Here is a 110,957-nt window from a genome sequence, read left to right as displayed (position 1 = left end):
TACGAGTTCCGCTTCGACAGCGTCGGGCTGATCGACGGTCCGAACTACAAGGCGGAACGCGGTGTCTTCACCGTCACCAAGGATGGCCAGCCCATCGCCACCCTGACGCCGGAACGCCGCAGCTACACCACCACCCGGATGACCACCACGGAATCGGCCATCCACACCACGATCTTCTCCGACCTGTATGTGGCGATGGGCGATCCGACGCAGAACGGCGCCGCCTGGATCGTCCGCATCTATCACCACCCGCTGGTGCCGTGGATCTGGATCGGCGGCGCGGGAATGATGCTGGGCGGACTGGTGAGCCTGACCGACCGCCGGTTCCGCATCGGCGCGCCGGAACGCCGCCGTACGGGCGGCAAGTCGGCTCCGCTTCCGGCCGAATGAGGACCAAGACACGATGCGCCGCCTTCTGTATCTGCTGCCCTTCCTGCTGTTCATCGGGGTTGGCATCGCCTTCTACCTGGGGTTCCAGCGCGACCCGCGCGACATCCCGTCGGCTCTGATCGACAAGCCGGCGCCGACCTTCGATCTGCCGGCGATCGCCGGCGGGCCGGCGACCGGCGGCCTGTCCTCGTCCAAGCTGACGGGCGACGTGACGCTGGTGAACGTCTTCGCCTCCTGGTGCATCCCCTGCAAGGCGGAGCATCCGGTCATCACCCGCCTGGCGCGGGAACAGGGGGTGACGGTCTACGGCATCAACTACAAGGACAAGCCGGAGGACGCGCTGACCTGGCTGGCGCGCTACGGCAATCCCTATGCCGCCATCGGGGCGGACCCGGACGGCCGGGTGTCGATCGACTGGGGCGTCTACGGCGTGCCGGAAAGCTACCTGATCGACCGCCAGGGCCGGATCCGCTTCAAGCATGTCGGCCCGCTGACCCCGCAGGTGGTGGAGGAGCAGCTTCTCCCCATGGTCAAGCATCTGAGGCAAGGCTGATGAAGCGCTTTCTACTTGCCGCATTGCTGGCGCTGTCGGTCGCGCTGCCGGCGTCGGCCCCGGTCCTGGCCGTCGAGCCCGGAGAGGTTCTGCCGGATCCGGCGCTCGAGGCCCGCGCCCGCGCCCTCAGCAAGGAGCTGCGCTGTCTGGTCTGCCAGAACCAGTCGATCGACGACAGCAACGCTCCGCTGGCCCGCGACCTGCGGGTTCTGGTGCGCGACCGGCTGCAGGCGGGCGACAGCGACGCCAAGGTGATGGAATACGTCACCGACCGCTACGGCGACTACGTGCTGCTGCGCCCGCCCTTCAAGGCGACCACGCTGGTGCTGTGGATCGGCCCCTTCGTCGTGCTGCTGCTGGGGGCGATCGGCACCTTCCTGTTCCTGCGCGGGCGGCGGGGCGCCGCCGCCGGCGCCGACACCGCTCCCTTGAGCGCGGATGAGCGGCGGCGGCTGGATGCCCTGCTGCGGAAAGACGACTGATGCTGTTCTGGATTCTCGCCGCCGTCCTGACCGCGGCCGTACTGCTGATAATCGTGCCGCCGCTGCTGCGCTCCGGTGCCGCCGCTCCCGACCGCGACGCCTTCGACCGCGAGGTCTACCGCGACCAGCTGGACGAGCTTGAGCGCGACCGCGCGCGCGGCCTGATCAACAACGCCCAGGCCGAGGCCGCCAAGGCGGAGATCGCGCGGCGCATGCTGGCGACCGCCGAGAAAAGCGGTGCCGCCGCAAGCCCCGCGTCCCCGCGCAACTCACGTGTGCTGGCGGTGATTCTGGCACTGATGCTGCCGCTCGGCACGCTCGGCGTCTATGGCCTGTATGGCCGCCCGGATCTGCCGGCGCAGCCGCTGGCCTCGCGCAACCTGGAACAGGAACGCGGCGGCCCGCCGCAGAGCGTGCTGGCGGCGATGGACAAGCTGAAGGCGCAGCTGGCGGAGGATCCGAACGACCTGCAGGGCTGGCTGATCCTGGGCCAGGCCTATGCCAAGATGGGCCGCAACGCCGAAGCGGCCGAGGCGCTGCGCCACGCCGTCGCCCTGGACAGGAACGATGTGGAGTTGCAGGGCCTGTTCGGCGAAACGCTGGTGTCGGCCAACGACGGCATGGTTCCGGAAGAGGCGGTGAAGGCCTTCGAAGCCGTGCTGGCGAAGGAGCCGAAGGACCCGCGCGCCCGTTTCTTCGCGGCGCTCGCCCGCTATCAGGCCGGCGACCGCCAGGACGCGCTCAACCGCTGGGGCGCGCTGATGGCGGAATCGCCCGCCGACGCGCCGTGGGTGCCGGTCCTGCGCGACCAGATCCGCGAGGCCGCGATCGCGCTCGACCTCGACCCGGCCAAGGTGACGCCGCAGCCCCTGCCGGCCGAGCAGAAGCCCGCCGGCCCCGTCGCCCAGGGTCAGCCCGGCCCGAACGGTCAGGCGGCCGAGGGCCAGAACCAGGACGAGATGATCCGCGGCATGGTCGCCGGGCTCGCCGCCCGGCTGGAGGCCGACCCGTCGGACATCGAGGGCTGGCTGAGGCTCGCCCGTTCCTACGGTGTGCTGGGCGAACCGGCGAAGGCGCTTGATGCCGCCCGCAAGGCGCGCGACCTGGCGCCGGACCGTGCCGACGTGCAGGTGGTCTACGCCAACGCCGTGCTGCAGACCCAGCCGCGCAACGAAACGCCCAAGCCCCTGCCGGAGGAAGCGACCTCCGCCCTGCGTCAGGCGCTGAAGACGGAGCCGGAGAACAAGGACGCGCTTTGGCTGCTGGGCCTCGACGCCATGATGTCGGGCCGCAAGGACGAGGCCGCCACCCATTGGGGCAAGCTGATCGCCCAGTTCAAGCCGAGCGACCCGGAATACACCCTGCTGAAGGGGCGTTTGGACGCGTTGAACGCGGGCGGCTGAGACCTTCCGCCTCCGCCCTTTCCATTCTCCCGACATCTTTTCTTTCGCGTTGCGGCAACACACATTGACAGGGGCGGGCCGACGGGCTTTATCCGTTGGCACCGCCCTTTTCGTTTCCGCAGAAGGTTCCGCGCCGATGACCCGCAGACGACTGCCCACGCCCGACGAGCGGCGCTTGTGGCGGCTCGCCATGCGCGACGCCGAACCCATGCCGGGCCGGCAGATCGAGGCGGAGCCGGAACCGGTGGCGACCATGGCGGAACTGGTCGAGGAACCGGTGGCGACCAGCCTCGCCCCGCCGCCGTCCGCCAGGCAACACCCCGCCCCGCCCCGGCCGGCCCGCGCGGCCCAACCGCCGCTGACGCCGGGGTCCACGGCCAACATCGACCGCCGCACCGGCGAGCGCTTCCGCCGCGGCGAGCTGGAGATCGACGGCCGGATCGACCTGCACGGCATGACCCAGGCGCAGGCGCACACCGCGCTCGCCTCCTTCGTCCATCGCGCCTGGAACGAAGGCCGGCGCTGCATCCTGGTCATCACCGGCAAGGGCAGCTTCGGCGGGTTCGGCGTGCTGCGTCAGGCGACCCCCCGCTGGCTGGCGGATCCGGCCCTGCGCCCGATGGTTCTGGCGATCCAGCCGGCCCGTCCCAAGGATGGCGGCGACGGCGCGCTGTATGTCTTGATCAAACGGCGGCGCGACCGTAAGGACTGAGTCCCACACATTCAGGGACTTCCCATGACCCCGTTCGGCGAACGGGTCCGGTCGCTGCGCGACGCCAAGGGCGTGACGCTGAAGCAGATGGCGACGGATCTGTCCATCTCGTCCGCCTATCTGTCGGCGCTGGAGCACGGCAAGCGCGGCCAACCCTCGCCCCAGCTGGTCCGGCAGATCTGCGCCTATTTCGGCATCATCTGGGACGAGGCGGAGGAGTTGGAGCGGCTGGCGGATCTGTCCCATCCCCGCGTGACGGTGGACACTGCGGGCTTGAGCGCGAAGGCGACGGAACTGGCCAACCGGCTGTCAGAACGTATCGGCGACCTCGACGAGGAGCGGATCGACGCGATCCTGGCGATCCTGGACGCGGTGCCGCCGAAGAAGTGCGCAAGGCGCCGGGCGGGGGTGCGGCGGCGGTAATGCGGGAGAGTCGGCTTCGAATGCCCCCACCTGGCCTCCCCCCCGCCTTTCCGAACGAGCACTTATCCCCTCCCCCGCTCGGCGGGGGAGGCTAAGGGCGGGGGTCCAACACAGCAAAGGCGCAACGGCGCTCAAGCCTTGCCGATCATCCGCCCCAGGTCGCGGCCGGCGAACAGGTGGATGTGCAGGTGCGGCACTTCCTGATGCGCGGCCTCGCCGCAGTTGGACAGGATGCGGTAACCGGGGCCGTCGGCGCCGACCATGCGGGCGACCTCGCCCACCGCGCGGAACAGGCCGGCGATCTCGGCCTCCGACGCCTTGGCGGTGAAGTCGTCCATGTCGATGTAGGCGCCCTTCGGGATCACCAGCACATGGGTCGGCGTCTGCGGGTCGATGTCGTGGAAAGCGAGCGCGTGCTCGGTCTCATGGACCTTCTTGCACGGGATTTCGCCGCGCAGGATGCGGGCGAACACGTTGCTGTCGTCATAGCTCTTGGCCATCGCGTGCGTCCTCTTTTCTGGGGAATCCCGTTCAGGCTTTGCGGGACTTCTTCTCGTCGATGCCGCTGGTGCCCTCGCGCTGGGCGAGCTTGGTCCAGACCTCCGCCGGATCCAGCCCCAGGTCGGCCCACAGCACCAGCAGGTGATAGAGCAGGTCGGCGGATTCCGCGGCCAGCGCCGCCTTGTCGCCGCGTACCGCCTCCAGGATCGCCTCCACCGCCTCCTCGCCCACCTTCTGGGCGATCTTGGCGGTGCCGCGGCTGTAGAGCTTCGCGGTGTAGGAGGTCTCCGGATCCGCGCCCTTGCGGCCCTGGACGGTGACGAACAGCCGGTCCAGCACCTCGGCGCCCGGCGGGGCCGGCGCCTTCTCGGCAGATTTCTTGTCACCCATTCGCCGTCTCCACCGCCGTCTCCACCGCCGCATTCGCCACCGGGTTCGCCACCGGGTTCGTTGCCCGGGCCGGGCGCACCGGAATGCCGGCGGCGCTCAGCGCCGCCTTGGCCTGACCGATGGTGTAGGTGCCGAAATGGAAGATCGAGGCGGCGAGCACCGCGGTGGCGTGGCCCTCGCGGATGCCCTCCACCAGATGGTCCAGTGTGCCGACGCCGCCCGACGCGATCACCGGGATGCGGATCGAGTCCGCCACCGTGCGCGTCAGCTCCAGGTCGAAGCCGCTCTTGGTGCCGTCGCGGTCCATCGAGGTCAGCAGGATTTCGCCGGCCCCCAGCGATTCCATCCGCTTGGCCCATTCCACCGCGTCGATGCCGGTGGCGTTGCGGCCGCCATGGGTGAAGACCTCCCATCTGCCGGGAGCGACCTTCTTGGCGTCGATGGCGACGACGATGCACTGCGCGCCGAACTTCTCCGCGCCCTCGCGCACGAAGTCGGGGCGGTGGATCGCCGCGGTGTTGATCGACACCTTGTCGGCGCCGGCCAGCAGCAGCTTGCGGATGTCGTCCACCGTGCGTACGCCGCCGCCGACGGTCAGCGGCATGAAGACCTGCTCCGCCGTCCGCCGCACCACGTCGAAGATGGTGTCGCGGTTCTCGTGACTGGCGGTGATGTCGAGGAAGGTCAGTTCGTCGGCCCCCTCGCGGTCATAGACGCGGGCCTGCTCCACCGGATCGCCGGCATCGACCAGATCGACGAAATTGACCCCCTTCACCACCCGGCCGTCCTTGACGTCCAGGCAGGGGATGACGCGCATCTTCAGCATCAGTCGGCGTCCTCGACGGCGGTGGCGGAGAGCAGGGCCAGCGCTTCCCCAGGGTCGATCCGGCCGTCATACAGCGCGCGGCCGCAGATCACGCCCTCGATCCCGGTGTCCTCCTCGACCTTCAGCGCCTTCAGATCCTCGATGGACGAGACTCCGCCGGACGCGATGACCGGCGTGGTCAGGTGGAAGGCGAGGTCGGAGGTCGACTCCACGTTGACGCCGCCCATGGCGCCGTCGCGGTTGATGTCGGTGTAGATGATGGCGGAGACGCCGCAATCCTCGAACTTCAGCGCCAGATCCAGCGCCTTGATGTCGGAGGTCTCGGCCCAGCCGGCCACCGCGACATAGCCTTCGCGCGCGTCGATGCCCACCGCGATCCTGCCCGGGAACTCGCGGCAGGCGGCCTTGACCAGATCCGGGTCGCGCAGCGCCACCGTGCCCAGGATGACGCGGCTGACGCCCTTCTCCAGCCACATGCCGATGGTGTTCAGGTCGCGGATGCCGCCGCCGAGCTGCACCGGGATGGTGACCGATTTCAGGATGCTTTCGACCGCGGCGCCATTCACCGGCTTGCCTTCGAAGGCGCCGTTGAGGTCGACCAGATGCAGCCATTCGAAGCCCTGGCTCTGGAACAGGCGGGCCTGTTCGCCGGGATCGTTGTTGAAGACCGTGGCCTGGCTCATCTCGCCGCGCAGCAGGCGGACGCAGGCACCGTCCTTGAGGTCGATGGCGGGGTAGATGATCATCGCTGGCGTCTTCCTATGGCGTTGCTGGCGGTTATTGGGCGGACGGCTGGTGGGCGGGCTGAAGGTCTTTGCAGTAGAAATGGCCGGCGAGCGGCTTGCCCTGCACCAGCGCATAGAAAGGATGGGTTCCCCAGCGCCTGAAGCCGAGCGATTCGTAGAGCGCGATGGCCGCTTCCTGCGTCACCCGGACATCCAGGTTCAGCACCTGGAAGCCGACGGCGCGCGCCTCCTCCACCACCGCCATGGTCAGGCGGCGGGCAAGGCCGTGGCCGCGCGCCCAGGGGGCGACGAAGCTGGTGGTCAGCTGGGCGGCGTGGGCCTGCGCCTCGTTGTTGCGCGGCGGCTTGACCAGCTGGGCGGATCCGGCCACCACCCCGTCGAGGCGGGCGACGAACAGCACCCGCTCCGGCACGACCAGCACGCCTTTCCAGAAACGCTCCATCACGTCGCGCGGCGGCGGCTCGACCCAGCCGAAGCCGCCGCCGGCCCGGATGGCGTCGTCGGCGGCGTCGCACAGGTCGTGCAGCTCTGCGGTCTTCAGCGAATCGACCTTATCGATGGCGATCTCGGCCATCGCGTCAGACCTTCCAGCGCAGGAAATTGGCGATCAGCGCCAGACCGGTCGCCTGGCTCTTCTCCGGGTGGAACTGGGTGCCGACCAGATTGTCGCGCCCGACCACCGCGGCGAAGGGGCCGCCATAGTCGGCCGACGCGATCAGCGTGTCGGGATCGGCCAGCCTGAACTGGTAGGAATGGACGAAATAGGCATGAGAGCCCTCCGGCAGACCGGCCAGCACCGGGTGCGGATGGCGGATGTTCAGCTCGTTCCAGCCCATATGGGGGATTTTCAGGGCCGGATCCGCCGGCTCCAGCTTCACCACCTCGCCGCGGACCCAGCCCAGCCCCTCGGTCACGCCATATTCGCGCCCGCGTTCCGCCATCAGCTGCATGCCGACGCAGATCCCCAGGAAGGGCCGGCCGCGGCGGTGCACCACCTCTTCCAGCGCCTCGAGCATGCCGGGAACCTCCGACAGGCCGCGCTTGCAATCGGCGAAGGCGCCGACGCCCGGCAGGACCACGCGGTCGGCCCGGCGGACCGCATCGGCGTCGGAGGTGACGAGAACAGTGTAGGAGGCTTCGGCTTCGCCGGCGGCGCGCTCGATCGCCTTGGCGGCGGAGCGCAGGTTGCCGGAGCCGTAATCGATCAGCGTGACCGTTTCCATGGACGTGACAAACCTTCCGATAGGACGGCGGAGGGGGACTGCATCCCCGCCGTCAGAGCGATCCGCCGAGCGTACCCTTGGTGGAGGGCACCGCATCGCGCTTGCGCGGGTCGATCTCCACCCCGGCGCGCAGCGCGCGGGCAAGCGCCTTGTAGCAGCTTTCCACGATATGGTGGTTGTTCTCGCCATACAGGTTCTCGACGTGCAGCGTCACGCCGGCGGCCATGGCGAAGGCCTGGAACCATTCACGGAACAGCTCGGTGTCGAAGTCGCCGATCTTGTCGCGGGTGAAGTTCACCTTCCAGATCAGGTAGGGCCGGTTGGAGAAGTCCAGCGCCACCCGGGTCAGCGTCTCGTCCATCGGGACATAGGAATGGCCGTAGCGCTGGATGCCCTTGCGGTCGCCCAGCGCCTTCGCCACCGCCATGCCGATGGCGATGCCGGTATCCTCGGTCGTGTGGTGGTAGTCGATGTGCAGGTCGCCGTCGGCCAGGACCGTCAGGTCCATCAGGCTGTGCCTCGACAGCTGCTCCAGCATGTGGTCGAGGAAGCCGACCCCCGTCTTGACGTCGTAAACGCCGGTGCCGTCAAGGTTCAGCGCAACCCGGATCCGGGTCTCGGTGGTGTTCCGCTCGATCGAGGCGCGGCGGCCGCCGTTGATGGGGGTCTGGTCCATGGCGGTTTTGTAGCAGGAAGCATCCCCACGCGCCAGCATCCGGCACGATTGATGCGCGGCTTGTCCATTCCGACGATTGTCCTACGAAAGTGTGCGGGGTAGAGTCCGATACACTTCATACGTGCATATCCGCTTATGATGAGCTTCCCGCGCCCTTTCGCCGCAGCATCGCTGCTCCTTCTCGGCCTGCTGCCTGCGGGTTGCGGCGGCATGGCTCCGCCTCCGCAGGGCGGCAGAACGGCGCCGCCGGTCGCCGCCGGCACCACCGCCCCGCTCCGTTTCGGCGAGCTTGCCATCGGGTCGATGCGGCGCGGGATGCAGATCGGCCGCTATGTCTGGGGCATCGACTGCGCCCCGCCCTATGACGACGTCTATTGGACCAGCGGCGTCAACATGCGGCGCGGCTCCACCTTCGAGGAGCGGTTCAGCGAGGTGATGACCGCCGCCGGCTTCGATGTCGTCGGGCGGCCCGGCGGTCCCGACAGCCCCGACGGCAACCGCAGCCGCGCCCGCTTCACCGTACAGGGCGACCTGCGCGACGTGCAGCTGGAGCTGTGCAACCGTGTCAACTGGCTGACCGGCAGCAGCAAGGGCAGTTCGGGCACCGGCAGCGTCAGGGTGGAATGGACGGTCTACGACACGCGCGGCGGCGGGCTCGTCCACCGCATCGTCACCACCGGCGCCACGACGCAGGAGCGCGGCGTGCCCCAGGGCGACACCCTGCTGGTGGAGGAGGCCTTCGCCGCGGCGGTGGAGGCGCTCGCCGCCGATGCGGGGTTCCGCGCCCTGCTGTCCGGCGGCGCCCTGCCCGCTCCGGCGGCACTGCCGGCCGCGATGGTTTCCACGCCGGCACCGGCCGGATCCGGGCCCGTTCCGCTGACGCCGGAAACCTCCAGTCCGACCCCGGCCTTGGCGTCCCCTGCCCTGTCGCCCCCTTCCCTGCCGGCCGGCCGTCTTCTGCTGCGGAGCGGGGGCGGATCCGGCCGGGCGGCGTCGGCGCGGGTGACGGTCGGCGGATCGGCGGGCGTTTTCCATGGGCTGGTGATCGGCCAGACCGATGTGGCGGGCGAAGTGCAGTCCGTTCTGCTGGCTCCCCTCCCCGGATCCGACCCCACCGTGACCGTCCGCCCGGCGCGCGGGGTGGAACTGACCGGCTGGGTGGTCGGGCGCGACGCGGCGAGCGGCCTCGCACTGGTGAGGGTGCCGGCGCGTCTGACCGCCCTTCCCCTCCGCACCCGGAGCCTGCGCGTCAGCGAACCGGTGCGGGCGATCCCCGGTGGACGGGGCAAGGAGGTCGCGGGCATCGTCGGCGGCCTGCAAGCCGGAGAGAGCCGCGGCGCCACGCTGATCCAGGCGGATCTGGGCTCCGCCGCCCTGTTCACGGCGGTGACGGAGGCCGGCGATCCGCTGCTGGATGGCGACGGCATGCTGGCCGGCGTGGCGCCCTCCACCGGCCGTTCCGTCGCCACGCCGGCCGGGCTGGTCGAGTTCCTGGCGATCGGGCCACTGCTCGACCGGCTGGGGGCGGATCCAGTTGGCCTAGATCCAGTTGGCCTAGATCCGGCTGGCCAGTATCCGGCCGGGTCAGGCGCAACCTCTCCCCCGTCCAAACAGGACCGGCTGGACCGCAACCGGGCTCGGGAAATCGAACGGAAGCGGCAGGGACGCGGCAAACCCTCCGACGCCTGGGCAGATCCGTGGGCGGAGGATTGGGAGCTTGACGGCGATGTGCTTGACGGGGACCGCGCCCCTCCCACATAGACCGGATGCCCTGCCGTCGCGGCCCCAGGGGCTTGCGCCCCGCAACGGTGCGCCTTTCCGGGGCGGCGGGCGGCTCCCCTTTTCCTGCATGGTTTGCGCATGACCTACCCAGCGTCCAATCCACACGATCCCATCCAATGGCACGGCACCACCATCCTGTCCGTGCGCAAGAACGGTCAGGTGGTGATCGCCGGCGACGGGCAGGTCTCGGTCGGCCCAACGGTGATGAAGGCCAACGCGCGCAAGGTCCGCTGGCTGGCCGGCGGCACGGTGATGGCCGGTTTCGCCGGCGCCACCGCCGACGCGCTGACCCTGTTCGAGCGGCTCGAAGGCAAGCTGGAGCAGTATCCCGGCCAGCTGACCCGCGCCTGTGTCGAGATGGCCAAGGACTGGCGCACCGACCGCTATCTTCGGCGGCTGGAAGCGATGATGGCGGTGGCCGACAGGAATGTCAGCCTCGTGCTGACCGGCAACGGCGACGTGCTGGAGCCGGAGGACGGGCTGATCGGCATCGGTTCCGGCGGATCCTATGCCCTGTCGGCGGCGCGCGCGCTGATCGACATCGACGGGATGGATGCGGAGGCGGTGGCGCGCAAGGCGATGAAGATCGCCGCCGGCATCTGCGTCTACACCAACGAAAACGTCACCCTGGAAAAGCTGTGAGCGCCATGACGACCCAGACCGCTTCCGTGTCCGCCGACACCGCCGCCTTCAGCCCGCGCGAGATCGTCTCCGAACTCGACCGTTACATCGTCGGCCAGAACGACGCCAAGCGCGCGGTCGCCATCGCGCTGCGCAACCGCTGGCGCCGGCAGCAGCTGCCGGAGGGGCTGCGGGAAGAGGTGCTGCCGAAGAACATCCTGATGATCGGCCCGACCGGCGTCGGCAAGACCGAGATCGCCCGCCGCCTCGCCAAGCTGGCCCAGGCCCCCTTCCTGAAGGTGGAGGCGACCAAGTTCACCGAGGTCGGCTATGTCGGGCGCGACGTGGAACAGATCGTCCGCGATCTGGTGGAGGCCGCCATCGGCCTGACCCGCGAGCGGCTGCGCAAGGAGGTCGCCGCCAAGGCGGAGCTGCGCGCCGAGGAGCGGGTGCTCGACGCGCTGTGCGGCGACAGCGCCAGTGCCGAGACGCGCGCCAAGTTCCGCAAGATGCTGCGCGAAGGCACGCTGAACGACAAGGAGATCGAAGTCCAGGTGGCCGACACCGGGGCGGGCTCCATGCCGACCTTCGACATCCCCGGCATGCCGGGCGCCCAGATGGGCATGCTGAACCTGAACGACATGTTCGGCAAGATGATGGGCGGCCGCACCAAGACCCGCCGCATGTCGGTCGCCGAGAGCCACGGCGTGCTGATGGCCGAGGAGTCCGACAAGCTGCTGGACCAGGAGAAGGTGGTTGCGGAGGCGATCCGCGCGGTCGAGCAGAACGGCATCGTCTTCCTGGACGAGATCGACAAGATCTCCGCCCGCTCGGACGCCCGCGGCGCCGATGTCAGCCGCGAGGGCGTTCAGCGCGACCTGCTGCCGCTGATCGAGGGCACCACCGTCTCGACCAAGCATGGCCCGGTCAAGACCGACCACATCCTGTTCATCGCGTCGGGCGCCTTCCATGTCGCCAAGCCGTCGGACCTTCTGCCCGAACTACAGGGCCGCCTGCCGATCCGCGTCGAGTTGAAGGCGCTGAGCCAGGACGACTTCAAGCGCATCCTGACCGAGCCGGAGGCCAGCCTGATCCGCCAGTACAAGGCGCTGATGAAGACGGAGGAGGTCGATCTGGTCTTCACCGACGACAGCATCGACGAGCTGGCCCGGCTGGCGGCGGAGATCAACGGCTCCGTCGAGAACATCGGCGCGCGGCGCCTTCACACGGTGCTGGAACGCCTGCTGGAGGAAATCAGCTTCGCCGCCAGCGACCGCGCCGGAGAGACCATCACCATCGACGCCGCCCTGGTGCGGGAACGGGTCGGCGGGCTGGCGAAGAACGCGGACCTGTCGAAGTTCATCCTGTGAGGGCGCGGGGGGCGCCGGTACCGGGTGCCCCCTGTTTCACGTGAAACATTCCCCTACCCGCCTGCAGCTGCCGCCACCGTCTTCGGCAGCAGCAACGCATAGCTCCCACGGCTCTTCATAACCCCGGCCTTCTGCTCCGCCTCCTCGCCATGGCCCCAGAAGACGTCGCCGCGCACCGGGCCGCGGATGGCCCCGCCGGTGTCCTGGGCGATCATCAAGCGTTGCAGACGCTGACCGGCGTCCATGGGATCCTCGGCGTCCAGCCAGACCGGCGCGCCGTAGGGCATGAATTTGGAGTCCACCGCCAGGCTGCGGCCGGGGGTCAGCGCCACACCCTGGGCGCCGTTCGGGCCGTCGCCGCTCAGCGGCTGGAAGAAGACGTAGGACGGGTTGACGTTCATCACCGCCGCCGCCTGGTCGGGATTGGCGAACAGCCAGGCGCGGATGGTCTGGAGCGAGACCTCTTCCCGCTTCAACTCGCCGCGGTCGATCAGCTCCTTGCCGATGGCGACGTATTTGTGGCCGTTCTGCGCGGCGTAACCCACGCGCATCTCGCCGCCTTCCGCAAGCCGGATCCGGCCCGATCCCTGGATTTGCAGGAAGAAGGCGCCGATCGGGTCCTTCACCCAGACCAGTTCCAGCCCCTTGTCCCTGAGCGAGCCGGCGGTGATGGCCGCGCGGTCCTCATAGGGCTTCAGCCGCCCGTCCACCACCCGGCCGGCGGTGCGTTCCCCGCGCCAGCGGTCGGAGAAGTCGCCGAGATCGACCATCACCAGATCCGCCGGACGGCGGTAGAGAGGCACCGGATAAGCCGGATGCCGCCGGCGGCTGCCTTCGAGCTCAGGCTCGTAATAGCCGGTGAACAGGCCCTCGCGCACGCCGTTGTTGCCGACGGCGTAGGGGGTGAAATTCTCTTCGAAGAACGCGCGGGCGGCATCGTCGCCGGCCGGCAGATCCGCCAGCTGGGCGCAGGGGCGCTGCCAGTCGCCGATGGTGCCGGCCACCCCGTTGGGCCCGACCGGCCGGTCCGGCGGCAGCGTCCTGAAGCGCGCGCAGGAGCGGGCGAGCGCCGGGACCGCCTGGGCGACCGGATCCGTCCGCCAGCCCGGAAGCTCGGCAAAGGTCAGCGGCGCCAGCGTCAGGGCGTCGGGCGGCTTGGCCTCCTCCCGCTTCGCTTCTTCCTTCGGCGTGCAGGCCGAAAACAGGAACGCCACCGCCCCGAGGAGGGCGATGGCGCTGGATACGGTACGATTGGGGAAAGTCATTACAGGCGGTCGTCCGATCACTGAACCGGCCGCACCTCGACCAGCGCCCAGTTCGGGTCGCGCGAGCGGAGATTGCGGGCGAAGGTCCAGACGTCGACGTTCTCCACCACTTCCTTGGGATCGCCGTCGATCACGGCGCCGTCGCGGTCGCGCACCACATTGATCTGATCGGTGACCAGACGCACGGTGACGAAGGCGGTATAGGAGGCGTCCAGCCTGGCTTCCACCACTTCGGCCTCGCGCACGAACTCGATGCGGGCCTCGTGCTGCTCTCCGGCAGCCTGACGATCGCGGATGACGCGGGCGAAGCTCTCGTACACATCGTCGGCCAGCAGCGGACGCAGCGTCGCGGTGTCGCCACGGGCAAAGGCATCGACGATCATGGCGAAAGCGGCCTTGGCGCCTTCCAGGAAGTGCTTTTCGTCGAAGTTCGGGTCGGCGGCGCGGATCTGGTCGATGGAGGCGGCCAGCGACAGCGGCTCGTCCGGCGAGACTGCGACATCAGGACGCGGCCGGTTGCGGTCGGGCAGAGGCACGACATTGTCGGGCTTCGCCGCCCCGGGGGCCGGGGTGAAGGGGTTGGGGCGTTGACGCTCCTCCCCCGTCCGTCGGCCCAGAACGCTGCGCAGCCGATAGACGAGGAAGGCCGCGATCATCGCGAAGATCACGATCTCGATGAACACGAACCCATCTCCCATCATCTGTTCCTTCCAACGACTTGAGCCCATGAATTGAGCGTATTGACCTGCGGAAGCGGCCTTGGGACGGCAGATCCGGCGGCGGATCCGATGAAAGATCCGGCTGCGGCCGCGGCGTCACCGCCTTCCCCACCCCTGGACCTTGCGGTTGGGCGGCATTACGTGTTGCTTGCCCGTCAGAAACCGCCATCCCGGATGGAGCCGCCGGTCTTTCAACCGGACGACCTATCCAAACCTAGATAGGGGCAGCGAGCCCGAAGAGCAAGGACACCATGAATCCCCTGCTGTTGATCCTTATTCTGCCGATCCTGGAGATCGTCGGATTCATCCAGGTCGGCGACTGGATCGGCGCCGGGCCAACCATCGGGCTGCTGATCCTGTCGGCGGTGGTCGGCGTGATACTGGTCCGCCACCGTGGCCTTGCGGCGCTGACCCGTGCGCAGGCCGCGGCGGCCCGCGGCGAAACACCGATCGGTACGGTGCTGGACGGCTTCTGCGAAGTGCTGGCCGGCATTCTGCTGATCATCCCCGGTTTCCTGACAGACATACTGGGGCTGCTCCTGCTGATCCGCCCGCTGCGCCGGGGCATGGGCCGCTGGTTCCTCCGCCGCGCCGGCGCCGGCATGTCGGTCTTCACCATGGGCGGGACCACCGCCGACGGGCGGCACGGCTTCGGACATGGTGGTTTCGGCCAGCCGGGATTCGGATCCGGCGATGCCCGCCGCGCCGACGATCCCTTCCGCCCCGCGCCCGGTGTGATCGACGTGGATTACCGCGACGTCACGCCCGGAGAGGACGGAACAGGCGATGGAAAGGATGATGGAAAGGACGCTGGTAAGGACCATGGGAAGGACGATGCCGATGCGCCGCGGCTGACCGATTCCCAATGGGGGAAGAACCGCCCGGATGAGCGGCGCTGAGCGGCCCTCCGCTCGGCGGTTTCCGTTGGCAGGACGGCCGATCCGTGATAGCCAGCCCATTGGGCGAAGGCACAACCGTCGCGAACCAAATCCCGTCACCTCACATCCGGGCCGGCCCGCCGCCCCTGCCCCGCCCCAAGCCGGGTTCCGGGCCGGGAGGAAGGCCGGCGATTAGGAGTCCGTTATGTCCGATCAGATGAGCAACGGCGCCGAGCAGCAGCAGCAGGCGTCCTCGCTGCCGATGCATGTCCTCGCGCAGTATGTGAAGGACCTCTCGTTCGAGAACCCCAACGCCCCGCAGAGCCTGCTGCCCAACCAGCCGCAGCCGCAGGTGAACATCGGCGTCGACGTCCAGGGTCAGAAGGTCGGCGAAGACATCTACGAGCTGACGCTGAACCTGCGTTGCGAAGCCCGCCAGGGCGAGGCCGTGGCCTTCCTGGTCGAGTTGTCCTATGGCGCCCTGTTCCAGTTCCCCGGCCTGCCGGAAGAGCATCACCGCCCGGTGCTGATGATCGAAGGCGCCCGGATGATCTTCCCGTTCGCCCGCGCCATCGTGTCCAGCGCGACCCGCGAAGGCGGCTTCCCGCCGCTGATGATCAACCCGATCGACTTCGCCGAGCTGTATCACCGCCAGTCGGCCCAGCAGGCCGAACAGCCGCAGCAGCCCCCGTTCTGATCCCGGACGGATCCGGCGGAGCCGAAAAGAAAAGGGCGGGCGGCCGAAAGGCCCCCGCCCTTTTTCTGTGCCCTGTTCGAACCGCCTGCCGCCCCAGCTTCCCCGCCTTCGCGGGGATGACATTCCCTGGAGGTCGGGGCCAGGGGCCGGCAGATCCGGCCCCGGATCCGGTCCCTACTGGTTCATGCTCTCGAAGAACTCGTTGTTCGACTTGGTGTGCTTCAGCTTGTCGACCAGGAAGTCGACCGCGTCGGTCACGCCCATCGGCATCAGGATGCGGCGCAGGATCCACATCTTCGACATGGTGCCCTTGTCGACCAGCAGCTCCTCCTTGCGGGTGCCCGACTTGGAGATGTCGATGGCCGGGAAGGTGCGCTTGTCGGAGAGCTTGCGGTCCAGCACGATCTCCGAGTTGCCGGTGCCCTTGAACTCTTCGAAGATCACCTCGTCCATGCGGCTGCCGGTGTCGATCAGCGCGGTGGCGATGATGGTGAGCGACCCGCCCTCCTCCACGTTGCGGGCGGCGCCGAAGAAGCGCTTGGGCCGCTGCAGGGCGTTGGCGTCGACACCGCCGGTCAGCACCTTGCCGGAGCTCGGCACCACCGTGTTGTAGGCGCGGGCCAGACGGGTGATGCTGTCCAGCAGGATGACCACGTCGCGCTTGTGCTCGACCAGCCGCTTGGCCTTCTCGATCACCATTTCGGCGACCTGGACGTGGCGGGTGGCCGGTTCGTCGAAGGTGGAGCTGATGACCTCGCCGCGGACCGAGCGGGCCATGTCCGTCACTTCTTCCGGACGCTCGTCGATCAGGAGGACGATCAGATAGGCTTCGGGGTGGTTGGTGGCGACCGAGTGGGCGATGTTCTGCAGCATCACCGTCTTGCCGGTGCGCGGCGGCGCCACGATCAACCCGCGCTGCCCCTTGCCGAGCGGCGCCACCAGGTCGACGATGCGGCCGGTGAGGTTCTTCTTGGTGGGGTCTTCGACCTCCATCCGGATGCGTTCCTCCGGATAGAGCGGCGTCAGGTTGTCGAAATTGATGCGGTGACGGACCTTGTCGGGCGCGTCGAAATTGATGGTGTTGACCTTCAGCAGGGCGAAGTAGCGCTCACCGTCCTTGGGCGAGCGGATCTGCCCCTCCACCGTGTCGCCGGTGCGCAGGCCGAAGCGGCGCACCTGGCTGGGACTGACGTAAATGTCGTCGGGACCCGGCAGATAATTGGCTTCCGGCGAGCGCAGGAAGCCGAACCCGTCCTGCAGCACCTCCAAAACGCCGTCGCCGTAGATCGGAATGTCGTTCTCGGCCAGCTGCTTCAGGATCGCGAACATCATGTCCTGCTTGCGCAGCGTGCTCGCGTTCTCGATCTGCAGCTCCTCCGCGAACGCCAGCAGTTCGGCGGGGCTTTTGCACTTCAGCTCTTGGAGATGCATCGGATTGCCTGTGAAATCGTCATGCGGGGGAGTGGCCTTGAGGGTATGGGAAGTGCCTGGAATCCCGGCCGACGGCGGTTGGGGGCGGCGGATGCCGCAACGCGGTCGCGTCGGGTGGGCAGCGGGTGGCGCTTGGACGATCGCGCCAGGGCGCCCGGAAAATGGTCGCACGGGAGCAGGTCGCCAGCCACCAGGCCCGGCTCAAGAACAGAGCGTCGGATCGGCAGATGTGGGCGTGGGAGGCCGCGGGGCGAAAACCCCGTGGTCCTGACATGGTTATCGGATCGGCGGACGCAAGTCAAACGAAAGCGAAACCCGCGTCGGTCGCGGATTCCGCTTTTTCCAGGGTGTGGAAGACCGGGCGATCACCTGACGCCGGTCAGAAGGGCTTCACGATCACGAAGATGACGATGCCGATCATCAGGACCGTCGGCACCTCGTTGACGATGCGGTAGAAGCCCTGGGGACGCATGTTGCGGTCCTCGGCGAATTCCCGGCGCCAGCGGGCCATCATCATGTGGCTGACGGTCAGCAGCAGCACCAGCAGCAGTTTGGCGTGCATCCAGCCCTGCTTCATCCATTCCGGAATCATCACGAGCATGGCGATGCCGAACACGTACGACGCGATCATCGCCGGGTTCATGATGGCGCGCAGCAGGCGGCGTTCCATCACCTTGAAGCGTTCCGACGTGTCGGATCCGGCCGGCGCCTCGCAATGGTAGACGAACAGACGCGGCAGGTAGAGCAGCCCCGCCATCCAGGCGATGATGCTGATGACGTGCAGCGCCTTGACCCATTCGTACATCACCGGGCTTATCCCCCTCTTTCGTTGCGGTTCAGCGCCGCGCCTGCGGGCAGCCGGGGAAGTTGGACGGGCAGATCCGGCCGCCGTTCTGGGCGCAGACGGCCGCCTTGCCTGCCACCGTCTGCCGCACCAGCCGGGCCAGCCCGTCGATGAAGCCGGGATGCACCCCCACGGTCGGCACGCGGGTGAAATGCGGAACCCCGACTTCCTTGGCGAGATGGCGGTATTCGATCTCGATCTCCACCAGCGTCTCGGAATGCTCCGACACGAAGGCCATCGGCACCACCAGGATCGGCACGCCGTCCTGCCCGGCGCGGCGGATCTCGGCGTCGGTGCTGGGGCCGATCCATTCCATCGGACCGACGCGGCTCTGGTAGCAGTTCACCCAGTCCAGATGTTCGATGCCCAGCGCCGCGGCGATGGATTCGGCCGTACGCTCGCACTGCCACTGATAGGGGTCGCCGGAGGTCACCACCTTCTTCGGCAGGCCGTGGGCGGAGAACAGGACGCGCGGCGTGCCGTGGGCCTTGGCGGCCTCGTACAGCGGGCGGATCAGGTCCGCCGAGGCGTCGATGAAGCCGGCCTCGGTCGGGTAGCAGCACAGCAGCTTGGTCGGCGCGGTCAGCCCGACGGTCTTCGCCGCCTCATGCCAGACCTTGGTGCTGGAGGCCGTGGTGGTGGTGGAGAATTGCGGATAGAGCGGCAGCAGAACGACCAGATCCGGGTCGTACTCCTTCACCCGGGCCGCCGTCTCGGCACTCATCGGATGCCAGTAGCGCATGGCGATGAAGACCTTGGTCTCCGCCCCATCCGCGGCCGGATCCAGCCCCGGATCTGCCCCCAGCTCCGGCTCCAGTTCCGGCCCCGGATCCGCCACTGGCTTCGGCCCGAGCGCCGCCTCCAGCGCCGCGGCCTGGGCCTCCGTGTTCTCCAGCAGCGGCGACTTGCCGCCGAGCTGGGCATAGATTTCCGCCGCCGGCTTCGCCCGCCGTCCGCTGATCAGGCTGGCGACCATGAAGCGGAACGGGTTCGGCAGCCGGATGATGGCCGGATCCGAGAACAGGTTGAACAGGAAGGGCCGTATAGCCTCCGGCGCATCGGGACCGCCGAGGTTGAACAGCACGACGGCCACGCGGCGCGGCCGGCCGCCGGGAACGGTGTGCGGGGCGGAAGTCTGGGAAGGTTGCTGGCTCATGATGCCCGCTAAACTGGAGCGTCGCCGTCCCTCTGTCCAGACCCCCGCCGTCGCTTTTTCGGCCCTTTGGTCCCGTTGCCCGGAAAGCGGTCAGCCGCGCTCCGGCCAGTCGCGCAGGATCCGGGTCAGCGCCGCCACATGGTCGGGCGGGGTGGACTGGATCACGCCATGGCCCAGGTTGAACACGAAGGGCCGGTCGGCCAACGCCTCCAGGATGCAGCGGGTCGCCGTCTCCATCGCCTTGCCGCCGGTGGCGAGCATGATCGGGTCGAGGTTTCCCTGCACCGGCAGCCGGGTCTGCAGATTGCGCGCCGCCCACACCGGCGAGACGGTGGTGTCGAGCCCGACGGCATCGACGCCGGCGTCGGCGACATAATCCTCATAGGCGTGGCCGGCCCCGCGCGGGAAGCCGATGATCGGCGTGTTCGGGTGCTTGGCCTTCACCAGTGCGACGATCCGCCGCGTCGGCTCGATCACCCAGCGGCGGAACTCGCCCACCGGCAGGACGCCGGCCCAGCTGTCGAACAGCTGCACCGTTTCCGCCCCCGCCTCGATCTGGCGGCAGAGATAGTCGGCGGTGACCTCGACGATCAGGTCGATCAGTTGGGCGAATCCCGCCGGGTCGCCGTAGGCCCAGCGCTTGACGTGCGCATACTCCTTGGAGCCCGCCCCTTCCACCATGTAGCAGGCGATGGTCCAGGGAGCCCCCGCAAAGCCGATCAGCGTCGTATCCCGGGGGATCGCGGTGGAGAGCCGGCGCACCGTCTCGTAGACCGGCGCCAGCGTCTCGTGGAAGCGGTCGCGCGACAGGCGCTTCAGGTCCTCGACATTGCGGACCGGATCCAGCTTCGGCCCCTCCCCTTCCAGATAGGCCAGCGGCTGGCCCAGGGCATGAGGCACCACCAGGATGTCGGAGAACAGAATCGCCGCGTCCATGCCGTAGCGGCGCAGCGGCTGCAAGGTCACCTCGACCGCGAAGTCGGGATTGTAGCAGAGGTCGAGGAAGCTGCCCGCCTTGGCCCGCAGTTCCCGGTACTCCGGCAGATAGCGCCCGGCCTGACGCATCAGCCAGAAGGGCGGACGGGTCCGCACCTCACCCGCCAGGGCGGCGAGCATCGGCTTCAACGGGGAGTTCGGGTTCGGATTCTGGACGGCGGTGCTGGAATCGGACAAGGCGATGCGTTCCCCTGAATGCGAATCTGGATTCCGCGATTCCAACTCGGAATCGGACGCGGATTCTCGGACGGGCTTATCCCCTCTTCTTCACTATATTTTTTAAAGGGAGAAAGGAAGAGGATGAGGTGGATGGCTGTGGATAACGGTGATCCCCGAGCCACACGAATCTATCCACAGATCCGGGGGCATGTGCCGACATGTGCGCGGATCTGTGGACGATTCGGAGCACTACCCCGGGAAACGGCGGAAATGCTATAGCTGGACGAACGGGAGTCCCGTGGATAACAACGCGGGCGGGGCCGGATCTTCCCAGCTTCCGAAGCGGTCGGTGGAGTTGTCCTCCCCTTGGCCGTATCGGGGAGGAGGAGTCCCCCGGTCGGGACGAAACGCAGGCGGATCCGGTTGTCCACAGATCTGGGCCGGGTTCTCCACAGAATGTTGGGGACCGATGAAAGAGTTCCACCTACATCTCGTGTCCGATGCGACGGGCGAGACCATCAACAGCGTGGCGCGCGCCTGCGTCATCCAGTTCGACGACGTTCGGCCGATCGAGCATTTCTGGAATCTGGTGCGGACCGACCGCCAGCTCGACCTCGTCCTGGAGGGGATCCGGGACAATCACGGGCTGGTGATGTTCACGCTGGTCGACGAGACGCTGCGCCGCCGCCTGCAGGATTTCTGCCGCGAGATGCAGGTGCCCTGCATTCCCGTGCTCGATCCGCTGATCAACGCGCTCGCCGCCTTCCTAGGCGTGGAATCGCAGCGCCAGCCCGGCCGCCAGCACGTTCTGGACGCCGAGTATTTCAGCCGGATCGATGCGGTCGATTTCGCCCTGTCGCATGACGACGGCCAATCGAACTGGGATCTGCACGAGGCCGACGTGGTGCTGATCGGCGTGTCCCGCAGTTCCAAGACGCCGACCTGCATCTATCTGGCCAACCGCGGCATCAAGGCGGCCAACATCCCGCTGGTGCCCGGCAGCCCCCTGCCCGCGGAGGTCGATCTGCTGACCCGGCCGCTGATCGTCGGGCTGACCAAGGATCCCGACCGGCTGGTGCAGATCCGCCGCAACCGGTTGAAGCTGCTCAACCAGGGCGAAGGCTCCAGCTATGCCGATCCCGAGTTGGTGCGCTCCGAGGTTCAGGAGGCGCGGCGCCTGTTCAGCCGGCGCGGCTGGCCGGTGATCGACGTTTCCCGCCGTTCCATCGAGGAGACGGCCGCCGAGATCATGATGCTGCTGGCCCGGCGCCAGAGCGGTAATTTCGGCCCCGAGGGGAAGAAGTCGTGAGTTCGCCCCTGCTGGTGCTGGCATCCGGTTCGCGCACGCGGGCGGCGATGCTGGAGCAGGCCGGGGTCAGCGCCGTCCTCGACAAGCCGCTGGTCGACGAGGACGAGGTGAAGGCCGCCGGCCGCGCCGAGGGCGTGCCGGCCGAGGCCGTCGCCGAGGCCCTGGCCGAGTTGAAGGCGCAGCGCATCACCCGCCGCCATCCGGGCGCGCTGGTGATCGGCGCCGACCAGATGCTGGAATGCGAAGGCCGCTGGTTCGACAAGCCGGCCGACCGGGCGGCGGCGCGTGCGCAGCTGCTCGACCTGCGCGGCAAGACCCATCGGCTGGTCAGCTGTGCCGTGGTGGTGCGCGATGGCGAGCGGATCTGGCATAAGGTCGACAGCGCCCGCCTGACCATGCGCAACTTCTCCGAATCCTTCCTCGACGACTATCTGGACCGCGTCGGCGACGACGTGCTGCACTCGGTCGGGGCCTATCAGCTGGAAGGGTTGGGGGCGCAGCTGTTCCAGCGGGTCGAAGGCGACTTCTTCACCATCCTCGGGCTGCCGTTGCTGCCGCTGCTCGGATTTCTGCGCGTGCATGGAGTGGGCAGGGAATGACGGCGGTTCAGTTGCATAAGGATGGGGCGCATAAGGACGGGGCGCTCAGCGGCAAGGCGAAGATCGCCGGGGTGATGGGCTGGCCGATCAGCCATTCGCGGTCCCCCCGGCTGCATGGGTTCTGGCTGTGGCAATATGGGATCGACGGCGCCTATGTGCCGCTGGCGGTGGCGCCGGAGCGCGCTGAACAGGCAATCCGCGCCCTGCCCGCGCTGGGCTTTCGCGGTTGCAACGTCACCGTCCCGCTGAAGGAGATCGCCTTTCGTACCGTCGATCGGTTGGATGAAGCCGCGCGGCGCATGGGTGCGGTCAACACCATCGTGGTGGCGGAGGACGGCGCGCTGGAAGGGGGCAACACGGACGGCTTCGGCTTCCTGGAGAATTTGCGCGCCGAGCAGCCGGAATGGACGGCGGAGAGCGGGCCGGCGACCGTGGTCGGGGCCGGTGGGGCCGCGCGCGCCGTGGTGGTGGCCCTGCTCGACGCCGGCACGCCGGAGGTCCGTCTGGTCAACCGCACCCGCGCCCGCGCCGAGGAGTTGGCTGCGGATCTGGCTGCGGTCGGGCTGGATGGCGGTGTGTCCGTGGTCGATTGGCTCTCACGTGAAACGGCGCTCGACGGTGCCGCGCTGCTGGTCAACACCACCACCCAGGGCATGACCGGGCAGCCGGCGCTGGACCTGCCCTTGAGCGCCCTGCCCGTCTCGGCGGTCGTCAACGACATCGTCTATGTGCCGCTGGAAACCCCGCTGCTGGCCGAGGCCAGGGCGCGCGGCAATCCGGTGGCCGGCGGTGTCGGCATGCTGCTGCACCAGGCGCGCCCCGGCTTCAAGGCATGGTTCGGCGTCGAACCGCAGGTGACGGCGGAACTGACCCGCTTCGTGCTGGAAGGTTGAGGGCCGGGCCATGATCGTGTTGGGCCTGACCGGCTCCATCGGCATGGGCAAGAGCACCGCCGCCCGCATGCTGCAGGCGATGGGCGCGCCGGTCTGCGATTCCGACGCGGTGGTGCATCGGCTGCTCGGCCGCGGCGGGCGAGCGGTGCCGGTCATCGATGCCGCCTTCCCCGGCGTGGTGATCGACGGGGCGGTCAGCCGGCCCGCTCTGGGGGCCGCGGTGTTCCGCGACCCGGAGGCGCTGAAGCGGCTGGAGGCCATCCTGCATCCGATGGTCCAGGCGGCACAGCGGGATTTCCTCGCCCGCGCGGCACGCCGTGGCGCGAAGATCGCCGTGCTGGACATCCCGCTGCTGTTCGAGACCCATGGCGAGCGCCGGGTCGATGCCACCATCGTCGTCTCCGCTCCCTTCGCCGTTCAGCGCGCCCGCGTGCTCGCCCGGCCGGGCATGACGGCGGAGAAGTTCGCCGGTATCCTCGCCCGGCAGATGCCGGATGCGGAGAAGCGGCGCCGCGCCGACTATGTCGTGCCTACGGGCGCCGGTCGGCTGGTGACGCGGCGGGCGCTTCGGGGCATTGTGCGCGACGTGGCGCGTCGTCCGGGCAGGCACTGGCCGCCGCGCGGCTATCAACCAGGGCAGATCCATCATGCGTGAAATCGTTCTCGACACCGAAACCACGGGCTTCAAGCCGGAGGAAGGCCATCGGCTGGTCGAGATCGGCTGCATTGAGCTGGTCAACCATCTCGCCACCGGCGAACGCTTCCACGTCTACCTCAATCCCGAGCGCGACATGCCGCCGGAAGCCTTCGCCGTCCATGGGCTGAGCACCGAGTTCCTCGCTGACAAGCCGCTGTTCAACGACGTCGCCGCCGATTTCGTCGCCTTCATCGGCGATTCTCCGCTGGTGATCCACAACGCGGCCTTCGACATGCACTTCCTGAACTGGGAGCTGAAGATCGCCGGCTATCCGGTGATGCCGAAGGACCGCGCCATCGACACGCTGCTGATGGCCCGGCAGAAGTTCCCCGGCTCACCCGCCACCCTGGATGCACTGTGCAAACGCTTCGGCGTCGACAACTCCAACCGCACCCTGCACGGCGCCTTGCTCGACGCCCAACTGCTGGCCGAGGTCTATCTGGAGCTGCTGGGCGGCCGTCAGACCGGCCTGTCCTTCGCCGGCGGCCCGGCATCGAAGGGCGGATCCGCCGGCCCGGTCCGCATCGACCGCCCCTTCCGCGAAGCCCGCGTCTTCGCCGTCAGCGAAGAGGAAGCCGCGGCGCATGCGGAGATGCTGAAGAAGATGAAGAACCCGCTCTGGGCGGTGGAATAAGGGGGTGACGTTAGACCTCCCCCCGACCTCCCCCTCTCAGCGGGGGAGGATTGAGGTGAGGGCAATCATCAGCCAACAGTCTTACGGCACCAGCACCGTCGACCCCGTGGTCTCGCGCGCTTCCAGCGCCCGATGCGCTTCCGCCGTGTCCTTCAGCGCGAAACGCTGGTTCACCGTGAACGTCACCCCGCCATTCTTCACGGCGTCGAACAGATCCGCGGCGGACGCCATCAAATCCTCCCGCTTGGCGGTGTAGGTGGCCAGCGTCGGCCGCGTCACATACAGCGATCCCTTCGACGCCAGCAGCCCCAGATCCAGCGGCGCGGGCGCGCCGGACGCGGCACCGAACAGCACCATCAGCCCGCGTGGACGCAGACAATCCAGCCCGTCCAGGAAGGTCGTCCTGCCGACGCCGTCATAGACCACCGGCACCCCCTGCCCGTCCGTCAGGTCCTTCACCCGGTTGACGAAATTCTCGCGGGTGTAGTCGATGGTGTGGTGGCAGCCATGGGCCTTCGCCAGTTCGGCCTTCTCCGCCGACCCGACGGTGCCGATCACCGTGGCGCCGAGATGCCGCGCCCAGGAACACAGCAGAAGTCCCACCCCGCCGGCCGCGGCCTGCACCAGGATGGTGTCGCCCGGCTGCACCACATAGGTGCTGCGCAGCAGATACTGCGCGGTCAGCCCCTGCAGCAGCGTGGCGGCCGTCGCCTGATCGTCGAGCCAGCTCGGCAGCGGCACCAGCCGGTCGGCGGCGATCAACCGGCTCTCGGCATAGGCGCCGATGGACATGGCGTAGCCGACCCGGTCGCCGACCTTCAGCGTGGTGACGTTCGGCCCCAGCGCCTCGACCACACCGGTGCCGGCCATGCCGATCACCGCCGGCAGATCCGGCAGCTTGTAGGCGCCGGAGCGGTGATAGGTGTCGATATAGTTCAGCCCGACCGCGGTCTGGCGGATGCGCACCTGACCGGGGCCGGGCTCTCCCACCTCGATCTCGTCCCAACGCAGAACCTCCGGGCCGCCGTGCTCGTGGATGCGGATCGCATGAACCATGGTGGTTTGGTTTCCCTTATCGTTGATCGTTGGGTTTCGTGTGAGCCTTACAGCAGCGCGAACTGCTCCGCCGCCGCGCCGTTGCCCTGCCCCCTGCCGGGAGACGCCGGGCCGGCATGCCGGCGTTCCAGCGCCAGCAGCCACGCCTTGGTGTCGAGCCCGCCATGGCCGGAATAGCCGCCGGGGGCGCCGCCGCTGGCGAGCACCCGGTGGCAGGGGATGACGATGGGGATCGGGTTGGCGCCGCAGGCTCCGCCGACCGCGCGCGGCGCGCTGCCCAGCATCTTCGCCATCCCGCCATAGGTCGCGGTGCCGCCGTAGGGGATCGCCAGCATGGCGTCCCAGACGCTCCGCCGGAACGGGGTGCCTGCCGGCTTCAACGGCAGGTCGAAGCGCTGGAGCCGGCCGGCGAAATAGGCCTCCAATTGGCGCGCCGCCTCGGCCAGCACCGCATCCGGTTCGTTTTGGTCGAAGCGGCCCCAGCCGACGGATGTCAGGGCGGATCCGTCCCCGGACAGCATCAGGGGACCGAGCGGGCTGTCGATGGAAAGATGCGCCATGGAGTCCTCCCCGGAGATCGGTGCCGGATCAGCTTTTCGTTTCCAGAAGGGCGGCCAGATCCGCCGGCGCCGTCACCGGAGCCGAACAGGTCATGCCGCGGCAGACATAGGCGGTGGCGGTGCCGTCCCGCATCCCCTTGCCCTGGGCCGGATGATTGGCCGGCAGATCCGCCCCCGGTGCCAGCACGGTCAGGATGCGGTCGGGCAGCGAGCGGTCCAGCACCGTCCGGCGCAGCGCCTCCGTCTCCGCCGCCTTGGGCGGGCCGACGATGACGATCTGCAGCGGCGCCGTCATCAGTTCAACGGAGTTCAGGAAGGTGGTCAACGGGAAGAAGTTGCGGGTCAACTCGCCGGAGAAGGCGGCGGCGAGCGCTTCCGCCCGCTCGCGATACGCATCCTCGCCGGTGCGCTGGAACAGGGTGGTCAGCACCGCCAGCATGGTGCCGTTGCCGCTGGGGGTGGCGTTGTCGTAGGCGGTCTTGGTGCGGACGATCAGCCCTTCCGCATCGTCGGCGGTGAAGAAATAGCCGCCGTTGGCGCCGTCCCAGAAATGGGCGTCGAGCGTCGCCACCCAAATCCTGGCCTGATCGAGCGCCGCCGGATCGCCGGTCGCCTCGTGCAGCGCCAGTGCGGCGCGCGCCATATGGGCATAGTCGTCCAGCATGCCCGTGTGCTTGCCCTGCCCGTGCCGCCAGCTGTGGCAGAGCCGCCCGGCGCTGTCCATCCGGTCGCGGACGAAGGCGAAGGCGCGGCCGGCGGCGTCCAGCCATTCCGGCTCGTCCAGCGCCAGGGAGGCGTGGGTCAGCGCCGCGATCATCAGGCCGTTCCAGTCGGCCAGCACCTTGTCGTCCCAGCCCGGCCGCACCCGCTTGGCCCGCGCCCGCAGCAGGATCTCCCGCCCCTTCGCGAGCGTCGCCTCGGTGGCGTCGTCGGCCAGGGTCAGGCTGCCCAGCCGGTTCAGGATGGTGACGCCCTCCCAATTGCCCTGGGGAAGCACCTCGTAAACGCGCTTAAACGTCGCCAGCCCGTCGGCGCCCAATACCGGGGCCAGCAGCCGGTCGACCTCCTCCTCCTTCCATATATAGAAGAGTCCCTCCTCGCCTTCGCTGTCGGCGTCCAGCGTCGCGGCGAAGCCGCCGCCGTCGGCGATCATCTCGCGCAGCAGCCAGCCGACCGTCTCGCGGATGCGGGCCTGCAGCAGCGGATCGCGCGTCTCCTGCCAGACCAGCGTCATCAGGTCGAGCAGCTCCGCATTGTCGTAGAGCATCTTCTCGAAATGCGGCACCAGCCAGCGTTCATCCACCGAATAGCGGGCGAAGCCGCCGCCGAGATGGTCGTAGATGCCGCCCTGCGCCATGTTGGCCAGCGTGTGGGTCACCGCCTCGCGGAACGGTTCGCGCCCGGTGCGCCGCCAGGCGCGCCACAGCAGCTCGAACAACGGCACCTGCGGGAATTTCGGTGCCGTGCCGATGCCGCCATGGATCGGATCGACCTCGCGCAGCAGCCGCTGGGCCACCTGATCCAGCACCCCGGCATCGACGGCGCCGGCCGATCGGTTCTCCCCCATTCCCGCGAGCGCCGATTTCAGCGCGTCGACATTCTTGCCGACCTTGTCCGGTTCCCGGGCATAGGTGCCGGCGATGCCGCGCAGCACATCGGGGAAGCCGGCGCGCCCATAGCGCGGCGCCGGCGGGAAATAGGTGCCGCCCCAGAAGGGTTCGGCATCCGGCGTCAGGAACATGGTCAGCGGCCAGCCGCCCTGCTGCCCCAGCAGCGCAAGCGCCGACTGATAGATGGTGTCGAGGTCCGGCCGCTCCTCCCGGTCCACCTTGATGTTGACGAACAGCTCGTTCATCAGCCCGGCGATCTCGGGATTCTCGAAGCTCTCATGCGCCATCACGTGGCACCAGTGGCAGGCGGCATAGCCGATCGACAGCAGCACCGGCTTGTTCTCCGCCTTCGCGCGGGCGAAAGCCTCCGGTCCCCAGGGCATCCAATGCACCGGGTTGTCCTTGTGCTGCAGCAGATAGGGGCTGGTCTCCCGGCCTAGCAGGTTCGCGCCCAACGGAGTGGCGGGCATGGCGGTGTCCGATCTGTTGGTGTGTCGTGAAACAATAGGTGGCGCCGGGGTGGCGTTGCGCCAGTGCATCCTATCTGTATAGTGGGGCATGAGCCGCCGCGGCGCTCAACCCCAAAATCAACACGGCCAATGCCTGGACCGTTGCCGGATCCTTGGAAGTGTGGGTCAGGCATCCGATCCGGGTCTGGAGGGGGTCCCATGAAAATCACCGTCGACATCGACTGCACCCCGGACGAGGCCCGGCATTTCCTCGGCCTGCCCGACGTGAAGCCGATGCAGGATGCCATGATGCACGAGATTCAGGAGCGGATGCGCGCGAACCTCCAGGCCATGGACCCGGAGACCATGCTGAAGACCTGGCTTCCCGCCGGCATCCAGGGCATGGAGCAGATGCAGAAGATGTTTTGGTCCCAGATGGCTTCGGCGCTGGGACAGGAAGGAAGAAAGTGACCGATCCGAAGCCGTATTTCGAAGCCCATGTTTTCAGCTGCACCAACCGCCGCCCCGAAGGGCACAGGCGGGGGTCCTGCGCCGCCCACGGCTCGGAGAAGCTGCGCGACTATATGAAGGCCCGTGCCCGCGAACTCGGCCTCGACGGCAAGGTGCGGATCAATTCCGCCGGTTGCCTCGATCGCTGCGAACTGGGTCCGACGCTGGTGATCTACCCGGAAGGCGTCTGGTACACCTATCACAGCACCGCCGACGTCGAGGAAATCCTGCAGACCCATCTGATCGAAGGCCGCCGTGTCGAGCGGCTGATGCTGACGACGGAGCAGCGGGAGCTGCGGCCAGAGCAGCGCGGCTGATCCACTCCGATGTTCACCACCATCTTTGCGCTCGCCACCGCCCCCGGCCGATCCGGTGTGGCGGTGGTTCGCATTTCCGGGCCCGAAGCCGGATCCGCCCTCGCCGCGCTGACCGGCCGGCCCCTGCCCGCGCCACGCCGTGCCGTGCTGACCAAGCTGCGCGACCCGAGGACCGGCGACATGCTCGACGACGCTCTCGTGCTGCGCTTCACCGGACCCGCCAGCTTCACCGGCGAGGATGTGGTGGAGTTGCACCTGCATGGCGGCCGCGCGGTCGTCACCGGCGTGATCGAGGCGCTCGCCACCCTGCCGGGCTTGCGGCTGGCCGAACCGGGCGAGTTCACCCGCCGCGCCTTCGAGAACGGCAAGCTCGACCTGACGGAGGCCGAGGCGGTCGCCGATCTCATCGATGCCGAGACCAATGCCCAGCGCCGTCAGGCCTTGCGGCAGATGGAGGGTGCGCTCGGCCGGCTCTATGACGGCTGGCGCGAGCGGCTGACCCGCGCGTTGGCCCATATCGAGGCGGACATCGATTTTGCCGAGGACGATCTGCCCGGCGGCGTCGCCGACGCCGTCCGTCCGGTGATCGCCGGGCTGGCCGGCGAGATCGCCGCGCATCTCGACGACGGCGGCCGGGGCGAACGGCTGCGCGAAGGGCTGCACATCGCCATCGTCGGTGCGCCCAACGCCGGCAAGTCCAGCCTGCTGAATGCCCTCGCCCGCCGCGACGCCGCCATCGTGTCCGCCCGCGCCGGCACCACCCGCGACATCATCGAGGTGCATCTCGACCTCGGCGGCTATCCGGTCGTGCTGGCCGACACCGCCGGCTTGCGGGAGGCCGCCGCCGACGAGGTGGAGGAGGAAGGCATCCGCCGCGCCCGCGACCGGGCGTCGCGCGCCGACGTGAAGGTGGCGGTGTTCGACGCCACCACCCTGCCCGACCTCGATCCGGCGACGCTGGGCCTGATCGACCGCGACACCGTGGTGGTGTTCAACAAGACCGACCTCGCGACCGCCGGCGATCTGCGGCCGGATCTGTCCCCGATCCTGGTTTCCGCCCACACCGGGTCCGGGTTGAAGGAACTGGAAGAGAAGCTGACGGCCTACAGTGCGGATCGGCTCGCCATCGGCAGCGCTCCCTCCCTGACCAGGGCGCGCCACCGCGCGGCGTTGACGGAGTGCCGGGAGTCGCTTCTGCGGGCGCTGCACGCACCGTTGCCCGAACTGGCGGCGGAGGATGTTCGGCTCGCCAGCCGGGCGCTTGGCCGCATCACCGGCCGGGTGGATGTGGAAGACTTGCTGGACGTGATCTTCCGGGACTTCTGTATCGGCAAGTGAGGGCGTGTTTCACGTGAAACAGCGGTGGGGTGGTGACGCGATTGCCCATAACCCACCCCACGATATCCCGCTCCGCCTCTTGGATCCCCGCGTCCGTTCGGCTATGGTCCCGCACATGCGAAGCTATGATGTCATCGTTGTCGGCGGCGGTCACGCCGGCTGTGAGGCGGCTGCGGCGGCAGCGCGCATGGGTGCGCGCACGCTCCTGCTGACCCACAAGGTCGAAACCATCGGCGAGATGTCCTGCAACCCCGCCATCGGCGGTTTGGCCAAGGGCCATCTGGTGCGGGAGATCGATGCGCTGGACGGCGTTATGGCCAAGGCCATCGACCGCGGCGGCATCCAGTTCCGCATCCTGAACCGCAGCAAGGGCCCCGCCGTCCGCGGCCCGCGCGCCCAGGCCGACCGTAAGCTCTATCGTCGGGCGATGCAGTCGCTGCTGGCCGAGCAGGAGAACCTGTTCATCGAAGCCGGCGGTGCGGAGGACCTGATCGTCGATGCCGATCAGCGGATCACCGGTGTCGTCACCGGCGCCGGCGAGTCCATCCGTGCCGGCGCCGTGGTGCTGACCACCGGCACCTTCCTGCGCGGCCTGATCCACATCGGCGAGGAGCGCACGCCGGCCGGCCGTGTCGGCGAGGAGCCCTCCATCGGCTTGTCCGACACGCTGGCCCGGCTGGGCTTCCCGCTCGGCCGGTTGAAGACCGGCACGCCGCCGCGCCTCGACGGCCGCACCATCGATTGGGATGCGCTGGAGAAGCAGCCGGGCGACACTCCGCCCCCGCCCTTCTCCTACATGACGGAGCGGATCGACACGCCGCAGATCGACTGCGCGATCACCTGGACGACCGCGGAGGCCCATGCGCTGATCCGCGCCAACCTGCATCGCGCCCCGATGTATTCCGGGCAGATCACCGGCACCGGTCCGCGCTATTGCCCGTCCATCGAGGACAAGGTCGTCCGCTTCGCCGAGAAGGAGAAGCACCAGATCTTCCTCGAGCCGGAAGGGCTGGACGATCCCACCGTTTATCCGAACGGCATCTCCACCTCCCTGCCCCGCGACGTGCAGCTCGGCATCCTCGCCAGCATGCCGGGTCTGGAGAAGGTCGTGATGATCCGCCCCGGCTACGCCATCGAATACGACTATGTCGACCCGCGCGAGCTGAAGCCGACGCTGGAGACACGCCGGGCGCCGCGTCTGTTCCTGGCGGGCCAGATCAACGGCACCACCGGTTATGAGGAAGCGGCGGCCCAGGGCCTGATGGCCGGCATCAACGCCGCGCTGGCGGCGAGCGGCAACCGCGAGGGCTTCGTCCTCGACCGTGCCGACGCCTATATCGGCGTGCTGATCGACGATCTGATCGGCCGGGGCACCAACGAACCCTACCGCATGTTCACCTCGCGCGCCGAATACCGGCTGCTGCTGCGCGCCGACAACGCCGACCAGCGGCTGACCGACAAGGGCGTCGCCATCGGCTGCGTCGGGTCGGAGCGCCGCGATGTCTTCGCCGCCAAAAGTGCCGCCCTGTCCGCCGGCCGTGCCCTGGTCGCCGCGCTGCAGGCAACCCCGGCCGAGTTGGCCCGCCAGGGCGTCGCGGTCAATCAGGACGGCGTGCGCCGCTCCGCCGCCGACCTGTTGCGGTATCCCGACATCGACCTCGCGGCGCTGACCCGCCTGTGGCCGGAGCTGGGCGAGATCGCGCCGGAAATCGCCGAGCAGCTGGAGATCGACGGCAAATACGCCGGTTATCTCGGCCGGCAGGAGGCGGATATCCGCGCCTTCCGCAAGGACGAGTCCCTCGCGCTCCCCGACGATCTGGATGTCGACGGCATCGGCAGCCTGTCCGCTGAAATCCGCCAGAAGCTGCGCCAGTCGCGCCCGGCGACCTTGGGTGCGGCGGCCCGCATTCCCGGAATGACCCCGGCGGCCCTCGTCGCCCTGCTCCGTCATGTGAAGCGTCGCGACGGGATTGCGTCCGGGGTGGCGGCGGAATGAGCAGGTTCGACTCCGTTGCGTTTCAGGAAGCCACCGGCGTTTCACGTGAAACACTCGACCGCCTGATCGCCTACGAGGCGCTGTTGCGCAAGTGGCAGCCGAAGATCAATCTGGTCGGTCCTTCCACCCTGCCCGATGCCTGGAAGCGTCACTTTCTCGACTCCGCCCAACTTTATCCGCTGCTGCCGGAGGACACGCGGGTGCTGGTCGATCTCGGCAGCGGTGCCGGCTTCCCCGGCCTGGTGCTCGCCATCCTCGGTGTGCCGCAGGTGCATCTGATCGAGAGCGACGTGCGCAAATGCGCTTTTCTGCGCGAGGTCGCCCGCGTCTGCGAAGCGCCGGTCACCGTCCACACCAAGCGGATCGAAACCGTCACCGGGATCGAGGCCGATGTCGTCACCGCCCGAGCGTTGGCGCCGCTGGCCGACCTCTTCGGCTGGGCTCATCCTTTCATCGGATCGCGCGGCAAGTGTCTGTTCCTCAAGGGCGCGGCCCTGGACGACGAATTGACCGCCGCCACCCGATACTGGACAATGCGTGCCGAGCGCTTCGACAGCCGCACCGATCCGAGCGGAACCATCCTGCGTGTGAGTCATCTTGAGCGTGCGTGAAGACCGTGCCTGACACTGTTGTTCCTCCGCCCTCCTCCCGCCAACCGGACCCCCGAGAGGCTGCCATGTCCGCCGTCACCCGTCCCCTTGCCCGTGTGGTTGCGATTGCCAACCAGAAGGGCGGCGTGGGCAAGACCACGACGACGATCAACCTCGCCACCGCGCTCGCCGTCATCGGCAAGCGGGTGCTGGTGATCGACCTCGACCCGCAGGGCAATGCGTCCACCGGCCTCGGCATTCCACGCTCCGACCGGCGCATCGGCATCTATGACGTGCTGTTCGACGACGTGTCGCTGGAGGATGCCGCCACCCCGTCCTCGGTGCCGAACCTGTCGATCATCACCTCGTCGGTGGACCTGTCGGGTGCGGAAATCGAGCTGGTCGGCGCCGAACGGCGCGAGTTCCGCCTGCGCGAGGCGGTCGCCAACAGCGCGCTGGAATACGACTACGTCCTGATCGACTGCCCGCCGGCGCTGGGTCTGCTGACCCTGAACGCCCTGGTCGCCTCGCATGCCGTGATGGTCCCCCTGCAGTGCGAGTTCTACGCCCTGGAGGGTCTCAGCCATCTGGTCCGCACCATCGAGCGGGTGAAGCGCGCCTTCAACCCGAACCTCGACATCCACGGCGTCGTGCTGACCATGTTCGACAAGCGCAACAACCTGTCGGACATGGTGGCGGCGGACGTTCGCGGCTTCTTCGGGGAGAAGGTGTACGACACCGTGATCCCGCGCAACGTCAAGGTTTCCGAGGCGCCGTCGCACGGCAAGCCGGTGCTGATCTACGACATGCGCTGCCCCGGATCCCAGGCTTACATCCATCTGGCGGGCGAGGTGCTGCGCCGTGAGAAGAGACTGACCGCATGATCGACGACACCAAACAAGGTGGCGCCCGCCGCGCCAGCCTGGGCCGCGGCCTTTCCGCCCTGTTCGGCGAGGCTACCGAGGATTATTCGGCGCTCGACAAGGTGCGGCAGTCCAAGCAGGTGCCGATCGAGTTCGTCCATCCGGGCAAATACCAGCCGCGGCGGAAGTTCGACGAGGAGGCGATCAGCGGCCTCGTCGAGTCCATCCGCGACAAGGGCATCCTGCAGCCGCTGCTGGTCCGCCGCGACTCCGAGGATGCGAATTCCTACGAGCTGATCGCCGGCGAACGCCGCTGGCGCGCGGCGCAGGTCGCCGGCCTGCACGAGGTGCCGGTCATCATCCGCGATCTCAGCGACCGCGAGGCGCTGGAAATCGCGCTGATCGAGAACATCCAGCGCCAGGATCTGACCCCTCTCGAAGAGGCGGAAGGCTACCGCCGCTTGATGGAGGAGTTCGAGCACACGCAGGAGGATCTGGCCCGCGCCGTCGGCAAGAGCCGCAGCCATGTCGCCAACATGATGCGCCTGCTGGCTCTGCCCGACCCGGTCAAGTCGATGGTGCAGGAAGGCGCGCTGACCGCCGGCCACGCCCGCGCCCTGCTGACCGCCCCGGATCCGGCCGCGGTCGCCCGCGAGGTGATCACGCGCGGCCTGAATGTCCGCCAGACCGAAGACCTGATGCGGGGCGACCAGCCCAAGGCCAGGAAGGGCAAGGGCGCGAATGATGGAACCGGCGCCGCCCCGGCGATGAAGGATGTCGACCTGATCAATCTGGAGGAGGAGATCTCCGCCCGCATCGGGTTGAAGGTCGCGATCAATCCCCAGGGTCAGCGCGGCACGATCACCATCCACTACCAGACGCTCGACCAGCTGGACGACGTTCTGCACCGTCTGGGTGGGGAAGAGTAAGTCCAGCGGTCGAAGGGGACCGCCGGTTTAATGGGGGTGGGGGGCACTTCCCCCCTACCCCCGTACCCTCTCCAGATCGATGTAGCGGTAGAACAGCCCATTCTCTTCCATCGGCGCGCTCGACCACACCTCGGCCCATTCCGCACCGATGGGCGGCATCACCGTGTCGCCGTGCACCGCGCTCTCCACGCGGGTCAGGTGCAGGAGATCGGCGATGGGCAGGGTCTCGCGGAACAGCGCGGCGCCGCCGATGACGCAGAGTTCCGCCGCACCGGATTCCTGGGCCCAGGATATGGCGGCTCCCAACCCGGAGAACCAGCGGGCGCCATCCCGCTCGCCGACCGCTGCCCGACGGCTGACGACGAGGTTGTCGCGGCCGGGAAGCGGGCGCAGCGGCAGAGACTCCCAGGTTTTGCGGCCCATCAGCACCGGCTTGCCCAGGGTCAGCTGCTTGAACCGGCGCAGATCGCCGGGAAGATGCCAGGGCAACCGGCCATCGCGGCCGATCACGTCGTTCATCGCAGCGGCCACAATCAGACTGATGCGCATCCCCTGCCCTTTCCCGGTTCGGAACCGGGGAAATCTTACGCTAAAATCGCGCTGAGTACCGCGTTCAGTCGCTGTAGCCCTTCCGATGTCGCAGAGACCCGATCCGCGTCGCGGGTAAGGAAACCGCCTTCGATCAGGCGGGACAACGCCGCCGGCTCGACGAAATCGTCCAGCGTCCGTCCGGTTTCCTCCGTCAGCCGGGCGAGCCGCACCCCCTCGCGGAGGCGCAGCCCCATCATCAGCAACTCGGTGCCGCGGGCATCGCGGTCGATCGGGCTGGGAACGGCGGCGCCATGGCCGTCGCGTTCCACCCGTTCCAGCCAGATTTCCGGGGCACGGTGGGCGCGGGTCGCGAACTTGTCGCCGTCCAGCGTCAGCCGGCCATGTGCGCCGGGACCGATGCCGACATAATCGCCATAGCGCCAATAAGTCAGGTTGTGACGGCTTTCCTCGCCCGGACGGGCGTGGTTGGAAATCTCGTAGGCCGGCAGCCCCGCCGCCGCCAGCTGGCTCTGCGTCGCCTCGTAGAGATCGCCGGCCAACTCCTCGTCGGGCAGCACCAGATCGCCACGGGCGTGCAGCGGGTAGAAGGCCGTCCCCTCCTCGATCGTCAGCTGATAGACCGAGAGATGGCCGACGGCGTAATCCAGCGCCCGCGCCAACTCCGCCTGCCAGGCCGCCACCGTCTGACCGGGACGGGCATAGATCAGGTCGAAGGAAAAGCGGTCGAAGGTCCGCGCGGCCAGTTCGATGGCGCCGGTGGCCTCCGCCGCGTTATGCTGACGGCCGAGGAATTTCAGGCTGGCGTCGTCCAGCGCCTGAATGCCGAGGGAAACGCGGTTGATCCCGGCGGTGCGGAAGGCGCGGAATTTGTCGGCCTCGACGGAGGTCGGATTGGCCTCCAGCGTCACTTCCAGCCCCTTGGCGATTTGCCAGCGTTCCGCGACGCGGTCGATGATGGCGCCGACCGTCGCCGGTTCCATCAGCGACGGGGTGCCGCCGCCGAAGAAGATCGAGGTGACGGTGCGCCCGGCCGTCAGGTCGGCGTAATGATCCAGTTCGCGCAGCAGCCCGGCCCGCCAGCGGTCATGATCGACGCGCTCGCGGACATGGCTGTTGAAATCGCAGTACGGGCACTTCGACTTGCAGAAGGGCCAATGGACGTAGACGGCGAAACCAGGATCGGACGCACTCACCGGAAGCACCGCTCCACCAACTGGCGGAAGGCGTCGGCGCGGTGGCTCATCTCGTGCTTCTTGAACGGGTCCATCTCGCCGAAGGTCAGGCCGTGGCCGTCCGGCAGGAACATCGGGTCATAGCCGAAGCCATGCGGACCGCGCGGCGGCCAGACCAGCGTGCCGTAGCAGCGGCCCTCCACCGTCTCGACATGGCCGTCCGGCCAGGCGAGCGACAGCGCGCAGACGAAATAGGCGCTGCGGTCGGTGCTGCCGGCAAGACCGTCCTCGACCTTCCGCATCGCCATGGCGAAGTCCTTGGCCGGGCCGGCCCAGCGGGCGGAATAGATGCCGGGATCGCCGTTCAGCGCCGGCACCACCAGCCCGCTGTCGTCGGCGAGCGCGACATGGCCGGCGGCGGCCGCGGCCTTGGCCTTCAGCTCCGCATTGGCGATGAAGGTGGTTCCGGTCTCTTCCGGTTCGGGCAGGCCCAGCTCCCCGGCCGAGGTGAAGGTGGCGACATAGGGGCCGAGCAGGTCGGCGATCTCGCGCACCTTGCCCTTGTTGTGGCTGGCGATGACGAGGGTGTCGCCGGTGAAGCGGCGGGGAGCGGACATGGTCATAACCTCTGGCTGATGCGGCCTTACTTGATGCCGAGAACCTGCTTCTGCAACGCCACCAGTTCGTTCACGCCCTTGCGGGCGAGCGCCAGCAGCTCCATGAACTGCGGCTCGGAGAACGGGGTTTCCTCGGCGGTGCCCTGGATTTCGACGATGCCGGCCTTGCCGGTCAGGACGAAGTTGGCATCGGCCTGCGCCTTGGAGTCCTCGTCATAGTCGAGGTCGAGCACGGCGTTGCCCTGGTACAGGCCGCAGGACACGGCGGCGACCTGATCGGTCAGCGGCATGGTCTTCAGCGCGCCGATCTGCATCAGGTGCTGGAAGGCCAGATGCAGGGCGACATAGCTGCCGGTGATGGCGGCGGTGCGGGTGCCGCCGTCGGCCTGGATGACGTCGCAGTCGATCTTGATCTGCTTCTCGCCCATCGCCGAACGGTCGGTGACGGCGCGCAGGGCGCGGCCGATCAGGCGCTGGATTTCCTGGGTGCGGCCGGACTGCTTGCCCTTGGCCGCCTCGCGGTCGGTGCGGCTGTGGGTGGAGCGCGGCAGCATGCCGTATTCGGCGGTGACCCAGCCGAGCCCGGTGTTCTTCAGGAAACGCGGCACCGTTTCGTCGACGCTGGCCGTGCACAGCACATGGGTGTTGCCGAAGCGTACCATGCAGGAGCCCTCGGCATAGCGGCTGAAGCCGGTTTCGAGGGAGACGGTGCGCAGTTGGTCGAAGGCGCGGCCGGAGGGGCGCATGGGCATCATTCCGAAGGTCGTTTTTGATCCGGCGGCAAGCTAACGGCTCTGCCCGGTCCCGTCCAGCATGGCGTCTTTCCCGCCGTCCAGCACCGATGCGCGAGCGCTGCCCTGCAGTGGAAGAACCGGAATCTGATGGGAGGACAAACAAACTGAATATGTCGTTAATCAGCAGGAAAATGCATGATTCGTACAAAATGGAGGCGATCGAGGCTTGGCGAGTTGCGCGTTCGGCGTATACCATCGCTGCCCCACCGTCGGCAGCGCACCGCACAAAAAGGCATCAACGACGACCGACGGGCTGCACACTCCGTTGAGGAACACGACATCCATGTCCGATACCAAGCGCGTCACCGACGAAGAGGCCCTGCTGCTGCATTCCAGCGGCCGGCCCGGCAAGCTGGAAATCACCCCGACCAAGCCGCTGACCACCCAACGCGATCTGGCGCTGGCCTATTCGCCCGGCGTGGCGGTCCCCTGCCTGCGCATCGCCGAGGATCCGTCCCTCGCCTACGACTACACGGCCAAGGGCAACATCGTCGCCATCATCTCCAACGGCACGGCGGTGCTGGGGCTGGGCGACCTCGGCGCTCTGGCCGGCAAGCCGGTGATGGAAGGCAAGGCGGTGCTGTTCAAGCGCTTCGCCGACGTCGACGGCATCGACCTGGAGGTCGACACCCGCGACGTGGACGAGTTCGTCAACTGCGTGCGCTTCCTCGGCCCCAGCTTCGGCGGCATCAACCTGGAAGACATCAAGGCGCCCGACTGCTTCATCATCGAGGAACGGCTGCGCGAACTGCTGGACATCCCGGTCTTCCATGACGACCAGCACGGCACCGCGATCATCGCCGCCGCCGGGCTGATCAACGCCTGCGACATCACCGGGCGCAAGATCGAAGACGTGAAGATGGTGGTGAACGGCGCCGGGGCGGCGGGCATCGCCTGCGCCGAGCTGTTCTGCACGATGGGTGTTTCACGTGAAAACATCATCCTGTGCGACACCAAGGGCGTGGTCTATCGCGGCCGCACCAACGGCATGAACCAGTGGAAGTCGTCCTTCGCGGTCGATACCGACAAGCGCACGCTGGAAGAGGCGGTGGCCGGGTCCGACGTGTTCGTCGGCCTGTCGGCCAAAGGGGCGATGACGCCGGAGATGGTGAAGTCGATGGCGGCCAAGCCGATCATCTTCGCGCTGGCCAACCCCGACCCGGAAATCACGCCGGAGGAGGTGAAGGCGGTGCGCGCGGATGCCATCGTGGCGACCGGCCGTTCCGACTACCCGAACCAGGTCAACAACGTCCTGGGCTTCCCTTACCTGTTCCGCGGCGCGCTGGATGTCCGTGCCACCACCATCAACGAGGCGATGAAGGTCGCCGCGGCGAAGGCGCTGGCGGCGCTGGCGCGCGAGGACGTGCCGGACGAGGTCGACGCCGCCTATTCCGGGCGCCGGCTGCGCTATGGACCGGACTACATCATTCCGGTGCCCTTCGACCCGCGCCTGATCGTCACCGTCCCGGCCGCCGTCGCCCAGGCCGCCATGGAAAGCGGCGTGGCGCGCAAGCCGATCCTGGACCTGACCAGCTACAAGCATTCCCTGCGCACCCGTCTGGACCCGACGGCGGACAGCCTGGAACTGATCTTGGAGAAGGTGCGGACCAACCCGCGCCGCGTCGTCTTCGCCGAGGGCGAGGAGGAACGGACGATCCGCGCCGCCATGGCCTTCCGCGCCCACGGCTATGGCACGCCGGTGTTGATCGGCCGCGAGGAGGTGATCAGGGAACAGCTGACGGCGATGGGCCAGCCCAACGTCCAGTTCGAAATCCACAATGCCCGCCTGTCGGACGCCAACCGCCGCTATGCCGACCATCTCTACCGCCGCCTGCAGCGCAAGGGCGCGCTGCTGCGCGATTGCCAGCGGATGGTCAACCAGGACCGCAACGTCTTCGCCGCCTGCATGGTGGCCCAGGGCGACGCCCACGCCATGGTGACCGGCCTGACCCGCAGCTTCGGCGTCGCGTACGAGGAACTCCGCCGGGTCATCGACCCGAAGGCGAACGAGCCGGTGTTCGGTCTGCACCTGTTCATCACCCGCAACCGCACCGTCTTCATCGCCGACACCACCGTCCATGTCCGTCCCGACGGCAAGACGCTGGCCGACATCGCCGTCGGCGCCGCGGCCAAGGCCCGGCAGATGGGGCATGAACCGCGGGTGGCGCTGCTGTCCTTCTCCAACTTCGGCCAGACGCCGCACCCGAACACCGACCCGTTGCGCGAAGCCCTGTCGATCCTCGACAGCCGCCGGGTCGATTTCGAGTATGACGGCGAGATGTCGGCCGACGTGGCGCTGGATTACCAGCTGATGAAGCGGGTGTATCCGTTCTCGCGGCTGTCCGGCCCGGCCAACGTGCTGATCATGCCCGGCCTGCATTCGGCCAACATCTCGGCCAAGCTGCTGAACAAGATGGCCGGCGGTCAGATGATCGGCCCGTTGCTGATCGGTTTGGACAAGCCGGCGCAGATCGTCACCATGGGCGCTTCGGTCAACGACATCGTCACCGCCGCTGCCCTGGCGGCGCATGACTCGCTGCCCTGGTGAGGTAAGACGTCCCTTCTGGAATCTTCTTCTCCCCAACGGGAGAAGGAGATTCATTCATCACTCCAACGCCTTGTAGAAGTACGTGGTGTCGCAGAACCCGCCCTGCGGCCACAGGGCGTAATTAGGGATGACGCCGACCTTCACCCAGCCGGCGCGTGCGTACAGGCGTTCGGCATCGGGGGAGGCGGTGTCCAGCACCAGCAGGGTCTTGCCGGCGGCGCGGGCGGCGTCCTCGGCGGCCTTCATCAGGGCGGCGCCGACACCGCGGCGGCGGGCGCGGCGGTGGACCAGCATCTTGGACAGGTCGGCCCGGTGCGGCTGGTTCGGCGGCTGGGCGACGACCAGCTGGACGGTGCCCAGCACGCCCTCCCCGTCCTCGGCCACCAGCAGGATGCGGCTGCCTTGCTCCACCTCCAGCGCCACGTTGCGCCAGAAGCCTTCGGCGGTGGCCCGATCGAGCGATGCCATGAAGCTGACGGAAGCACCGCCCGCCACGCAATCGAGCAGCACGTCGGTCAACTCCGGCACGGCGGCACGGGCATCGGCGGCCGACAGCATGCGGACCGTGATGGCGGCAATCCTGGCGGTAAACTCGACGGCTGTCCCGCTCGCTCCGTTCTCGCGGCCGGAACCGACGCAAGTGCTGTCCATGGCGTGCTCCTTCAGCGTTTAACGGTGTTTAAGACAGGGCGCCCGTCGGTGGTCAGCGCCACGATATAGCGGGCCGTCCGGTCGGTCGGATTGTGGAAGCCGGTCGGCCGGTCCAGCCGCATGGCGAGGCAGTCGCCGGCGGACAGCCGGTGCGTCGCCTCCCCCACCGTCAGGTCCATGGCGCCGTCCAGAAGATAGATCTGCTGCTCCACCGTCGCGGCGCGGTTGCCGCTGTCGTAGAAGACGCGGGCGCCCGGCGGCAACTCCACCTCCACCAATTCGATGGGCGACGGGAAGCCCGGCGGCGACAGGTTGCGGCGGCGGTAGCCGGTGGCGGGGTCGGTCCAGGCGATCTGGTCGGAACGTCGGGCGACCGGAGAGGCGTCCTGCCGCTCGGCCTGCGCGAACAAGGCGGCCAGCGTCACGCCCAATCCGGCGGCGAGCCGGTCCAGGACGGAGGCGGTCGGGCTGCTCTCCCCCCGCTCCACCAGTGAAATCATCGAGCGGCTGACCCCCGCCCGTTCCGCCAGTCCGTCGAGGGTCAATCCCTGCTCCGCCCGCAAGGCGCGCAGGCGGGTGGCAAGGCGGCCGACGATGTCGGTTTTCGTGTTCTCCATGATCATAGAATGAAGTTCCATTATATTGGAGTCAACGAAGGACCGCGTGGCTGCGGCCATAGCTCCGGCCATGAATCTTTTATGACCGCCGCGCCGCATGCGTGACGATGGTGTAGAAGGGCTGAACGTCACGTTGCCTGTCCCGCCACCCTCAGATCCGGTGCCGTTCCCATGCGCCCGAAGGCGTCGCCGCCCACCCCGTTGCTGACCGCGATCCTGTTGATGCTGGCGCCCCTGCTGGTCGTGCTGGCCTGGGCGGTGCATGTCGGGGCGCTGCATGGCGGGTTGGCTCTGGCGGCGGCGGCGCTGGCGCTGACCGGCGCGGTGCTGGTCCTGCGCAGCCACCGGCGCGATGCCGATGCGGTGACCGATTACGCCGCGCGGCTGGCGGAAGCCGACGAGCCGCTGGCCCCGGCCGGCACGCCGCCCGCCCTGAAGGCGCTGACCGCGACCGTCGGCCGGCTGCACCGGGTCGGCCTGCGCCGGGCGGAACGCGTGCGGATGCAGCTGGAGGCGAATGAAGCGGTGATCGACGCCCTGCCCGCCCCGCTGCTGCTGATGGATGCGGAGCGGCAGGTGGTACGGGCCAACCAGTCCGCGCGGGAGTTGTTCGGCGACAAGGTGGTGGACCGCGACCTCGCCTCCTCCCTGCGCACCCCGGCGGTGCTGGAGGCGGTGGATTCGGTCCTGCGCGGCGGTGCGTCGCGCATCATCGAATTCACGCTGCCGGTCCCGGTGGAGCGCAGCTTCGAGGCGCAGGTGAAGCCCTTCCAGCGGCTGGTGCCGGAACCCGACCCTTCCCTGCTGGACGGAGAGATCAAGGAGGATCCGGCGCCGCGTCCGCACACCGTCGCCCGCATGGCGATCCTGACCCTGCACGACGTCACCGCCGCCCGCCGGTCGGAGCAGATGCGCGCCGACTTCATCGCCAACGCCAGCCACGAACTGCGCACGCCGCTGTCATCGCTGCTGGGCTTCATCGAAACGCTGCGCGGTCCTGCGCGCGACGATCCCGAGGCGCAGGACCGCTTCCTGTCGATCATGCACGACCAGGCCAGCCGCATGACCCGGCTGGTCAACGATCTGCTGTCCCTCTCCCGCATCGAGTTGGACGAGCATATGCCGCCCAGCGGCCGGGTCGATGTGGTGGAGGAATTGGAGAACGTCATCGCCGCGCTGGAACTGAAGGCGGCCCAGCGCCGCATCCGCCTGCGGCTGGAAGCGCCGGAAGCCCTGCCCTATGTCGTCGGCGACGAGGACCAGCTGACCCAGGTCTTCCAGAATCTGGTCAGCAACGCGATCAAATACACACGCGAGGCCACCGACGTGATCGTCACCGTGGCGCTGGCCGACGGCGCGGCGGTTGGTTTTGCGGGGCTGCCAACGCCCGCCGGGGCCACGGCGAAGGACAAGCGCGCGGTGCGGGGCGGCACATCCATGGTGTCGGTGTCGGTGCGCGACCATGGCGACGGCATCGCCCGCACCCACCTGCCCCGCCTGACCGAACGCTTCTACCGCGTCGACGCCGCGCGGTCCCGCGCCATGGGCGGCACCGGGCTGGGGCTCGCCATCGTCAAGCACATCCTGAACCGCCACCGCGGCCGTCTGACCATCGAAAGCGAGGTCGGGGTGGGCAGCGCCTTCACCGTCTATCTGCCCGCGGCGGGAGAGGCTGCCTCTTCCTCCCTCCAAACTCCCCTTTCCCCTCAGGGAGAGAGAGGATTTGGCGTGGTATAGGCATGGCGCGGTACTCCGTGACCGTGTCATGAAAGTGTCATAAAAACGCAATCATGCGGTCTCCCTCCGGGTCTATGGTCCGCGCCATTCCGATGGACCAGTCTCCGTTTCCCCAAGGAGGGCACCCGTGACCACCCGGATGCATGTCTACGCCGTGACCGCCTTGGGCCTGGGATTGGGTGCTATCCTTACCGCCGCCCCAGCTTCTGCGCAGTCGCGCGACCAGATCCGCGCGGTCGGCTCTTCCACCGTCTTCCCCTTCACCACCGCGGTGGCCGAAGCCTTCGGCAAGACCGGCAAGTTCAAGACGCCGGTGGTCGAGTCCACCGGCACCGGCGGCGGGTTGAAGCTGTTCTGCGCCGGCGTCGGCCCGGCCCATCCCGACGTCGTCAACGCGTCGCGCCGCATCAAGAAGTCGGAGGTCGACCAGTGCGCCGCCAACGGCGTCACCACGATCACCGAGCTGAAGATCGGCTATGACGGCATCGCGCTGGCCTCGTCCAAGAAGGCGGCGCCGGTGTCGCTGTCGACCGTCGTGCTGTGGAAGGCGCTGGCCAAGGAGGTGCCGGTGAACGGCGCCCTGGTCGCCAACCCGTACAAGCTGTGGTCGGACATCGACCCGTCGCTGCCCCAGGCGGCGATCGAGGTGCTGGGCCCGCCCCCCACCTCCGGTACCCGCGACACCTTCAACGAACTGGCGATGCTGGAGGGCTGCAACAAGGTGGCCGAGGTCGCCGGGGCGGTTCCCGACGAGAAGGCGCGCGAGCGTGCCTGCATGACGATCCGCGAGGACGGCGCCTATGTCGAGGCCGGCGAGAACGACAACCTGATCGTCCAGAAGCTGACCGCCAACCCCAATGCCTTCGGCGTGTTCGGCTACAGCTATCTCGACCAGAACCGCGACACCCTGCGCGCGGCGCCGATGAACGGGGTGGAGCTGACGGCGGAGACGGTGGCGGCCGGCAGGTATGAGCTGGCGCGTCCGCTCTACATCTACGTCAAGACCGCCCATGCCGGCGTCATTCCGGGGATCCGAGAATTCATCGGCGAATACACCTCCGAACGCGCGGTGGGAGAGGACGGCTATCTGGTCGACAAGGGCCTGATCCCGGAGCCGAAGGGGCTGCGCGATACCGCCCGCATCCAGGCGGTCGGCCTGACGCCGCTGCGGTTCTGACCATCCTGTCTCCCTCCGGGCATTCCGAATGCAGCTGACCCTTCTCGCCCTGATCCTGGCCCTGCTAACCGTGATCGGCTTCATGACCGGCCGGTCGCGCGCGGCGGCGTCCGTCGGCGGGCGGGTGGCGGAGCTGCATTCGGTCCCCTCCTACCACGGCGTCTATGTGGCCCTGTGGGCCGGGCTGCCGGCGCTGCTGCTGTTCGTGGCCTGGACCGCGTCGGAAGGCTGGCTCGCCATGCAGCTGGTGCTGTCCGCCCTGCCGGAACGGCTGACCACCGGCGACGGCCAGTCGGTCGCCCTGCTGAAGGCCGACATCCTCAACCTCGCCCGCGGCATCGCCACCGGGCGGGAGCCCGACCCCCTGGTGCAGGATGCGGCCCGCCGCTATGCGGCCTTGCGCGAGCTTGCCGACTGGAGCCTGCTGGCCGTCGGCGCCAGCCTGGCGGTCGCCGGCCTCGCCTGGGGCCGCCACCGCATCGGGCCGGACCTGCGCGCCCGCCCGGTGGTGGAGCGGGTGGTGCGGGCGGCGCTGATCGTCTGCTCGATGGTCGCCATCCTGACCACGGTCGGCATCGTCCTGTCGCTGCTGTTCGAGGCGCTGCGCTTCTTCACCGTCGTTTCGCCGGTCGACTTCCTGTTCGGCACCCATTGGAGCCCGCAGATGGCGATGCGGGCCGATCAGGTCGGCTCCAGCGGTTCCTTCGGGGCGATCCCGCTGTTCGCCGGCACGCTTCTCATCACCGTCATCGCCATGCTGGTGGCGGTGCCGGTCGGGCTGATGGCGGCGATCTACATGTCGGAATATGCCGGGCGCGGCGTGCGCACCTGGCTGAAGCCGGCGCTGGAGATCCTGGCCGGCATCCCGACCGTGGTCTACGGCTACTTCGCGGCACTGACCATGGCGCCCTTCGTGCGCTCGGTGGGCGAGGTGCTGGGGCTGGACGTCAGTTCGGAATCGGCGCTGGCCGCCGGCATCGTCATGGGGGTGATGATCATCCCCTTCGTCAGTTCCCTGTCGGACGACGTCATCAACGCGGTGCCGCAGGGCTTGCGCGACGGCTCCTACGGCCTCGGCGCCACCAAGTCGGAGACGATCAAGCAGGTGGTCCTGCCGGCGGCGCTGCCGGGCATCGTCGCCGCGGTGATGCTGGCGGTCAGCCGCGCCATCGGCGAGACGATGATCGTCACCATGGCGTCCGGCCTGACCGCCAATATGACCGCCAACCCGCTGCAGGCGGTGACCACCGTCACCACCCAGATCGCCACGCTGCTGGTCGGCGACCAGGAGTTCGACAGCCCGAAGACGCTGTCGGCCTTCGGCCTCGGCCTCGTGCTGTTCCTCGTCACGCTCTGCCTCAACATGGTCGCCCTGCGGGTGGTCCGGACCTATCGGGAAAAATATGACTGACCTCGTCGAGCGGGACGCGGCGGCCGTGACGCCCTCACCTGAGTCCTCCCCCGCCGCTCCGGCGAAGCCGCGCGTCAGGAGCGAGGCCTTCGCCCGCCGCCTGCGCGCCCGTCACGCCGCCGAGCGCCGCTTCCGGCTGGCCGGGGCGGCGGCGGTGGCGCTGGCGGCGATGATGCTGGTGGTGCTGCTGGGCTCCATCGTCGCCAAGGGCAGCACCGCATTCTGGGAAACGCGCATCCGGCTGGAGGTGACGCTGGACCCGGCGGAGGTGGCCGAGCGCAACTACATGCCCATGCTGCGCCGGGCGCTGTATGCGCAGTTCCCGGAGGTGAGCGACCGCGCCGGCCGCCGCGTGCTGAACGACCTGCTGTCGTCGGGCGCGCCCTACGAGCTGGAGGCGATGGTCGCCAGGGATCCGGCGCTGGCCGGCACCACGCTGACCGTCTGGGTGCGCGCCGACGACCAGATCGACCAGTTGGTGAAGGGCCGCTACCGCCGCGACCTGCCGGAGAGCGAACGCGGCCTCAGCGACGCCAAGATCGCCGCCGCCGACGCGCTGCTGGCCTCCGGCGCGCTGGCGCAGGGCTTCAACACCACCCTGTTCACGGCCGGCGACAGCCGCGAGCCGGAACAGGCCGGCATCGGCGGCGCCGTCGTCGGCTCGCTGCTGACGCTCCTGGTGACCATGGGGCTGTCGGTGCCGGTGGGCATCGCCGCCGCGGTCTATCTGGAGGAATTCGCGCCCAGGAACCGCTGGACCGACCTGATCGAGGTGAACATCAACAACCTCGCCGCGGTGCCGTCGATCATATTCGGCCTGCTGGGCCTCGCCGTGTTCCTCGGCTTCTTCGGCATGCCGCGCTCCGCCCCGCTGGTCGGCGGGCTGGTGATGGCGCTGATGACGCTGCCGGTCATCATCATCGCGTCCCGCGCCGCTCTGAAGGCGGTGCCGTCGTCGATCCGCGAGGCGGCGCTGGGCATCGGCGCCTCGCCGCTGCAGACGGTGCTGCACCATGTGCTGCCGCTGGCGATGCCCGGCATCCTGACCGGCACCATCATCGGCATGGTCCGCGCGCTGGGCGAGACGGCGCCGCTGCTGATGATCGGCATGGTCGCCTTCATCGTCGACGTGCCCCAGGGGCTGACCGACAGCGCCACGGTGCTGCCCGTTCAGATCTACATGTGGGCCGACAGCCCCGAGCGCGCCTTCACCGAACGCACTTCGGCGGCGATCCTGATCCTGCTCGGCATCCTGATCCTGCTGAACGGGACGGCCGTGATCCTGCGCAAGATTTTCGAGAGACGGTGGTGAGCGCCATGAGCATCCCGAGCGGCATCAAGAGCGGTATTCCGGGCCAGCTGAAGCTGCGGCCTCGCGGCGACCGGCGCCCCGACCAACATCCGGGCCAGCGGCCCGGCGCCGCCCTGCCCAGCAAGATGACCGCCCGCGGGGTGAAGGTGTTCTATGGCGCCAAGCAGGCGCTGAAGGGCATCGATCTCGACATCCACGAAAACCGGGTGCTGGCGCTGATCGGCCCGTCCGGCTGCGGCAAGTCGACCTTCCTGCGCTGCCTGAACCGGATGAACGACACCATCGAGGGCTGCCGGATCGAGGGACGGATCGCGCTGGACGGCGAGGATGTCTACGGCAAGACCGTGGACGCGGTGCAGCTGCGCGCCCGCGTCGGCATGGTGTTCCAGAAGCCGAACCCCTTTCCGAAGTCGATCTACGACAACATCGCCTACGGCCCGCGCATCCACGGCCTGGCTTCCGGCCGGGACGAGCTGGACGAGGTGGTGCAGACCTCCCTCAAGCGCGCCGGCCTGTGGGGCGAGGTGAAGGACCGCCTGCGCGAGCCCGGCACCAGCCTGTCCGGCGGCCAACAGCAGCGGCTGTGCATCGCCCGCGCCATCGCCGTCAGCCCCGAGGTGATCCTGATGGACGAGCCCTGTTCCGCGCTCGACTCCATCGCGACCGCCCATATCGAGGAGCTGATCGACGAGCTGCGGGCCAACTACACCATCGTCATCGTCACCCACAACATGCAGCAGGCCGCCCGCGTGTCCCAGCGCACCGCCTTTTTCCATCTGGGCGAGATGGTGGAGTGCGACGACACCGGCGAGATCTTCACCAACCCACGCGACGAACGCACCCAGGGCTACATCACCGGCCGCTACGGCTGAACCCTGTGCATCACGCTTGCGCCCCCTTCCCTCTTTGTTGAAAAGGCTGTCCCATGCCGGTTAACGTCGAGACGCGCGCTGTGAACGGAGCCTCCATGAACGCGGCCCTCAAGCCGCTCGTCCTGGTCGTCGAGGACGAGGCCGACATCCTGACGCTGTTGAGGTACAACCTGGAAAAGGAAGGCTTCCGCGTCGCCACCGCCAGCGACGGCGAGGAGGCCCTGTTGGCCGCCGGCGAACAGACGCCGCACATCGTGCTGCTCGACTGGATGCTGCCGCTGATGAGCGGGCTGGAGGTCTGCCGCCAGCTGCGCCGCAACGCCAAGACCCGCGACATTCCGATCATCATGCTGACCGCCCGCGGCGAGGAAGGGGACCGGGTGCGCGGCCTGAATTCCGGCGCGGACGACTACATCACCAAGCCCTTCTCCCCGACCGAACTGGTGGCCCGCATGCGCGCGGTGCTGCGCCGCGCCTCTCCCGGCATGACCGACGAGGTGCTGACCTTCGCCGACGTGACGATGGATCTGGCCGCCCACCGCGTACGCCGCAACGGCCGGGACGTACATCTGGGGCCGACCGAATTCCGCCTGCTGCGCCACTTCATGCAGCATCCCGGCCGCGTCTTCTCCCGCGAACAGCTGCTCGATCTGGTGTGGGGCCACGACGTGTACGTGGAGCCGCGTACGGTCGACGTACACATCCGCCGCCTGCGCAAGGCGATGAACGAAGACGAAGAGCTGGACCTGATCCGCACCGTACGGTCGGCGGGGTATGCGCTGGATACGAAGTCGGTGTGAGGGTGTTGCTTCGACCGCCCCCTCCCTATCCCTCCACCGCAATCGGACCGGCCAACAGCCGGCCCAAGGGCGGGGAGTGTTAAGGAGGGGGCAACACTGCGGAGGCGGCAACACGCGATGATCCTGCTCTTCACCGACTTCGGCCTTTCCGGCCCCTATACCGGCCAGATGAAGGCGGTGCTGGCGCAGCAGGCGCCCGGCATCTCCGTCATCGACCTGTTCGCCGACGCCCCCGCCTTCGATCCGCAGCTGTCGGCCTATCTGCTGGCCGCCTACGCCCCGGCCTTTCCTGCCGGAAGCGTCTTTCTCTGCGTCGTCGATCCCGGTGTCGGCACCGACCGGCGGCCGGTGATGGTGGAGGCCGACGGGCGCTGGTTCGTCGGTCCCGACAACGGCCTGTTCGCCCTGCTCGCCCGCCGAGCGACGTCGCTGAACGCCTGGACCATCGACTGGATCCCGGACCGGCTGTCCGCCAGCTTCCACGGCCGCGACCTGTTCGCCCCCGTCGCCGCCAGCCTCGCCACCGGCCGGCCGGTTGAGCGCAGCCCGCTCCCCCGTGCCGCCATCGACCGTCCCGGCTGGCCCGACGAACTGGCGCGCATCGTCTATGTCGATGTCTACGGCAACGCCATGACGGGCATGCGGGCATCCACCCTGCCCGCCGATGCGGTGCTGAGCGCCGCCGGCACCCGCATCGTCCATGCCCGCACCTTCGGCGCGGTCGGGCCGGGGGAGCCGCTGTGGTACGGGAACTCCAACGGGCTGGCGGAGATCGCCGTCAACCGCGGGCGGGCCGACAGCACGCTCGGCCTCAGGCTCGGCGACGCGGTGACGGTGGAGTCCTGAACGGACGCAAAAGAAAACCGCCCGGAAGCGGGTGCTTCCGGGCGGTTGATGCTTGTCCGATCAGGCGTCTCGGGATCAGTCGTTGTTGCGCTGACCCAGGAACTGCAGCAGGAACTGGAACAGGTTGATGAAGTCCAGGTACAGCGTCAGGGCGCCCATCAGGGCCAGCTTGCCGGTGCTCTCGTGATCGTAGCCCTCGGCGTAGCTTTCCTTGATCGCCTGGGTGTCGTAGGCGGTCAGGCCGGTGAAGATCAGCACGCCGATGGCGGAGATCGCGAAGTGCAGGGCCGGCGACTGGAAGAAGATGTTCGCCAGGCCGGCGATGACCAGGCCGATGACGCCCATCATCAGGAACGAGCCCATCTTCGACAGGTCGGCCTTCGTGGTGTAGCCGTACAGGCTCATCGCCAGGAAGGTCGCGGCGGTGACGAAGAAGGTCAGAGCGATGGAGGCGCCGGTGAAGACCAGGAAGATCGCCGACATCGACAGGCCCATCGCGCCGCAATAGGCCCAGAAGACGAGCTGGGCGGATGCGAAGGACAGGCGCTGGATGCCGAAGGACAGCACCATCACGAACGCCAGCGGGGCCAGCATCACCACCCACTTCAGCGGCGTTCCGAAGATCGCCGCCATCATGGCCGGGCTGGACGACACGAGTGCGGCGACCAGACCCGTCAGAATCAGGCCGGCGCCCATGTAGTTGTACACGCGCAGCATGTGCTGCCGCAGGCCTTCGTCGAAGTATCCCCGATCTGTCGCGCGGCCCACGGTCGCGAAGCGGTTATAGGTCGGGTCTGCCATGTTGGTTTCCTCGGTGGAATAGGGTGATCCCGTCGGGGTGACATATTGGCGAGTCCGCAATTCGGTTCAATAGGAATCGGCAGCGGCTCTCCAAGATGAAAAAGCTTTCACGTTTCGTTTTTGCTATGGCCATCTGCCGTGTGGGTCATTCGTTCCGAAGCAATGGCGCGGAAGGCTGGCCCAATGCCCGCCAAGTACCATAGAACCCGAACGCGAGCGTGATCGCGGTGCTGAGCAAGGCCGTGGTGATCACTGCGGAGGGCAGGAAGCTCCACTCCCACCGCATCAGGAAGCGCAGCACCGCCCAGGCGGTCAGCGTGCCGATGCCGCCGGCGATGACCGCGGTCAGCAGCCCCAGCAACCCGTATTCCAACAGGAAGGCGCGCAGAACGTCGCCGCGCGTCGCCCCCAGCACCTTCAGCACCACCGCGTCGTAGACCCGGCGGCGGTGGCCGGCGGCGACCGCGCCGGCCAGCACCAGCGTGCCGGCGGCCAGCGTGATGCCGGCGACGATGCGCACCGCCGTGCCGATATGGCCCAGCATCTCCGACACCGTGTCGAGCGCGTCCTGCACCCGCACCATGGTGATGTTGGGGAAGCGCTGCAGCACGGCGCGCTGCACCTGCGTCTCGGCATCCGGTGTGGCGCGGACGGTGGCGACCCAGGTCTGCGGCGCGCCTTCCAGCGTGCCGGGGGCGAAGACCATGGTGAAGTTGATCGCCATGCTGCTGAAATCGGCGGCGCGGACGTTGGCGACCGTCGCCTCGATGCTGCGGCCCAGGATGTTGATGGACAGGGTCGCGCCGGGACCGATGCCGAAGGCCTCGGCGACGCTCTGGTGGATGGAGATCAGCGGCGGCCCGGCATAATCGGTCGGCCACCAGCTGCCGGCGGTGACTGTGGAATGCCTGGGCAGCGTCGCCGAATAGGTGATGCCGCGGTCGCCGGCCAGGATCCAGGCCTGTTCCGGGTTGACCAGCGCCTTGTCGGCGTCCTGTCCGTTCACCCGCTCGATCCGGCCGCGCAGGCTCGGCACCGCCTCGAAGGCGCTGGTGCCGGGGATGCCGGTGACGAGGTCGCGCAAGGGATCGAACTGGTCGCGCTGGATGTCGACGAAGAAGAAGCTGGGAGCGTCCTGCGGGATCGTCTCCGACACCCGGCGGGAGAAGTTGCCCTGGATCAGCGCGATGGCGACCAGCACCGTCAGGCCTAGTCCCAGCGACAGAACCACCGCCGCCGTCGGGTTGCCCGGCCGGTGCAGGTTGGCGAGCGCCAGCCGCAGCCCCGGCCGACGGACACGGCCGACCCGGGCCGCGCCCCAGGTCACCAGCGCCGCCGCGGCGCGGAAGGCGATGAAGGTGGCGATGGAGCCGCCGACGAACCACAGGGCGAAGACCTTGTTGTGCGCCGTCAGCACCGCCAGCCCGGCCAGCGCCACCGCCGACGCGATCATCGCCACCGTATAGGGCGTGCGCGGCCGGCCGGCGGCCGGGGCGATCACGTCGCGGAACAGCGCGCCCGCCGGCACCTCGCGCGCCCGGCCGAGCGGCCAGAGCGAGAAGGTCAGCGCCGTCAGCACGCCATAGAGGGCGGCCAGCGCCAGGGCGCCCGGATAGACGCCGATCTGCGCCGACACCGGCAGCACGCCGTCGAGCAGACGGCCCAGCGCCAGCGGCGCCACCGCGCCCAGCGCCAGCCCGATGACGATGCCCAGCAGGGCCAGCGCCAGGATCTGCGCCAGATAGAGCTGGAACACCAGGGCGCCCGGCGCGCCGATGCACTTCATCATGGCGATGGTGCGGGCGCGCGAATCCAGATGGCTGCGCACCGCGTTGCCCACGCCGACGCCGCCGACCAGCAGGGCGGTCAGCCCGACCAGCGTCAGGAACAGCGTCATGCGGTCGATGAAGCGCTCGATCTGCGGCGAGGCGTTGGTGTAGTCGCGCATCCGCCATGGCGCGTCGGGGAAGCGGGCGCGCAGGCTCTCCTGCCACGCCTTCAGGTCGGTTTCGGGCGGCAGCGCCACCTTGGCGCTCCACCAGGTGAGACTGCCGGGTTGCAGCAACCCGGTGCCCTGCAGCGACGGCAGCGCCACCATCAGCCGCGGCCCCAGCGAGAAGGCGTTGGAGGAGGCGCGGTCCGGCTCGCGGTCCAGCACGGCGGCGACGCGATAGGCGCCCTCGCCGACATGGATGGTGTCGCCGATCTTCACGCCGAGCCGGTCGACGAGGCTGGCCTCGATCACCGCGCCCCAGCGGCCGTCCTTCTGCGCCAACGCATCGCGCAGGTCGCCGCCGCCCACCAGCGTCACCGTTCCGTAGAGCGGATAGACGTCGTCGACCGCCTTCAGTTCGACCAGGGAGGAACGGACATCGTCGTCGGCACGGGCCATCGCCCGCATCTCGGCGGAGGTCGACACCCGGCCGGCGGTGGTCAGTGCCGCCATCTGCTCGTCGACCGGGGGGCTGTAGAGCTGCCGCACCGCGACGTCGCCGCCGAGGATGGAGCGCCCGTCATTGGCCAGCCCGTCGAGCAGCCCGCTCGACACCGACTGCACCGCGGCGATGGCGGCGACGCCGAGCGCCAGACAGGCGAGGAAGACCCAGAAGCCCTTCAGGCCGGTGCGCAGCTCCCGCCGGGCAAGGCGGAGGGCGAGGCCGAGATTGGTCATCCCGTGACGCTCCCCCGCTTTCTCGTCCTTTCCATCCCCCTCACTCCCCCGCCGCCTGCAGTTTTGCGTGCCGCGCCGCCTGCCCGTCGTCGGCGATGCGGCCGTCGGCCAGCCGGACCGTGCGGTCGCAGCGGGCGGCGAGGCCGGGGTCGTGGGTGATCAGGACCAGCGTCGTGCCGCGGCGCTCGGCCAGATCGAACAGGAGCTTCACGATGGTGGCGCCGGTGTCGATGTCGAGGTTGCCGGTCGGCTCGTCGGCCAGAAGCAGCGACGGCTCGGTCACGAAGGCGCGGGCCAGCGCCGTGCGCTGCTGCTCGCCGCCCGAAAGCTGGCCGGGATAATGGTGGATGCGGTGGCCGAGGCCCACCTGCTCCAGCCCGATGCGGGCGCGGTCGAAGGCGTCGGCGACCCCGGCGAATTCCAGCGGGATGGCGACATTCTCCAGCGCCGTCATCGTCGGCACCAGATGGAAAGCCTGGAAGACGATCCCCACATGGTGGCGGCGGAAGCGCGCCAGCCCGTCCTCGTCCAGCCGGTTCAACTCCTGCCCGGCGACACGGACGGTGCCGCTGCTGGGGCGTTCCAGACCGGCCATCACCATCATCATGGTCGATTTGCCGGAGCCGCTGGGGCCGACGACGCCGACCCGCTCTCCGGCCGCCACCTGGAGATTCACGCCCCGCAGGATGTTGACGGGTCCGGCACCGCTGTCCAATCTCAAGTGGACGTCGTCGAGTTCCACAATGGGATCATGGAGCGGTCGGGCGATGGAAGTGGACGACGTTGCAGAGGATTGAACCTTGGACATGCGACTCTCGCACAAGCGGAACGGACCATCGCCATATGGCTCGACCCGCCGGGCTTTCAACATTGGCGCCATCGGTGCTGCGCTCGCCTTCGTTTTTGCGTCGGGGATATCGATGAGCGTACCGACCCGCGCCGATGCCGCGCAGCCGGTGAAGCTGCTGGCGCTGGGCGACAGCCTGACCGCCGGCTACGGCCTGCCGGAACCGGAGGGCTTCACCCGCCAGCTGGAAAAGGCGCTGACGGAGAGGGGCTACAACGTCACCGTCATCAATGCCGGCGTGTCGGGCGACACCACCGCCGGCGGCCGGGCGCGGCTGGACTGGGCGCTGGCCGACAAGCCGGACGCCGCCATCGTCGAGCTGGGCGCCAACGACATGCTGCGCGGGCTCGATCCCGCCCAGGCGAAGGACAACCTCGACGCCATCCTGAAGGCGTTGAAGGAGCGCAGGATCCCGACGCTGCTGGCCGGCATGTACGCCTCCCCCAGCCTGGGAAAGCCCTATACCGACAAGTTCAACGCCATCTATCCCGACCTTGCGAAGACCTATGATCTGCCGCTCTACCCCTTCTTCCTCGACGGGGTGGCGCTGGAACGGTCGCTGATCCAGCAGGACGGGCTGCATCCCAACGCCAAGGGCGTGGCGACGATCGTGGAGCGCATCCTGCCCTCCGTCACCGCGCTGCTCGACAGTCTGCCGCAAATCCAGAAGACGACCGAAAAGCCCGGAGGCTGACCCATCATGTCCGTGACCCTGGACAGCGACATCCGCTTTCACGCCGCCTGCGCCGCCGGGGCGGAGTGGGGACCGGCGGTCAAGGCCTGCCTGGAAAAGCTGGGGGACCGGCTGGGGCCGGTCGCCGGCTGCAACCTGGGCTTCCTCTACCTGACCGACGGGCTGGCGGAACATGCGACCAGCATCGTCACCCTGCTGCGCGGCGTCACCGGCATCCGCCATTGGGTCGGCACCGCCGGCATCGGCGTGATGGCGAACGGCGAAGCCCTGTTCAACGAGCCCGGGCTGGCGATCATGGCCGCCCGCCTGCCGGAAGACAGCTTCCGCCTGTTCCCCACCCTGACCAACGGGCTGGAGCCGCTGCGCCACAGCGCCGGCGGCTGGCTGGACAAGCATGGCGCGGCGCTGGCGCTGGTCCATGTCGATCCCCACCATGCCGACATGGCCGGGCTGGTGTCCCGCCTGTCGGAGGAGGCCGGCGTCTTCCTGGTCGGCGGACTGACCGCCTCGCGCGGGGAGTTCCCGCAGATCGCCGCCGGGGCCGAGGACGGCGATCCGGTCACCAAGGGCGGCGTGTCGGGGGTGCTGTTCGCGCCCAACCTCCCGGTCGCCACCGCCCTGACCCAGGGCTGCCGCCCCATAGGGCCGACCCGCACCGTCACCGCCAGCGACGAGAACGTCATCCTGGAGATCGACGGCCGCCCGGCGCTGGAGGTCTTCAAGGAGGACATCGGCCCGGAGCTCGCCGCCGATCTGCGGCAGGTGTCCGGGCTGATCTGCGCCGGGCTGCCCATCGTCGGATCCGACACCCAGGACTATCTGGTCCGCGACCTGGTCGCGATCGATCCACGTGCCGGCTGGATCTCCATCGCCGAACGGGTGACGACCGGACAGCCGGTGGTGTTCACCCGCCGCGATCCCGAAACCGCCGCCGCCGACATGCGCCGGATGCTGGACAGCCTCAAGAAACGGGTGAAGGCGACGCCGAAGGGGGCGGTGTATGTCAGCTGCATCGCGCGTGGTCCCAGCCTGTTCGGCACCGCCGATGCGGAGCTGGCGATGATCCGCGAAACCTTCGGCGACATCCCGCTGACGGGCTTCTTCGCGTCGGGCGAGGTGTCGCACAACCGCCTCTATGGCTACACCGGCGTGTTGACGCTCTTTCTGTAAAGATCATTTCGAATAAGGAACGTTCCGGATGCAGTATCGTCCGCTCGGCCGAACCGGCCTGTCGGTCAGCGCCATCGGCCTGGGCTCCATGACCTGGGGCCGCCAGAACACCGAGGCCGAAGGCCATGCCCAGATGGACGCGGCGCTCGACCGCGGCATCAATTTCTGGGACACGGCGGAGATGTACGCGATCCCGCCCACCGCCGACACCTACGGCAAGACGGAGGAGGTGATCGGCAGCTGGTTCCAGTCGCGCGGCCGGCGTGACAAGGTGATCCTCGCCAGCAAGATCATCGGTGCGCCGGGCGGCGGGTTCGGCTGGGTGCGCGAGGGCAAGTCGCGGCTGGACCGCGCCAACCTCTTCGCGGCGGTCGAGGCCAGCCTGTCGCGGCTGAAGACCGACTACATCGACCTCTACCAGATCCACTGGCCCGACCGCGTGACCAACCGCTTCGGCGTCCGCAACTACCAGCACAAGCCGCAGCAGGACGGCGTGCCGATCGAGGAGACGCTGGCGGCGCTGGCCGAACTGGTGCAGGCCGGCAAGATCCGCCATATCGGCCTGTCGAACGAGAGCCCGTGGGGCGTGATGCGCTGGCTGCGCGCCGCCGAAATCGCCGGGCTGCCGCGCGTCGCCTCGATCCAGAACGCCTACAACCTGCTGAACCGGACCTTCGAGAACGGTTTGTCGGAGGTGGCGCTGCGCGAGGATGTCGGACTGCTGGCCTATTCGCCGCTGGCCGCCGGCACGCTGACCGGCAAGTATCTGAACGGCGCCATCCCGCCGGGCAGCCGCCGCGCGCTCGACCACCGGCCGTCGCGCTACAACACGGTCAACGCCGACGCCGCGACGGAGGCCTATCTGGACATTGCCCGCCGCCATGGTCTGGCGCCCAACCAGATGGCCATCGCCTTCACGTTGCAGCAACCCTTCGTCACCTCGTCGCTGATCGGGGCGACGACGATGGAGACGCTGATCTCCAACATCGACTCCATCGACGTCACCCTGTCGCCGGAGGTGATGGCGGAGATCGATGCCGTGCACAACCGCATGCCGGATCCGTGCCCGTAAGCTGTTGGCATAACGTCAGCCGCGGTTGCTTCTTCCCGCCCCTTCCCGCCCCTTCCCGCCCCCTTCCCGCCCCTCCCCGCCATTGACCGGCCGAAAGCCGCTCCGATTGCGGGAGAGGGTTAGGGAGGGGGCGATCCGCAGCCGTTGCAGCAACTCCGGAGGTGCCCCATGCTCCGCCTGTTCGTCGCCCTCGACCTGACGGAGGACGTTCGCCAAAGGCTGGCCGGGCTGGCCGGCGGGGTGCCCGGCGCGCGCTGGACCGAGCCGGAGAACCTGCACCTCACCCTGCGCTTCATCGGCGAGGTGCCGGAGGATCAGGCGATGGACATCGACGCCGCGCTGGCGGAGGTCCGGGCGCCCGCCTTCCCGCTTGTTCTGGATGGGGTCGGCGTCTACGGCAGCGCGCGCCGGGCGCGGGTTCTATGGGCGGGGGTGGAGCGCAGCGAGGCCCTGGCCCATCTGCAGGCCAAGGTCGAATCCGCGCTCGTCCGCTGCGGCCTGCCGGCGGAGGAGCGGAAATTCTCCCCCCACGTCACGCTGGCCCGGCTGAAGGACGCGCCGCCTGACCGCATCGGCCGCTTCCTGTCCGACCGCGGCCTGTTCCGCGCCGGCCCGATGGCCGTGGAGCATTTCACGCTCTACCGCAGCCATCTCGGCAACGGCGGCGCGGTGTATGAGGCCTTGCGGGAGTATCCGCTCGCCGCCGCTTAAAGCGGATCGCGATCCGCTTTGGACCGCGACTGCGGTCCCGGCCGCTCATGCGGCCGAAGTCCGACCGGCGAATGAGGTCTATAAATTCAAAGCGAATGCAAATTCGCTTTAGGCGAGGATTTCATCCCAGGGCTGGGAGTCGGAGTCCGGGCCGGTGCCCTCGCCCGGTCCGATCACCCGGTTCTTGCCGTCCTGCTTGGCGCGGTACATGCGCTGGTCGGCCAGCTCCACCAGGGCTTCCCAATCGGCGGGGCGGTCGGTGGACTGCTCGGCGATGCCGATGCTGGCGGTCTGCAGGATGCCGTCCGGCCGCTTGCCGAACCCGGCGCGGCGCATCCGCTCCACCGCGATCATCGCACCGTCGATCCGGGTGTCGGGCATGAGGATCAGGAATTCCTCCCCGCCCCAGCGGACCAGCGCATCGGACTGGCGCAGCAGGCTGCGGATGGTGTTGGCGGCATGGCGCAGAACCCGGTCGCCCTCCTCATGTCCAAAACGGTCGTTGACCGCCTTGAAATCATCCAGGTCGACGAAGATCACCGTCAGCGGCTGCGACGTCCGCTCGGCATTGGCGACCTGGAGCTTCAGCAACTCCTCGCCGATGCGGCGGGAAAAGGCGCCTGTCAGCGCGTCGTGCGCCGCCTGCGCCAGCAGGGCGACCATGAAGTGCAGCTGGCTGATCGCCGCCAGCGTCGCCACCACCGCGATCAGCAGCAGCAGCCACAGCGCGCTGATGTAGGAGGGGAACGGCATCACCAGCGACCCGTAGAAGCCGGCGGCCAGATGGGCGCCCAACATCGGCGCGGCGAACAGCGCGCCTTCGAGCGCGGTCAGCGGAAAAACGCTGAGACCCGCCACCATCACGAAGGGCAGATAGCCGTAGCCGGCGCTGACCGCGATGCGCAGATCGTCGACGCCCTGGTCGCAGAGCAGTGGGTGCGAAATGGCGAAGAACAGCGTCGGGATCGCCAGCAGCGCCGCCAGCCGCCGCCAGGCGCAGTTCATGTCGTCGCATGTCCGGCGGTCGAAGGCGAGCGCCAGGAAGGCGGCGCTGGCGGTCAGGCGCAGGACGATCAGCCAGATCGCCAGCGACCATTCGAAGACCGTCACGTCGATGGCGATCCACAGCGGCGTCAGGATGCCGAAGATCAGCGCCACCATCCGCACGCGCGACTGGATCATCGCGGCGCGCCGCCGCTGCAGGATGGGCGTGTGGTCGCCCGGATGGATCAGGGTGGGCAGTTCGTCGCCCCGGACGAACGCGTCGAACAGGGCGGCGGGGAACTTATCAACCCGCATGCAACCGCCTGCCCCCGGCTTGAGCCGAGCATATCGCCGAAGAATTAGCCATGAAGGGTGATTACACGGGCATGCCCATCCCTTCAACGGCTTTCGCTTGAAAATGGCATTTCAGCCATCCGAAAGCTCGGGCCATGCGACAAAAAGTATCGGGCGGCGTGTCACCGACACGCCGCCCGATCATAACGCCCGTCCATAACGTTCGTTCACCACGCCCGCCCCGGAGGCCGGAAAGGCAGCTCAGTCCTTCAGGTCTTCCCAAAGCTCCTTCACCTTGGCGAAGAAGCCTTCCGACTGCGGATTCGACCCTTCCTTGGCGGCGCCCTCGAACTCGCGCAGCAGTTCCTGCTGGCGCTTGGTCAGGTTCACCGGGGTCTCAACCACCGCCTGGATGTACATGTCGCCGCGTTGGGCGCTGCGCAGCACCGACATGCCCTTGCCCTTGATGCGGAACTGGTGGCCGGACTGGGTGCCCGGCGGCACCGTCACCTTGGTGCGGGTACCGTCGATGGTCGGAACCTCCACCGAACCGCCGAGCGCCGCCGTGGTCATCGGGATCGGCACCCGGCAGTGGATGTTGGCGCCGTCGCGCTGGAAGATCGGGTGCGGGCCGATCGCCAGGAAGATGTAGAGGTCGCCGGCCGGCGCCCCGCGCAAGCCCGCCTCCCCCTCGCCCGCCAGACGGATGCGGGTGCCGTCCTCGACGCCGGCGGGGATGTTGACCTGCAGGGTCTTTTCCTTGCGCAGACGGCCGGAGCCGCCGCAGGTCTTGCAGGCGTCCTTGATGACCTTGCCGGCGCCATGGCAACCGGGGCAGGTCCGCTCGATGGTGAAGAAGCCCTGCTGCGCCCGCACCTTGCCGTGGCCCTGACAGGTCGGGCAGGTGATCGGCTGGGTTCCCGCCGCCGCACCGGAGCCGTTGCAGCCGTCGCACTGCACGGTGGTCGGCACGCGGATGGTGGTCTGAGTGCCCTTGAAGGCCTCCTCCAGCCCGATTTCCAGATTGTAGCGCAGATCCTGGCCGCGGCCGGACGCGCCGCCGCCGCCGCGGCGCCCGCCCATGAACTCCCCGAACATCTCGTCGAAGATGTCGGCGAAGCCGCCGCCGCCGCCGAAGTCGAAGTTGAAGCCGCCGGCCCCGGCGCCCGCGCCCGGACCACGGCCGTTCTCGAAGGCCGCGTGGCCGAACCGGTCGTAGGCCGCGCGTTTCTGATCGTCCTTCAGGACGTCGTACGCCTCGTTGATTTCCTTGAACTTCTGCTCGGCGTCCTTGTCGCCCTGGTTGCGATCCGGGTGGTACTGCATCGCCATCTTGCGATAAGCCTTTTTCAGCTCATCCGCGCTGGCGCTCTTCGCCACACCGAGCAGCTCGTAATAATCCTGTTTCGCCATTGGGGCCGACCGCCTTTGAGTCGTTCTGGTCCAAACTGTCCGCGTCATGCCGGAGCCTGACCCCAGCATACCGATGGCCCGCCGCCGGGGAAAGGCGGCGGGCCATCGATGCTCGCGTCACATCCGTATCAAAAAGAAGCTTGCGCCGGGTTACGCCGACTTCTTCTTGTCGTCCTGGACCTCTTCAAAGTCGGCATCGACGACGCCCGGCTCGTTCGGCTGGGCGCCCGGCGCCTCGCCGCCCGCACCCGGCGCCTCGCCCTGGCCGGCCTTGTACATCGCCTCGCCCAGCTTCATGGAAACCTGGGCAAGCGCCTCGGTCTTCGCCTTGATGCCGTCCAGATCCTCGCTCTCCAGCACCGACTTCAGCTCGGCGACGGCAGCTTCCGCGGCGGTCTTGTCGGAGTCCGGGATCTTGTCGCCGTTCTCCTTGATGGTCCGCTCGGTGGTGTGGATCAGGGCGTCGGCATGGTTGCGGGCGTCGACCAGCTCACGGCGCTTCTTGTCGGCGTCGGCATGGGCCTCCGCGTCCTTCACCATCTTCTGGATGTCGGCGTCCGACAGGCCGCCCGAGGCCTGGATGCGGATCTGCTGCTCCTTGCCGGTCGCCTTGTCCTTCGCCGTGACGCTGACGATGCCGTTGGCGTCGATGTCGAAGGTCACCTCGATCTGCGGCACGCCGCGCGGGGCCGGCGGGATGCCGACCAGATCGAACTGGCCCAGCATCTTGTTGTCCTGCGCCATCTCGCGCTCGCCCTGGAAGACGCGGATGGTGACGGCGTTCTGGTTGTCCTCGGCGGTCGAGAAGGTCTGGCTCTTCTTCGTCGGGACCGTGGTGTTGCGGTCGATCAGACGGGTGAAGACGCCGCCCAGCGTCTCGATGCCCAGGCTCAGCGGTGTGACGTCGAGCAGCAGGACGTCCTTGACCTCGCCCTTCAGCACGCCGCCCTGGATGGCGGCGCCGATGGCGACCACCTCGTCCGGGTTCACGCCGCGGTGCGGCTCACGGCCGAAGAACTGCTTCACCGCGTCGATGACCTTGGGCATGCGGGTCATGCCGCCGACCAGGATCACCTCGTCGATCTCGCTGGCCTTCAGGCCCGCGTCCTTCAGGGCGGACTTGCAGGGCTCGATCGTGCGCTGCACCAGATCGTCCACCAGGGCTTCCAGCTTGGCGCGGGTCAGCTTGATGTTCAGGTGCTTCGGGCCGGTCTGGTCGGCGGTGATGAAGGGCAGGTTGACTTCGGTCTGCGTGGTGGACGACAGCTCGATCTTCGCCTTCTCCGCAGCTTCCTTCAGGCGCTGCAGCGCGAGCTTGTCCTTGCGCAGGTCGATGCCCTGCTCCTTGTTGAACTCGTCGGCCAGATACTCGATGACCCGGCTGTCGAAGTCCTCGCCGCCCAGGAAGGTGTCGCCGTTGGTCGACTTCACCTCGAACACGCCGTCGCCGATCTCCAGCACGGAGATGTCGAAGGTGCCGCCGCCCAGGTCATAGACCGCGACGGTGCCGGTGCCCTTCTTCTCCATGCCGTAGGCCAGAGCGGCGGCCGTCGGCTCGTTGATGATGCGCAGCACTTCCAGGCCGGCGATCTTGCCGGCGTCCTTGGTGGCCTGGCGCTGGCTGTCGTTGAAGTAGGCCGGGACGGTGATGACCGCCTGCGTGACCTTCTCGCCCAGATAGTTCTCGGCGGTCTCCTTCATCTTGGTGAGGATGAAGGCGCTGATCTGGCTGGGGCTGTACTTCTTGCCGTGCGCCTCGACCCAGGCGTCGCCGTTGTCGCCGGAGATGATGCGGTAGGGAACCAGACCCTGGTCCTTCTTCGTCAGCGGATCGTCGAAGCGGCGGCCGATCAGACGCTTGATCGCGAAGAGGGTGTTTTCCGGATTGGTGACCGCCTGACGCTTGGCGGGCTGGCCGATCAGCCGCTCGCCGCCCTGGCTGAAGGCGACCATGGACGGCGTGGTCCGCGCGCCCTCGGCGTTCTCGATCACCTTGGCGCTGCCGCCTTCCATCACGGCGACGCACGAGTTCGTGGTGCCGAGGTCGATACCAATCACTTTGCTCATGTTCAGCCTCTTTCGTTCGGCAGATACGTGGCGGCCCGTCTGGTCCGGCACCGCCGCGATCCCCATTGGGTCGGTGAAACGTCGGTGGAGCGCTTGAGAGTCTGGCCCATGGAGGTCTGATCCGTGGGGTCCGTCCCGTGCTGGCGGAGATATAGGCGGAGCCGTTTCTGGCTGCAACAGGGTGGCGCGGCTTTCGGCATGCAAAAGCGGGGAAAACGTTGCGGTCCCGTCCTTCCCGCAGGCGTTGCCGATCCGCATCCCGCGGCAATAGAATACCGGTGTATTCAAATCAGAAAAGATGAATATCCCGATATTCGTCACATCTGATTCAACTCGTCACGAGTGTTACAAGTGAATAATGGTTCGGCTACGAAGCACCCTCTGAAGTTAACCTTTCATTAACAAGCAACGGCGTGCAAAGCTGCTTCTAATCAATTCGCGGTTGCTGTGTTTATTCATGAACCGGAAAATCTATTAGTGAAACGACAAAGGGAATATGCTATCTCCTTTGCGCCATAGGGGATGACCGCCAAGGGTCGGGCCGGCAGCGTTTTCGTCGCGGCCACCACTGCACGCGGTTCCATGCAAAGCTGGTCACACAGGTGTGAAAGGGAAGCGCGATGATGGACGAACGACGCGATGTGGCCCTGGCGATCAAGTCATGCCTGGACAGTCTGATGAGCGACGCGACGCGCTGCGATCTGGAAGACCTCGCGCGCTTCATCAGCCTCGCCGCCCTGGCTGCGGAAGAGGCGGCGGTTGCGCATGATCCGAAGTCGATCCGCCTGAAGGCGCTGATGGCCACCGGCGCCGGCCACTGCTGACCGGCGTTCCGGGCACGGCAGCCGTCAGGCTCTACAGTATTTCCGCATTGCGGATGGCGTCGTCGATCCGGCCCAGCATCTCGGCGCAGGAGTCGTCGCCATCCATCAGCGCGGGAAGCGCGAAGCTGAACATCGCGACCGCGGCCACCGCTCCCCCGGCGGTTCCCGCCGTTTGCGCGCGTTCGGCGCCGACCAGCCACAGGTAATGGGTCTCGGCCCGGCCGTCTTCTTCCGTCCGCATCATTGCCTGGGCGATCACCGCGCCGTCGGCCCGGCTTTCCACCGTCCGGTCGCCGGCCCGCGGATCCTGCGGCCTGACGAAGCGCAGGGCCATCTCCCGCAGGGTGCCGGCCACGCCGCCGGACTCCGGCCGAGGCGTCACCCGGTCGGTCACCAGCCGCAGCACGCCGGCGGCCGGCGGCGGCGGCCGGAAGGTGCCGACCGGCTGGCCCTCATGCTCTTCCACATCGACAGCCCAGCCCGGCGGAAGGCGGAACCGCACCGTATCGGACCAGCCGATGTCGGAGCCCGGTCCGGCCGTCACTTGTCCGTTCTGCATCTGGGGGCCTTGCGCCATCGCTCCCTCCCGGGTTTGCCGCGCACGCCGCGACGGCGCGCCAGGCCGGCACCATAGGCGTCACAGGTCGTGCCGCCAATGCCCTATCGGAAACCTTGGGCTTGAATAAAAACTCGCGGGGAAATGCTTAGAGTTTCGAGCGTTTAATCTGACGCATATCCTGCATGTTTGAGGTAGTTCCAGCATTCGTCTGGTGTGTAGAGGTCGCAGATAGAGCCGACAGCCCTCCACAACTCCTCGATGGTACGGGCGCCGATGCGGCGGAGATGAGCTTTGAGCTTGGCGAACGCCATTTCGATAGGGTTGAGGTCGGGACTGTAGGGCGGCAGGAAGAGGAACCAAGCGCCACGTTCCTTGAGGATGGCCTTGGCCTTTTCACTCTTATGGCTGGATAGGTTGTCGAGGATGACGACATCGCCCGGCCGCAGGGTCGGGGCGAGTTGTGTCTCGACATAGGTCTCGAAGAGCGTCCGGTTCATCGCGCCCTTGATGATCCACGGGGCGGTCAGCCCGTCGCAGCGCAGGGCAGCGATGAAGGTCTGGGTGCCCCAATGGCCAAACGGCGCCGTGGCCTTGAACCGCTGGCCGCGCTTGGCCCGTCCGCGCAGTCGGGTCATCTTCGTGGTGGTTGCGGTCTCGTCGAGAAACACCAGCCGATCCGGCTCCTCGCGCATCCGGGGCTGACGGTGGCTGCGCCAACTCCGGCGGTCCTCAGCAACGTCAGCGCGACCGGCCTCGCTCGCCAGCACCGTTTTTTTTGACAGTGAAGCCGCGGGCGAGCAGGAAGCGCGACAGCGAGGCGGGGTGGACCGTGACCCCGCGCTCGGCCTTCAGCTTGGCCGCCAGTTCGGGCATGGTGATGTCGCCTTGCTTCTCCACCCAGCCGATCAGAAGTTCGGCATGCGGGGCCAGCTTGCCACCGCCCGGTGGGCGCCCCTGCCGGGCCGGGTCCAGCGAGCCCGTTGCCGCCATGCGCTGAGCAAGCCGCACGCCCGTGCTCGCGCTCACATCGAACCGGCGCGCCGCCGCCCGACGCGAACCGCCTTTCTCGACCTCTCCGTAAATCCGAACCCGAAGGTCCGACGAATAGCTGCGCCCCATGATCCACCTCCAACAACGGTGAATCACGTCAACGGCCCAAGCGCAACTGTCGATTCAGATTTCAGGCGCGATGCTCTAGCCCGTCATTCCGGGATCAGGAACTGCACGCCCAGCCAGCGCCAGCGGCCGTCGGCGGTCGGCAAGGTGCAGTTGACGCGGGCGCGGCCCGGCGGGAAGGGATCCCGGATCCGGACCTCCACCCGATCCTCCGCGATGCGTTCCAGAGCGGTGCGGCCCTGACCGGTGGCGAAGCAGGCCAGCTTTGAACTGTCCCCCACCCCATCGGCGATGGTGAAGCCCAGCGGTGGCGGGTTGACGGTGACCAGCGGGTCGTCGGGCGTCAGGTCCGACACCGGCAGCGGCAGGGCATTGGCCGCCAGCTCGAACCGGTCGGCGCTGCCATAGGTCTCGTTCATGACGAAGCGCGGCAGGCTCCAGGGATCGGCCTGGGCGTGCAGCACGCCCGACTGCTGGCCGAAGGCGGCGGCGAAGCCCTGGTCCATCACCAGCTGCCGCACCGCCAGCGAATATTCCCCCTGCGGGTAGGAGAAGATCGTCGGGCGCCGTCCCAGCTCCGCCTGGAAGCGGTCGGACATCCGGCGCAGATCGGCCGCCTGCTGGTCCGGGCTGCGCGCCAGCATCGACTGGGTGGAGGTGCCGAGCGCGCCGATGGTGACGCCGGCCGCCGCCAGCTGCCGGATTTCGCCCCAGGTCATGTGGGTGGGGGAGCCGCGGTCCACCGCGTCGGTCGCGACGAACAGCGTGAAGGGCAGGTTGGCCGCCTTCAGCCGCGGCCAGGCCTCGGTGAAGGCGGAGCGGCTGGCCTCGTCGATGGTGATGGCGACCGTGCGGTCGGGCAGCGGCTTGCCGGTGCGCAGGGCGTCCAGGATCCTCGGCAGCGGCAGGACGCGGTAGTCGCCGTCCGTCAGCTCGTCCAGATGCGATTCGAACTGGTCGATGCGGATGCTGATCGAGGGGTTCTGGTCCTCGCCGAAGCGGTCATAGGCGAAGACGACGGCGCTGGCGCCCGGCGCGGAGGCGGAATCGGCCATGGCGGGCCGCGACGCCGGCACGAGCGCGGTCCAGACGGACAGCGCGGCGGCGGCGAGAACCTTGACGGCACGACGGAACGGCATGGCGCCCTGCGGAAGAGGCTGGCCGGGACGACCTCCGTCCCGACGCAAAGGGTGTGCCATAGTCTTCGCCATACGAACAAGCGCCGACCGCCGCTTTGCCGCTGAGGACGGCGATGCGGTGCGCGCGTGCAACAATGGAACGCGTGATCGGCGCTACACGCCGTGAAACCGCGCCGCCGGGATGGCGCCCGCAGCCTAAGCAGGCTTGCCCGTATCGGGCCACAACGGCCCGGCCTGTCGCTCAGCCTGGGGGGTGCCGGCCTGGGCAATCCTGCTTGGACCGGCCGATCCTACATCAGCCGCCCGCCGGCGGCGGCGTCGGTCAGCAGGGGGTAGCTCTCCGCATCCGGCAGCTGGTAATGCCACCATTCGGACGGGTAGTGCTCCCAGCCCGCGGCGACCATTACGCCCAGCAGCTTGGCGCGGTTGCGCTGCTGCTTCGCGGTCAGGTCGCTGCGGCCATGGTGCGACCGCTCCGTCATCTCGTCGAAGCCGGTGCCCATGTCCAGCGGCACGCCGGCGGCATCGGCGAGCGTCAGGTCGATCGCCACGCCGCGGCTGTGGTTGGAGCCCAGCCGGGGATCGGCGATGTAGGTCGGGTCGGGAAAGGCCTGCCAAAGCCGCCATTGCGCCTCTGTCGGGCGGAAGGCATCGTACACCCGCAGCCGGCAGCCGATGCCGCGCGCCAGCCGGATGGCGTCGGTCAGCCGGCGGGCCGCGTCGGGGTGCAGCAGGCACACCGCCGACCGGTAGATCGGCACGCCCGACAGGTTGTCGGCGGTGGCGTAGAGAAGCTCCAGGTCGATGTCGAAGGCCGGGGGCGCGATTTCGGTCAGCATGGAAAGGGCAATCGTCGGCGTATTGGGAGAGGCGCAACCTCTAGCATGGCGCTGGCGCCGCCTGCCATGGTCGCGGATCTGCCATGCCTCGGCCGGCGGGTTGTACGGGATTGTGCCGGGACGGCAATCCATGGTGAAGGCAGGCTCGTATGAAGACGGGCCGGCATGTCGGCAAACCCGACATGCCGGCGGTTGAGGAAGGTGGGGCGATGAAGGTTCTGGGTCTGGATACGGCGACGTCCGGCTGTTCGGCCGCGTTGTGGGAAGGCGACGTCGGCTTGGCGGGCGCCCCGAATGCTGCGCCGCGCGTGACCGTGCGGCGCAGCGCCCCGATGGCGCGCGGACAGGCCGAGGTGCTGGTGCCGCTGGCGCAGGAGGTGCTGGCGGAGGCCGGCGCCGCGTTCGACGAGCTCGACCGCATCGCTGTCACCGTCGGGCCGGGGGCTTTCACCGGTCTGCGCATCGCGCTGGCCGCCGCCCGCGGGATCGCCGTCGCACGGGATCTTCCGGTGATCGGCATCACCAGCTTCGACGCCATCGCCCATGGCGTGCCGGAGGAGGAGCGCGCCGGGCGCCCCCTGCTGGTCGCCGTCGACAGCAGGCGGGCGGAACCCTTCCTGCAGCTCTATGATCCCGCCCTGGCGCCGGTGGGGGAGCCGGCAATGCCGGACCCGGCGGCGATCCCCGGCTGGCTCGACGCGCTGTGCCCGTCCGGGCCGTTGCTGCTGGCCGGCGATGCGGCGGCGGCGCTGGTCCCGCTGCTGGCCGACCGTGCCGGGCTGGAGGTGGCGGCGGGCGACGGGCTGCCGGACGCCGCGGTGGTGGCGGCGCTGGGGGCCGTCCGCCCGACCGGCCTGCCGGCCGAACCCTTCTATCTGCGCCCCCCCGACGTCACCCTGCCGAAGGCGGCCGCCGCGTCCAAGGCGGCCGGCGCCAAGGCCGCGCCGGGACATCGGTCGTGACCGTGTCCGACGTCCGTCTTCACCCTGCCGGCCCGCTGGAGTCCGGGGTGGTCGCCGCCCTGCAGCAGGCCTGCTTCCCCGAGGATCCGTGGGACGAGGCGTCGGTCGCCACCCTGACCGCCCCGCCTGCCGGTTTCGCCGTCATCGCACTGGACGGGCAGGACCAGCCGGTCGGCTTCGTCATGGCCCGCGTCGCGGCGGAGGATGCGGAGATCCTGGCCATCGGCGTGCTGCCGCAGGCCCGGCGGGGCGGCGTCGGCCGCCTGCTGGTCGAGGCGGCGCTTGCCGGGTGCCGCGACCTGGGAGCGACCGCGCTGTTTCTCGAGGTCGCCGAAGACAACCAAGCGGCATGGACTCTATACAAGGCTTGCGGCTTCTTTTCCGTCGGACGCCGTCCCGGATACTACAAACGACCTGACGGACGGGTCGCGGCGCTTGTTTTGCGCTGCAATCTTGACGGAGCATAGGGGTTAATTTTTCCGTACGATCAGGCGGTGAACACCCTGCGGTTCGTCCAATCGTTCGGGGTGGACAGACAGAATGCTGTGACCCAACTCCAACAAGGATCGTGGAACATTTTCCAAGGGTTCGCCTGCATTCAGCCGGACTTCGAGGGTTTGCCCCGCGTCCATCCGCTCCACCATCAACTTGGTCTTGACGAAGGTTAACGGACAAACCTGCGAGGTGATGTCGAGAAACAAGTCTGTGGAGATTTTTTGGGTCACCGATTCCTCTTTGTTCCAAAGGATGGATATTGCACGTCGCAGAAAACCTCTTTATATGGTGAGGTACGAATGCCGCGGAGCAAGCTTACATGAGCAACGGGTCCCCTTCCAACGCGCTGTTGTCTCTGACCACGGAGATCGTGGCGGCGCATGTCTCCAACAATACAGTCGCACTGACCGATCTTCCGACCCTGATCGAGCAGGTCTACAAGTCGCTGGCCAACGTCGGCACCGAACCGGTGGTGACGGAGGAGCGGCCGCAGCCTGCGGTGCCGATCAAGAAGTCGGTCACGCCGGACTATATTGTGTGCCTGGAAGACGGCAAAAAGCTGAAGATGCTGAAGCGCCACCTGAAGACGGCGTACAATATGACCCCAGAAGAATACCGCGACCGTTGGGGTCTGCCGGCCGACTACCCGATGGTTGCGCCGAACTACGCGCGCCAGCGCAGCTCGCTGGCCAAGCAGATCGGCCTCGGTACCCGCGCCCGCCGCGGCGCCTGAGGATCGAGGTTTCCGCAGGGCGGGTGGACGCCGATCACGGCGCCCCCGCTCTGGCCCATCCTCTCCGGGCCGATACGCTTCCGGTGCGCCTTACGTCCCGGGCCGCCGCTCCCGCCCTTTCGCGGTCGCCCCGCCCGCGGTCACCTGACACCGCTTGGCCTGACAGCCGCCTCGCCTGAAAACCGACTTGGCCAGGCGCTGGCCCGCAAAGCGACGGTCACCCCAAACCGACGGTCATCCCAAACCATCGTCCCGACGATAGTCCCGACGCTCGCCTGCAGGACTGTGGATGCCGGTCGCGGCCGGCCGGCTGCGCGATACGATGTCGGTTGACCGGGAACCGCCTGATCGTGTTATCCCTTGCCATGCATGCGACGCTGTTCGTCCCGACATGGCCGCCCGGCCCCCCGCGGAGACAGCCGGCGCTGCTCATCGTCCCGAACCATCGCAGCGGACCGTCGACATGGCTGATGCAAGCTTGGACCAGCCGGACATGACCCGGACCAGCCCGGAGCGGGGCGATGCGTCCAAACCGGGCGCCGCCGGTTCCGATGCGGCGGGCTCCGGTAGGCTCATGGACGGCATCCGCCTGGGCACGCTGGAGGTGCGGCTGGCCCGTTCGACCGAGGAGATCGATTGGGCGCAGGCGCTGCGCTACCGCGTCTTCTATGAGGAGATGGCGGCGATCCCCTCCCCCGCCATGCAGGCCCAGGGCCGCGACTTCGACGATTACGATGATGTGGCCGACCATCTGCTGGTCATCGACCATGCGCGCGGCAACGGGCCGGACATGGTGGTCGGCACCTACCGCCTGATCCGCCGGCCCGCCGCCGAGAAGGTCGGGCGTTTCTATTCCAGCGACGAGTACGACATCGGCCGGCTCGCCAGCTATCCCGGCGAGGTGCTGGAGCTGGGCCGCTCCTGCGTCGACGCCGGCTACCGCAGCCGCGGAAGCATGCAGCTGCTGTGGCAGGGCATCGCCGCCTATGTCTTCCAGCATGACATCGCCCTGATGTTCGGCTGCGCCAGCCTGCCCGGTACCGACCCCGATGCCTTGGCGGAGCCGCTGTCCTACCTGTACCACCACCACCTCGCCCCGCCGGAGCTGCGGGCGACGGCCCTGCCGGAACGCCATGTTGCGCTGGACCGCATGCCGAAGGACCGCATCGATCCCCGGCGGGCGCTGGGTATCCTGCCGCCGCTGATCAAAGGCTATCTGCGCCTGGGCGGGTTCATCGGCGACGGTGCGGTCATCGACCATCAGTTCAACACCACCGACGTCTGCATCGTGGTGAAGACCGACCTGATCACCGACAAGTATTTCAAGCATTACGAGCGTCGCAGCCGCGACAGCCAGGGCAGCTGAGGCGACCATGACCCGAACCGCGCGCGCCCTGGGATCGTCCGGTCGCGGGGCCCTGCGCCTGAGCCTGTACCTGCTGTGGACCCTGCTGCTGATCCCGGTCCAGGCACTGGCCGTGGCGCGGGGATGGCGACTGTGCCGCACCCTGCCGCGCTTCTATCACCGCGTCTGCACCCGGCTGATGGGGCTGGACGTGGTGGTGCGCGGTGAACAGGTTTCCGGCGGGCCGGTGCTGTTCGTGTCCAACCATTCCTCCTACCTGGACATCTCGGTGCTGGGGTCGCTGATCCCCGGTTCCTTCATCGCCAAGACGGAGGTCGGAACCTGGCCCTTCTTCGGCCTGCTCGCCCGGCTTCAGCGCACGGTTTTCGTGGAGCGCAAGGCGCGCGCCTCGGTCGACAAGCAGCGCGACGACATCGGCGGCCGCCTGGATGCCGGCGACAGCCTGATCCTGTTCCCGGAGGGAACCTCCAGCGACGGCAACCGCACCCTTCCCTTCAAGACCGCGCTGTTCGCCGTCGCCGCCCGCCGCATCGACGGCCGCCCGCTGACGGTCCAGCCGGTCAGCATTGCCGCCACCCGGCTTGACGGCATCCCGATGGGCTTCGCCTTCCGCCCCTTCTATGCGTGGTACGGCGACATGGATCTGGTGCCGCACCTGTGGCAGGCCTTTCGCCTCGGCGGCATGACGATCGAGGTGGAGTTCCACCCGCCGGTGACCATCGACGGCTTTTCCAGCCGCAAGGCTCTGGCGGACCATTGCCAGCGTGTGGTCGGCGACGGCGTCGCCCGCGCCATTTCCGGCCGTCCCGACGCGCCGGTGCGGACCCAGGAAACCCCGCCGCAGGCAACGGCCCCTTCCACTCCAGCCTCCGCTCCGGCGATCAGCGATCCCGTGCGCGGGAGTGCTTGATTACGCTCTTGTATCCGCCGCGCCGCTCGCCTATAAACAGCGGGCGCGCGGGTGTAGCTCAATGGTAGAGCAGAAGCTTCCCAAGCTTACGACGAGGGTTCGATTCCCTTCACCCGCTCCAAGCTTTTCAGCAATTTAGCCGTTGCCAGCGTTGCCGAGCATCCTATCTGGGACAGATATGGGACACTCGGGGCGGAGTTCGTCCGCGAAGCGAGGCTGGAATGGCAACAATTACCAAGCGCGGCGACCGCCAATGGCAGGTGAAGGTCCGCCGCAAGACAATCGCCACAAGCGCCACCTTCGAAACCAAGGCTCGTGCGGAAGCCTGGGCAAGGCAGATCGAATCCGAGATTGATGCCGGGCGCTTCCAGCACGGCCGCGTCGAGGCAGACCGGACCTTGTTGAACGAGGCGCTGGAGCGGTACCTCGTCGAGATCGTCCCTCGCAAGAAGGGCATTAAGCAGAACACCGGAGTCATTCGGGCTTGGCAGCGTACGCCGCTCGCCCGGAAACCCTTGTCCTCCATCCGGGGGGCCGACTTGGCGGCGTGGCGTGATGAGAAACTAAAGGAGGTCGGCCCCCAGACGGTCGTCCACCACTTGAACCTCCTCTCGCATGTCTACACAGTCGCGGGAACCGAGTGGGGCTTGGAAACACTCCAGAACCCGGTGAGCAGGATCAAGAAGCCCAACCTGCCCCGCGGGCGGGATCGTCGGCTCACAGACGACGAGCAGATCCAACTGCTGGCTGCGTGCGACAGCTCCGAAAGCAGATGGCTTGGTGCTATGGTGCGGCTGGCGCTAGCCACAGCCATGCGTCAAGGAGAACTGGTCGGGCTCACATGGCAGCACGTCAATCTGACGAACCGTACCATCCTGCTGCGCGACACCAAAAACGGCGAAACCCGTACCGTGCCACTCTCATCTGCTGCCGTGCAGGTTCTTGAGGGCTTACCAAAGAGCGCCAGCGGACCGATTTTTGAAATCCAGACCGGCAGGGCCGTATCTCATGCCTTCACCAAAGCGTGCTGCGCTGCTGAAATGACCAACCTTCACTTCCACGATCTCCGCCACGAGGCGACCAGCCGCCTCTTTGAGCAAACGGACCTTCGTGACATCGAGATTGCGGCGATCACTGGGCACAAGACAATGGAGATGCTGAAGCGATACGCTCATCTGCGCGCTGGAAAGCTGGCAATGCGGCTCGGGTAATTTGAGCTGGCTAGATGGTCCGCTGGGGCCAAGCCCGCCGAAAGCGTCCCCGCAGGAACGTGTCTAAGCTGCTGATCGGCGTACTCCAATAGACCGCACGCGGTATGCGCAACTGAGGGCTAGCAAAGCACCTCTTTATTTCGGTTACATCAATGCCAACCTAAATATGTCGCCAAAATTCGCGCGGTGCCAGAATGGTAAAAGATCGCAAAAATAAAGAAAAGAAGAATGAGGTAAATGGTTTTGTATCAATCAGAAGAGCCGCTGTTATGTTGCGAGAGAATAAAGTTGGGGACCAGCTCCGACTTCTCAACGCTCTTAGAGATGGCGATTTGTTAGCCTTCTGCCGATTTCCTAGTGGTCAAGCTTCGGACTACGATGTTCCAAGAGCGTACTGGCAGTCTATCCACGATAAGGACTTCAAGGTATCTTTTAAGAACGATGGGCGCTGGCGGGGCCGGGAACATATGATTCCCGGAGCATGGCTCGCATCGCGTGAGGCTGATGCGCTTCTTAAAACTTTAGCCGCAGTTAGCAAAAAGCTGAGAGATGGCTCTATATCTGAGGCTGATCTTCGAGCCCTGCCGCAGAAACTCACAAACTGGGCGGCAAAGGCAGAATCCCCCATGGCTCTACACGACATGCTGATCAGCCGCGTGCAGGCTCTAGAGTCGGCGAGAACCACGGAGTTCGGAGCCTACATTTCGGAAAAAGAGCTTCAAACATATATGGAGTCAACTCGCCCAGAGCTTAAGAAAAAGCATGCTGGAGGTCGGAGGCCTATTACAGGTTCAGAGTATTTTTGGCTTGAAATCTTAGCAAGATACAAGAGCAGAGACCTGCCAAGTACAAGGAAGGAGCTTCAGATGGAAATGATGGAGTGGTCTAAGAAAAACAAGGATTTCATGTCGTCGGAGAGTTGGATAGAAAAGAGAGTTGCTGAGATTTTTGATCGTCTATCAGAAGAAAAAAATAAATAACAACATCTTCTAGGGTAATGCTTAAATAGATTTTTCAGGCATTCGCAACTCATAATCCTCTTTGTAATTATATAGCCCTGCCGATCCCGTGATCAGTTTGTCCAGTTGATGTGTTTTACATTACATGACCTATGAGCTTAATAGATAGCCCTCTGAAGATTTATCTAGGAGAGCATCTTGTCTTCGTTGCACACTCGACCGCACAACGGGGAGCTCTCCCCGCGTGTTGTGTCCTCTGCGAATCACATTGAGGCGCATCTCACCGAGTCTCAGCTGGCCCGTCGCTGGGCGGTCACCGAAAAGAAGTTGCAGGCGGATCGCTTGAAGGGTGTCGGCTGCCCCTTCGTGAAGATCGGTCGCGCGGTTCGCTACCGGTTGGAAGACATCCTGGCCTACGAGGCTGCGCGCCTCCGCACCTCGACGTCGGAGGGCTGAGCCATGAAGACGCTCACTCCGACCAATCGTACACAGCGCCGCCGCTACAAGCACATCATGCGGCACGCAAAGCCCCTCGCCAAGCTGAACATTCCGATGCTGCTCGTGCACGGCATCACCGCGGATCATCGCTGTGGCTGTGGCAACGCCGACTGCGCCAAGCCCGGTAAGCATCCGGTTTCCAGGGGTGGCACGGCGAAGGCGACGACGAGCATGAAGGAGCTGCGCAGGCGCCTCAAGGCTGCCTTGGAGAGCTATGGCGCCGTAAATTTGGCTGTCGCACCGGGGGAGGCGAGTGGTCTGCTGATCCTCGACATTGACCCGCGCAACGATGGTGGCAAGACCTTCGAACGCCTGGAGCGTGAACTGGGGGCGCTCCCCACGTCACTGCGCTACCAAACAGGCGGTGGAGGTTTTCACATCTGGGTCCGCCACCCGGCGCTCATCATCAAGAAGGACAACCGGGGCAAGCTGCTTGGTTCGGGAATTGATGTCATCTCGGACAATGCCTACGCGATTGTCCCCCCCAGCAGCCACGCCCGTGGTGGCAAGTACGAGTGGCTGCCCGACGCCGATCCAGATTCGGGCACGTTGACCGACATGCCCAAGCCTTGGTTGACGCATTTGTCTGCGGGGTTGGCGAATGGCGCGAAGCCCATGCCGGTGATGAAAACTAAGGAGCGCAAGTCCACCCCCCGTGAAGCCGATGGACAGACGACCTCCATTCGTGAAGGACAGCGCAACGATGCCTTGACCCGGCTTGCGGGCACGCTGCACCGCACGGGCCTCTCGCCGGATACCATTCGAACAGCACTGGAACTAGAGAATGAGGCCCGTTGCAATCCGCCGCTGCCGAAGGATGAAGTGGCAGCCATCGTTGCCAGCGTAACCCGGTACCGTGACGAATTGATTGATGGTGATGGCGATCCGGCGCACCTGCTGATGACCATGGTGCTGGCCGAGCACTTCGACGACGGGAAGCGCCTTGCCTTCGCCGAGGATGGACAGTTCTGGGCGTATACCGGAACCCATTTCCGGCCGCTGAAGATCGCGGCGTTGAAGAAGCTGGTACTCAAGGTGGCGCAAAAGCTCCCGGTCAAGGTGCGGCGTTCGTTGTCGCGCCTTGTTTCCAGCACCATCGATCTCATGCAGGCAACGACCGCAGAGGATGGAGACCGCTTCGGCTTTAACCGTCCCATGCGGGCCATCGTAAATTGCCGGAATGCCGAGCTATGGATTACGCCCAGGGGCGGCGTTAAGGTGCGGTCACACCGCCCCAAGAGCAACCTGATCACCTGCCTCGACGTGGAATACGCCGCGGACGCCGCATGTCCTGAGTACGATGCGGCGGTGGAGCGTATCTTTTCCGACGCGAAGAACCCCAAGGCGATGGTGCGGCACTGGAACGAGTTGGTTGGTTATCTCATCCAGCCCAAACGCGATATCCCCTTGATCCTTATGCTGCGCGGTTCCGGTTCCAACGGAAAAACGGCGCTGATGCAGGTGGTTCAGGCGTTGGTTGGGGAAGAGGCCATTTACAGCGGCCGCATCGACGACCTGGAGCGCAACCGTTTTCTCGTTGGCAGCCTGCCGGGTAAGCTGCTGCTTGTTGATGATGATGTGCGCGCCGGAACGCGGCTGCCCGACGGCATGCTGAAGAAGCTATCCGAGGAAAAGCAGCTTACGGGCGAGCGGAAGGGCAAAGACCCGTTCACCTTTCGCTCGCGGGTCATCCCGATCCTCCTGTTCAATAACCCGCCATCCGTCGCCGACATCAGTCACGGCTTGCGACGCCGTATTCAGGTTATCCCCTTCGACCACGCATTCAGGGAAGGGGTCGATCTTGACCGCACCCTGTTCACCCGCATCATCGCCAACGAGCTTTCTGGCGTGCTGCGGCGTGCGCTGGAGGGGCTGGAGCATTTGCGAAAGCGTGGGCGTTTCAATATCCCGGACGACGTTCGCGCTGCGACTGACGAGTGGTTGGAAGCGGCCAACCCGTTGAAAGGCTACGTTGCTGAACGCCTTATCGAGACGCCACGCGTCGCCACGCCGCTGCGCGACATTTACGACGACTACGACCGCTGGGCGCAGCAGAACGGCATCACGTTCCGCAAGCAGTTCAAGAGCTTCAAGCAGGACCTGACTAGCTTGGGCTACACCGTTGGTCGCAACAACACGGGCGTGGTGGTCCGGGGGGTCACCTTCAAGCCTGCATTGGAGTGAGGTGGGCAAGCAGTCCACCACGTTCACGGACCATGACTTTCCTGAGGGGGGTGGCTAGGGCTGGGCCAGCGCCTCCCCCTTCTGTTGCTTTCCTTGATCGCCCGAACCAGTTGGGGTGGTGGTGGTGGGCACCCCTTCACCTGCATAGATCCATTATCCCACCCATATCAAAACGTCCCAACCAACGCCCTCAACCGGATTCCCACCTGATTCTGCAGGGGTGACGAGAGTGATGATTTTTCCGAGTCAGTCAGGAAAACAATCATATAGGTTGGTGGGGGGGAGGTCATAATCCCGTCACTTTCACCACCCCGGCGACCATCAAAGGCCACCGCAGATGATCGTGGGTGTCGCGCGGTGGGCAACCACGCCCGAGCGCGCCTCGTTATGGATGAGCAGCACGGTCCACGTCAGTGACAAGGAGAACAACGCGCTGCGTCATCGCCACTCAAAAAATCCTACACCGAATAGAGCAAGAGTTCCTAAACCGCTTGCCGTTCGACGGCATACATGGATCAGAAGAAGAGATCAATCGATAGAAAATCTCTTTTTCACCCTACCGCTTGTCTCGACTAATAACTGCCTTTGCTATTATCGCCGCGAAGGCAATAGCATCCTCAACTGACCCGCGCGATCTGATTATCCTCATCATGTTCGTTCCAACGACATAAGGATCGAATCCGCTTTTTATGGCTTCCTGGGTCAACTCATCGATGGACCCAACTGGTCTGCGGTCAGACCTTTTTTTGTAATTCTCTGCATCAGTGGAAGCTTGACGCACATTCACCACGGAATCGGCAGCTGACTTTGAGGCAAAGGGTAGGCTTGCCTGGGTAATGTTCAAGCTTTGTTGGGCATTGTTATTGCTCTCCGGGGCACTTGGCGCTACTGCTCTGGATTGACGAATACTCTCAACAGGCAGCCAATTCCGTACCCCGACGGGTACCGCTCCCGACCTTCTCTTTGCCAACACTGTCTGTCCGAAGTCAATCCTCATCCACTGCCACAGGAAAGCGCCCTGTTCAACTTCGTTACCGATGGGAGTTAGGCGGCCGAGGCCACGCAGTGCCAAGTCATTCTCCACACGGACGACAGCGTCGGCCTGAGTCTCGGGCGGGCTCCAGTGAAGGAGGTCTGGATAAGAAAAGCTATCAGCCTCATATCCAGCAGCAACCTTTGCCATTCGGGTCGCTTCATCTACAATATACTCTTTATCCTGAATAATCCATTTGGGCTTATCATCAGGCCGCGCAGCACCCATTATAGCGCCTGCCATGGTCGCAATAGTATCCGTATCGGTGTGTATGGCGTTTGCAGCAGTTAACAGTGCAGCTTCAACGCTTTCATTGCGGAACAGCCACGCAAGCGCAGCTGCTGCAATTGCTGTTAGGAGTCCTGATCCTTTAACTTTCTCGTTCTGCAGGTCAAGTGCGTGCACAAACCTGACGTAATCATCCTCCGGCGCACCAACCTTATGGCGACTAAATTGCTCTATAGCAGTGACCGCTTCCTTGATGGTAGCAGCCAACGCGTCGCTCAAGCTAACGCGGCTTCGCTCCTGCCAAGTCGGAAGCCAAATATTCCTGAGCTGCCTTTCCGAGTTTACAATGACTTCGATCTCACTGAATGCACGAACCGCATATATCCAAAAGTCAGGATTAGGAGCCCTTCCCTCAGATAGCGCATAATTCACACACAGAGCATGGAAGACAGCTCCACAAAACCCGTGAGCATGACCATGCGTAACCAACGCATCCTTCAGCACGTCGCGCAGGAACTTCGAACGTTCTTGGGGAGGGTGCTTCCAGACATGGGGTTGTATCCGCATGGCAGCCCCATTACCGCCTCCAGTGAAATAGCCCCGCTCACCGCTTTCGAAATAATTAGAGAACCAATTGGCCGAAGGTTTGCTGAGATTTGTAGCCGCGGCAGTAGCGCCCCGCCCTGCCCCCAACGAGTACGAAAGCCAGACCGGCAACTCGATCTTTGCGAAAGCCTCCACATCGAACTGACCAGTTGCCCTTGTTGCTCGGCAAACCGAAAGACGCAGCTGCGTATCGTCGGAGTAGGTTCCTGCCGGAAGGTCAACGACAGGTCCGCGTGAGAACACCTTACGGCGCCACTTGACAGGAGAGCGAACCGTCGGCTCACCGATCCGACGCATGACTCCCTCGCGATCTGTAAGCTCACTGATCCAGCCCACCGCATCACCCGCAGCAGCCCAGAGCGCCGAGTTAACTACAGCAGCCTTATGTCTCTCGAAATCCACCGTTTTCCCCACATCTAACGGGAGGGCCGCCCTTGGAACTTTGCTGGTCCGGCAATGATTGGTACACCCTGCCGCTTGTAGCGATTCAAAACCATTTTTGCCCAGTCCGCATGATCGTCGCACTGCACATAGACGGTGCGCAGATACTCCATGGAAACGGCCCGAGGGTAAAGCACTTCAGCTTGCTCACAGGTCGTTAGAGAGGAGGGGGTGGATGCGGACCGGCGAGCCACCCAGTTGGGGCTCGAACTCTTGCGTCGGACAGTAGGAGCGAACAGAGCCTCCAAGCCGTCTGCGCCGGGCGTTCTCACCGTCATATCGTAAACGTTATTAGTGGTCGAAAAATGCACATCATCATGTGTCAAAATTTTCGGATCAAAAGACATGATAATCCAGTACCGGTCCCCTGTTGGGTGCCACTTCTCATTAGCAAATCGGAAGTAACTTGAGTTGATCTCGGAAAGTGACATGTTCACATAATCAACCCAGTCCTTCTTTTTATCAAACCAATCCTGATCCTCAAAAATAACAGGGCTGGTTTGCTCTAGAACATGCTTTAGCGTCTGCTCCTGCGGTAGCTGCCGGCGCGATAGCAGATTTCCAGAATTCAGGCACCCTACGAGTCCGAAGTTAGAGGTGAAATGCACCACCTCCGTGATGTTCCTGCTCTCAACAATGTCAGCGACTGACAGCTTCGTGTTGGTCTGGCTGGTCACAATCACACCACCATTTGCTGAAAGGTTCCGGGAACAAAGAACTGTATGAGATCAGACTCTTCGCCGGGCTTGTAACCTACATGTACCGAAATTCGGGCGCGCGCAACGGCCATAGCAAGAAGGCGACGCAGCGTTAAGAGCTGATCATCTTCCTGATCCTCACCATGTGGCGTAACCAATGCACTGAGACCAAGAATGAAGACGTGTTCAAATTCCAGACCTTTAGCTGAATGCATTGTGCTCAGAACAACATTTACGCTTTCATCAGGCCACTCACGCTTTCGAGTAATCGCTTCGTACGAAATCCCAGCCTGAGCGAGACGACCTTTTAGGAAGTCAAAAAACTGACCGTCTCTCGGCTGCAAAAACGCTACACTCTCCTTTGAGAGGTCAACGTTGTTTTTTATGAAGTTAATTGCGTAATCAACTTGCTTAGAGTACAGCCCGGTTACCACCGTAGGCTTTGTACCGGTACGTTTTGCTGCGGATAGATCAGGTAGAGCGCCATCGTCATCGATCTGGATTCCGTTCAGAATACCCGCTGCGAACGCGGCAATTTCGGTGGTATTCCGGTGATTCTCACGCAGCTTATGGTAGCGCACATTGCTCCCAAGCCCTACCTCATTCCAATTGTACCCTCGTGGGTAGAGACGCTGAGCCGTATCTAGGATAAGAGTGAAGAAATTAACAGGAGCGAGATGATGGGTGATTGCCCTGATCTGATTCGCTGAAAAGTCTTGTGCCTCATCGACGATAATAATATCGTAGTTAAGGCCGTCAACACTAAGCATAGCTGCGGACAAATCTTCCCAGTCACACACTGAAGAGAGGGCCAATTGCTTTTTGTACTCTTTTAGGACCGCTATGAGCTTTTCGCGCACAGGCCTATCTACGCGAGGCACTGCGCCGCGTCCATCTCGTCGCACACCCAAATAAGTTTCCAGATCGTTGTTCTTGAAACGCCCTGCTATATACTCAAGCTCACTGCAAATGAAATCGTGCGGAAGGCCAATATCGCTGGCGAGGGAGCGGATGATATCGTTACGCTGTCCTTGGCTGACCACCTGCGGCATTCCGGTGTGGATCATTGCCCAGCGCGCAAATGTCTCAACCTCCATTGAAACCGGCCCGGCCGATAGGGCGCTTTGGCGTGCAAAAGCCTCAACGTAACCGCACAAGGTTCTGTTGAAGGTCAAAACCAGGACTTTAACCGGGCGACCGCTACCGCTGCGATCTAGGCGGTTCTTGAAGATGTCAGTAAGAGTCTCCAGGCGCAGAATTGCCGTGTGCGTTTTCCCGCTACCCGCGGCACCTCTGATTACATCAGTTCCCGGCCGCCCTTCACTGATGATGCGGAGCTGCTCGGATGTCGCTGGTTGCCCGGTAAGAATCTTCATGATCACCTCAGACGCAAAAGCCCTCATTCGGGGTACGCCTATGGGTGTACACTATCCTAAAGGTGCATAAAACAGCTAAGTTGATAACATACCATGGTATGCGCACCCTCAGTGGCTGGTGACATGAGTGCATCCCATTCTACACACAAGACGTGTGCGCATTGACATCTTCAAGGTGCAACGCGAGGTATGTACTGACTTTGGGCGCTGTTGGATTGGCCGTGTAGGGCCGAGGAGATGGTACATTCCCCTTGCACAGTGAGGATATCGGCGCACCGCCCATCGGTTGACTGCCGAAAGCGCGCGAACCCGATGAACCCGATAAAGAGCGCCTCAGGAATCCTAGGGATTGTCCACTCGGCCGCAGTCAGGTTCTTTGCTTCTCTGGAGAGTGCTGCGGTATGGGACAAATTCGGGACAGGAATGGCTGGAATCTGGTGGGATTCGATAGGAATCGGTAGCATATTGAAAGCACGCTATGCGTTTGACATAAAATTAAGATCCAAAGTTTGGCAAGGGGTAACGGACAGGTAGCAGGAAAGCTTCCCAAGCTTACGACGAGGGTTCGATTCCCTTCACCCGCTCCAAACGCCGCATCGGTTGCGGCCTGAAAACGCCCCCTTTGAAAATTCGATCGTGATGGCTGAGCGATCTGTACCGGTGGGTACGGACGGGCGCTCTCTTTTGCGTTGGTGGTTCGCCGATGGCGTGGTTGCCGGACTGGCGGCGATCCCTGAGGCTGGACGGCATCGTCCGTCTGCCCGAAGGGGAACGCCCATGCAGCCAATCGAACGAGCACGCCGCCTCAGCCGGTCCCTGCAAGCGCGCTTCCGCATCGACCTGTTCTCCGCCCTGGTGGAGCGCGAGTTCGAGCGGCGGCTGGCGGAAGCCATCCTGGAGGCCGAGCGCGAGGCCTATCGGCGTGGGCGTGAGGAGGCGCTGGCCGGATCATCGGGCCCCGCGGTTCCGGTGAGCACGGAGAACGGCAAAGCCGCGGTCAATCCATCTCCGCAGCGGGAGAAGGGGGCAAGGCCGGGCGGGAGGCCCATGACCATGTGAGGCCGGCCTGCTCGGCGCAGGCGTAATGCCAGGGGCGCTGGTCGCCATGGCCGGCCCAATGCGGATCGCCCGCGCGGATCGCCCGCCCGCAGGCGCAGCAGAGCGGACCGTTGCGTGCCGCACGCCCGGATTGGGGGCGCGTGGCGCCGGTCTTGGCCGATTTCGGCTTCGGTTCCCATCCCAGCGACGCGGGATGCCGTCCATACTGCGCCATGGTCTTTCCCCTGATTTGCGATGATCCCCCGATCACGGCCTTACCGCGCCGATGACAACGCAGTCGTGGCAGAGCGAGAATGCCGAGGTCGCGCTGCGTTGCCAACAACGAGGATGGACAGGTTCCAACCCGAAATCGTTGCCCTTTCGTGGGGAAGGCGGCTTCAAACTCCCTATCGACGGATAGATTTTCAGAGGACACACAATAGTCACCACAGAATTCCCCACACTTCACATGGTTTCTGTCGCCAATTGTCTGGGGCAATTGTGCCGTCGTCTTTTGGTCTGTTTCCGGTCACGCCGGTATTCATAATCAGTTAACCATCGAAGTCTAGCGTCCATCGCCTTTGCTGCGCTGCGGCATTCTCTTCAGGCGAAGGCGTTCCATGACGGCTTTTCTACTGGATTATCTCCCCACCTTTGCCGCCATCTCTCCCGTAGCAATGACAGGCATCGCCGGACTGCTGGCCGGAACACTGTCGACGCTGCTCGACGCCCGGCGGGCGATCCTGCTGGCGCAGGCGACGGCATCGACGCTTTTCTTGCTCCACTTCCTGTTGCTGGGGGCCTGGACCGGCATGCTGATGTGCGCGCTGGGGCTGGTGCAGATGGCCGTGAGCTGCCAACGGCAACCGGGGCGGCTGCTTGGGTTGCTCTATGCGCTGACCGTGCCGGCAGCCCTGGCGGTGGCGGCGCTGACCTGGCAGGGGCCGATGTCGGCACTGTCGGCAACCGGCTTCCTGCTGGCGACGCTCGGCCGCTGGCAAAGCGCGCTCGGGCGGATGCGGCTGTTCTTCGTCGCCGCGACGCTGGTCGGGGCGGGGCACAATCTGCTGGCCGGATCGGCCTTCGGGCTGGTGTCGGACGCGATGGCGCTGACCGGCCATGGTCTTGCCCTGTGGCGCGCCGGGACTTTCCGGGGGCTGTCCGGCTGCCGCTTCGCCGCCCGCGCCGTTTCCGGGGCAGCGACCTGATCCCCCCGGCGCACCCCGCCGGTGCAACCCCGAAAGCTCCCGGTACGGTGCGGGAACATTCGACCCCACGGCAGGGTTGTGGCTGGGAAGGGGATGTTTGGGAGGACCTGCCGTCATGGAAAAAGACCAGATCGTCGATACGCTCAATGACCTGATCCGCATCGTCGAGGACAGTCACGAGGGCTACCGGCAGGCCGCCGAGAGCGCCGAGGACGAGGATCTGAAAGCCCTGTTCAACGATCTGGCCGCCCAGCGCGGCGCCATCGTCCGCGAGATCCAGCGTCTGGTCGCCGAACAGGGCGGGGCGCCCGACATGGGCGGCACCATGATGGGCGGCGCCCATCGCTTCTTCCTGGAGTTGAAATCCGCCGTGATGGGACACGACCGCGCCGCCATCATCGCGGAGGTCGAGCGCGGCGAAACCGAATGCCTGCGCCGCTACGACGAAGCCATGGCGAAGGAGCTTCCCCTGCCCATCACCGCTGTGATCGCCCAGCACCTGGACCGCATCCGCGTCGACCGTGACCGCATGGCGGCGTTGCGCGGGGTGGTGGCGTGATGGTGCGCCGCAGCATTGCGAGGAAGCCGGAGCGGGCGTAGGCTTTCGATCTGTGGTCCAGCCAGCTGGCCGGACCAACCGCCCCGCCGATCATCCGGCTTATGGTGGCCGGATGTCGGCTCCACCTGGACATGGATTGATGAACAGCGACAAACAGGAAGCGGACCAGTCCGGCAACGATCTGGTCACCAAGGGCGCTTTCGCCCTCTACCACGCCGAGAATGCCCACCGCGTGGCCGAATTCAAGAAGTCCAAGAATGCCGAGGCGGCCATCGCCGCCGATTTCGATGCCTACCGCTCCCGCTATCTGCGGAAGTTCAGGGATGTCTTCGACAGCCTGTCCGAACAGGGCCTGACCGTCACCCGCGCGATGTGACCCGGCCGGGCGCCACAGCCGGCGCCTGCCCCGATATCCCGGTCCCCGCCGCCGCACGACGCCGGTCCGCCGCGTCCAGCACCGCAAGGCGCCCGGCGGGATCGAGATTCCTCCAGACCATGATGTCGTTCAGCGTCCGGCAACAACCGACGCAGACCTCCCGCTCGTCCAATGTGCAGAGCCGGATGCAGGGGGATTGCACCTGATCGTCGCGGATTGCTTGCGTCATGGCGCGACTGTGCCAAGGCCGCCGCATCGCGGCAAGCGGCGCGTCGCGCGGGTCGCGTCTCCTGAATGGGATGGGAAAGCCGCAGGCCCGCCGCTATACTGTACGGCATGGCCCGCATGCTGTTCCTCCGCGACATCGACGCCGACGTGCAACTGCGCTGCCGCGCCTGCGGGCATGGCGGCGTGCTTCCCCGTGCCATGCTGGAACGGCGTTTCGGCCCAAATTATCCGGTGCTGTCGATCGCGCCGCATTACCGCTGCTCGCGCTGCGACTCCCGCGACATCGAAAGCCGGCCGATCCCGGCGGCCCTGCCAGCCGCCTCGTTCGAGGCCGCGAACGAAGATCCCTCCTTCGACGCGCCGCTGGCGGCGCTGAACGGCCTGCTCGCCTCGTTGCGCGGCGGCGGTCCGGTGGCCGAAGCGCAGTCCGCGCCTCCCCCTTCCTCCCCACCGCCTCCCCCGCCATCGCCTCCCGCTGCCGCGGCGCGCAGCAAACCGCTGTCGGAACTGCCGCTGTCCGATCTGGTGGCCGATGGTCCCGGGGATGGTGGCGCCGCTCCGCTGTGGGAGCCGGTCTCGCTGGCGGACATGGCGGCACGGCTGGGTGCGATCAGAGCGGACGACGACGACACCGATCGGGACGGCGAACCGGACGGCGTCGAACCGGTTGACGGAGAACCGGATGTCGGAGAACCGGATGTCGGCGAAGCGGTCGATGGCGGTTGGGACGATCCGGCCCCGCCGGCCGAACCCGCAGGGAAGGAGGCCGCCCGCAACACGGCGCCGCTCAGCGATCCCGATGAGGACGAGGATGAGACGCTGGCGGCGATGCGTCTCCTGCTGGCCCAGGCCCATTGGAGCGAGGACGACGAACCGGACGACCGCCCGCCGGCAGCCGCCGCTCGCTACGGACAGCCGGGGACGGCAGAGGACATCGACGGCCAGGCGGAGGACGAGCCGCCGGTCTTCTCCCACAAGGTCCTGGTGCGCAGGGATTTCGAAGAGGATTGGACCGATCCGGACTCCGACCGCTGGCGGGCGGAGGACGACCGCGACGAGGCGGACGGCTTCGATGGGGATGAGGAGCCGTCGGACGAGGAAATTCTGTCCTTCGCGATCCGCGACCCGGAAAAGCCGGCGGCTTCACCGGCCGCCCGGCCGGCGGACAAGCCTTCCATCTCCGCCCCACCGCCGCCGGCCGATGAACCGCTCGATTTCGACCAGCACCGTGCCGAACGGCGTGCCCAGCGTCCGCCCCCGCCGCCGGAGGATGAGGAGGTCTTCGACCGCACCCTCGCCGCCCTGCGGTCGATGATTGAGGATGCGGCCAACGACCCGGACGACGACGCTCCGCCCCCGCCGCGGAAGTCGCCCGCAATGGGAGACAGGGACGTCGGCAAAGAGCCCGACAGGGACACCGGCAGGAACCCCGCCAGGGCGTCCGGTTGGCAGGATGAGGACACCAGCGGGAACGATCCGTTCGCCGGCTTCGACGCCGATCCGGCACCCGACCAGGATCTGGACCCCGACCGGGATCCGGCGCCGGCCGCCCGCCGCTCCACCCAGGAACGCGAGATCGAAGAGGCGATGAAGGCCCTGCGCGGCCTGATCGAGGAGGAAGTGACGCGCGAACCGCCACCTCCGGCACCCGCTCCGCCGCCGAAGCCGCGTGCCGGCAAGCCGCGCCCGCCGCCCCGCGTCGCGCCGGCGACCCCTCCCGGGGAAGAGGCGGAGCCTGCTGCCAAGCAGGCCGCCGACAAGGCGGTCGATCCGACGCCGCTCAGCAAGACCATCGCGGCACTGCGCGGCATGCTGGAACTGGACGGAAAGCGCAAGCGCTGACGCGGCTGCCGTCCTTTCCGGCAAGCGATCACCTGCGCAGGCGCTTTTCCTGCATGATCTCCAACTGAAGCTGCTGGATTTCGGTCAGGCGCTGCCATTGGCGCTGGATCAGGTAATCCATCTTCTCGTGCAGGTGCCGGATTTCCAATTCGGCCTTCAGGTTGACGCGGTAGTCGTTCTCGGAGCGCAGCCTGTCCTTCGCCTCCTGCCGCTTCTGGCTCATCATGATGACCGGGGCCTGGATGGCGGCCAGGCAGGACAGCAGCAGGTTCAGCAGAATGAAGGGGTAGGGATCGAAAGCCCGAAGATCGCCTTCGATGATGTTGATGACCATCCACACGCCCATGAAGACGGCGAAGCAGATCAGGAAGGCCCAGCTGCCGCCGAAGCTGGCCAGCCCGTCCGACAGGCGTTCGCCCAGCGTGCGGCGGTCGTCATATTCCTCCTCCGGGTTCTCGGCCAGCGTCTCGTGGCGGGCGAGGCTTTCGGCAACCTCGCGGTCGAGTTCGCTCAACTCGCCATGTTCGGCCTGCAGCAGCTCCGCCACATAGAGCGAGCGATAGCGCGCCAGCTCCTGCCGGCTGATCTGCGAGTCCGGTTCCAGATGGGGATGGTCGCGCCGGATGCGGTCGGCGAGGTTGGGGGGCAGAGCATCCAGCGCGATCAGGTCGCGCTTGGGCCGGCGCTTGCCGCTGATGGCGCAGGGATGGCGCTTGGACGCCTGTGGGCCGGTGTCTTGCTGGTGAGCGTCTTCCCGGTGAGCGTCTTCCTGGCCAATGTCCTGGCCGGCGCCGGGGGTCGGTCGTGCGGACTCGTCGCCGTCTTCCGGCGGAAGCTGATTGTCGGTCATGATGTCGCCCTCCCTCGAATGCGCGGACCGGGTTGGCCGACTTTATGCCCGACCGCTGCGGCATGCCGGTTAAATCGCTGAAAGACCAAAGGCCCCGCCATGGAGTCGGCGGAGAGAAGGACGCATTGAAGCGGCTGGAATCCTGCTTCGGCCGAGACACCGCCGGGTGCTGTCTTGCGCGTTCAAGATGACAGGCGGTTTATCCTTATCGGCGCCAAAGGAAAAGGGGCCGCCTTGCGGCAGCCCCCATCCTTACCTGTATTGCGATCCGGCCGGTCAGCCGATGCGCCAGACGTCCGGGCTGTTCTCCAGACGCTTCAGCAGAGCGATCCGCTGCTGCTCGATCTCGTCGGGCAGGCGGTCGCCGAAGCGGTTGAACAGCTCCTCCTGGTCCTTCGCCTCGGCCTCGGCCTCCTTGCGGTCGATGTCCATGATCTGGGCGAACTTGTCGGCCGGGAAGTTCAGGCCGGACCAGTTCAGATCCTGGTAGCGCGGGGAGTAGCCGAAGGGCGATTCCGCGACCTCGGTGGCGCGGCCGCGGACGCGGTCGACGATCCACTTCAAAACGCGCATGTTGTCGCCGAAGCCCGGCCAGACGAACTTGCCGTTCTCGTCCTTGCGGAACCAGTTGACGCGGTAGATGCGCGGCAGGCTTTCGACCTTGGCTTCCATCGACAGCCAGTGGTTCCAGTAATCGGCCATGTTGTAGCCGCAGAAGGGCAGCATGGCGAACGGGTCGCGGCGGATGGCGGCCTGGCCGACGGCGGCGGCGGTGGCCTCAGAGCCCATGGTCGCGGCCCAATAGACGCCTTCGCGCCAGTTGTAGGCCTCGAACACCAGCGGGAAGGTCTTCGACAGGCGGCCGCCGAAGATGAAGGCGCTGATCGGAACGCCGGCCGGATCCTCCCAGGCCGGGTCGATCGACGGGCACTGCGCCGCCGGGGCGGTGAAGCGGCTGTTCGGGTGGGCGGCGGCGCGGCCGCAATCCGGCGTCCAGTCCTTGCCCTGCCAGTCGATCAGGTGGGCCGGCGGCTCCTCCGTCAGGCCTTCCCACCAGACGTCGCCGTCGTCGGTCAGGGCGACGTTGGTGAAGATGACGTTGTGGTCCAGCGTCTTCAGCGCGTTCGGGTTCGACTTCACGCTGGTGCCGGGGGCGACGCCGAAGAAGCCGGCCTCCGGGTTGATGGCGCGCAGCGTGCCGTCCGGCTGCGGCTTGATCCAGGCGATGTCGTCACCGATGGTGCGGACCTTCCAGCCCTCGAACTCCTTCGGCGGGACCAGCATGGCGAAGTTGGTCTTGCCGCAGGCCGACGGGAAGGCGGCGCCGACATAGGTCTTCTCGCCGGTCGGGCTTTCCACGCCCAGGATCAGCATGTGCTCGGCCAGCCAGCCCTGCTCGCGGCCCATGGAGGAGGCGATGCGCAGCGCGAAGCACTTCTTGCCGAGCAGCGCGTTGCCGCCGTAGCCGGAGCCGTAGGAGACGATGCGGTGCTCTTCCGGGAAATGGACGATGTACTTGTTGTCGGCGTTGCAGGGCCACGGCACGTCCTGCTGGCCCGGCTCCAGCGGCGCGCCGATGGAATGCAGGCAGGGGACGAAGTCGCCGTCGCCCAGGATGTCCAGAACCTTCTGGCCCATGCGGGTCATCAGGCGCATGTTGACGGCGACATAGGGGCTGTCGGAGATCTGCACGCCGATGTGCGAGATGTCGGAGCCCAGCGGCCCCATGCTGAACGGTACCACATACATGGTGCGGCCGCGCATGCAGCCCTCGAACAGGCCGTCCAGCTTGGCCTTCATCTCCTCCGGGTCCATCCAGTTGTTGGTCGGACCGGCTTCCTCGCGCGTCTTGGAGCAGATGTAGGTGCTGTCCTCGACACGGGCGACGTCGCCCGGATCGGAGCGGCAGAGGAAGGAGTTCTGGCGCTTGGCCTCGTTCAGGCGGATGAAGGTGCCGGCTTCCACCATCTCGTTGCAGAGACGGTCATATTCCTCCTGCGAGCCGTCGCACCAGTGAACGCGCTCCGGTTTGCATTTCAGCGCGATCTCCTCGACCCAGGCCAGGAGCTTCTTGTTCCGCGTCCGCATATTGCCAGTCATATCGTCCTCTCGAAGGCTGGGCCGGTACCGCCGCGCCGGGCATCCCCTCGGGGGCCCGCGGCCGGTCCGGCCGTCTTTGTCCGTTGTCGTGTCAGATGGAAAAAATCGGCCCGATCGGCGGCCCGATCAGCTGGATGCCGGTCCGAACGGGCGGCAGGGCCGGAAACCCGCCGGGATCGGCGGCACCGCGCAGGCGCGGCGACGAAACGGTGCAAAGGGCGGCCCTGAGACGACAGGTCTGGGGGCCAGGGGCCCGGACGGGAAACGGGTCGATCCGTTATGGTCCACTGAAGTGTTCTCCTGGTTGCGCTTGCCCGCACGCCGCCTTCTTGTTCTTGGTGCGGTGTGCGGTGGTGTCGAAGCGACCTCTCGGCTGGCCGTTCGGGCTGACGGTTGGCTGCTCGTCTCTCTCGGTCTGTGATTGCGCCTTTTGGCTTGTTCCGCCTTCGGCGTCTTTGGCTTTTGCGGTCGGGCTCTTTCCTGCCATTGGTCCGGGCGTCCCTGTTGGCCGGGCGTCCCTTCTTGGGCTTCGGGGTCCGTCAGGCGCCCCCTTTGCCGGTTGTCGCGTGTCCTGCCTGTCCGGGCGGCCCGGTCCCGTCCTGCGGCCGGATCAGTGCATCCAGCATCAGTCTAGCCGATTCCGGGTCGTGGATTCTCTGCTCAAAATCGACGCGGGCGACGTACCCCCCGCGTCGCAGGTCGCATCCCTCCGGGTCCAGGCCGGTCAAGCTCCAGCTTTCGTCTTGCCCCCTGCCGTCCTCGTCGGTGGAGGGGGCCAGCAGGGGGCCGTAGCCCTCCCCGTTCAGGCGGTCGAGCAGCTCCGCCTCCCCCGCCGCCAGCGCCGGGGCGGAAGCGGGCAGGTCCAGTTCGGCGGCGGACAGCCAGTGGATGCGGCCGAAGCCGGCCACCAGATGGACGCGCTCCACCGTCACGCGGTAGATGGCGAAATCGGCGAAGCCGGCATAGAAGGCGGTATCGGGATGGCGGCGCAGGTAGCGCGCCCGGTGGGTGGGGTCGTCCGACCGCTCCGCCCGGCCGAGGACCGACAGGCGCGCACCGGTCAGCGGCTGCGCCAAACCGGCGGTGCCGTCGAACAGCAGTCCGACCCGGTTGTCGGCCAGCAGGTTGCGGGTGTGGTCGGCCAGCGTGGAAAGCAGAAGCAGCGGGCTGCCGTCATGGTCGGAGGCCACCAGCACCAGCGACGGGTAGGGCCAGCCGGCGGTATCGGCGCTGCCGGAGTTGGGTTGCTTGTGGTCGGACAGCGTGTTGTCGGACAGCGTGTCGTCGGGCCGCTGGGCGGTGGCCAGCGCGGCGCGGTCGCAGGCGCGCATCAGGCGCCGGGCGCTGGCGGCCGGAGCCGTGCCGCCCGGGCGGTCGCCGGGAGGCATCGCGCCCTCCCTTGCATCCGGAGCGGTGCCGGCCGAAGAGGACGCCGAAAGGGCGTTCAGAAAACTCATTCCAAAACGAGCGCGTTCTCCCGCGCGGCACCGTTGTTCGGCGCCGCATTGCCGCCATATTGGACCATACAAATGCTGCGGGAAAAGGGAAAACTGCCGCTGGTACCTGGACTCTGGCATAAAGTATTGGAATCGCCACTCGGCCTATGCCCAATGCTTCCGCTGACATTCCAGGCCCCGCCCCGCTTCACCGTTCCATCCTGACCGATTGGAAAGCTGTTACGACCATGGCCCACACCGTCGCCCTGGTGGATGACGACCGCAACATCCTGGCCTCCGTCTCCATCGCCCTGGAGGCCGAAGGTTTCGACGTGCGCACCTACAGCGACGGCGCCGAGGCGCTGCGCGGCCTGACCCAGCGCCCGCCCGATCTCGCCGTGCTCGACATCAAGATGCCGCGCATGGACGGCATGGAGTTGCTGCAACGCCTGCGTCAGACCAGCCACATTCCCGTCATCTTCCTGACCAGCAAGGACGACGAGCTGGACGAGCTGATGGGCCTGCGCATGGGGGCCGACGACTACATCAAGAAGCCCTTCTCGCAACGCCTGCTGATCGAGCGCATCCGCGCCCTGCTGCGGCGCGAGGCCCTGCGCGGCGAGACCGCCGATGCCGATCCCGGCCAGATGATAACCCGCGGGCCGCTTCTGCTGGACGGCGCCCGCCATGCCTGCAGCTGGAAGGGCCAGCCGATCGACCTGACGGTGACGGAGTTCCTTCTGGTGCGGGCGCTGGCCCAGCGGCCGGGCCATGTGAAGAACCGCGACCAGCTGATGGACGCGGCCTATGGCGAGCATGTCTACGTCGACGACCGCACCATCGACAGCCACATCAAGCGGCTGCGCAAGAAGTTCAAGGCGGTCGATCCCGACTTCTCCCAGATCGAAACGCTGTACGGCGTCGGCTACCGGTACAAGGAGTAGGCCGGTGTCCGCGACGGGCGGGGCGAGGCCCAAAGGTAGGCCCCAGGGGAGTTCCCAAGGGGAGCCGGTGCGGCGGGGCGGCGTGTCGCCGCTGACCCTGCGCATCCTGGCGGTGAACGTGCTGGCGCTGCTGGTGCTGGCGGCGGGGCTGCTCTATCTCGGCCGCTACCAGGACCGGCTGATCCAGGCGGAGACGGAAGCGCTGGTGACCGAGGCGCGCATCTTCGCCTCCGCGCTGGGCGAGGGCGCGGTGAACCGCATCCTGACCACCCCCTCCCCCAACGGCGACGAGGGGCGCGAGCGCTTCGAACTGGCGCCCGAACTGGCCCGCCCGATGATCCGCCGTCTGGCGGAAGCGACGGCGACCCGCACCCGCCTGTACGACATCGGCGGCCACATGCTGTCCGACAGCCGCGTGCTGGTCGGTTCGCAAGGGCGCATCGAGATCCGCGAGCTGCCCTCTCCGCCCGCCGGCGATCCGATCAGCCGGGCGATCAACGACCTCTACACCCGGCTAATCGACGTGGTGCCCAGCCGCGAGGGGCTGCCGGCCTACCATGAGACGCCCGGCCGGCCGAACCCCGACGTGGAGCGGGCGCTCGGCGGCGAGGCGGCGGCCACCGTCTGGCGCGTCGACGGCGAGGGCGGCGACCCGGAACTGCTGCTGACGGTGGCGGTGCCGGTGCAGCGCTACCGCGAGGTGCTTGGCGCGGTGCTGCTGGCGCGCAGCGGCGGCGAGATCGACCGGGCCATCCGCTCCGTCCGCTTCGACATCCTGCGGGTGTTCGGCGTGGCGCTGCTGGTGACGGTCGCCCTGTCCTTCTATCTCGCCGGCACCATCGCCCGGCCGATCCGCCGGCTGGCCCAGGCCGCCGACAGGCTGCGCACCAGCCACGGCCGCCAGACCGAGATTCCCGACCTGACCCGCCGCGGCGACGAGATCGGCGAGCTGTCCGGCGTGCTGCGCGAGATGACCGACGCGCTGTGGACGCGGATGGACGCCATCGAGCGCTTCGCCGCCGATGTCGCCCACGAGATCAAGAACCCGCTGACCTCGCTGCGCAGCGCGGTGGAGACCGCCGGCCGCGTCAGCGACCCGCGCCACCGCGACCGGCTGATGGCGATCATCGCCGACGACGTGCAGCGGCTGGACCGGCTGATCAGCGACATCTCCAACGCCTCGCGGCTCGACGCCGAGCTGTCTCGGGCGGAGCCGGAGCCGGTCGACATCGGCCTTCTGCTGACCATGCTGGCCGAGCTGCGCCAAACGGTTGCCGAAACCGTGGACGAGACGGTGGCTGCAGGCGGTGGAGAAGCGCTTCGGAAGGACGGCGCGGAGGACGGCCGGCCGATGCCGCCCCGCGTCGTGGTCGACATTCCCGCGGGCGAGCGGCTGGTGGTGCCGGGGCTGGAGGGGCGGTTGACGCAGGTGTTCCAGAACCTGATCGACAACGCCCTGTCCTTCTCGCCGCCGGGCGGTGTCGTGCGGCTGTCCGCCCGGCGCACCGGACGCAACGTGACGGTGGTGGTGTCCGACCAGGGGCCGGGCATCCCCGAAGGAAAGGAAGAGGCGATCTTCGACCGCTTCTACACCGAACGTCCGGCGGGCGAGAAGTTCGGCACCCATTCCGGCCTCGGACTGTCGATCGCAAAACAAATAGTCAGCGCCCATAACGGTTCGATATCCGCGCGAAACCGTCAGGTATCGGAGGGAGCGGTCGAGGGCGCCGACTTCACCGTTACCTTGCCTTTGCTGTGAGACTTTCGACTAAAATACATACATCCCCGGCACTATCGGGTGGACAAGCCCGATTTCCCGGACGATCATGGCGACGGTCGTTCTCGCTTGCCGGCTGATGCTGCGGCCGGTCCATGCAGGACTGGTTGTTTTATCTGATCGGAATGACAATCGAAGGGTGGCCATCCCCCGGTACAAACATGTGGGGTTGCCATGCCTGAGTCCGTACCGCCTGAGTCAGCACCGCCCGAGTTTTTCGCGAACCGGTTGTCCAAGAAGGGGGCCCATTCCCGTTTGCCCCTCCCCGGAGAGGCCGAGGTCGTCGATCTCCGCCGCTACCGGCTGGCCCGCCTGATCCGCGATGCCGGACGGCAGCAGGGGGAGTTGGCCCGGCTGATGCGGGACGGCGCGCGGGAGCGCAACCAACTGGCGGAAGCGCTGCGGGGCGCGCAACGCCATCTCGCCAGCATCGCCGACAATTACAAGATCCTGCTGGTCCGGCTGCAGCGGGAAAAGGACTTTCGCGACGCCTGCCAGGAAGCGGCGGAGTTGGAGGATCTGGACGAGATGATCCGCCGCCGCGACGCGCTCGCCCTGGAACTGGAGGCCATTCGTCGCGCCCCCCATGGGGCCGTCGGCAACTGAGCGGCTCCGTATGCGGAAACCGGGCGGGCGGAGCCGGGACGCGGGGCGTTCCTGGGATCGCGGCCCTTTGCCGGCCGACTCCTCCCGAGTGCCGGCAGTGTGTGATCCGCACCGAAAGAACGGTCGGAAGCGGATGGGGGATCCCGGTCAGGTTTCCCCGCCTGACCAGTGGGGCCACCGTTCCGTTTCCATTGACAGAACCCGCGCTACGTCTCACCTTCGCCAGACTATGGTGACGATTCACGGCACCTGCGTCTTGCTCTCCGACATCGGCGTGTTGCTGCGCGGCGAGTCCGGACGCGGAAAATCGGATTTGGCCTTGCGACTGATCGACGGTGGCGCCCGGCTGGTCGCGGATGACCGGGTGGCCTTGCGCGCCGGTTCCGGACGGCTGACCGCTTCCGCCCCGCCGGCGCTGGCCGGGCTGCTGGAAGTGCGGGGCGTCGGCATCCTGCCGGTCCCGTCCGTCGCGTCGGCCGATGTCGGGCTCGTCGTCGATCTGGTGCCGCGCGACGGGGTGGAACGCCTGCCGGAGGCGGAGACCGAGACGCTGATGGGCGTCACCCTTCCCCGGCTGGGCCTGTACGCCTTCGACGCCTCCACCCCCGCCAAGATCCGTCTTGCCGCCGCCTGCCTGTGCGACGGCGGGCTGGAGCGGGTACCCGCCGGCCTGTCCGCCCAGCCCGTTTCGGCCCAGCCCGGTTCAGTCCAGCCCGGCCGGATTCATTTCAGCCTGGTCGCGCCATGAGCCTTTCCGACGTGCCGTCCAATCCCGTTGCCAGCGCCCCGGCCAACCCGGCGACGCCCCGCGGCCGCGTCGTGCTGGTCACCGGCCTGTCGGGCGCCGGCATGTCGGTGGCGCTGAAGGCGCTTGAGGATCTGGGATACGAGGCGGTCGACAATCTGCGCCTGTCGCTGGTCCCCGCCCTGATCCGACAGGCCGACCCGAAACGCCGGCCGCTGGCGCTGGTGATCGACAGCCGGACCCGCGACTTTTCCGCGCAGAGCTTCCTGGACGAGCTGGCGGAGCTGCGCGGCCGCGACGACCTGGATGTCAGCCTGGTCTTCCTCGATTGCGGCGACGAGGTGCTGCAACGCCGCTTCACCGAGACGCGCCGCCGCCATCCGCTGGCGGAGGACCGCACGGTCCCCGACGGCATCCAGCGCGAGCGTGCCCTGCTGTTTCCGCTGAAGGAGGAGGCCGACGTCACGATCGACACGACGCAACTCTCCATTCACGATTTGCGGCGCATCCTGTCGGGGCATTTCCGGCGTGACGCCCAGGCAGCCCTGCAGGTGTTCGTGACCTCCTTCTCCTTCCGCCAGGGCCTTCCGCGCGAAGCCGATCTGGTCTTCGACGTGCGGTTCCTGACCAACCCGCATTACGACCCGGAGCTTCGGCCGCTGACCGGCCTGAACCCGGCGGTTGCGGCACGGGTGGAAAGCGACCCCGACTTCCCCGCCTTCTTCCAGAACCTGACGGAGCTGCTGCGCCCGCTGCTGCCCCGCTACAACCAGGAAGGAAAGAGCTACCTGACCATCGCCATCGGCTGTACCGGCGGCAAGCACAGGTCGGTGTTCATCGCCGAACGGCTGGCCGCTTGGCTGAAGGAGCAGGGGCTGCGGGTCAACCTCAGCCACCGCGAGCTCGACCGGCTGGGGCTGCGCACCGCCGGGCCTTCCGGCGGCCATACCGGCAGCCAGACCGGCAACTTGGGATGATGCAATTTGCGCCTTGACGATCATACGTCCAACCAACGATCCAGATGCGATGGGGGCGCTTGCCTTGCGGCAGCGGTTCTCGCGCAGGTCTCCGGGGAGGACCCAACCTTGAAGGATGTCCCATGATCGGTATGGTTCTTGTCACCCACGGACGGCTGGCCGAGGAGTTCATCGCCGCGCTGTTCCACGTGGTGGGCGAACAGCAGCAGGTGCGCGCCGTGTGCATCGGCCCGGACGACGACATGGAGCAGCGCCGCCAGGACATCCTGAACTCGGTGGCGGAGGTCGACGACGGGTCGGGTGTCGTGGTGCTGACCGACATGTTCGGCGGCACGCCGTCCAACCTCGCCATCTCCATCATGGACAAGGCGAAGGTGGAGGTGATCGCCGGCGTGAACCTGCCGATGCTGATCAAGCTCGCCAGCGTGCGGAAGACCGAACCGCTCGACAAGTCGGTGATCGCCGCCCGCGACGCCGGGCAGAAATACATCAACGTCGCCTCCACCCTCCTGTCGGACTGAAACCGCCCGCGATGAGCTCCCCCGACGAAACGGCGCCCGCTGATGGCGAGATACGCCGCACCGCCACCATCACCAACCAGCGGGGCCTGCACGCCCGCGCCTCGGCCAAGTTCGTGAAGCTGGTCGCCACCTTCGACGCCGAGATCTCGGTGCGCCGCGGCGAGACCGTCGTGTCCGGCGAGTCGATCATGGGGCTGATGATGCTCGCCGCCGGACCCGGCACCACGGTGGAATTGCGCGCGACCGGCAGGGATGCCGCCGCGGCGATGGACGCCCTCCTGGACCTGATCAATCGCAAGTTCGATGAAGAGTGACCTACCCTCCACCGGCCCCTCCACCGGCGGGGCCAACGGCCCCGTGGCCGGTCCCGATCGCGGCGGCTCCGGCGGCGGTTTCGGCGGCGTCCCCGCGTCCGAAGCGTGGAGCGGCTCGGCGCGCGCCCTGAGCGGCCTGGGGGTGTCTCCCGGCATCGCCATCGGCCCGGCCCATGTGGTGGAAAGCGGCGCCGTCGCCATCCCCGAATACACCGTCGCGCCGGAGGCCGTCGAGGCGGAGGTCGCCCGCTTCAACGAGGCGGCGTCCAAGGCGCGGCGCCAGATCAAGAAGCTGAAGAGCAAGGCGCTGGTGCTGCCCGATTCGGCGTCGGAAGAGATCGGTTTCCTGCTGGACGCCCATCTGGCGATGGTCACCAACTCGCGCCTGACGCGCGGGGTGGAGCATCGCATCAAGCAGGACCGCGTCAACGCCGAGGCGGCCATCCAGGCGGAGATCGCCGCCATCGCCGCGACCTTCGCCGGCATGGACGACGCCTATCTGGCCGGCCGCATCGACGACATCCGCGAAGTCGGGCGGCGGTTGACCCGCAACCTGATGAAGCAGGAATACCGGGCCTTCAGCAACCTGCCCCCCGGCAGCATCATCCTGGCGGAGGAACTGACCCCCGCCGACACCGCCCTGCTCGACCCCGCCGTCGTCGGCGGCTTCGCCACCGTGCTGGGCGGGGCGGAAGGGCACACCGCGATCCTCGCCCGCTCGCTCGGCCTGCCGGCGGTGCTGGGCGCGCCCGGCCTGCTGGCGGGTGTGCGCAACGGCGTGACGGTGATCGTCGACGGCCTGCAGGGCCGCGTGCTGATCGACCCGCCGGCCGACGTGCTGGCGGATTACGGCGAGCGCCGCGCCGCGCGCGAACGCGAGCGCCAGGGGCTGAAGAGCCTGCGCAAGCTGCCCGCCGTCACCCGCGACGGCACCGCAGTGACGCTGCTGGCGAATCTGGAGCTGCCCCGCGACCTGGAGCAGGCGCTGGAGCACGGCGCCCAGGGCATCGGCCTGCTTCGGACCGAGTTCATGTTCATGAACCGCGACCATCTGCCCGACGAGGATGAGCAGTACGGCGTGCTGCGCACCATGATCGAGGGGATGGGCGGCCGCACCGTCACCGCCCGCACCATGGATCTGGGCGGCGAGAAGCTGGCCGGCTGGATGGCGGGCCGCTATGGCGAGCCGGCCAATCCGGCGCTCGGCCTGCGCGCCATCCGGCTGGGCCTGCGCGAACCGAAGCTGCTGGAAACCCAGCTCGCCGCCATGCTGCGCGCCGGGGCGCACGGGCCGCTGCGCATCCTGCTGCCGATGATCGCCTCGGTGGCGGAGGTGCAGAAGGTGCGGGAGATGATGGGGCAGGTCGCCCGCCGCCTGCGGCGCCGCGGCATCGCCATCGCCGACCCGCTGCCGCCGGTGGGGGTGATGGTGGAGGTGCCGGGGGCGGCCCTGTCGGCCGACGCGCTGGCCTATGCCGCCGATTTCTTCGCCATCGGCACCAACGACCTGACCCAGTACACGCTGGCCATCGACCGTGCGGACGAACAGGTCGCCAAGCTCTACGACCCGCTGCATCCGGCGGTGCTGCGGCTGATCCAGTTCACCATCGAGGCGGCCCTGCGTGCCCGCATCACGGTGTCGGTCTGCGGCGAGATCGCCGGCGACCCGCGCTACACCGCGCTGCTGCTGGGCTTGGGCGTGCGCGAGCTGTCGATGGCGCCGCTGGCGCTGCCGTCGGTGAAGAAGCGCATCCGCTCGCTCGACCTGATGGAGGCGAGCCGCCGCGCCCGCGTCATCATGGACCAGAGCGACAGCGGACGGATCGCCACGCTGCTGGACGACTTCAACGCGACGGTGTGAGGGCCTTCAAGCGGATTGCAATCCGCTTTGGACCGCGACGGCGGCCCCGGCCGCTCATGCGGCCAAAGCCCGACCGGTGAATGAGGTCATGTGAATCCAAAGCGAATGCAAATTCGCTTTAAGGCTCCACCCAAAAGCTTTCCACCATCGGCCCATACAGCGGCGTGACCGCCGGACGGTGCAGGGTCGACCGGCGGGCGATCCGGTCCACCGGGCTGTGGAACAGCGGGACCATGTAGTGTCCCCACAGCAGCACCCGGTCCAGCGCCCGCACCCGCCCGACCAGTTCCGCCCGCGTGGTGGCCGCGGCGATGGAGCGGGCCAGCGCGTCGACGACCGGGTCACGGATGCCGGCCAGATTGCGGCTGCCCTCCTGCCCGGCCGCGTCGGACCCGTAGTAATAGAGCTGCTCGTTTCCGGGAGACAGGCTGGACGCCCACCAGCGCATTGTCATGTCGAAATCGAAGCGGTCCATCCGGCCCTGGAACTGGGCGCTGTCCACCGTCCGGACGCGCGCGTCGATGCCCAGCGGCTCCAGAGAGCGGGCGAATTCCAGCGCCACCCGCTCCTCCGACGGATCGGACAGGAGGATTTCGAAGGCGAAACGATTCCCGGCGGCATCGGTCAACCGACCGTCGCGCACCCGCCAGCCGGCCTGCTCCAGCAGCCGCATCGCCTCGCGCCGGTTGGCGCGCAGGCCCGCCGGGCCATTGCCGCCTCCGCCATCCGGCAGGACGAATGGGTCGGTGAACAGGTCCGGCGGCAACCGGTCGCGAAACGGCTCCAGCGCCCGCAGCTCCTCCCCCTCCGGCAAGCCGCGGGCGGCGAGGTCGGAGTTGGGGTAATAGCTGGCGGTGCGGGTCAGCAGCCCGTGGAACAGGCTGCGGCCGATCCAGTCGAAGTCGGTCGCCATGCCCAGCGCCCGGCGCACCCGCACATCGGCGAAGATCGGCCGGCGGGTGTTGAAGATCAGGCCGCGCGCCGGCTCGGGCCGCCGGTTCGGCAGTTCCTCCCGCACAATACGGCCGTCGCGCAGTGCCGGACCGTCATAGCCTGTGGCCCATTTGGCCGGATCCCTCTCGTACCGGATGTCGCCCTGCCCGGCCTTGAACGCCTCCAGCGCCACGGAATCGTCGCGGTAATAGTCGAACTCCAGCCGGTTGGCGTTGAACTGCCCGACGCGGGTGGGCAGATCCCGGCCCCAATAGTCGCGCACCCGCTCATAGACGATGCGGCGGCCCGGATCGACGGTGGCGATGCGGTAAGGGCCGCTGCCCGTGATCGGCTCCAGCGTCGTGCGGTCGAAGTCGCGGCCGCTCCAGAAGGTTTTGGAATGGATCGGCATCAGCCCCATCAGCAGCGGCATCTCGCGGTCGATGGTTCCATCCGGGTTGGGAGCGAAGGCGAAGCGGACGGTCTGCGGGTCGGGCGCCTCGGCCGCGGCGACCTTGGCGTAGAACAGGCGGCGGTTGGGCGTGCCGTGCCGCCGCTGCATCTCCAGGGAGAACAGCACGTCGGCGGCGGTCACCGGCGTTCCGTCATGCCAGCGCGCCTCGGGATTGATGTGGAAGGTGACGGCGGAGCGGTCGCCGGCCACCTCGACCCGGTCGGCCAGCAGGCCGTAGAGCGAGAAGGGCTCGTCCCACGACCGCGTCAGCAGCGTTTCGAACACATAGCCCAGCCCCAGCGCCGGCACGCCCTTGACGATGTGCGGGTGGAGACTGTCGAAGCTGCCGGTCACCGCCTGCCGGATGGTCCCGCCCTTCGGCGCGGCCGGATCGACATAGGGGAAGGCGGTGAAATCCGGCGGCAATGCCAGATCCCCATGCATGGCGATGCCGTGCATGGCTATGCCGTGCGTTTCACTTCCCTGCATGGCGATGCCATGCGTTTCACTGCCCTGCATGGCGATGCCATGCGTCGGGGCGTCGTGTCGGGGTGCCTCCGCCCATGCCGGACGGTGCGCCGGGAGAGCCAGAAGGATGAGGAGCAGGATGAACGGGCGGGCCATGCCCGGCAGGGTTGCCCCTTTGCCGCACCTGCGCAAGAGTCCACGCAAGCTCCTTGGCCTTGATCGGTGTTCCGCCTAAACTCCGGCCCCGCGTGGCGCCGAACCGGGCATCGGCGCCAAAACAAGAACGTGCCCTGCATACGCCAGTCGAAGGAACGCGATACTATGGATCTGAGCAAGCTCGCCGCGGGTAAGAATGCCCCCTGGGACGTGAACGTCGTCATCGAGATTCCGATCGGCGGCCAGCCGGTGAAGTACGAAGTCGACAAGGAATCGGGCGCGGTGTTCGTCGACCGTTTCCTGCACACCGCGATGTTCTATCCCTGCAACTACGGCTTCATCCCGCACACCCTGTCGGGTGACGGCGATCCGGTGGACGTCTGCGTCGTCGGCCAGCACGGCGTCGTCCCGGGTGCGGTCCTGCGTTCGCGTCCCATCGGTGTCCTGTACATGGAGGACGAGGCCGGCGAGGACGAGAAGCTGCTGGCCGTTCCGGTCGACAAGCTGCACCCGTTCTACACCGACGTGAAGAACTACACCGACCTGCCGTCGATCGTGATCGAGCAGATCGCCCACTTCTTCGAGCACTACAAGGATCTCGAGAAGAACAAGTGGGTGAAGGTCCGCGGCTGGGGCGACGCCAACGAGGCCGCCAAGAAGATCGAGGAAGGCCTGGCCCGCGCCCAGGAAGTCAACAAGGGCATCCCGGGTCCGGTGGTCTGATACCGACGGCGATTTCCGGCCGGCGTCGGCATCCCGGCGCCGGCCGTTTCGCGTATGCGAACCTGTTTCAGCTGCTCCAGCCCATGCGGCGCTCCACCCCGTCGGTGGCCTCTTTCAGGATTTCGGCGCTGTGGCGCAGGGCCGCCGCCTCCTCCGCCGACAGGTTGGGCAGGACGGTGTCGAGCACGCCGCCGGCGCCGATGACGCGCGGCAAGGACAGCGTCACCTGGGGCACCCCGCAGACATCGTCGGTCAGCATGGCGCAGGTCGTCACCATCCGTTCGTCGGCGCCGATGGCCGATACCAGCCGGGCCAGGCCGCCGGCGATGCCGAAGGCGGTGTTGCCCTTGCCGTTGATGATGCGGTAGGCGGCGCGGCGCACCCCGTCGTCGATGACGGCGCGGTCCTCGGCCGTCAGGCTGCGGCGCAGCTGGTCGGCCGCCTGCTCCACCGGCACGCCGGCGACGGTGGCGCTCGACCACAGCAGAACCTCCGAGTCGCCATGCTCGCCGACGACATGGGCATGGACGGACCGGGGCGTCACCGCCAGCTGCGCCGCCAGCAGGGCGCGGAAGCGCGCGGTGTCCAGAACGGTGCCGGAGCCGATGACCCGGTTGCGCGGCAGGCCGCTGATCCGCGTGGCGATCTGTGTCATCACGTCCACCGGGTTGCTGGCGACCATCAGCACGGCGTCGGGGGCGGCCTTCAGCACCTCTGGAATGATGGCGCCGAACACCTTGGCGTTGCGCTCCAGAAGCTCCAGCCGGCTTTCCCCCGGCTTCTGGGCGACGCCGGCCGACAGAACGACCACCCCCGCCCCTTCCAGCGCGGCATAGGAGCCGGCGCGGACGGTGACCGCATGGGTGAAGGGTACGGCATGGGCGATGTCCTGCGCCTGGGCCTGGGCCAGCGCCTCGTTCATGTCGACCAGCACGACCTCGTTCACGGCACCGGTGGTCACCATGGCGAAGGCCGCGGTGCTGCCGACGAACCCCGCTCCGACGATTCCGACCTTCATGGACAGGCTCCTTTGCGCAAGTTGGCATCCTGTGGGCGGACAGCTTGGCGACGGTCTGCATCCCGCCGCAAGTGCGCATCCTGATGGGAGGGCGGTTTTGCATAGGCGCGACGAATCGCCCCTTGCCCAATGGTCATACCAACCCGTAATGTTGCGGCGCAGCAAATGGCGGGGATGAAAGTTCGGTCCGTCGCTGTTCGTCATCAAAACCGTCGGCGACCCGTGGCAGACTGGGGCCGGCGCCTTTTCCCAGCACCGGATCCGGTCATGACCGTTCGCAACCTCGACAAGCTGTTCAAGCCCGCCTCCATCGCCCTGATCGGCGCAAGCCGCAAGCCGGGCACGGTGGGAGCCGTGGTGGCCCGCAACCTGTTCCAGGCCGGATTCGACGGGCCGGTGATGCCGGTCAACGCGACCGAGCGCGCGGTGGAAGGGGTGCTGACCTACAAGACGGTGGACAGCCTGCCGATCACGCCGGATTTGGGCGTCATCTGCACGGCGCCCGACACGGTGGCGGCGACCATCGACGCGCTGGGCAAGCGCGGGACCAAGGCCGCCATCGTCATGACCAACGGCATGTCCGCCGACCAGACCCAGGCGATGCTGGACGCGGCAAAGCCCTATCTGATGCGGGTGCTGGGCCCCAACAGCCTGGGCGCCATGGTGCCGGGCCGCGGCATGAACGCCAGCTTCGCGCCGGTGGCGCCGCGCAAGGGCGACGTGGCGCTGGTGGCGCAAAGCTCGATGGTGCTGACCTCCGTTGCCGACTGGGCGACCTCGCGCGGGATCGGCTTCTCGCATCTGGTGTCGCTGGGCGACCGCGGCGACGTGGATTTCGGCGACCTGCTGGACTATCTGGCGTCCGACGTCACGGTGCGCGCCATCCTGCTCTATATCGAGAGCATCACCCAGGCCCGCAAATTCATGTCGGCCGCCCGCTCCGCCTCGCGCCAGAAGCCGGTGATCGTCATCAAGGCCGGCCGCTCCGACGAGGCACAGGAGGCAGCGGCATCGCACACCGGCGCCCTGGCCGTATCGGACGCCGTCTATGACGCGGTGTTCCGCCGCGCCGGCGTGCTGCGGGTGAACGATCTGGCCGAACTGTTCGACGCCGCCGGCACGTTGGGCACCGGGGTGCCGATCACCGGAGACCGGTTGGCGATCCTGACCAACGGCGGCGGCATGGGCGTCATGGCCACCGACAAGCTGATCCAGGCGGGCGGCCGGCTCGCCTCCATGGCGCCGGAGACGCAGGAGGCGCTGGCCAAGGCGCTCGCCCCCCAGCCGGGCGGGGCGCCCTTCCGCAACCCGCTGCGCATCGGGGCCGACGCCACGCCCAAACGCTATGCCGAGGCGCTGAACGCGCTGATGCAGGACACCAGCAACGACGCGGTTCTGGTGCTGCACTGCCCGTCCGCCCTGACCGACAGCGAGGCCATCGCCCAGGCGGTGACGGAAACGGTGCAGGCCAACAAGGCGCGCCGACATCCGGTGCTGACCAGCTGGATCGGCGACCAGTCGGCGGTGGAGGCGCGCAAGCTGTTCGCCGATGCGCGCATCCCGACCTACAACGGCCCGTCCGACGCCGTGCGCGCCTTCATGCATCTGGTGAGCTATCGCCGCAGCCAGCAACTGCTGATGGAAACCCCGCCGTCGGTGGCGGAGGATTTCCAGCCCGACGAGATCACCGTGAAGAAGGTGATCTCCCGCGCCATGGCGGAGAAGCGCGAGTGGCTGAGCGAATATGAGGCCAAGCGCGTACTTGCCGCCTACGGCATCCCGGTGGTCGACACCCGCGTCGCCAGGACGCCGGAGGAGGCGGCGAACGCCGCCCGCGTCATCGGCGGCCCGATCGCGCTGAAGATCCTGTCGCACGACATCACCCACAAGTCGGACGTCGGCGGCGTCGCGCTGGGCCTGACCGGCCCGGAGGACGTGAAGGCCGAGGCCGAGGCCATGCTCGCCCGCGTCGCCGAACTGGCGCCCGAGGCGAAGATCGAGGGCTTCACCGTGCAGGAGATGGCCGTCAGCCCCGACGCCTACGAACTGATCGTCGGCATGACCGAGAACGAGATGTTCGGCCCGGTCCTGCTGTTCGGCGAGGGCGGCATCGGCGTGGAGGTGGTGGAGGATTATGCGCTGGCCCTGCCGCCGCTGAACATGAAGCTGGCGGCCGAGCAGATGAGCCGCACCCGCATCCACCGGCAGCTGCAGGGCTTCCGCTCCCGCGCCGCGGTCGATCTCGACGCGGTGGCGCTGACGCTCAACAAGGTCAGCCAGCTGGTGGTCGATTTCCCCGAGATCGCCGAGTTGGACATCAACCCGCTGCTGGCCGACGCCAACGGCGTGATGGCGCTGGACGCCCGCATCAAGGTCGGCGTGCCGGCCCTGGCCGGCGCGGCGCGGCTGGCGATCCGCCCCTATCCGAAGGCTTTGGAAGACCGCATCACCATCAAGGACGGCCGCCAGTTCTTCGTCCGCCCGATCCTGCCGGAGGACGAGCCGCTGGTGCATCATCTGGTGGAGAACCAGACGGCCGAGGATCTGCGCCTGCGCTTCTTCGCGCCGCTGAAGCGGCTGTCGCATCAGGCGGCGGCGCGCCTGACCCAGATCGACTACGACCGCGAGATGGGGCTGATCGCCGTCGGTCCCGACCCGCAGACCGGCGAGACCATCATGTACGGCGTGGTGCGCATCACCGCCGATCCCGACAACCGCCGCGCCGAATACGCGGTGATGGTGCGGTCCGACATGAAAGGCCAGGGGCTGGGCTACATCCTGATGAACAAGATCCTCGACTATGCCCGCTCGCGCGGCATCAAGGAGGTCTATGGCGAGGTTCTGCGCGAGAACACCAACATGCTGAACATGTGCCGGGCCCTGGGTTTCGTCCGCAAGGAGAACCTGGACGAACCCGGCGTGGTGGAAGTCCGCATCGAACTGGGCGGCGGGCTGGCGGCGTAAGGATCGGCTTCCATACCCGCGGTTGACCAAAGGCATGGATAGGGCGATATCAGGCTTGGCGGGCAGGGGCGCCTGACCCCCGCCCTCCGGCCCGATCCTTACCGGTAAAGGTCAAACAGGAGCTTGAGGATTTGCGGAATCCTCTTCACTCCTCGTAATCGACGGGGATGGCGGACTGGCGGCCATCCCGTCCGCGCCGCCGCGCTGGCGCACGCATAGGTATTTCGGAGAACTGCGACGCGCCGTCGCGGGCTGCGGTTTTACGCCGGCCCCAGAACGACCTTCACGTCGGCGGGCTGGCCGAAGAAGGGGGCCGAGGTGATCAGCAGGCGGCAGCCGGCCGCGGCATAGGCGGCGGCGTTCGCCTCGGTCACGCCGCCGGCCGGAGCCACTACCGGCGGCGGGGTCAGGCCGCGCGTCGCTTCGATCACCGCGCGGGCGGCATCGGGCGGCAGCTTTTCCAGCTGGATGACGTCAGCGCCGGCTCTCGCGAAGGCCACCGCCTCCTCGACCGATCCGACTTCGACCACGATCTTCTTCTCGGGAGCCTTGCGGCGCAGCGCCGCGATCCAGACCTCCGGAGAGCCGCTCAGGAAGGCCCGGTGTTCGGGGAAGACCAGCAGCGTTTCCGACAGGCCCAGCCGGTGCATCACCGCACCGCCCGCCCGCACCGCCTTGACGCTGAGATCCTTGGCGCCGGGGAAGTTCTTGCGGGTGCAGGCGACGGTCACGCCGGGAGCCGCCTCGACGATGCGCCGGGCGCGGGTGGCGATGCCGGAGGCGTATTCGACCAGCGTCTGCGCCACCTTCCAGGCCCGATGCAACGATCCCGCCGGACCCTCCGCCTCCAGGAAGACCGCTCCGGCCTCCACGGTCGTGCCGCTGGCCTCGACGCGCAGGACACGGCCGCCGGCCTTCTCCACCAGCCGGGCCGCCTCCTCCGTCCCGGCCAGCACCATGGCACCGCGGGCGGCGAAGGTCATGCGGGCCGGACGGGCGGCGATGCCAAGCGAGTCGGTGGTCAGGTCACCGTATGGGACATCCTGTGCCAGAAGCGCGTCGAGCGCGGCGTCGGACAGGATGGTCGTCATCGGCGGAGTATCCTTACCTGAAGCCAGACCTATAGCCAGCCGCGCCGGCGGAAGTACCAGAGCGGGACCACCGCCGACAGCACCATCAGCAGGATGGCCATCGGATAGCCGAAACTCCACTCCAGTTCCGGCATATGCCTGAAATTCATGCCGTAGGCGGACGCGATCAGGGTCGGCGGCATCAGCGCGACCGAGACGACCGAGAAGATCTTGATGATGGCGTTCTGTTCGATGTTGATCAGGCCGAGCGTGGCGTCGAGCAGGAAGTTCGCCTCATGCGCCAGGAAGCCGGCATGCTCGGTCAGCGACCGCAAGTCGCGCGTCATCGTCTTCAGCGCGGTCTTCTGTTCCTTGTTCAGCCGGCCGCCGCTGACCGAGGACATGAACACCACCAGCCGGTCGAGACCGGCCAGGCTGTCGCGCACCTTGTGGGTCAGGTCGCCGGCCCGGCCGATGCCGCGCAGAACGTCCTGCAACTCGTCCGGCTTCTTGGCCGCCTTGCCGAAGCCGCCGCCGTCCAGCGAATCGTCGAAGATGCGGGCCGACAGCTCGTCGATGCGGGCGCCGACCAGTTCCAGCACGTCGGCCACACGGTCGATCACCGCGTCGAGCAGGCCGAACAGCGCGCTCTCTCCCGTCGCCAACAGTTCCGGCTGGCGGACGCAGCGGGCGGCGAAGGTGATGACCGGCAGCGGTTCGGTGTAGCGCAGGGTGATGAGGTGGCGCGGGGTCAGAACGAAGGTCAGCTCGCCCTGCTCCGGGTGGGGCGAGGTCGCGCGCGAGATGATGGGAGAGGTCATGTAGATCCCCTCCCCCTCGACATAGAGCTGGCTGGAGGCCTCGATCTCCTTCATCTCCTCGCGCGTCGGCAGATCGAAGCCGGTCAGCGCGCCGACATGGGCACGCTCCGCTTCCGTCGGGCGCAGGAGGTCGATCCAGACCGCGCCGACCGGCAGATCCTCGCCGAGTTCCAGCGGCTGGCGCACCACCCGCCCGTCTTCGGCACGGGCATGGACGGTGATCAAAGGGCTGCCTCTTCCGGCACCGGCGCGCCGGCGGCGCGGCAGGCGGCGGCCAGAGTGTTCAGCATCAGACAGGCGATGGTCATCGGCCCGACGCCGCCCGGCACCGGGGTGATGGCGCCGGCGACCTTCACCGCCTCGTCGAAGGCGACGTCGCCGACCAGCCGGGTCTTGCCGGGCTCCGCCGCCGCGACGCGGTTGATGCCGACGTCGATCACGGTGGCGCCGGGCTTGATCCAGTCGCCGCGCACCATCTCGGGCCGACCGACCGCCGCCACCAGGATGTCGGCGCGGCGGCATTCCTCCGGCAGATCCACCGTGCGGGAATGAGCCATGGTCACCGTGCAGTCGGCCTGCAGCAGAAGCTGGGCCATCGGCTTGCCGACGATGTTGGAACGGCCGAGCACCAGGGCGCGCTTGCCCTTCAGGTCGCGGCCCAGCGTGTCGCGGATCAGCAGCAGGCTGCCCAGCGGCGTGCAGGGCACGATGGCGCCCGGCTGGCCGGTGGCGAGCAGGCCGGCGTTGACCACATGGAAACCGTCGGCGTCCTTTTCCGGCACGATGCGGGCCAGCACCTTCTGGCTGTCGATGTGCCTGGGCAGCGGCAGCTGGACCAGGATGCCGTGCACGGCCGAATCGGCGTTCAGGCGGTCGATCAGGGCCAGCAGGTCGGATTCGGCCATGTCGGCCGGCTCGTGATGGTCGAAGCTGTTCATGCCCAACTCGACCAAGGCCCGTTCCTTGGAGCGGACATAGACCTGGCTGGCCGGATCCTCGCCCACCAGCACCACGGCCAGACCGGGGGTCACGCCATGGCTGGCCTTCAGCGCCGCCACACCGTCCGCCACCCGCGCGCGCAGACCGGCCGCAAAGGCCTTGCCGTCGATGATCTTCGCGTCCGCCATGCTACTCTCCACCCTCGGTGCCCATATCGTCGATCAGGACAGACAGCCGCGGCAGCAGAGCCGCCGGGTCGCCTGCCACATGCAGTATCTTGTTCCGGTCGGTGGCGCCGGCCACCACCGTCAGGCTGGTCTTGGGCAGTTTCCATGCCTTCGACAACAGTTTTATGACAGCCTCGTTGGCTTTGCCGTTTTCCGGCACCGCCGTGACCGCCACCTTGAGAACCCTCCCGCCTCCAGCCGTCTCGGCCGTGCCGGTCACCGCGTTGCGCGACGCCTTGGGCGTCACCCGGAGGGCCACCCGCAGGCCGTCGGCCACCGCCTCGAGCGGAGAGGACGCCGCCACGGTCAGAAGCGAGGCCAGTACTGGGCCATCAGGTTCTGGATGAAGGAGATCGCCAGCAGAACCACGATCGGCGACAGATCCAGTCCGCCCATGTTGGGCAGGACGCGGCGGATCGGACGCAGCACCGGTTCGGTGATGCGGTACAGGAAGTCACCGATCAGATAGACCGCGCGGTTGCGCGTGTTGACCACATTGAAGGCCACCAGCCAGCTGAGGATCGCCGACAGGATGAGGATCCAGAAGAACAGGTCCAGAATGGTGTTGATGAGCATATACAGCGCGATCATGCCGGCCCAGCTCCATAGCGGTTCCTTGGGATGGCCGCGCGCAACGCATTGCGAAGCGGGAGCCAACCTTTTCCGGGCACCCTAAGCACAAGCGGAGAGGCCTGTCCAGTACGGCGGCCCGCCGATAGGCCGGGTGGCCTGCGGCGCATAGACCGGTACACCGCCGACGCAGGGGGTGGGCCGGTCCATCGCGCCCATGCTTCATTTTTTCTGAATCAAGCGCTTGACAGCACCCCCCGTCATGGACAATATCCGCGCCACGCCGGGGCAACCAAGACGCCACGGTGTGAGTGTGGGGCCGTAGCTCAGCTGGGAGAGCGACGCGTTCGCAATGCGTAGGTCGGGAGTTCGATCCTCCTCGGCTCCACCATTTCCCCCTTCTCCAGAAGGGCAAGAGTATCGACTGATTGTCAGCGGGCGTTGCCGGGAACGGCATCTGGCCCGCTTTTTTATTTCGCCGATTTCGGCCGCCCCGCCAGCGCTCCCGACGGCAAGCCGGTGGCCCGCGCGCCTCCGATACGTTTCCTCACCGATGGTCCGGCCCATGCCTCAGTGGGTATGGACGTGGTGGGCATCGGGGTAATGGGGATGCCGGTGCCGCAAATATCCGTGACGATGCCGGTGGCTGTGCGGCTCGGTCACCGGGCCGTCGTGACCATGCTGGTGATGCTCGTCATGGACATGCGGATGGTCATGGACGATCTCCTCATGGGCATGGTCATGGTCGTGGTCCTCGGTTAGGTGAAGCCAGACACCGATGCCCATCAGGACCGACGCAACGACCAGCCCGGCCGTCAGCGGCTCCCCGAACATCGCCAGCGAGGCGATGCCTCCGACGAAGGGGGCGGTGGAGAAATAGGCGCCGGTCCTGGCGGTGCCGATGTGGCGCAGAGCGAACACGAACAGGACGAGGCTGACGCCGTAGCCCAGCAGCCCGACCAGCATGGCCGCGATCATCGTCGGCACGGCGGGCATGCCGTCGCCGAGGGCCAGGGCGATCCCGACATTGACGCAGCCGGCGACCAGCCCCTTGATCATGGCGATGTCCATGGGGTCGGCCAGCGAGACCTTGCGGGTCAGGTTGTTGTCCAGCGCCCACATCAGGCACGCGGCGGCGATCGCGGCGGCCCCCCAACCGCCGGCCCAGCCACCTGTCCAAGGGCTTTCCCAAAGGCTTCCGATGTCCACCGGTCCGTCCCAGGACAGCGCGACCGCCCCCGCGACGATGGCGATCATGCCGGCGACGAGCCTCCGGTCGAATCCTTCCCGGAAGACGAACCACGCCAGAAGAGCGGTGAACACTCCTTCCAGATTGAGCAGAAGCGAAGCGCTCGATGCCGGCGTGGCCGCCAGGCCGGACATCAGCAGCACCGGTGCGGCGATCCCCCCGGCCAGGACGGCGCCCAGCAGCCAGAACCACTCGGCGCCGCGAATGCTCCGTTCGCTGCGCTCCGCCGGGACCGCCAGCCCACGGACCAGCCGGACCAGCGCCAGACCGGTCCCGGAGCCGAGATACAACAGGCCGGCCAGCATCCAGGGCGACAGGTCATGGACCAGCAGCTTCGCCATCGGCGTGCTGACGCCGAAGAGCACGGCAGCCAGAATCGCGGTCGTCGAACCCGTTCGAGCCATGGAAGCTTCATCCGTCCGGTGGCTGGAGAAACCCGCCTCCCGACAATGACGGATCTCAGCCGTTCTCCGCCAGCACCGTTCCGGCCAGATAGAGCGAGCCGCAGATCAGCACGCGCGCCGGTCCCGGGCGATTGGCCACGAGGTCGGCCAGGGCCGCATCCACATTGTCGGCCGCCGCATGGTCGCGGATGCCGCAGAGTTTGGCGGTTTCGCAGGATTCCTCCGCGGTGAAGCTGGCTTCCTCGCCGGGGATCGCCACTGCGCGCAGGGAATGGATGAAGGGAGCCAGCGGACCCAGGAACTCGAACGGATCCTTGCTGGACAGCATGCCGTAGATCACGAACAGCGGCAGGGCAGGAGAGCCCTCCGACCGGCCGGTGCCGGGCTGGCCGCGCGACCAGTCGACCGCCTGCCGGGCCAGCACCTCACCGGCCGAGTCGTTATGGCCGCCGTCCAGCCACAGCTCCCAGCCCGGCGGCAGGCTTTCGGCCAGCGGGCCTCGGGTCAGGCGCTGCAGCCGCGCCGGCCATTCGACGGTGGCGAGGCCCTTGCGCACCGCCTCGTCGTCCACGGCCAGCGGCAGGTGATCCAGGCAGGCGATGGCGACGCCGGCATTGGTGATCTGGTGGACGCCGGCCAGCCCCGGCATCGGCAGGTCGAGCTGCCGCCTGGCGCTTTCGAAGCGGAAGCCGTCCGGCCGCTCCTGCACCGACCAGCTCTGGATGGGGGCGCCGATGGCGTTGGCGCGCAGCTTCAGCGCCCTGAGCGCGTCGGCCTCCGGCTGCGGGGCCAGAACAACCGGGACGCCCGGCTTGAAGATGCCGGCCTTCTCGCTGCCGATCTCCAGCAGCGAGTCGCCCAGGAACTGGCGGTGGTCGTAGGAGATGCGGGTGATCGCCGTCACCGCCGGCTTCGCCACCACATTGGTGGCGTCCAGCCGCCCACCCAGCCCGGTCTCCAGCAGGACCACGTCGGCCGG

At 67.2% G+C, this 110,957-nt stretch carries 109 protein-coding genes and 2 tRNA genes (2 of these 111 only partly in view); 62 read left to right on the top strand and 49 right to left on the bottom strand.

What is annotated here, in order from left to right; genetic code table 11:
- The 6 genes from DM194_RS11845 to DM194_RS11820 all read left to right on the top strand — a co-directional run.
- Nucleotides 1-390, top strand: the end of a protein-coding gene (locus tag DM194_RS11845) for a heme lyase CcmF/NrfE family subunit (RefSeq protein ID WP_111067494.1). The gene continues 1,605 nt to the left of window position 1, outside the view; only the last 390 of its 1,995 coding nucleotides appear in the window; its start codon lies off the left edge, out of view; its stop codon occupies nt 388-390.
- 13 nt (nt 391-403) lie between these two features.
- Entirely contained in the window at nt 404-943 is a 540-nt protein-coding gene (locus DM194_RS11840) for a DsbE family thiol:disulfide interchange protein (RefSeq protein WP_111067493.1), read from the top strand.
- Nucleotides 943-1,425, top strand: coding sequence for a cytochrome c-type biogenesis protein (locus DM194_RS11835; RefSeq protein WP_111067492.1), 483 nt, complete (start codon nt 943-945; stop codon nt 1,423-1,425). The genes DM194_RS11840 and DM194_RS11835 overlap by 1 nt, the downstream gene beginning before the upstream one ends.
- On the top strand, nt 1,425-2,828 hold the full coding sequence (gene ccmI / locus DM194_RS11830; RefSeq protein WP_111067491.1) for a c-type cytochrome biogenesis protein CcmI: 1,404 nt from the start codon (nt 1,425-1,427) through the stop codon (nt 2,826-2,828). The genes DM194_RS11835 and ccmI overlap by 1 nt, the downstream gene beginning before the upstream one ends.
- Nucleotides 2,829-2,964: 136 nt before the next feature.
- Nucleotides 2,965-3,540: a Smr/MutS family protein gene (locus DM194_RS11825; RefSeq protein ID WP_111067490.1), complete on the top strand. Its 576-nt coding sequence runs from the start codon at nt 2,965-2,967 to the stop codon at nt 3,538-3,540.
- 24 nt (nt 3,541-3,564) lie between these two features.
- The gene (locus DM194_RS11820; RefSeq protein WP_111067489.1) at nt 3,565-3,963 is read left to right on the top strand and encodes a helix-turn-helix domain-containing protein; all 399 of its coding nucleotides are present in this window, start codon (nt 3,565-3,567) and stop codon (nt 3,961-3,963) included.
- Between the two features lie 131 nt (nt 3,964-4,094).
- Here the strand turns inward: DM194_RS11820 and DM194_RS11815 are convergent, their stop codons facing one another.
- The 7 genes from DM194_RS11815 to hisB are packed head-to-tail and all read right to left on the bottom strand — an operon-like array spanning nt 4,095 to nt 8,325.
- Nucleotides 4,095-4,463, bottom strand: coding sequence for a histidine triad nucleotide-binding protein (locus DM194_RS11815; RefSeq protein WP_111067488.1), 369 nt, complete (start codon nt 4,461-4,463; stop codon nt 4,095-4,097).
- Between the two features lie 31 nt (nt 4,464-4,494).
- Complete coding sequence (locus DM194_RS11810) at nt 4,495-4,854, bottom strand: phosphoribosyl-ATP diphosphatase (RefSeq protein WP_111067487.1); 360 nt, start codon at nt 4,852-4,854, stop codon at nt 4,495-4,497.
- A complete protein-coding gene (gene hisF / locus DM194_RS11805) occupies nt 4,847-5,680 on the bottom strand; it encodes an imidazole glycerol phosphate synthase subunit HisF (RefSeq protein ID WP_111067486.1) in 834 nt (277 codons plus the stop codon). The genes DM194_RS11810 and hisF overlap by 8 nt, the downstream gene beginning before the upstream one ends.
- On the bottom strand, nt 5,680-6,426 hold the full coding sequence (hisA, locus tag DM194_RS11800) for a 1-(5-phosphoribosyl)-5-[(5-phosphoribosylamino)methylideneamino]imidazole-4-carboxamide isomerase (RefSeq protein WP_111067485.1): 747 nt from the start codon (nt 6,424-6,426) through the stop codon (nt 5,680-5,682). The genes hisF and hisA overlap by 1 nt, the downstream gene beginning before the upstream one ends.
- Nucleotides 6,427-6,457: 31 nt before the next feature.
- Nucleotides 6,458-7,000 carry a GNAT family N-acetyltransferase gene (locus DM194_RS11795; RefSeq protein ID WP_111067484.1) on the bottom strand — a complete coding sequence of 181 codons (543 nt, stop codon included), beginning with the start codon at nt 6,998-7,000 and terminating at the stop codon, nt 6,458-6,460.
- A gap of 4 nt (nt 7,001-7,004) precedes the next feature.
- A complete protein-coding gene (gene hisH, locus DM194_RS11790; protein WP_111067483.1) occupies nt 7,005-7,649 on the bottom strand; it encodes an imidazole glycerol phosphate synthase subunit HisH in 645 nt (214 codons plus the stop codon).
- 52 nt (nt 7,650-7,701) lie between these two features.
- On the bottom strand, nt 7,702-8,325 hold the full coding sequence (gene hisB, locus DM194_RS11785) for an imidazoleglycerol-phosphate dehydratase HisB (protein ID WP_044550958.1): 624 nt from the start codon (nt 8,323-8,325) through the stop codon (nt 7,702-7,704).
- Between the two features lie 210 nt (nt 8,326-8,535).
- Between hisB and DM194_RS11780 the strand changes: the two genes are divergently transcribed.
- The 3 genes from DM194_RS11780 (at nt 8,536) to hslU (ending at nt 12,098) form a co-directional block, all read left to right on the top strand.
- A complete protein-coding gene (locus DM194_RS11780; RefSeq protein WP_246024211.1) occupies nt 8,536-10,086 on the top strand; it encodes a S1C family serine protease in 1,551 nt (516 codons plus the stop codon).
- 99 nt (nt 10,087-10,185) lie between these two features.
- Nucleotides 10,186-10,749: an ATP-dependent protease subunit HslV gene (gene hslV / locus DM194_RS11775; RefSeq protein WP_111067481.1), complete on the top strand. Its 564-nt coding sequence runs from the start codon at nt 10,186-10,188 to the stop codon at nt 10,747-10,749.
- 5 nt (nt 10,750-10,754) lie between these two features.
- Nucleotides 10,755-12,098 carry an ATP-dependent protease ATPase subunit HslU gene (hslU, locus tag DM194_RS11770; protein WP_111067480.1) on the top strand — a complete coding sequence of 448 codons (1,344 nt, stop codon included), beginning with the start codon at nt 10,755-10,757 and terminating at the stop codon, nt 12,096-12,098.
- A 53-nt stretch (nt 12,099-12,151) separates the two neighbouring features.
- Here hslU and mltA read toward each other — a convergent pair whose 3' ends face one another.
- Together mltA and DM194_RS11760 are read right to left on the bottom strand one after the other, a co-directional pair.
- Entirely contained in the window at nt 12,152-13,363 is a 1,212-nt protein-coding gene (mltA, locus tag DM194_RS11765) for a murein transglycosylase A (RefSeq protein ID WP_111067479.1), read from the bottom strand.
- Between the two features lie 17 nt (nt 13,364-13,380).
- Complete coding sequence (locus DM194_RS11760) at nt 13,381-14,061, bottom strand: Tim44/TimA family putative adaptor protein (protein ID WP_111067954.1); 681 nt, start codon at nt 14,059-14,061, stop codon at nt 13,381-13,383.
- A gap of 272 nt (nt 14,062-14,333) precedes the next feature.
- On the opposite strand from DM194_RS11760, the gene DM194_RS11755 reads away from it, so the two are divergent.
- Nucleotides 14,334-14,981: an FxsA family protein gene (locus DM194_RS11755; RefSeq protein WP_111067478.1), complete on the top strand. Its 648-nt coding sequence runs from the start codon at nt 14,334-14,336 to the stop codon at nt 14,979-14,981.
- Nucleotides 14,982-15,165: 184 nt separating this feature from the next.
- Nucleotides 15,166-15,657, top strand: coding sequence for a protein-export chaperone SecB (gene secB / locus DM194_RS11750; protein ID WP_111067477.1), 492 nt, complete (start codon nt 15,166-15,168; stop codon nt 15,655-15,657).
- A 174-nt stretch (nt 15,658-15,831) separates the two neighbouring features.
- Here secB and rho read toward each other — a convergent pair whose 3' ends face one another.
- The 4 genes from rho to hemE all read right to left on the bottom strand — a co-directional run bounded on the left by rho (nt 15,832) and on the right by hemE (nt 20,204).
- Complete coding sequence (gene rho, locus DM194_RS11745; RefSeq protein ID WP_111067476.1) at nt 15,832-17,088, bottom strand: transcription termination factor Rho; 1,257 nt, start codon at nt 17,086-17,088, stop codon at nt 15,832-15,834.
- 379 nt (nt 17,089-17,467) lie between these two features.
- A complete protein-coding gene (gene hemJ, locus DM194_RS11740; protein WP_111067475.1) occupies nt 17,468-17,896 on the bottom strand; it encodes a protoporphyrinogen oxidase HemJ in 429 nt (142 codons plus the stop codon).
- A gap of 28 nt (nt 17,897-17,924) precedes the next feature.
- Complete coding sequence (gene hemH, locus DM194_RS11735; protein WP_111067474.1) at nt 17,925-19,088, bottom strand: ferrochelatase; 1,164 nt, start codon at nt 19,086-19,088, stop codon at nt 17,925-17,927.
- Nucleotides 19,089-19,178: 90 nt separating this feature from the next.
- Nucleotides 19,179-20,204, bottom strand: coding sequence for a uroporphyrinogen decarboxylase (hemE, locus tag DM194_RS11730; RefSeq protein ID WP_111067952.1), 1,026 nt, complete (start codon nt 20,202-20,204; stop codon nt 19,179-19,181).
- A 508-nt stretch (nt 20,205-20,712) separates the two neighbouring features.
- On the opposite strand from hemE, the gene DM194_RS11725 reads away from it, so the two are divergent.
- The 5 genes from DM194_RS11725 to dnaQ are packed head-to-tail and all read left to right on the top strand — an operon-like array spanning nt 20,713 to nt 24,375.
- Nucleotides 20,713-21,552 (top strand): pyruvate, water dikinase regulatory protein, encoded by an 840-nt coding sequence (locus DM194_RS11725; RefSeq protein ID WP_111067473.1) that lies wholly within the window; start codon nt 20,713-20,715, stop codon nt 21,550-21,552.
- Nucleotides 21,549-22,151 (top strand): Maf family protein, encoded by a 603-nt coding sequence (locus DM194_RS11720; protein WP_111067472.1) that lies wholly within the window; start codon nt 21,549-21,551, stop codon nt 22,149-22,151. The genes DM194_RS11725 and DM194_RS11720 overlap by 4 nt, the downstream gene beginning before the upstream one ends.
- Nucleotides 22,148-23,044: a shikimate dehydrogenase gene (locus DM194_RS11715; protein WP_111067471.1), complete on the top strand. Its 897-nt coding sequence runs from the start codon at nt 22,148-22,150 to the stop codon at nt 23,042-23,044. The genes DM194_RS11720 and DM194_RS11715 overlap by 4 nt, the downstream gene beginning before the upstream one ends.
- Nucleotides 23,045-23,054: 10 nt before the next feature.
- Nucleotides 23,055-23,699, top strand: a complete 645-nt coding sequence (gene coaE, locus DM194_RS11710; RefSeq protein ID WP_111067470.1) for a dephospho-CoA kinase — start codon at nt 23,055-23,057, stop codon at nt 23,697-23,699.
- Nucleotides 23,692-24,375, top strand: coding sequence for a DNA polymerase III subunit epsilon (gene dnaQ / locus DM194_RS11705; RefSeq protein WP_014249171.1), 684 nt, complete (start codon nt 23,692-23,694; stop codon nt 24,373-24,375). Before coaE ends, dnaQ begins: the two co-directional genes overlap by 8 nt.
- An 81-nt stretch (nt 24,376-24,456) precedes the next feature.
- On the opposite strand, the gene DM194_RS11700 is transcribed toward dnaQ, so the two are convergent.
- Genes DM194_RS11700 through DM194_RS11690 form a run of 3 tightly spaced genes read right to left on the bottom strand, consistent with a single transcriptional unit; the run spans nt 24,457 to nt 28,071 of the window.
- Nucleotides 24,457-25,431 carry a quinone oxidoreductase family protein gene (locus tag DM194_RS11700; RefSeq protein ID WP_111067469.1) on the bottom strand — a complete coding sequence of 325 codons (975 nt, stop codon included), beginning with the start codon at nt 25,429-25,431 and terminating at the stop codon, nt 24,457-24,459.
- Nucleotides 25,432-25,478: 47 nt separating this feature from the next.
- Entirely contained in the window at nt 25,479-25,991 is a 513-nt protein-coding gene (locus tag DM194_RS11695; protein WP_111067468.1) for a methylated-DNA--[protein]-cysteine S-methyltransferase, read from the bottom strand.
- Between the two features lie 28 nt (nt 25,992-26,019).
- Nucleotides 26,020-28,071, bottom strand: coding sequence for a thioredoxin domain-containing protein (locus DM194_RS11690; protein ID WP_111067467.1), 2,052 nt, complete (start codon nt 28,069-28,071; stop codon nt 26,020-26,022).
- A gap of 198 nt (nt 28,072-28,269) precedes the next feature.
- Between DM194_RS11690 and DM194_RS11685 the strand changes: the two genes are divergently transcribed.
- The 7 genes from DM194_RS11685 (at nt 28,270) to DM194_RS11655 (ending at nt 34,593) form a co-directional block, all read left to right on the top strand.
- Entirely contained in the window at nt 28,270-28,521 is a 252-nt protein-coding gene (locus DM194_RS11685; RefSeq protein WP_014249167.1) for a DUF6489 family protein, read from the top strand.
- Entirely contained in the window at nt 28,518-28,877 is a 360-nt protein-coding gene (locus DM194_RS11680) for a (2Fe-2S) ferredoxin domain-containing protein (protein ID WP_111067466.1), read from the top strand. Before DM194_RS11685 ends, DM194_RS11680 begins: the two co-directional genes overlap by 4 nt.
- Nucleotides 28,878-28,886: 9 nt before the next feature.
- On the top strand, nt 28,887-30,215 hold the full coding sequence (gene mnmE, locus DM194_RS11675) for a tRNA uridine-5-carboxymethylaminomethyl(34) synthesis GTPase MnmE (protein WP_111067465.1): 1,329 nt from the start codon (nt 28,887-28,889) through the stop codon (nt 30,213-30,215).
- Between the two features lie 115 nt (nt 30,216-30,330).
- Nucleotides 30,331-32,211 carry a tRNA uridine-5-carboxymethylaminomethyl(34) synthesis enzyme MnmG gene (mnmG, locus tag DM194_RS11670; protein ID WP_162630006.1) on the top strand — a complete coding sequence of 627 codons (1,881 nt, stop codon included), beginning with the start codon at nt 30,331-30,333 and terminating at the stop codon, nt 32,209-32,211.
- Complete coding sequence (gene rsmG, locus DM194_RS11665; protein ID WP_111067463.1) at nt 32,208-32,822, top strand: 16S rRNA (guanine(527)-N(7))-methyltransferase RsmG; 615 nt, start codon at nt 32,208-32,210, stop codon at nt 32,820-32,822. Before mnmG ends, rsmG begins: the two co-directional genes overlap by 4 nt.
- 65 nt (nt 32,823-32,887) lie before the next feature.
- Entirely contained in the window at nt 32,888-33,685 is a 798-nt protein-coding gene (locus DM194_RS11660; RefSeq protein WP_111067462.1) for a ParA family protein, read from the top strand.
- Nucleotides 33,682-34,593, top strand: a complete 912-nt coding sequence (locus DM194_RS11655) for a ParB/RepB/Spo0J family partition protein (protein ID WP_111067461.1) — start codon at nt 33,682-33,684, stop codon at nt 34,591-34,593. Before DM194_RS11660 ends, DM194_RS11655 begins: the two co-directional genes overlap by 4 nt.
- A gap of 54 nt (nt 34,594-34,647) precedes the next feature.
- Here the strand turns inward: DM194_RS11655 and DM194_RS11650 are convergent, their stop codons facing one another.
- The 4 genes from DM194_RS11650 to rph are packed head-to-tail and all read right to left on the bottom strand — an operon-like array spanning nt 34,648 to nt 37,680.
- Complete coding sequence (locus tag DM194_RS11650) at nt 34,648-35,142, bottom strand: dihydrofolate reductase (RefSeq protein ID WP_111067460.1); 495 nt, start codon at nt 35,140-35,142, stop codon at nt 34,648-34,650.
- A gap of 35 nt (nt 35,143-35,177) precedes the next feature.
- On the bottom strand, nt 35,178-36,347 hold the full coding sequence (hemW, locus tag DM194_RS11645) for a radical SAM family heme chaperone HemW (RefSeq protein WP_111067459.1): 1,170 nt from the start codon (nt 36,345-36,347) through the stop codon (nt 35,178-35,180).
- Entirely contained in the window at nt 36,335-36,934 is a 600-nt protein-coding gene (gene rdgB, locus DM194_RS11640) for an RdgB/HAM1 family non-canonical purine NTP pyrophosphatase (RefSeq protein ID WP_111067950.1), read from the bottom strand. The genes hemW and rdgB overlap by 13 nt, the downstream gene beginning before the upstream one ends.
- Nucleotides 36,935-36,960: 26 nt before the next feature.
- Nucleotides 36,961-37,680: a ribonuclease PH gene (rph, locus tag DM194_RS11635; RefSeq protein WP_111067948.1), complete on the bottom strand. Its 720-nt coding sequence runs from the start codon at nt 37,678-37,680 to the stop codon at nt 36,961-36,963.
- 331 nt (nt 37,681-38,011) lie between these two features.
- Between rph and DM194_RS11630 the strand changes: the two genes are divergently transcribed.
- A complete protein-coding gene (locus DM194_RS11630; protein WP_111067458.1) occupies nt 38,012-40,276 on the top strand; it encodes an NADP-dependent malic enzyme in 2,265 nt (754 codons plus the stop codon).
- Between the two features lie 57 nt (nt 40,277-40,333).
- Here the strand turns inward: DM194_RS11630 and DM194_RS11625 are convergent, their stop codons facing one another.
- Together DM194_RS11625 and DM194_RS11620 are read right to left on the bottom strand one after the other, a co-directional pair.
- Entirely contained in the window at nt 40,334-40,927 is a 594-nt protein-coding gene (locus DM194_RS11625; protein ID WP_246024210.1) for a GNAT family N-acetyltransferase, read from the bottom strand.
- Nucleotides 40,928-40,938: 11 nt separating this feature from the next.
- Nucleotides 40,939-41,544: a helix-turn-helix domain-containing protein gene (locus tag DM194_RS11620; RefSeq protein ID WP_111067944.1), complete on the bottom strand. Its 606-nt coding sequence runs from the start codon at nt 41,542-41,544 to the stop codon at nt 40,939-40,941.
- A 171-nt stretch (nt 41,545-41,715) separates the two neighbouring features.
- On the opposite strand from DM194_RS11620, the gene DM194_RS11615 reads away from it, so the two are divergent.
- The 7 genes from DM194_RS11615 (at nt 41,716) to DM194_RS11585 (ending at nt 49,699) form a co-directional block, all read left to right on the top strand.
- A complete protein-coding gene (locus tag DM194_RS11615) occupies nt 41,716-43,281 on the top strand; it encodes an ATP-binding protein (protein WP_246024209.1) in 1,566 nt (521 codons plus the stop codon).
- Between the two features lie 139 nt (nt 43,282-43,420).
- On the top strand, nt 43,421-44,458 hold the full coding sequence (locus DM194_RS11610; protein ID WP_176581421.1) for a PstS family phosphate ABC transporter substrate-binding protein: 1,038 nt from the start codon (nt 43,421-43,423) through the stop codon (nt 44,456-44,458).
- A 28-nt stretch (nt 44,459-44,486) separates the two neighbouring features.
- Nucleotides 44,487-45,869, top strand: coding sequence for a phosphate ABC transporter permease subunit PstC (gene pstC, locus DM194_RS11605; RefSeq protein WP_111067456.1), 1,383 nt, complete (start codon nt 44,487-44,489; stop codon nt 45,867-45,869).
- The gene (pstA, locus tag DM194_RS11600) at nt 45,862-47,181 is read left to right on the top strand and encodes a phosphate ABC transporter permease PstA (RefSeq protein ID WP_111067455.1); all 1,320 of its coding nucleotides are present in this window, start codon (nt 45,862-45,864) and stop codon (nt 47,179-47,181) included. The genes pstC and pstA overlap by 8 nt, the downstream gene beginning before the upstream one ends.
- 125 nt (nt 47,182-47,306) lie before the next feature.
- Entirely contained in the window at nt 47,307-48,053 is a 747-nt protein-coding gene (gene pstB / locus DM194_RS11595; RefSeq protein WP_111067942.1) for a phosphate ABC transporter ATP-binding protein PstB, read from the top strand.
- Nucleotides 48,054-48,148: 95 nt separating this feature from the next.
- The gene (gene phoB / locus DM194_RS11590; RefSeq protein ID WP_111067940.1) at nt 48,149-48,853 is read left to right on the top strand and encodes a phosphate regulon transcriptional regulator PhoB; all 705 of its coding nucleotides are present in this window, start codon (nt 48,149-48,151) and stop codon (nt 48,851-48,853) included.
- Nucleotides 48,854-48,970: 117 nt separating this feature from the next.
- A complete protein-coding gene (locus tag DM194_RS11585; RefSeq protein ID WP_111067454.1) occupies nt 48,971-49,699 on the top strand; it encodes an SAM hydrolase/SAM-dependent halogenase family protein in 729 nt (242 codons plus the stop codon).
- 75 nt (nt 49,700-49,774) lie between these two features.
- On the opposite strand, the gene DM194_RS11580 is transcribed toward DM194_RS11585, so the two are convergent.
- The 3 genes from DM194_RS11580 to DM194_RS11570 form a co-directional block, all read right to left on the bottom strand.
- Nucleotides 49,775-50,500, bottom strand: coding sequence for a Bax inhibitor-1/YccA family protein (locus DM194_RS11580; protein ID WP_111067453.1), 726 nt, complete (start codon nt 50,498-50,500; stop codon nt 49,775-49,777).
- 145 nt (nt 50,501-50,645) lie between these two features.
- Nucleotides 50,646-53,171 carry an ABC transporter permease gene (locus DM194_RS11575; protein ID WP_111067452.1) on the bottom strand — a complete coding sequence of 842 codons (2,526 nt, stop codon included), beginning with the start codon at nt 53,169-53,171 and terminating at the stop codon, nt 50,646-50,648.
- A 40-nt stretch (nt 53,172-53,211) separates the two neighbouring features.
- Complete coding sequence (locus DM194_RS11570; RefSeq protein WP_111067451.1) at nt 53,212-53,979, bottom strand: ABC transporter ATP-binding protein; 768 nt, start codon at nt 53,977-53,979, stop codon at nt 53,212-53,214.
- Nucleotides 53,980-54,091: 112 nt separating this feature from the next.
- Between DM194_RS11570 and DM194_RS11565 the strand changes: the two genes are divergently transcribed.
- The 4 genes from DM194_RS11565 (at nt 54,092) to thpR (ending at nt 57,665) form a co-directional block, all read left to right on the top strand.
- Entirely contained in the window at nt 54,092-54,712 is a 621-nt protein-coding gene (locus DM194_RS11565; RefSeq protein ID WP_111067450.1) for an arylesterase, read from the top strand.
- Nucleotides 54,713-54,718: 6 nt separating this feature from the next.
- Entirely contained in the window at nt 54,719-55,882 is a 1,164-nt protein-coding gene (locus DM194_RS11560; protein WP_111067449.1) for an FIST signal transduction protein, read from the top strand.
- A gap of 28 nt (nt 55,883-55,910) precedes the next feature.
- A complete protein-coding gene (locus DM194_RS11555; RefSeq protein WP_111067448.1) occupies nt 55,911-56,954 on the top strand; it encodes an NADP(H)-dependent aldo-keto reductase in 1,044 nt (347 codons plus the stop codon).
- A 168-nt stretch (nt 56,955-57,122) separates the two neighbouring features.
- The gene (gene thpR / locus DM194_RS11550) at nt 57,123-57,665 is read left to right on the top strand and encodes an RNA 2',3'-cyclic phosphodiesterase (RefSeq protein WP_111067447.1); all 543 of its coding nucleotides are present in this window, start codon (nt 57,123-57,125) and stop codon (nt 57,663-57,665) included.
- 108 nt (nt 57,666-57,773) lie between these two features.
- Here the strand turns inward: thpR and DM194_RS11545 are convergent, their stop codons facing one another.
- The 3 genes from DM194_RS11545 to dnaK form a co-directional block, all read right to left on the bottom strand.
- Nucleotides 57,774-58,964 (bottom strand): GGDEF domain-containing protein, encoded by a 1,191-nt coding sequence (locus DM194_RS11545; RefSeq protein ID WP_111067446.1) that lies wholly within the window; start codon nt 58,962-58,964, stop codon nt 57,774-57,776.
- A 240-nt stretch (nt 58,965-59,204) separates the two neighbouring features.
- The gene (dnaJ, locus tag DM194_RS11540) at nt 59,205-60,356 is read right to left on the bottom strand and encodes a molecular chaperone DnaJ (RefSeq protein ID WP_111067445.1); all 1,152 of its coding nucleotides are present in this window, start codon (nt 60,354-60,356) and stop codon (nt 59,205-59,207) included.
- A 150-nt stretch (nt 60,357-60,506) separates the two neighbouring features.
- Nucleotides 60,507-62,423, bottom strand: a complete 1,917-nt coding sequence (gene dnaK / locus DM194_RS11535) for a molecular chaperone DnaK (RefSeq protein WP_111067444.1) — start codon at nt 62,421-62,423, stop codon at nt 60,507-60,509.
- A 620-nt stretch (nt 62,424-63,043) separates the two neighbouring features.
- On the opposite strand from dnaK, the gene DM194_RS11530 reads away from it, so the two are divergent.
- Nucleotides 63,044-63,247, top strand: coding sequence for a hypothetical protein (locus tag DM194_RS11530; protein ID WP_111067443.1), 204 nt, complete (start codon nt 63,044-63,046; stop codon nt 63,245-63,247).
- A 31-nt stretch (nt 63,248-63,278) separates the two neighbouring features.
- Here the strand turns inward: DM194_RS11530 and DM194_RS11525 are convergent, their stop codons facing one another.
- The 4 genes from DM194_RS11525 to ddpX all read right to left on the bottom strand — a co-directional run bounded on the left by DM194_RS11525 (nt 63,279) and on the right by ddpX (nt 66,900).
- The gene (locus DM194_RS11525) at nt 63,279-63,824 is read right to left on the bottom strand and encodes a hypothetical protein (RefSeq protein WP_246024208.1); all 546 of its coding nucleotides are present in this window, start codon (nt 63,822-63,824) and stop codon (nt 63,279-63,281) included.
- A 143-nt stretch (nt 63,825-63,967) separates the two neighbouring features.
- A protein-coding gene (locus DM194_RS11520; RefSeq protein WP_246024207.1) for an IS630 family transposase occupies nt 63,968-64,925 on the bottom strand; the annotation gives its coding sequence in 2 pieces (ribosomal slippage) (nt 63,968-64,582 and nt 64,584-64,925; 957 coding nt in all).
- A gap of 83 nt (nt 64,926-65,008) precedes the next feature.
- The gene (locus tag DM194_RS11515; RefSeq protein WP_111067441.1) at nt 65,009-66,061 is read right to left on the bottom strand and encodes a polysaccharide deacetylase family protein; all 1,053 of its coding nucleotides are present in this window, start codon (nt 66,059-66,061) and stop codon (nt 65,009-65,011) included.
- Between the two features lie 290 nt (nt 66,062-66,351).
- A complete protein-coding gene (gene ddpX, locus DM194_RS11510; protein WP_111067440.1) occupies nt 66,352-66,900 on the bottom strand; it encodes a D-alanyl-D-alanine dipeptidase in 549 nt (182 codons plus the stop codon).
- A gap of 149 nt (nt 66,901-67,049) precedes the next feature.
- Here ddpX and tsaB point away from each other — a divergent pair, with 149 nt between their 5' ends.
- Nucleotides 67,050-67,862: a tRNA (adenosine(37)-N6)-threonylcarbamoyltransferase complex dimerization subunit type 1 TsaB gene (gene tsaB / locus DM194_RS11505; RefSeq protein ID WP_425457258.1), complete on the top strand. Its 813-nt coding sequence runs from the start codon at nt 67,050-67,052 to the stop codon at nt 67,860-67,862.
- Complete coding sequence (locus tag DM194_RS11500) at nt 67,859-68,329, top strand: GNAT family N-acetyltransferase (protein ID WP_111067439.1); 471 nt, start codon at nt 67,859-67,861, stop codon at nt 68,327-68,329. Before tsaB ends, DM194_RS11500 begins: the two co-directional genes overlap by 4 nt.
- Before the next feature lie 3 nt (nt 68,330-68,332).
- Here DM194_RS11500 and DM194_RS11495 read toward each other — a convergent pair whose 3' ends face one another.
- Nucleotides 68,333-68,587: a sulfurtransferase TusA family protein gene (locus tag DM194_RS11495; protein ID WP_111067438.1), complete on the bottom strand. Its 255-nt coding sequence runs from the start codon at nt 68,585-68,587 to the stop codon at nt 68,333-68,335.
- Between the two features lie 89 nt (nt 68,588-68,676).
- Here DM194_RS11495 and DM194_RS11490 point away from each other — a divergent pair, with 89 nt between their 5' ends.
- From DM194_RS11490 to DM194_RS11460, 8 genes are all read left to right on the top strand, one after another.
- Entirely contained in the window at nt 68,677-69,090 is a 414-nt protein-coding gene (locus DM194_RS11490) for a Ros/MucR family transcriptional regulator (RefSeq protein WP_111067437.1), read from the top strand.
- 463 nt (nt 69,091-69,553) lie between these two features.
- A complete protein-coding gene (locus DM194_RS11485) occupies nt 69,554-70,456 on the top strand; it encodes a GNAT family N-acetyltransferase (protein WP_111067436.1) in 903 nt (300 codons plus the stop codon).
- A gap of 7 nt (nt 70,457-70,463) precedes the next feature.
- On the top strand, nt 70,464-71,366 hold the full coding sequence (locus tag DM194_RS11480) for a lysophospholipid acyltransferase family protein (protein WP_111067435.1): 903 nt from the start codon (nt 70,464-70,466) through the stop codon (nt 71,364-71,366).
- A 47-nt stretch (nt 71,367-71,413) separates the two neighbouring features.
- A tRNA-Gly gene (locus DM194_RS11475) sits at nt 71,414-71,487 on the top strand.
- A 100-nt stretch (nt 71,488-71,587) separates the two neighbouring features.
- Complete coding sequence (locus DM194_RS11470) at nt 71,588-72,577, top strand: tyrosine-type recombinase/integrase (protein ID WP_111067434.1); 990 nt, start codon at nt 71,588-71,590, stop codon at nt 72,575-72,577.
- A 194-nt stretch (nt 72,578-72,771) separates the two neighbouring features.
- Nucleotides 72,772-73,557 carry a hypothetical protein gene (locus DM194_RS28095; RefSeq protein ID WP_162630005.1) on the top strand — a complete coding sequence of 262 codons (786 nt, stop codon included), beginning with the start codon at nt 72,772-72,774 and terminating at the stop codon, nt 73,555-73,557.
- A gap of 228 nt (nt 73,558-73,785) precedes the next feature.
- Nucleotides 73,786-73,992, top strand: a complete 207-nt coding sequence (locus tag DM194_RS11465; protein ID WP_211110590.1) for a DNA-binding protein — start codon at nt 73,786-73,788, stop codon at nt 73,990-73,992.
- A gap of 3 nt (nt 73,993-73,995) precedes the next feature.
- Nucleotides 73,996-76,218: a phage/plasmid primase, P4 family gene (locus DM194_RS11460; RefSeq protein WP_111067433.1), complete on the top strand. Its 2,223-nt coding sequence runs from the start codon at nt 73,996-73,998 to the stop codon at nt 76,216-76,218.
- A 556-nt stretch (nt 76,219-76,774) separates the two neighbouring features.
- On the opposite strand, the gene DM194_RS11455 is transcribed toward DM194_RS11460, so the two are convergent.
- The 3 genes from DM194_RS11455 to DM194_RS11445 form a co-directional block, all read right to left on the bottom strand.
- Complete coding sequence (locus DM194_RS11455; RefSeq protein WP_246024206.1) at nt 76,775-78,382, bottom strand: ADP-ribosylglycohydrolase family protein; 1,608 nt, start codon at nt 78,380-78,382, stop codon at nt 76,775-76,777.
- A 119-nt stretch (nt 78,383-78,501) separates the two neighbouring features.
- Nucleotides 78,502-79,203 carry a DarT ssDNA thymidine ADP-ribosyltransferase family protein gene (locus DM194_RS11450; protein WP_162630003.1) on the bottom strand — a complete coding sequence of 234 codons (702 nt, stop codon included), beginning with the start codon at nt 79,201-79,203 and terminating at the stop codon, nt 78,502-78,504.
- A gap of 2 nt (nt 79,204-79,205) precedes the next feature.
- Nucleotides 79,206-80,600 carry a 3'-5' exonuclease gene (locus tag DM194_RS11445; protein WP_162630002.1) on the bottom strand — a complete coding sequence of 465 codons (1,395 nt, stop codon included), beginning with the start codon at nt 80,598-80,600 and terminating at the stop codon, nt 79,206-79,208.
- Nucleotides 80,601-81,377: 777 nt separating this feature from the next.
- On the opposite strand from DM194_RS11445, the gene DM194_RS11440 reads away from it, so the two are divergent.
- The 4 genes from DM194_RS11440 (at nt 81,378) to DM194_RS11425 (ending at nt 83,781) form a co-directional block, all read left to right on the top strand.
- Complete coding sequence (locus DM194_RS11440; RefSeq protein WP_111067430.1) at nt 81,378-81,659, top strand: hypothetical protein; 282 nt, start codon at nt 81,378-81,380, stop codon at nt 81,657-81,659.
- Nucleotides 81,660-82,258: 599 nt separating this feature from the next.
- Complete coding sequence (locus DM194_RS11435; protein WP_111067429.1) at nt 82,259-82,846, top strand: YgjV family protein; 588 nt, start codon at nt 82,259-82,261, stop codon at nt 82,844-82,846.
- 115 nt (nt 82,847-82,961) lie between these two features.
- Entirely contained in the window at nt 82,962-83,405 is a 444-nt protein-coding gene (locus tag DM194_RS11430; RefSeq protein ID WP_111067428.1) for a ferritin-like domain-containing protein, read from the top strand.
- 139 nt (nt 83,406-83,544) lie between these two features.
- Nucleotides 83,545-83,781 carry a hypothetical protein gene (locus DM194_RS11425; RefSeq protein ID WP_111067427.1) on the top strand — a complete coding sequence of 79 codons (237 nt, stop codon included), beginning with the start codon at nt 83,545-83,547 and terminating at the stop codon, nt 83,779-83,781.
- Here the strand turns inward: DM194_RS11425 and DM194_RS11420 are convergent.
- On the bottom strand, nt 83,765-84,010 hold the full coding sequence (locus DM194_RS11420; RefSeq protein ID WP_211110589.1) for a DUF1289 domain-containing protein: 246 nt from the start codon (nt 84,008-84,010) through the stop codon (nt 83,765-83,767). The genes DM194_RS11425 and DM194_RS11420 overlap by 17 nt on opposite strands.
- Before the next feature lie 116 nt (nt 84,011-84,126).
- Between DM194_RS11420 and DM194_RS11415 the strand changes: the two genes are divergently transcribed.
- Nucleotides 84,127-85,851 carry a hypothetical protein gene (locus DM194_RS11415; RefSeq protein ID WP_162630001.1) on the top strand — a complete coding sequence of 575 codons (1,725 nt, stop codon included), beginning with the start codon at nt 84,127-84,129 and terminating at the stop codon, nt 85,849-85,851.
- Nucleotides 85,852-85,879: 28 nt separating this feature from the next.
- Here the strand turns inward: DM194_RS11415 and DM194_RS11410 are convergent, their stop codons facing one another.
- The 3 genes from DM194_RS11410 to DM194_RS11400 form a co-directional block, all read right to left on the bottom strand.
- Entirely contained in the window at nt 85,880-86,701 is an 822-nt protein-coding gene (locus DM194_RS11410; protein WP_111067424.1) for a DUF1003 domain-containing protein, read from the bottom strand.
- A gap of 276 nt (nt 86,702-86,977) precedes the next feature.
- Nucleotides 86,978-88,801, bottom strand: a complete 1,824-nt coding sequence (locus tag DM194_RS11405) for a phosphoenolpyruvate carboxykinase (GTP) (RefSeq protein ID WP_111067423.1) — start codon at nt 88,799-88,801, stop codon at nt 86,978-86,980.
- A gap of 539 nt (nt 88,802-89,340) precedes the next feature.
- Nucleotides 89,341-90,189 (bottom strand): HugZ family pyridoxamine 5'-phosphate oxidase, encoded by an 849-nt coding sequence (locus DM194_RS11400; protein WP_246024205.1) that lies wholly within the window; start codon nt 90,187-90,189, stop codon nt 89,341-89,343.
- 296 nt (nt 90,190-90,485) lie between these two features.
- Between DM194_RS11400 and DM194_RS11395 the strand changes: the two genes are divergently transcribed.
- From DM194_RS11395 to ptsP, 8 genes are all read left to right on the top strand, one after another.
- Entirely contained in the window at nt 90,486-91,181 is a 696-nt protein-coding gene (locus DM194_RS11395) for a response regulator transcription factor (RefSeq protein ID WP_111067421.1), read from the top strand.
- A gap of 67 nt (nt 91,182-91,248) precedes the next feature.
- Entirely contained in the window at nt 91,249-92,940 is a 1,692-nt protein-coding gene (locus DM194_RS11390) for a stimulus-sensing domain-containing protein (protein WP_111067420.1), read from the top strand.
- Nucleotides 92,941-93,213: 273 nt separating this feature from the next.
- The gene (locus DM194_RS11385; RefSeq protein WP_246024204.1) at nt 93,214-93,564 is read left to right on the top strand and encodes a hypothetical protein; all 351 of its coding nucleotides are present in this window, start codon (nt 93,214-93,216) and stop codon (nt 93,562-93,564) included.
- 229 nt (nt 93,565-93,793) lie between these two features.
- A complete protein-coding gene (locus DM194_RS11380; RefSeq protein WP_246024203.1) occupies nt 93,794-94,312 on the top strand; it encodes an HPr kinase/phosphorylase in 519 nt (172 codons plus the stop codon).
- Nucleotides 94,309-95,286, top strand: a complete 978-nt coding sequence (rapZ, locus tag DM194_RS11375) for an RNase adapter RapZ (RefSeq protein WP_111067418.1) — start codon at nt 94,309-94,311, stop codon at nt 95,284-95,286. The genes DM194_RS11380 and rapZ overlap by 4 nt, the downstream gene beginning before the upstream one ends.
- A gap of 122 nt (nt 95,287-95,408) precedes the next feature.
- Nucleotides 95,409-95,807, top strand: a complete 399-nt coding sequence (locus tag DM194_RS11370) for a PTS sugar transporter subunit IIA (protein ID WP_042690507.1) — start codon at nt 95,409-95,411, stop codon at nt 95,805-95,807.
- A gap of 11 nt (nt 95,808-95,818) precedes the next feature.
- Nucleotides 95,819-96,121 (top strand): HPr family phosphocarrier protein, encoded by a 303-nt coding sequence (locus tag DM194_RS11365; RefSeq protein WP_111067417.1) that lies wholly within the window; start codon nt 95,819-95,821, stop codon nt 96,119-96,121.
- On the top strand, nt 96,111-97,982 hold the full coding sequence (gene ptsP, locus DM194_RS11360; protein WP_111067416.1) for a phosphoenolpyruvate--protein phosphotransferase: 1,872 nt from the start codon (nt 96,111-96,113) through the stop codon (nt 97,980-97,982). The genes DM194_RS11365 and ptsP overlap by 11 nt, the downstream gene beginning before the upstream one ends.
- A gap of 118 nt (nt 97,983-98,100) precedes the next feature.
- On the opposite strand, the gene DM194_RS11355 is transcribed toward ptsP, so the two are convergent.
- Nucleotides 98,101-99,993 carry an extracellular solute-binding protein gene (locus DM194_RS11355; protein WP_111067415.1) on the bottom strand — a complete coding sequence of 631 codons (1,893 nt, stop codon included), beginning with the start codon at nt 99,991-99,993 and terminating at the stop codon, nt 98,101-98,103.
- Between the two features lie 165 nt (nt 99,994-100,158).
- Here DM194_RS11355 and ppa point away from each other — a divergent pair, with 165 nt between their 5' ends.
- On the top strand, nt 100,159-100,716 hold the full coding sequence (gene ppa, locus DM194_RS11350) for an inorganic diphosphatase (RefSeq protein ID WP_111067414.1): 558 nt from the start codon (nt 100,159-100,161) through the stop codon (nt 100,714-100,716).
- Nucleotides 100,717-100,783: 67 nt separating this feature from the next.
- Here the strand turns inward: ppa and DM194_RS11345 are convergent, their stop codons facing one another.
- On the bottom strand, nt 100,784-101,734 hold the full coding sequence (locus tag DM194_RS11345; protein ID WP_111067413.1) for an L-lactate dehydrogenase: 951 nt from the start codon (nt 101,732-101,734) through the stop codon (nt 100,784-100,786).
- Nucleotides 101,735-102,001: 267 nt separating this feature from the next.
- On the opposite strand from DM194_RS11345, the gene DM194_RS11340 reads away from it, so the two are divergent.
- On the top strand, nt 102,002-104,698 hold the full coding sequence (locus DM194_RS11340; protein WP_111067412.1) for a bifunctional acetate--CoA ligase family protein/GNAT family N-acetyltransferase: 2,697 nt from the start codon (nt 102,002-102,004) through the stop codon (nt 104,696-104,698).
- Nucleotides 104,699-104,958: 260 nt separating this feature from the next.
- Here the strand turns inward: DM194_RS11340 and modD are convergent, their stop codons facing one another.
- From modD to DM194_RS11315, 5 genes are read right to left on the bottom strand one after another with little or no spacing between them, the layout of a single operon-like run.
- Nucleotides 104,959-105,789: a ModD protein gene (modD, locus tag DM194_RS11335; RefSeq protein ID WP_111067411.1), complete on the bottom strand. Its 831-nt coding sequence runs from the start codon at nt 105,787-105,789 to the stop codon at nt 104,959-104,961.
- Between the two features lie 29 nt (nt 105,790-105,818).
- Nucleotides 105,819-106,814 (bottom strand): magnesium transporter CorA family protein, encoded by a 996-nt coding sequence (locus DM194_RS11330; protein WP_111067410.1) that lies wholly within the window; start codon nt 106,812-106,814, stop codon nt 105,819-105,821.
- Nucleotides 106,811-107,716: a bifunctional methylenetetrahydrofolate dehydrogenase/methenyltetrahydrofolate cyclohydrolase FolD gene (gene folD / locus DM194_RS11325; protein ID WP_111067409.1), complete on the bottom strand. Its 906-nt coding sequence runs from the start codon at nt 107,714-107,716 to the stop codon at nt 106,811-106,813. The genes DM194_RS11330 and folD overlap by 4 nt, the downstream gene beginning before the upstream one ends.
- Before the next feature lies 1 nt (nt 107,717).
- Entirely contained in the window at nt 107,718-108,059 is a 342-nt protein-coding gene (locus DM194_RS11320) for a DUF167 domain-containing protein (RefSeq protein ID WP_111067408.1), read from the bottom strand.
- A 2-nt stretch (nt 108,060-108,061) separates the two neighbouring features.
- Nucleotides 108,062-108,346 carry a YggT family protein gene (locus DM194_RS11315; RefSeq protein ID WP_111067407.1) on the bottom strand — a complete coding sequence of 95 codons (285 nt, stop codon included), beginning with the start codon at nt 108,344-108,346 and terminating at the stop codon, nt 108,062-108,064.
- A gap of 294 nt (nt 108,347-108,640) precedes the next feature.
- Between DM194_RS11315 and DM194_RS11310 the strand changes: the two genes are divergently transcribed.
- Nucleotides 108,641-108,716, top strand: a tRNA-Ala gene (locus tag DM194_RS11310).
- A 179-nt stretch (nt 108,717-108,895) separates the two neighbouring features.
- On the opposite strand, the gene DM194_RS11305 is transcribed toward DM194_RS11310, so the two are convergent.
- On the bottom strand, nt 108,896-109,978 hold the full coding sequence (locus tag DM194_RS11305) for a DMT family transporter (protein WP_111067406.1): 1,083 nt from the start codon (nt 109,976-109,978) through the stop codon (nt 108,896-108,898).
- A gap of 55 nt (nt 109,979-110,033) precedes the next feature.
- Nucleotides 110,034-110,957, bottom strand: the 3' portion of a protein-coding gene (locus tag DM194_RS11300; protein WP_111067405.1) for a bifunctional folylpolyglutamate synthase/dihydrofolate synthase. 450 nt of this gene lie beyond the right edge of the window; only the last 924 of its 1,374 coding nucleotides appear in the window; its start codon lies off the right edge, out of view — the gene reads right to left on this strand; its stop codon occupies nt 110,034-110,036.

This window comes from Azospirillum ramasamyi (assembly GCF_003233655.1).
Classification (GTDB): Bacteria; Pseudomonadota; Alphaproteobacteria; order Azospirillales; family Azospirillaceae; genus Azospirillum; species Azospirillum ramasamyi.
The sequence above is the reverse complement of the archived record's forward strand: the minus strand, read 5'-3'. Positions and strand labels throughout refer to the sequence as shown.

What these genes read in the sequence shown, in the direction of transcription:
- DM194_RS11370 (WP_042690507.1), top strand. Translation starts at nt 95,409, where the DNA reads ATGATCGGTATGGTTCTTGTCACCCACGGACGGCTGGCCGAGGAGTTC.
- DM194_RS11655 (WP_111067461.1), top strand. Translation starts at nt 33,682, where the DNA reads ATGATCGACGACACCAAACAAGGTGGCGCCCGCCGCGCCAGCCTGGGC.
- DM194_RS11685 (WP_014249167.1), top strand. Translation starts at nt 28,270, where the DNA reads ATGAAAATCACCGTCGACATCGACTGCACCCCGGACGAGGCCCGGCAT.
- DM194_RS11315 (WP_111067407.1), bottom strand. Translation starts at nt 108,346, where the DNA reads ATGATCGCGCTGTATATGCTCATCAACACCATTCTGGACCTGTTCTTC.
- DM194_RS11695 (WP_111067468.1), bottom strand. Translation starts at nt 25,991, where the DNA reads ATGGCGCATCTTTCCATCGACAGCCCGCTCGGTCCCCTGATGCTGTCC.
- DM194_RS11575 (WP_111067452.1), bottom strand. Translation starts at nt 53,171, where the DNA reads ATGACCAATCTCGGCCTCGCCCTCCGCCTTGCCCGGCGGGAGCTGCGC.
- DM194_RS11405 (WP_111067423.1), bottom strand. Translation starts at nt 88,801, where the DNA reads ATGACTGGCAATATGCGGACGCGGAACAAGAAGCTCCTGGCCTGGGTC.
- hisF (WP_111067486.1), bottom strand. Translation starts at nt 5,680, where the DNA reads ATGCTGAAGATGCGCGTCATCCCCTGCCTGGACGTCAAGGACGGCCGG.
- modD (WP_111067411.1), bottom strand. Translation starts at nt 105,789, where the DNA reads ATGACGACCATCCTGTCCGACGCCGCGCTCGACGCGCTTCTGGCACAG.
- dnaQ (WP_014249171.1), top strand. Translation starts at nt 23,692, where the DNA reads ATGCGTGAAATCGTTCTCGACACCGAAACCACGGGCTTCAAGCCGGAG.
- DM194_RS11545 (WP_111067446.1), bottom strand. Translation starts at nt 58,964, where the DNA reads ATGCGGGTTGATAAGTTCCCCGCCGCCCTGTTCGACGCGTTCGTCCGG.
- pstA (WP_111067455.1), top strand. Translation starts at nt 45,862, where the DNA reads ATGACTGACCTCGTCGAGCGGGACGCGGCGGCCGTGACGCCCTCACCT.
- DM194_RS11560 (WP_111067449.1), top strand. Translation starts at nt 54,719, where the DNA reads ATGTCCGTGACCCTGGACAGCGACATCCGCTTTCACGCCGCCTGCGCC.
- DM194_RS11715 (WP_111067471.1), top strand. Translation starts at nt 22,148, where the DNA reads ATGACGGCGGTTCAGTTGCATAAGGATGGGGCGCATAAGGACGGGGCG.
- DM194_RS11700 (WP_111067469.1), bottom strand. Translation starts at nt 25,431, where the DNA reads ATGGTTCATGCGATCCGCATCCACGAGCACGGCGGCCCGGAGGTTCTG.
- DM194_RS11570 (WP_111067451.1), bottom strand. Translation starts at nt 53,979, where the DNA reads ATGTCCAAGGTTCAATCCTCTGCAACGTCGTCCACTTCCATCGCCCGA.
- mltA (WP_111067479.1), bottom strand. Translation starts at nt 13,363, where the DNA reads ATGACTTTCCCCAATCGTACCGTATCCAGCGCCATCGCCCTCCTCGGG.
- rho (WP_111067476.1), bottom strand. Translation starts at nt 17,088, where the DNA reads ATGCATCTCCAAGAGCTGAAGTGCAAAAGCCCCGCCGAACTGCTGGCG.
- dnaK (WP_111067444.1), bottom strand. Translation starts at nt 62,423, where the DNA reads ATGAGCAAAGTGATTGGTATCGACCTCGGCACCACGAACTCGTGCGTC.
- DM194_RS11415 (WP_162630001.1), top strand. Translation starts at nt 84,127, where the DNA reads ATGCTGTTCCTCCGCGACATCGACGCCGACGTGCAACTGCGCTGCCGC.
- DM194_RS11420 (WP_211110589.1), bottom strand. Translation starts at nt 84,010, where the DNA reads ATGACGCAAGCAATCCGCGACGATCAGGTGCAATCCCCCTGCATCCGG.
- DM194_RS11400 (WP_246024205.1), bottom strand. Translation starts at nt 90,189, where the DNA reads ATGCCTCCCGGCGACCGCCCGGGCGGCACGGCTCCGGCCGCCAGCGCC.
- DM194_RS11525 (WP_246024208.1), bottom strand. Translation starts at nt 63,824, where the DNA reads ATGGCGCAAGGCCCCCAGATGCAGAACGGACAAGTGACGGCCGGACCG.
- DM194_RS11615 (WP_246024209.1), top strand. Translation starts at nt 41,716, where the DNA reads ATGCGCCCGAAGGCGTCGCCGCCCACCCCGTTGCTGACCGCGATCCTG.
- pstB (WP_111067942.1), top strand. Translation starts at nt 47,307, where the DNA reads ATGACCGCCCGCGGGGTGAAGGTGTTCTATGGCGCCAAGCAGGCGCTG.
- DM194_RS11780 (WP_246024211.1), top strand. Translation starts at nt 8,536, where the DNA reads ATGGCTCCGCCTCCGCAGGGCGGCAGAACGGCGCCGCCGGTCGCCGCC.
- coaE (WP_111067470.1), top strand. Translation starts at nt 23,055, where the DNA reads ATGATCGTGTTGGGCCTGACCGGCTCCATCGGCATGGGCAAGAGCACC.
- DM194_RS11425 (WP_111067427.1), top strand. Translation starts at nt 83,545, where the DNA reads ATGAACAGCGACAAACAGGAAGCGGACCAGTCCGGCAACGATCTGGTC.
- DM194_RS11485 (WP_111067436.1), top strand. Translation starts at nt 69,554, where the DNA reads ATGGCTGATGCAAGCTTGGACCAGCCGGACATGACCCGGACCAGCCCG.
- DM194_RS11455 (WP_246024206.1), bottom strand. Translation starts at nt 78,382, where the DNA reads ATGCGTCGGATCGGTGAGCCGACGGTTCGCTCTCCTGTCAAGTGGCGC.
- hisA (WP_111067485.1), bottom strand. Translation starts at nt 6,426, where the DNA reads ATGATCATCTACCCCGCCATCGACCTCAAGGACGGTGCCTGCGTCCGC.
- DM194_RS28095 (WP_162630005.1), top strand. Translation starts at nt 72,772, where the DNA reads ATGGTAAAAGATCGCAAAAATAAAGAAAAGAAGAATGAGGTAAATGGT.
- DM194_RS11355 (WP_111067415.1), bottom strand. Translation starts at nt 99,993, where the DNA reads ATGGCCCGCCCGTTCATCCTGCTCCTCATCCTTCTGGCTCTCCCGGCG.
- DM194_RS11440 (WP_111067430.1), top strand. Translation starts at nt 81,378, where the DNA reads ATGCAGCCAATCGAACGAGCACGCCGCCTCAGCCGGTCCCTGCAAGCG.
- DM194_RS11410 (WP_111067424.1), bottom strand. Translation starts at nt 86,701, where the DNA reads ATGACCGACAATCAGCTTCCGCCGGAAGACGGCGACGAGTCCGCACGA.
- hisB (WP_044550958.1), bottom strand. Translation starts at nt 8,325, where the DNA reads ATGGACCAGACCCCCATCAACGGCGGCCGCCGCGCCTCGATCGAGCGG.
- DM194_RS11305 (WP_111067406.1), bottom strand. Translation starts at nt 109,978, where the DNA reads ATGGCTCGAACGGGTTCGACGACCGCGATTCTGGCTGCCGTGCTCTTC.
- dnaJ (WP_111067445.1), bottom strand. Translation starts at nt 60,356, where the DNA reads ATGGCGAAACAGGATTATTACGAGCTGCTCGGTGTGGCGAAGAGCGCC.
- DM194_RS11460 (WP_111067433.1), top strand. Translation starts at nt 73,996, where the DNA reads ATGAAGACGCTCACTCCGACCAATCGTACACAGCGCCGCCGCTACAAG.
- DM194_RS11555 (WP_111067448.1), top strand. Translation starts at nt 55,911, where the DNA reads ATGCAGTATCGTCCGCTCGGCCGAACCGGCCTGTCGGTCAGCGCCATC.
- DM194_RS11650 (WP_111067460.1), bottom strand. Translation starts at nt 35,142, where the DNA reads ATGCGCATCAGTCTGATTGTGGCCGCTGCGATGAACGACGTGATCGGC.
- DM194_RS11490 (WP_111067437.1), top strand. Translation starts at nt 68,677, where the DNA reads ATGAGCAACGGGTCCCCTTCCAACGCGCTGTTGTCTCTGACCACGGAG.
- DM194_RS11625 (WP_246024210.1), bottom strand. Translation starts at nt 40,927, where the DNA reads ATGGACAGCACTTGCGTCGGTTCCGGCCGCGAGAACGGAGCGAGCGGG.
- secB (WP_111067477.1), top strand. Translation starts at nt 15,166, where the DNA reads ATGTCCGATCAGATGAGCAACGGCGCCGAGCAGCAGCAGCAGGCGTCC.
- tsaB (WP_425457258.1), top strand. Translation starts at nt 67,050, where the DNA reads ATGAAGACGGGCCGGCATGTCGGCAAACCCGACATGCCGGCGGTTGAG.
- DM194_RS11585 (WP_111067454.1), top strand. Translation starts at nt 48,971, where the DNA reads ATGATCCTGCTCTTCACCGACTTCGGCCTTTCCGGCCCCTATACCGGC.
- mnmG (WP_162630006.1), top strand. Translation starts at nt 30,331, where the DNA reads ATGCGAAGCTATGATGTCATCGTTGTCGGCGGCGGTCACGCCGGCTGT.
- DM194_RS11810 (WP_111067487.1), bottom strand. Translation starts at nt 4,854, where the DNA reads ATGGGTGACAAGAAATCTGCCGAGAAGGCGCCGGCCCCGCCGGGCGCC.
- DM194_RS11840 (WP_111067493.1), top strand. Translation starts at nt 404, where the DNA reads ATGCGCCGCCTTCTGTATCTGCTGCCCTTCCTGCTGTTCATCGGGGTT.
- DM194_RS11395 (WP_111067421.1), top strand. Translation starts at nt 90,486, where the DNA reads ATGGCCCACACCGTCGCCCTGGTGGATGACGACCGCAACATCCTGGCC.
- DM194_RS11365 (WP_111067417.1), top strand. Translation starts at nt 95,819, where the DNA reads ATGAGCTCCCCCGACGAAACGGCGCCCGCTGATGGCGAGATACGCCGC.
- ppa (WP_111067414.1), top strand. Translation starts at nt 100,159, where the DNA reads ATGGATCTGAGCAAGCTCGCCGCGGGTAAGAATGCCCCCTGGGACGTG.
- ptsP (WP_111067416.1), top strand. Translation starts at nt 96,111, where the DNA reads ATGAAGAGTGACCTACCCTCCACCGGCCCCTCCACCGGCGGGGCCAAC.
- DM194_RS11755 (WP_111067478.1), top strand. Translation starts at nt 14,334, where the DNA reads ATGAATCCCCTGCTGTTGATCCTTATTCTGCCGATCCTGGAGATCGTC.
- rapZ (WP_111067418.1), top strand. Translation starts at nt 94,309, where the DNA reads ATGAGCCTTTCCGACGTGCCGTCCAATCCCGTTGCCAGCGCCCCGGCC.
- hisH (WP_111067483.1), bottom strand. Translation starts at nt 7,649, where the DNA reads ATGGAAACGGTCACGCTGATCGATTACGGCTCCGGCAACCTGCGCTCC.
- phoB (WP_111067940.1), top strand. Translation starts at nt 48,149, where the DNA reads ATGAACGCGGCCCTCAAGCCGCTCGTCCTGGTCGTCGAGGACGAGGCC.
- rsmG (WP_111067463.1), top strand. Translation starts at nt 32,208, where the DNA reads ATGAGCAGGTTCGACTCCGTTGCGTTTCAGGAAGCCACCGGCGTTTCA.
- DM194_RS11725 (WP_111067473.1), top strand. Translation starts at nt 20,713, where the DNA reads ATGAAAGAGTTCCACCTACATCTCGTGTCCGATGCGACGGGCGAGACC.
- DM194_RS11345 (WP_111067413.1), bottom strand. Translation starts at nt 101,734, where the DNA reads ATGAAGGTCGGAATCGTCGGAGCGGGGTTCGTCGGCAGCACCGCGGCC.
- rdgB (WP_111067950.1), bottom strand. Translation starts at nt 36,934, where the DNA reads ATGTCCGCTCCCCGCCGCTTCACCGGCGACACCCTCGTCATCGCCAGC.
- hemH (WP_111067474.1), bottom strand. Translation starts at nt 19,088, where the DNA reads ATGAGCCAGCAACCTTCCCAGACTTCCGCCCCGCACACCGTTCCCGGC.
- folD (WP_111067409.1), bottom strand. Translation starts at nt 107,716, where the DNA reads ATGGCGGACGCGAAGATCATCGACGGCAAGGCCTTTGCGGCCGGTCTG.
- DM194_RS11480 (WP_111067435.1), top strand. Translation starts at nt 70,464, where the DNA reads ATGACCCGAACCGCGCGCGCCCTGGGATCGTCCGGTCGCGGGGCCCTG.
- mnmE (WP_111067465.1), top strand. Translation starts at nt 28,887, where the DNA reads ATGTTCACCACCATCTTTGCGCTCGCCACCGCCCCCGGCCGATCCGGT.
- DM194_RS11630 (WP_111067458.1), top strand. Translation starts at nt 38,012, where the DNA reads ATGTCCGATACCAAGCGCGTCACCGACGAAGAGGCCCTGCTGCTGCAT.
- DM194_RS11445 (WP_162630002.1), bottom strand. Translation starts at nt 80,600, where the DNA reads ATGAAGATTCTTACCGGGCAACCAGCGACATCCGAGCAGCTCCGCATC.
- DM194_RS11825 (WP_111067490.1), top strand. Translation starts at nt 2,965, where the DNA reads ATGACCCGCAGACGACTGCCCACGCCCGACGAGCGGCGCTTGTGGCGG.
- DM194_RS11820 (WP_111067489.1), top strand. Translation starts at nt 3,565, where the DNA reads ATGACCCCGTTCGGCGAACGGGTCCGGTCGCTGCGCGACGCCAAGGGC.
- pstC (WP_111067456.1), top strand. Translation starts at nt 44,487, where the DNA reads ATGCAGCTGACCCTTCTCGCCCTGATCCTGGCCCTGCTAACCGTGATC.
- DM194_RS11430 (WP_111067428.1), top strand. Translation starts at nt 82,962, where the DNA reads ATGGAAAAAGACCAGATCGTCGATACGCTCAATGACCTGATCCGCATC.
- DM194_RS11690 (WP_111067467.1), bottom strand. Translation starts at nt 28,071, where the DNA reads ATGCCCGCCACTCCGTTGGGCGCGAACCTGCTAGGCCGGGAGACCAGC.
- hslU (WP_111067480.1), top strand. Translation starts at nt 10,755, where the DNA reads ATGACGACCCAGACCGCTTCCGTGTCCGCCGACACCGCCGCCTTCAGC.
- DM194_RS11760 (WP_111067954.1), bottom strand. Translation starts at nt 14,061, where the DNA reads ATGGGAGATGGGTTCGTGTTCATCGAGATCGTGATCTTCGCGATGATC.
- ddpX (WP_111067440.1), bottom strand. Translation starts at nt 66,900, where the DNA reads ATGCTGACCGAAATCGCGCCCCCGGCCTTCGACATCGACCTGGAGCTT.
- DM194_RS11380 (WP_246024203.1), top strand. Translation starts at nt 93,794, where the DNA reads ATGGTGACGATTCACGGCACCTGCGTCTTGCTCTCCGACATCGGCGTG.
- DM194_RS11580 (WP_111067453.1), bottom strand. Translation starts at nt 50,500, where the DNA reads ATGGCAGACCCGACCTATAACCGCTTCGCGACCGTGGGCCGCGCGACA.
- DM194_RS11565 (WP_111067450.1), top strand. Translation starts at nt 54,092, where the DNA reads ATGAGCGTACCGACCCGCGCCGATGCCGCGCAGCCGGTGAAGCTGCTG.
- DM194_RS11610 (WP_176581421.1), top strand. Translation starts at nt 43,421, where the DNA reads ATGCATGTCTACGCCGTGACCGCCTTGGGCCTGGGATTGGGTGCTATC.
- DM194_RS11470 (WP_111067434.1), top strand. Translation starts at nt 71,588, where the DNA reads ATGGCAACAATTACCAAGCGCGGCGACCGCCAATGGCAGGTGAAGGTC.
- hslV (WP_111067481.1), top strand. Translation starts at nt 10,186, where the DNA reads ATGACCTACCCAGCGTCCAATCCACACGATCCCATCCAATGGCACGGC.
- DM194_RS11435 (WP_111067429.1), top strand. Translation starts at nt 82,259, where the DNA reads ATGACGGCTTTTCTACTGGATTATCTCCCCACCTTTGCCGCCATCTCT.
- DM194_RS11835 (WP_111067492.1), top strand. Translation starts at nt 943, where the DNA reads ATGAAGCGCTTTCTACTTGCCGCATTGCTGGCGCTGTCGGTCGCGCTG.
- thpR (WP_111067447.1), top strand. Translation starts at nt 57,123, where the DNA reads ATGCTCCGCCTGTTCGTCGCCCTCGACCTGACGGAGGACGTTCGCCAA.
- hemE (WP_111067952.1), bottom strand. Translation starts at nt 20,204, where the DNA reads ATGCTCGCCGCCCTGGCGGGTGAGGTGCGGACCCGTCCGCCCTTCTGG.
- DM194_RS11660 (WP_111067462.1), top strand. Translation starts at nt 32,888, where the DNA reads ATGTCCGCCGTCACCCGTCCCCTTGCCCGTGTGGTTGCGATTGCCAAC.
- rph (WP_111067948.1), bottom strand. Translation starts at nt 37,680, where the DNA reads ATGCGCCCCTCCGGCCGCGCCTTCGACCAACTGCGCACCGTCTCCCTC.
- ccmI (WP_111067491.1), top strand. Translation starts at nt 1,425, where the DNA reads ATGCTGTTCTGGATTCTCGCCGCCGTCCTGACCGCGGCCGTACTGCTG.
- DM194_RS11815 (WP_111067488.1), bottom strand. Translation starts at nt 4,463, where the DNA reads ATGGCCAAGAGCTATGACGACAGCAACGTGTTCGCCCGCATCCTGCGC.
- DM194_RS11340 (WP_111067412.1), top strand. Translation starts at nt 102,002, where the DNA reads ATGACCGTTCGCAACCTCGACAAGCTGTTCAAGCCCGCCTCCATCGCC.
- DM194_RS11620 (WP_111067944.1), bottom strand. Translation starts at nt 41,544, where the DNA reads ATGGAGAACACGAAAACCGACATCGTCGGCCGCCTTGCCACCCGCCTG.
- DM194_RS11515 (WP_111067441.1), bottom strand. Translation starts at nt 66,061, where the DNA reads ATGCCGTTCCGTCGTGCCGTCAAGGTTCTCGCCGCCGCCGCGCTGTCC.
- DM194_RS11795 (WP_111067484.1), bottom strand. Translation starts at nt 7,000, where the DNA reads ATGGCCGAGATCGCCATCGATAAGGTCGATTCGCTGAAGACCGCAGAG.
- DM194_RS11530 (WP_111067443.1), top strand. Translation starts at nt 63,044, where the DNA reads ATGATGGACGAACGACGCGATGTGGCCCTGGCGATCAAGTCATGCCTG.